Below are 115,343 nucleotides of genomic sequence, written 5' to 3' on the forward strand. Positions count from 1 at the left end.
GAATTAAAAATATTCCTGCTCCACTTGGTGCAATTGCAGGTTCAACAGGAGTTATAAAAGGTGCAAAGTCTCGTTTGCAAGTATCGCAAGTTACAGCAGTATTGCCTGATTTCTTGTATGACTTAAACTTTGAAGTAGTTCAATTTACTTTTAAAGTGCAAGGTCAACCAGCGATTGTTGTAAATGGAAACAGAGTAGATGCTAAATGTGCAGCTGCATTAGTTAGAGCTTCTAAAGGTGATCAGATTACAATTTCAGATATTAAATCTAAAATTGCAGGTCAAGGTATCAAGCCACAGACAGCTTCACCTGTTATTTACGAAATACAATAATAATTTAAGTTGAAAAGAAACCTACTTAAATAACTTATATTAAATTATGAAAATTAAAAATCTTTTATCAGTAGTTTTTGCAGTAGCAATGGGTGCTTCAACTTTTGCTCAGTCAAACTTGTTGAATTCCAAAACTCCAGACGAGATTGGAAAGAAAACACCTGCTCAGTTAATTTCTGACAATGATAAACCATTACCATATGGTTATGTTCATGACAGAGATGTATTAATGGGTAAAACGATTTGGGAGTTTGTAGATGTTGATGAAAGAATTAATTTTCCATTATATTACCCGATTGATACTAATTTTGTTGGTAAAGATAGAAGGTCATTGTTTGATGTACTTGTTAAAAATATCAAGAATGGTAAGATTACCGAAGTGTATGCTGACGATTATTTCAATACCAAGAAAACGTTTAAAGATATGGCATCTTCGTTTACCTATACCGATACTATTCCAGCTGGTATAGATGAGTATAATAACTTTATTGACGATTACAAATCAGGAGCTAAGGTTTTAGATCCTCAGTTTATCAATAAAAAAGAATTAGACGCAAGTTATATATCAGGCTACAAAATCAAAGGGTACTGGTATTTTGACAAACGTCAGGGTGAACTAAAATACAGATTATTAGCTTTGTGTCCGGTTACTCCGGAAGCAAAAGATGCGGGTAATGAAAATGCTGACGTAATTGAATTGTTCTGGGTTTACTTCCCTACGGTAAGAGATATACTGCATGAGTCAAAGGCCTTTAATGATAAGAATTCTGCGATGCCAATTACATTTGACCATTTGTTAAACTCGAGAAGATTTAATGGCGAGATATACAAAGAAGAAAATGTTTATGGCGATAGAGAAATTCAGCAATACATGAAAGACAATTCTCAAAACCAGCTTTTAGAATCGGATAGAGTAAAAGAAAAGATTCGTAGTTTCGAATCGGATATGTGGAATTACTAAGAAATAGTTCATAATACAATATAAAACTCTCATCTTTATGGTGAGAGTTTTTTTTAGCTATATAAATAATGACAGATTATATTATTGTTGGTTCAGGGTTAGCAGGTATTGCTTTTGCAGAAACACTTTTGCAGCATAATAAGTCCTTTATAGTTTTTGAAAACAACTCACAAAGTTCCAGCAGCATAGCAGGCGGATTGTATAATCCTGTAATTTTAAAAAGATTTAGCGAAGTCTGGAATGCCAAGCCTCAACTTGAATTAGCTAATGAGTTTTATGCCGCCATTGAAAAAAAACTTGCCATTCAATTCGATTTTAAAATCCCGATATATCGAAAATTCTTCTCTGTAGAAGAACAAAACAATTGGTTTGCAGCCTCAGATAAACCAAATTTATCACCGTTTCTTTCTACAACAATTATCCATAAAAAGTACAACGGTATTGATGCTCCCTTTGGATACGGTGAAGTATTGCAAACCGGTTATGTGGATACAATTGCTTTGCTTACCCATTATCACAAGTATCTAAAAAGTTTAAATCTATTGGCTTCAGACACTTTTGATTATGCCGAATTACAGCTGTTTGACGACCATATTGAATACCAAAATATAAAAGCCAAACACATTGTCTTCGCTGAAGGATTTGGAATGCATTCTAATCCGTTTTTTAATCTTTTACCGCTTGATGGAACTAAAGGTGAATTATTTATCATTAGAGCCCCTGAATTAGATTTAGATGTAATTATAAATACCAGCGTTTTTATTTTGCCCTTAGGCGATGCTCTTTTTAAAGTGGGCGCAACTTATAATTGGGAAGACAAAACAAACGCGCCAACCACTGAAGGCAAGCAAGAATTAATCGATAGAATAAAAGAAATTCTAAACTGTGATTTTGAAATTGTAGAACATTTTGCCGGTGTAAGACCAACAGTTAAGGACAGAAGACCATTACTTGGCACGCATCCAAAACATGAAAAGCTCCATATTTTAAATGGTCTCGGAACACGAGGTGTAATGCTGGCGCCAACTTTGGCTAAAGATTTATTCGACTTTATCGAAAACGGAAAACCATTAGATAAGGCTATTGATATCAAAAGATATACTACTTCTTAGCAGCATTCTTATCAAAACTAATAAACATATTGATATAAATATTTCTGGCTAATCGCGCCGTTATCGGCATCAGGGCTATAAGTGCTAGAATAATGGCAATGATAGCTTGTTTTAATGATAATCCCATAATGACTTTCGAAATGATAAAAGCCGCAACTCCAATGCCAACAGTCAACCCGTAACTAACATACATCGCACCATAAAAAAAGGAAGGTTCTATTTGATAATGTAAACCACAATGACTACAATTCTCCTGCATTTTATAGATATTCTGTATATGATATGGATTTTTGTCCAAATACATGCTTTCTTCTTGACAACGTGGACAAGTTCCTGTTAAAATACTATTTAGTTTGGATCCTTTTTTTAACATTTGCAAAAAATTTAATTTTGTTCATTTTAGTCTTATGACCTCGAGTATACAAAGGTAAATCCAAATAAGGTTTTAATACTAATAAACTATTCTTTTTCTCTATGTTAAATATCCATAACTTATCGGTTTCTTTTGGCGGCACTTATCTTTTTGAAGAGGTAACTTTTCGATTAGGCTCTGGTGATAGAGTAGGACTGGTAGGAAAAAACGGTGCCGGAAAATCGACAATGCTAAAAATTTTAGCTGGAGATTTTAAACCGGATTCAGGTCAGATTGCAACCGAGAAGGAAGTGAAAATGGGTTTTCTTCGTCAGGATATCGATTTCGAACAAGGAAGATCAGTGCTTGAAGAAGCCTATGAAGCATTTATCGAAATAAAAGTAGTTGAAAAAAAACTGGAAAGTATCAACCACCAATTAGTAACTAGAACCGATTATGAAAGCGAGGCCTATAGCCAAATTATCGAAGATTTATCCGATTATACCCATCGTTTTGAGTTACTTGGCGGCTATAACTATGTTGGCGATACCGAGAAAATATTATTAGGGCTAGGTTTTAAAAGAGAAGATTTCAACAACCAAACCGATACTTTTTCAGGTGGTTGGAGAATGCGTATAGAGTTAGCCAAATTATTATTGCAATCCAACGATATTTTATTGCTGGATGAGCCAACGAATCACTTGGATATTGAGAGTATCATTTGGCTGGAAGGATTTCTTCGAAACTTTCCCGGCGTAGTCGTAATCGTTTCCCACGATAAAATGTTTCTGGATAATGTGACCAATCGTACGATTGAAATTTCTCTAGGCAAAGCTTATGATTACAACAAACCGTATTCACAATATTTAGTTTTACGTGAAGAAATCCGCGAAAAGCAATTGGCTACACAAAAAAACCAAGCCAAGAAAATAGAGGAAACCGAGAAGCTAATCGAAAAGTTCCGAGCCAAAGCTTCCAAAGCATCCATGGCGCAATCGCTTATCAAAAAACTAGATAAAGTTGAACGCATCGAAGTAGATGAAGATGATACTTCAGTAATGAATATTTCATTTCCGGTATCACAAGTTCCGGGAAGAGTAGTTATCGAAGCCGAACATGTAACCAAAGCCTACGGTGATAAAACAATTTTAAAAGACATTTCGCTTTTGGTGGAACGCGGGAGTAAAATTGCTTTCGTGGGTCAGAATGGTCAGGGGAAATCTACCTTTATGAAAGCCATCGTCAATGAATTTAAATACCAAGGTTCCATAAAACTGGGACACAATGTGCAGTTGGGTTATTTTGCCCAAAATCAGGCAGAATATTTAGACGGCGAAATTACCTTATTGGAAACCATGACCAATGCGGCTACCGATACCAATCGTTCTAAAGTTCGGGATATGTTGGGCTCCTTTTTGTTTCGTGGCGATGATGTAGAGAAAAAAGTTAAAGTACTTTCGGGTGGCGAACGCAATCGTTTGGCTTTGTGTAAATTATTACTGCAGCCAATAAACGTATTAGTGATGGATGAACCAACGAATCACCTCGATATTAAATCGAAGAATGTATTAAAAGCGGCCTTAAAAAAATACGAAGGCACTTTGCTGTTGGTTTCTCACGACAGGGATTTTCTTCAGGGAATGTCGAATATCGTTTACGAATTCAAAGACCAAAAAATCAAAGAATATTTAGGCGATATTAACTATTTCTTAGAGCAACGCAACATGGAAAACATGCGTGAAGTGGAGAAAAAAGACGTTGCCAAAAAAGAAGCTCCAAAGGAAACAACCAAAGTTTCCTATGAAGACCAAAAGAAAAGTAAATCACTGCAAAATCGTTTGAGTAAAGTAGAAAGCCAAATCAAACAATTGGAAATTGATATTCAGGCTGATGACAAAGCTTTGGCATCCAATTATGACAAGCACATTGAAGATGCAAATTTCTTTATGGCGTACAACAAAAAGAAAAAAGAATTAGACCGATTACTCGAAGAATGGGAAGTGATTCAAGGTGAGATTGATTTAATGTGAAAAGCCTGATTTATGAAAAACATACACCTTATCATTTCAAGTTTAATTGTACTTCCTTTAGGGTTTATATATGGTTTTCAGCCCAATTTACTTTTTGATGTTACTATTAATTCGATAGATGAAGCCAATATTTTCAAGGCAGTTATGGGATTGTATCTTGGTTTTTCTACACTCTGGATTATCGGATTACTGAAACCTGCTTTTTGGAAAACAGCAACGATGTCCAATATGATTTTTATGCTGGGTTTGGCATTTGGTCGAATACTTTCTATGTTTTATGACGGAATACCATCTACTATTTTTGTTATCGGAACAATAGGCGAATTGGTTTTAGGGCTTTATGCTCTATACCAGCTACAGCTAAATAGAGCTTCAAAAAAAGCACTGTAATTATTCCTTATCAAAAACAAAATTTACCTTAGTTACATTGCTTTTGGTATCAAAATAGACTTGTCGGTTGTTAGCAATCTTTTCTTCTAACTGACCGTTAATCGAAAATTTCATTTCAGTATAAAGCCTTCCTGTTCTGCCGGAAATAGTGACTTGATACAAACTATCTTTAACTACTTCTTTCATAGGAAAATCTTTGTCCCAAGATAAGGGACTGTCCCAACCACGTACACCCACTGTTTTGATATTCGGAATTCCTGAAACATTGAGCGTAAAAACTACGGTGCGCCACTGCGTTTTTTGAACGCAGCTATTTAAACTTAACAGGGCTATGGCCGCAACGATAAATAGTTGTTTTTTCATTTTACTTTACTTTTTTAGTTATCAAATAATCTACTCCAAACCGACCCGACCCTAATACCATCGTGAACAAGCTAACCCAAAGAAACCCAAGAGCCGGTAAACAATTCCACAAGCCATTTTGAATTTGTTGCATAAAAATGGCAACCAACATCGTGCAAAGAATCAAAAAGGAGAATAGCCTGGTCTGAAATCCGAATAATAAAAATAAGCCACCAACTGCTTCAGAAAAGGCGCCCATCCAGGCAAAGAACGCTGGCGTAATGGCAAAGATGCCACCATAATGCGCCACATCTTGTGGAAACCAAAAGGCGACTTCAAAAAAGCCAAGCCCATTTTCGGGCGGAGACCAGGGCAAGCCAAATTTTTGGGCACCAAAATTTGCCGTTAGTAAATAGCCACATACCATACGAGGGATTGCCAATAGTAAATCTTGTGACCAGTGTGGTAATAAAACAGGTGTTGTAATTTGGTTGAGAATTCTCATGATTATTCAATGGTATATGTGATGGTTAAATTTTCGTTGCTAAAATTTTTAAGTAAAACCGAACCGTTAGTTGGAACCGTAAAATCAAGTGTTGAATCGGCTAAAAGAGATGGGGAAATCCATTTCTCCACATTGTTTTTAACAGTGTAAGCTTCACAGGAATTTGTTGTATTCTTGTTCTCTAAATGAAGTGAAAATGATGCATGTTCTATATTTTGCCAAATGCTTATTGCGCCTTTGGCAGGAACAGTAATCGAAGCTTGTTTAGGAGAAATATTTACCGTTTTGCAAGAAAATGCAAGAAGAATAAGAGCAGTTGACATGGAAATTTTAAATAGGTTTTTCATGATGTTTTGATTTTCTAATTTGATTGAGATTGAAACTATATGTTGATTAAATCGCCGTTACCGGTCTTCTTAGAATTAGTGTCAAATTTGGCTTTACCACTGTTTTTTATGTCACCGTTTCCGTTTAATTTGGCGGTAAGTTCCTGAGAAACATTTACGGTGACATCGCCATTGCCAGTATTTTTTATAACGGCTTTTTTGGCTGTCAGTTTTTCTGCATCAATGTCGCCATTACCACTTTTTACAACTTCTAAACTGTCTGTTGTACCACTTATTCTGGTATCTCCGTTTCCTATATTTTCTATTCTGAAGTACCGACCAATTGCATTTTTGATGTTCAGATTACTGTTGCCTCTATTTTTAATTACGGAGGCTTCGGGCATTGTGATTTTAATTTTGAAGTTAGTGTCTTCAATGTATTTCCAGTTGTTTTTGTTGTTTTTGAAACTAACGGTTAGTTCGTGTTCGGAAGCATTTTCTGAAATAGAAAAGAGACTTTCTAAATTGTCATCAATCGTGACGGTAATGCTAAAAGCTTTCCCGATTTCAATTTCGAGTTTACCATCTAAATCTTCGAAATAGACTTTGTCGAAGTTTTTAAAATCATACGATTGGGTTGTGGTTTTTCCGGAACCTTTGAGTTGGGCCATTGTCAAGAAACTGGTTAATGACATTGCGATTGCAAACAGAATTGTTTTCATAACAGGAAGTTTTAGTGATTATTACTGAGGCAAAATTGCAGCATAAAGTAGGACCAATCGCTTCAAATTATGATTTGAGACCAATTGAGTAGTAAACGGGAAGTGTTGTGAATAAAAGGACTATAGCTTTTCTATAAATTCTTTTGGCGAAAGCCCGGTGTTTTTTTTGAAAGCTCTGTTGAAAGTTGCTTTAGAATTAAAGCCACAGTCAAAAGCTATTCCGAGTAATGTAGTTTTTTTGTGTTCACCTTGTTGGAAACTGTTTTTTATGGCTTCTATTCGGTAGTTGTTGATGAAGTCGTTGAAGTTTAATCCAAAACCCTGATTGATTGTTTTAGAGATCACCGCAGCATTCGTATCCAGTTTTTCGGCTAAATCAGTTAGCGTCAATTCCGGGTTTTGATACACTTTTTGGAGTTCCATTAAAGACTCGATTTTCGCTTTCCAGGTTTCGATTTCGGGCGAGGTGTGTGCTTCAAAAATTTCATGCTCAATGTCAATTACCGCTTCTTCGGAACTGAAATTAGTAGCCAAAAGTAAAGCAGGCTTTTTATCAAAGACCGAAACTTCAAAGGGGATTTTGGTTACTATTGGATTGGCATAACCGGTTACGGCTATATAATACATGATAATAGAAAAGAACAGAAAAAACCACCAACTGCCTGTATAGGAGTTTAGTTGCGGATAAAAGACAGTGATGACATTAAAGAGAATCGGGAGCACAAGCATTATTAAAAAACTATACAGGTAGGTTTTAATCCATTTAAATAAAATACTATCAGCATAACTGACAACCTGAAGCATTAATTTTCGATACAAATTATAATAGCGAATAGAAGCTATAAAGTAGATAGCCATCGAAATCAGTCCTAAATTATGGTACCAACTTTCAAAATCTTTATCAATACCGTCTTTGTAGAAATAGTAATCTTTAAAAATATACTTGTCATAAATCCACATAAATAGCGAATACAACAAATACAAGATTCCCGGAATAAGATGAAAAAAATTGCTTTTGCTTAAACGAAAAGCAGGATTCAGAAGACTCTGGGTGTAGCAATAAATTATCGGGCCAATAAAAAGTAAGTGTTGAAAGGGCGTGTAAAACAGAAAATCCCGATAGGGCTGATTGTCATACCAACCGGCAAATCCCAGCATCCAGGGAGCAATGTATAAACTGCATAAAAAAATGAAGAGACTCAGCCAATAGTTAGACTTAACCTCTGTTTGAATGGCTTTTTTTAATAAGAGAAAACTATAAATTATTCCTTGCGAAAAAGTTATAAGTAGGAGTGAAGAATAAAATCCAAATTCAAAAAGCATATATTAAATTTGGTTAAAGATAATAAAGTTTGGTTTTCTGTCAAAGAATGGTTTTTTTCACCAACTAAAGCAGTTTCAGCTTTTGTATAGATATTGGATGGTTCTTTATTTACCTATTGTTTTTATTTTTAAATAATTCCAATAGTTTTGGAATGGGCCATAGCTTCGCTACTGTCTTTGAAATAGCAGACAGAGACTTTCAATGTTTCTAAATTCCTTAAGAGTGACATGATTTTTTCTTTTTTATGATGGCCCGTTTGTCTGATATAAACCGCTTTTACCGTTACGGGAAATATTTTACAAATAGCTTCATATAAATACGCATCCTTTTGAGAATCATCGCCAAGCAATATATATTCCAGATTGGGATAAAACTCTAAAATGTGTTTTATTTTTTCAAATTTGTGATTGTGATTGCCTCTTCCCGTTAGGAAAAAATCAGAAAGCTTGGTTTTGATATCTTTTAACAGCAGAACGGCTTTGGGCAATTGGTGAATTTCTGTAAATTTGATAATAAATCGGTACAAATTCCATTCACTGCTGGACACGTAAAAAAAAGCATTTTGCTCTTCTTTGTTTTGTATTCCGGCAAAACTCAAAGCCTGATAATGGGTAACCACATCGTCAAAAACTTTTCGTTTATGAATGTCTCGAAATAATAAAATGTATAATTTTTTGAAAGGATTTAATGAATGAGAAACTAAAAAAGTATCGTCAATATCAGAAATGATTCCAAAATTTCCTTTGTGTGGCCGAATATAAGATTCTTTGGCAGCGATAATTTTATCTTTATAAATAATATTCACCTGATAGTCAATCCAACCGTATTTTTCAAATTGGTCCAGCGGAACACAGAATTTAAAGTAGCCGTCATCCAATGTTTTGGTGTGGATTTTAATGCCATTATGCTCCAAAAAAACATCAGCATTGGCTTGCGTTTTGGTGCTAAAGAGTTCAATTATGGAACGTGCATTTTTTAAGTTTCTTTTCTGAAAATTATAATCTCGTGTTGCTGTTGGTCTGAATACATGTCCCATCACAATCAATTCCTGCTCGTTTGCATAACCACGATACAATTTTAGGATTGGTTTCATTTAACATTATAATTTTTGAAAGGAGCTGTAAATTAATTATTTTTAAGCAATTAAAGAAGTAAAGTTTGAAAAAGAATATCATAATAGTAGTGAATCCTGTTTCCGGAGCTTTTGACAAATCGGAAACAATCACTGCCACATTGCTTTTTGCTAAAAAGGAAAAGCTGCAATCAATACTTTATGAAACTTCAGGGAAGAATGATGTTGAAAATATTAAAAAGCTCTACAATCTCCATAAACCGGAACGAATTATCATTATTGGTGGTGATGGAACTATCAGAATGGTCGCCGAAGCTATCGCCAAAGAAGCTGTTGTTTTGGGAATTATTCCTGCCGGTTCGGCTAATGGTTTTGCGTTAGATTTGGATTTAAATTTGTCCTTGGAAGAAAATTTGGAAATCGCTTTTTTGCATCATTTTATCGAAATAGATGTTATTACCATAAATGAAAAGATTAGTTTACATTTAAGTGATATAGGTCTTAATGCTGAACTTATAAAGAATTATGAGCAAGGCGATATTCACGGAAAATTAGGCTACGCTTTACATACAATAAGCACATTGTTTGATTCGGGTGAGCCGTTTACCGCAAAAATTAAAGCAAAAAACACTACATATGAATATGCTGCCAGAATGATTATTATTGCGAATGCCAAAAAATATGGCACAGGAGTGGTAATCAATCCAAATGGAGTTATGAATGACGGTAAGTTTGAATTGGTAATTTTAAAAAATTTCGATTTGATTATTCTGGGGCAAATCATTTACGGAAATATGCCCTTAGATTCTGATGATGTGGAAATAATTTCTACAAACGAGGCTATAATAGAATTAGATTCTCCCGTAAGTTTTCAAATGGATGGCGAATACTGTGGAGCCGAAACTAATCTCGACATTAAAATTTTACACAAACAATTGAAAGTAGCCATTCCGTAGTTTGTAATAAGTTTTTTTAATTTTTATTTAAACGGATGCCTTTGCTGCCACACCAATGTTGGTTCTAAGCGTGGAAATATTTTATCAAAATAGGTATTTATCAATTTGTTGTTATGATAAATAAAGCCCGACATTACAACGGGTTGAGCACCAATAGAACTCTTAATTTCTAAGGCGGTTCTTCCGAAGATTATTTTCTTAAATTGCTTTTCAATACCAAATTTGTTCATGTTGTAGAGCATGTTCAGATAGAGCATTTTTTCCTTTTGAATTTGTTCATCATAACCCAAAAAATAGGTTTCCAAAGTGTTACCGTTGAGCAATAGCGTATGAAAACCAACCAATTCAGTATTTAAAAAATAACCAACCAGTATAAACCGTTCACCACATTGTTTTTTAAAGGAAGAGAAATGATTTTTAGCCAAAAAGAAAGTGTTGAAAGGCGCATTTTTGGCCACATGATGATACAACTCATAAATCCGGGGCTCTTGCGATATAATAGCATCCAAAGACAATTCCCGGGTTTCAATACCTTCAAACTTTTTGTGAGCGCGTTTGTATTGGTCACGGTATTTTTTAGAAAAGGAAGCTACATAATCATCATTTGTTTTCCATTGTGGACGCAATTCAAAAATCATATTGGGTTGCGTGTTAAACTCATACATCTCAGAAAACGATGTTCTTTTAAGTTCTCTGGCGCACTCTTGATAAAAGTCTTTAAAGGAAACAATGTGAATAGTTACATTTTGCTTTTTAAAGTAAAGCGTAATTTCATCAGCACATTTACAAAGAAGTTCGCCAATAGTTTTGGCATCAATTTCTTTATTGAAAGCATAACCGTTTTGTCCGGTTATCATATTGTTGCCAAGAAATAAAGCATGCGAACCAAAATTTCTGAAAACAAAATTCCTGGCATAGGTTTTAAGGCATTTATCTCTGTCGCCAAACGATTCTAATTTATTCAAATTAAGATATTGCGCCAGCGCTACGCCAATATGAACGTTATTTTCAAAAATACCAATGTAGAAACACTGCATGTTTGTGGGAGCCGAATCTTCTAAAACTTTTAAATAGGGTGCTTGCAAAAAAGCATTTTCATGGGCAACTTCATCCCAGGAATCGGGAAGTTGCGCAATCGAAGTATATATTGTATAGGTAGTTGTTTCCAATAAGCTAAAAAAAATCGCCCTACAAATGTAGAGCGATTGGTCTATAATTAAATGTTAAATTACTGCATCATACAGATTATTCCTCCCATAATTAAGAAACAAACCATCCAAAAGCCACCTGTGACCAGCACATATTTAAAACTTCTTCTTTCATATAATGCATTGGTTCCAATTAAAGGAAGTGCTAAAAACAACCCAGTTATAAAACCATGTAAGGCTCCGTGTTTGAACGTACGAAAAGCGGTTCCATAATCAGCCATAAAGGCATTAAAAGAAGGTAAGGCTTTTGATGGATCACCACCAACCATTCCTAAAGCGCCAAATTGATGTATGGTTAACATCTGTAAAATAAAGGCCATTAAGAAAGCATAGATAAAAGAACCGCCTAACATTTTGATCATGTTGGCACCTTTCATGTCTTCTTCTTTTAATCCGGCTTCTTTCATCCAAATGTTTCCAAAAACTTTCGGGTTGTACCAAATAAATCCAACAACCAGTGTTGACAAAGCAGCAAGTAGTAATGCTAAAAAATTGATGTTCATAATTTTAAGTTTAATTGGTTAGTATATCAAATGTAAAAAATATTTTTTAAATCAATTTTTCCCGACATGGGATTCCAATTTAATAGGAATTTTGCAAATATTTGTAAGATAAATAAATAAAAAATCAAGTCAATAATGCAGTTCATCGATTTTATTTGTTTTTAAACGACTATACTTCTAGTTTTACTTCGTCATAAACCTCAAATTATAAATGATATGAAAACAATTTTTACCTACGTAACACTACTTTTAGTTTCGGCTTCTAGTTTTGCAGAAATCTCTTCAGCCGAAAAGAATGCCTTAATTAAATTAAACAAAGCCACTAAAGGAACGCAATGGATTAACAAATGGGATTTAAAATCACCGGTAACCACTTGGTATGGTGTTGAAATCCAAAACGACAAAGTAGTTTCTGTTAAATTGGTTAATAACAACCTTAATGGTGAATTGCCAAAAGAAATAGGTGACTTAACTTCGCTACAGGTATTAAATCTTTTCAGAAATAATTTAACTGGTGTTTTACCGGAATCTATTGGGAACTTAAAAAGTTTGACTAAACTGAATGTTGCATTCAATCAAATCTCAGGTTCTTTACCAGAATCGTTAGGAAATGATACCCAATTGAAATCTATTGAAATGCACATGAACAGACTAACAGGTGTATTGCCTTTAGCAGTTGGAAATTTATCAAATTTGGAAACACTTTCGTTATTCAACAACGAAATTGAAGGACAAATTCCAATGTCATACTATCAATTGAAATCATTGAAAGTATTGTTATTAAACAGTAATAAACTTACCGGAAAATTGGATAAAGAAGTTTCAAACCTTTCTTCCTTAGAAACCTTGAGTTTGTTTGAAAATAAAATGGATGGTCAAGTACCATTTGATTTAGAGAAATTAGGAAAATTGAAAGAAATGAACATCTCTTATAATATGTTCAACGGATTGGTTTCTAAAAACTTATCTAAATTAGATACTTTAAATATGACTATGGTAAATGAGCAGGGTGTTGCTACTACTTTAAAAGTCAATATCGATAAAAACTCAGCTTTTGCTGCAGATGAATAGTAAATAAAGAGGAAGAAAATACCTGACTGCTACTGGCAGTCCTCCTCTTAATATCAAATGTTTTGTGTTTATAAAATTTTGTTAGGTTAAAAAGGTCTTGAGAAATCAAGACCTTTTTTGTATTTAGAACTAAATAAAGAAGCTATTCAGCAGCTACTAATTTAGAAGTACTTCTGTAGATATAGTCATTGTAAATGTGTCTTCTGGCAAAACGGCTTGGGGATTCAGCATTCACCATTTTGATGTAAATGGGTCTTAATACCCCAAAGTATTCAAAAGCACTTCCGTCAAGGAAAGTAACATACAGCACGCCTTTCTCGTAATAAAAATCGGCAATGTTGGTGCTTGTAGTGATTCGGGTATATTCCGCTTTGTCTTTTTCCAAAGTTTCCGGCGCAATACTTACCAGGAAATGATAAGCCGCAATTATCTCCGTGCTTTTTTCTTCTGCTGCCAAACGTTCCACAGCATCCTGAATAGTATCCGGATGGATATCCTTCATACAGTTTCTGTAAATTGTTTTTAGCTCTTTTAAGGTAGCAGTCTTAGTAACGCCAAGTAAGGCTCTGTATTCAATGATTTTTTTTGTATTCATCTTATTGGAATATAACCGTTTAGGTTTTTTAAATTTCGTGCAAAAGTAGTTCTTTACTTTAGATATATAAGCACTGATTTGAAAATTAACGATTTTTTATTTTTAGGGTGTAAAAAAGGAAGCGTTTATGATGCCTTAATCCTGTATGTCTAAATTGTCCCTCTACCGTCACTTCGAGTGTTTTTGGCGTAACCAAAAATGCACCGAGAAGCCACAAAAAAAGCTCCTCATTTCTGAGAAGCTTTTTACTTAGTAGCGGGAACAGGACTCGAACCTGTGACCTTCGGGTTATGAGCCCGACGAGCTGCCTACTGCTCTATCCCGCGCTGTTCGGGTGCAAATATACAACGAAAATCTAATAAGTCAAGTAAAAAGTTGAAAAAATTACTAAGGAGCTGAGTTGCAGCCTTTCAAAGTTATAGTACACCTAACATCAGTTGGAGTGTTTTTTTCTAATGCAATCAGTAGCCGAATATTTCTTTATAACAACGGATTGCAAGTATACAGGAAGCTAAAAAATTTCACGTAGCTTTACTAAATGAATAAGCTAACGCATACGTTTAAGCAAACAGCATGAAAGCAACCCCTTTTTACTTAGTCCTGATCCTACTGTTCTTTGCTATAGAGAGCAATGCCCAGATAGATACGATTACCGTTAAAACCGTCCCCAAAAAAGGACTGCTGAAACAAGCCATCTTACCTATCGGATTGCTAACGGCAAGCGTATTAATTAGTAACAGCACCTTTGAAAAATCATTGCAAAAGGACATTCGGAACAGTGTGGGAAACGATTTCAGTACCAATATTGACGATTTTACAGGAAGCATACCCATCATTCAGCTCTATGCTGCCGATATTCTGGGGGTAAAATCTAAAAATCACTGGTTTGACCAAAGCAAGAATTTGGGCCTGGCGATACTGGCAACGAATGTTATTACCGTTACCTTAAAAAAGAATATTCATAAAATAAGGCCTAATGGTGATACAGACGCTGAGTCTTTCCCCTCTGGACATACTTCAAACGCTTTCACAATTGCCACCGTACTTTATGAGGAATTTAAGGACACAAGTCCCATTCTTGCCTATAGTGGCTTCGCCTTTGCGACTGCTACCGGAACAATGCGAATGATGAATAACAAGCACTACCTTTCTGATGTGTTGGCAGGTGCGGGGATAGGTATTTTCGTAACCGAGGTAATCTATTCGTTTGACCCCATTATTAAATGGAATCCTTTCAGGAAGACAACTAATGTGACGTTGCTTCCGCAGTTGGGGGATAATCAGAAAGGGGTGTATCTGTGTATACGGTTTTGAGGAGGATCTTTTAAATCAATAGTTGTCATTCGAATGCGAACGTCACTTTATTTAAATAGCTATCCTGTAAAACATAACAATTTTACAATTCCACTCAGCAATCAAAATGCAGTCTTTGAGTTCTTATTAACAATCTATGCCATACTTCAGTGTTTGCAACCGAGACAGAATACCACAGACTATCCCGGAGCAAACACTTCCGCAGTCATAAATTTAACTGGTATGACATTCTTGAGTACAAGTTTTGCAGCCATTAGATTGTCGGTAAGTCTTTTTTGCTTCGGCTATGGCCGATTTGCATTTGGTAAAAACACCCAAATACTTTCTGTTTATAAAATTCGGCAGGAAGTCACACTCAGAGGTATGTACTTCATGATCGCCATTTTTTTGTGGATTGATATTAACATAGTATAAGCTCATTCTTTTGCTTTTAGATGATTATTGATTAGTATTTCCAAGTATCAGCTTGTGTTTTAGTATAAGTGAGGTAAAATTTATCAGGAGCACTGTTTATAAAAACAGTGGTGATTCCTCCTCCTTTTTGATTACAAAACGTATTTTTTTCCTGTCTGAAAGCATCCTTGTAGGCAATATTGGTTATTTCTGAAACATAGAAATCGTTTTTTACCTTGTTAGTTTTATCTCCGAGTTTATAGGTTATACTATTGTAGAAGTTTAAAGGAGATGTGTCTTCTGAGAACCCTTTAGTGCTGGTTTGTTTTGAAGTTGGGTATCGCAGTAAATCACAATCTCTGATAATGGTTTGAGTAATGTTGAATTCAGCAACACTCTTGGAGGATTTAGAAGGGATGGCTACAACTTTAGCTTCTACAATTTGGACTCCGCTTGAACTATTTGTCGCCACTGTATTAGAGGTATAGGTCGATAACGAAAGCCAGCCTAATTGTGAAATCCCTGAGGTCTTTGAAGTTTTTGTTGCCGTGTTGTTTGAGTTGGTAAAGATTCTGTTTTGATAATAATCATAGGCATTACCATTGATTACATAAAAACTTTCATCCAATTGAAGGTAGATAACTTCGTTGGTTTTGTTGTAAAACGTGAAACCGGCATTTCCATTGTTTGCCCAAAGATTATAACTTATTTTGCAATTGTTATCCTCAAAAACCATTGAGTTCCCGGATGGTTTAACGGTTTCGGATTTGGTTTTATAAACCTGATAATAGGTGCTTATTGGATTACAAGAGGTTAAAAAGCACAATAGGACGAATGGCGTAATTTTTTTCATTTTGTTTAGATTATTAGAATTAGTAACCAAACTTAAACCCAATAAAAATATAATCCTTACGGAAAACCGTAATGGCATAAAAAAACTACCCCTTGAAATTCAATTGACACTCTCTTTGTCTTATTTCCGATTATTGTCTTACAGTAGTTTGATTTTTTTCTAAAAATATTGTTTTAAAAACAAATACATATTCTAAAGTTTTCTCCTCCATCTTTAATGGCAACACTACTCTTACAGTTTTACCAAGTAATTCTGGTTTGTATTCTACTTTTTTTGAAAACATTCCAGCTGACATTGTTGGAATTAATGGTGAAGATACCCAGCCTCCATATTGTCCCGAAACAAAACGAGTATAACTTGTTGGTGAAATTAAATCAGAAAGAGTTGAATTCTTATAAATTGATGATGGAGTTTGAGAATTTTCTCTGTCAATATATTTTATTCCTTTATGAAATATACGTTCAGTCACGTTTTCAATTGAAATATATGCAGCTTCATCCCATATCAATTTTATGGTTTTCTCAGATTTATTAGTTAGGTCAAAACCTATTTGAGAAACAGCATATTGCCAATTTATTTTAATAATAGCATCTTCATAGGTAGAAGAAAGTGAATCTACTGTTCCATGTTGAATATCTTTTGGGGATTCAGCAGAAATAAGTTGAATTGAGTAGTTTCCTTCTCTCTTGTCTTTTTTTTGAGCGAAGGAAAAAGTCGCAGTTGTAAGTAATACAAATAAAAATAGTTTATGCTTCATAATTTGTTTGTTATAGGTTTAGAATTCAAAAGTTACGCTGGCTATCTTTGTCGGTTAATAAATTCATTTGCAAATCTTTGTCCTATAATTCGCTGACCGCTTGAATTAAAATGAATCCGATCACCTTTATCGAGCAAGTCAACTGTTTTAATCAAATAGGCATAAGTGTCAGTATTGATGTAAGTCCTTATTTTTTTGTTTATTCCATTCCAATTTTCTTCTGTTTGTGAATAGGAGCCTAATTCCCCAATAAAAATCGGTAAGTTTTTAATGCCGATTTGATTTCTAAATAGGATGAATAAATTTCCCAATTGTTTATCATATATTTCAATGGTCTCTTTTTTTAGTGCGTCATTTTCTCCTTGATGCCAAAGTATTCCTTTTATTGTTCCATACTTCTTTCCGATTTCTACTTTTTCACTGAAATTAGAAAACAAAGTGACATTCTTGCAAATGGAATCATTAATCCATTGGCTTATAGAGCTAGCCCCAACTGCCGTTGGAATTAGTAGGATAGAAATACTATCAGGAATATGTTTTAGTAACTCTTTTCCAAATGAAAGCCCACAGTCCAATCCTGTCATTTCAGGTTCATATAAGTGAAGTGGCTCTTTGGCTAGTATTAAATTTCCGTTTTTGTTAATTGTCAGAATTCTGGAATCAGGTATGGTGTCCATTGGTTCAACTTTTCCCCGTCCTGCCATATTTGATTGTCCTGCAAGAATAAAAACCCAAATCTTTTCTTTGTCGGGAATTTTATTAGTGGGTAGTTTAGTCTTTGGAAAGAATTCGGTTCTGTTATCTTTCTCTTTTGCCCCACACCCAATTAAAAAGAAAATAAATAATGCTGTACTGTATATACTATTTTTCATCGTATTGTCTTTTTAGCTTGCCCATAACTATAGGATTGTGATAATTATAAAAATGAAACTATTACTGCGTATCCCCGGTTTCTCCATTTCTTTTAGCCTTACTTTATAATTATCACATTTATTGCTGGTAGGGTTGGACTGCCAGGTAAGCTTTAATTCATGTACACCTTGAGGCTGGCTTATTTTTGAAATGTTTAAATTGTAAGAATGTCCAAAAGTAAATTCGTCCAAAAAAACTACCCCTTGAAATTCAATTCACACTCCCGTTCATAACGGTACTTTCTATTTTGGGAATCATAAGTTATTGGAGCATTGAGTTCCATTTTCATGTAAGTGATATAATTATACACCGTGCGTACAGAAACCCCTAATCTGTCAGACAGATCTTCTGAATTTCCGGCACGTTTGGCGCTGATGAGCTCGTGAATTTTTATAATTACTCTTATATCCAAAACGGTACAATTTTAAACATTAGGTCTGCAATCAAGATGCAGTACTACCATTTTGTAAACTTATATTGATACTAGGAGCATTCCTTACGGTTTACCGTAAGGGGAATTATAAACTTAAAAAATAGTGATTATGCTATGCCCAGGTCTTTGGCAATAGCGATTAGGTGTACGGTATTGTTAGCGCTGAAATGGTCTTTGAGCTTACTGATATGCTTTTCGATGGTCGATTTGCTATTGGGCAGTATGCCAAGCTCTTTAAATCTTGCTTCTAAATCATCCTGAGTGATGCCAACAGCCAATTGCTGAATTATTTTAACATCATAGTCATCTATCTCACGGGTAGCGCTGGCTCTCATGAGATGCTCCAAGCTTGGAGAAAGATAAATAGCATCTTCTTCATATACTTTTTTAATCGCACTTTTCAGTTGATTGATACTGTCTCTGCCCTTGAGGACATAACCATTAATATGACTTTTTTCGAAAAGTGCTTTTATCTTGAATCTTTTGTTTTCAACGGAATAAACGATGATTTTAATATCGGGTTGGAGTATTCTTATTTGCTGTATGGCTTCTTCACCCGATTTGAGTTTTACTTCGCGATGATCAGCTTCAAAAGACAAATCAGAAATAAAAAGGTCATAAGGCGTTTGGTCAGCAGTTGCCTTTCTTATTTTTAACAGGGCATCATCGCAGTATTTGACATGGTCAATTTGGGTTACCCCCAATTCATGTAAGGTCTGTATAACTGCAATATTGATGCTGTCTATATCTTCGGCTAATAAAACTCTTTTAAACATATCTTACTTTGGTATTTGTAGGGTCACCCGGAAGCCTTTACTAACTTCTTTGTCAAAAGTAAAGGTTCCTTTTAGTGCCTCAATACGGTTTTCCGCATTTTGAAGTCCTTTTTTTGAAAACTTAGCCGTGTCAATTCCCTTGCCGTTATCAGCGTACTTTATCTCCAGAAGTTTTGCCCTGTCTTCAAAATTCAGCATTACTAAATTGGCTTCACTATATTTCTTCATATTCACCAATAGTTCCTGCAGGACCCTGTAAATAGCAATTTTAGTTTCCGTATTGATTTTGCTCCAATCGATAGCGGATATGTTTTTTAAGATAATAGTAACGTCATTGCTGTTGAAACTGTTTATTAAATCCAACAGAAAGTTGCTGTAGCGTTCATCGGTATAGATTTCGGCGTTGGTTTGTGAAATATCCCGGGCTTTACTATAAATATTCTCCAGGTTATCCAGTAAGGCTTCCCTGTTTTCTGTTTTTTGGAGGTTTTGAGTTTCAGCAAAAGCCATAGTCTGATACACATCATTGGCTAGTTCATCGTGTATTTTTTTGGCTATCCTGTTTTCGGTTTCATACACGGATGCTACCAGTTTCTTTCTGTTTCTCTTTCTGATAAAATAAAGCAGGAGAAAGGAAGAGAGTAAAATTAGTACCGCTAACAGCACAGCAAGCTGCATATTCACCTTGTATTTTTGTTCGTTTTCAATCGCTTTTTTGGAATCGTATTTGATTTTGGCAAACTGATTTTTGGCCGAATTTCGACTTAGTGTCAAACTATCATTTAGGCTAATAAAGGCAGCTGTGTATTGTTTCGCAGCTATTGGCTCACTATTTTCAATTAACAATCGCAACGCTTCCAGTTGGTCATCAGGACTGTTTACTTTCTTAGAAGCCAGAAGGGCAGTAACCGCATACTGTTTAGCCTTGGGCTTATCAACACCCATGAAAAATGCGGACAGGTGGATATTAGACGGAATACTACCAATTACATCTTGTAAACTGTCTCTTATTTGCAAAGATTTGTAAAGATTAGAATAGGCAGCGGCGTTATTCAATTTAAACTGAGAATACCCTATATTATCCAGGACTCTGGCAATTTGGGGTGGATTAGCTTTCAGGGGTCGATTTTTTAAAAGCGGACTGAGTAGTTGAATGGCTTTATCATGGTTGCCTTTTTCCTGATAAATTAATCCAATATTGCTTTGCGCTATTGCTTTTGACAAGGGGTCATTAAAACTGGCATAGGCCATTTTATAATAACGCAGGGCATCATCAAATTTTTTCTGTTTGTCATAGGCTATGGCCAACATATTATATAAATAGGGTCTGTAAAGAGTCCCTTCATAAGTGCTGAGTGCTTCTGTTATTGTTTCCTCACTTCCATAAAAATCACCAATATGTTGCTGGACAGTCGCTGTTTGAAGTAATACATAAGCACCATTTTCCCCTTTTTTATCGGCACAGTTTTCATAGGCAAGTTGGTAATAAAAATAGGCACTATCCAACTGTGTTTTTTCATAAAAAGAGGCATCCCCTTTGTCTCTCAGTACTACATATTTCCTTTCTTTTTCGTTTATAAGATTAGTACAGGAACTGGTAAAGAATAGTAAGCTAAACAATAAAATCAGGGAATGTACAATGTTGCGTATCATTCCCCGAAGTTATTAAATTAATTGTAGACTCAAACAGAATCTTGTAATTACACTATTTACCCAGCTGTTCCGGTTCCGGATTCTCCACTGCAGACTGTAAAAAAAGCTCCTCAGCCATGAGGAGTTTTTTTGTAAGGTAAGGTTGCTAAACCTGACAGGTTTGAACATTAAAAAAAGGCCACCCTCCCGGACGACCTCTTCCCAAATAGTAACTTTAAATCTTTAAATCATGTACGGCAAACGAATTCCAAATTCCATGCCACATTTTCTGAATTGAAATGAATCGTTGCCAATACGGCGGCAACAAACTTCAAATGCCTACTGTTTTAATCATGATACTTTATTAAACCTGACAGGTTTTAGAAACCTGTCAGGTTTAAAAAAACGGCCCTCTAAAACAGCCTCGTCAAAAAAACCAATAAACATCAACATCAAATCTTTCTAAAAGTAACTTCTAATCATAAATAACGGTTTATTTTAATAAAGGGATAATAGCAGGGGGGTCGAAGCCGAAGTAGTCGCAGAAGTCGTCTACTGTAATGGGCTGGTGTTTGGGTTTAGCGCTGTTCGCTCTGATTTTTTTGATGATTTCGCGGGCTTGCCGCTCGCTTTTGCCTGTGATTTGTTGGATGTCTTTGGCGTAAATGCAAATTCTGTTCATACTGCTGTTTTTTAAACTTACGGATTACTGTTTTGATTTCTACTTACTACAGTTCGCCGCACTCCAGCAACTGTTAGGGCACTACGTGGGGGTTGGGACCTGACCCACACTTACACCGCACTTCAAGGAAACGTTAAAGATTGTGTAAACAGTTGGCACTTTTGCAACTTTTATGCCTAACGTGGTATTTTCCTTAGGATTATCGTTTTTTTAAGCCAATCTTAATTTAAGTAACCAAAACTGACGTTTTTGTGCAAAAAGTGACGAAAAGTGACGAAAAGTGACGTTTTTATACCAAAACCTGCAAAAAGTGACGATTTCCTGCAAAAACCTGCAAAAAGTAACATTCTGAACCTCAAGGGTGTACAACCGATTATTTTCCTCTTTTACTTTGTGGCACTATTAATTTTTAAATATATTAATCATGGCTATCAAGTATTATTTACAGCCCAATCCGATTACACCGGATCCCAATGACCAATCGGCACGTGTTATTAGTAACAAAGTGCACGACACCGACAGCATTACTAAGGAAATGCTGAAACGCGGTAGCACAATTACCGAAGCTGACATCCGTGCAGTGCTTAACGTATTCTTTATGGTCGTTACCGATGAAGTTGCCGATGGCAACAGTGTGAACCTGCCCCTGGTGAATATCCGCGCCGGGGTAACAGGAGTTTTCACTAGTATTACCGACAGTTTTGATGCGTCACGACACATCAAAAAAGCAAACCTGTCCGCAGGGACCGAACTCATCCGCAAGATGAACGAGGCACGGGTAGAAAAAATCACTGTGCCAACCGCTGCACCGGCATTGATTGCCTTCACCGATGTTACTTCGCAAACCACCAACAGCATCCTAACACCTGGTGGTATCGGACAAATAGTGGGTGAGGAATTGAAATTCAATCCTGCTAATGTTACCGAAGGGATTTTCTTTATTGCGTCAGACGGGACGGTTACTCCCGCAACGATTATTGCGAGTCGTACTGAAGGTAAAATTGTTTTCAGTGTACCTGCGTTGCCTGCCGGAAACTATACACTCGAAGTGCGTAAAGGCTATGGTTCGACCAACATTGTTGTCCGCTCCGGTGCCTTGCAGGACACGCTTATTGTGAATTAGATTCCCTTTTTTGCACTCCATTTTAGGGATAAGCCCGAAAATAAATTTTCGGGCTTTTTTTGTTTCCAATACGGTCGACAAAATGTTCAAGCACTTGGAAAACAAATTGTCGAAGCACTTGGAAAACAAAATGTTCAAGTACTTAGAAAACAAATTGTCGAAGCACTTAGAAAACAAAATGTTCAAGCCACGTCGAGAAGTTGTCGAGGCTGCGTCGAGAAGTTGTCCAAGCCACGTCGAGAAGTTGTCGAAGCTGCATGGAGAAAATGTTGAGGTTTTGTTATCGGTTGACGGTTGACGGTTCTCTGTTCTCTGTAGTCTGTTTTCGGTTCTAGGTTGTAGGGTTCGTCACTTCGAGTGATTTTTAAAAGTGAGAACGCAGTTCTTAATTTTAAAAATAATATCGAGAAGCATTGTGCGCACAACGGTTCTCGATACATTTTTGGTAAGGACAATTTTTTTCTTTTTCAAAATGAAGAACCAAAAACACTCGAACTGACGTATACGGAAATCTCGTTCTTTATACGGACCGTCACTTCGAGTGATTTTTAAAGTTGAAAACGTTAGTTTTTTACTTTGAAAATAATATCGAGAAACTTAGTGCGCACAACGGTTCTCGATACATTTTTGGTAAGGACAATTTTTTTCTTTTTCAAAATGAAGAACCAAAAACACTCGAACTGACGACTGTATAGATGATGACGTATAAATAACCTCTCTCTAACGCGAACCGTCACTTCGAGTGATTTTTAAAGTGGAAAACGTTAGTTTTTTACTTTGAAAATAATATCGAGAAGCTTAGTGCGCACAACTGTTCTCGATAAATTTTTGGTAAGGACGATTTTTTTTTTCAAAATGAAGAACCAAAAACACTCGAACTGACGTATACGGGAATCTCGTTATTTATACAGACCGTCACTTCGAGTGATTTTTAAAGTGGAAAACGTTAGTTTTTTACTTTGAAAATAATATCGAGAAGCTTAGTGCGCACAACGGTTCTCGATACATTTTTGGTAAGGACGATTTTTTTCTTTTTCAAAATGAAGAACCAAAAACACTCGAACTGACGACTGTATAGATGACGACGAATAAATAACCTCTCTCTAACGCGAACCGTCACTTCGAGTGATTTTTAAAGTGGAAAACGTTAGTTTTTTACTTTGAAAATAGTATCGAGAAGCTTAGTGCGCACAATAGTTTATCGACATACTCTAAAGCGAACTAAAGTTCTTGTACCTGAAGCCCACTGGGCTTCCTCCTCTTAATATCAAAGGTTCTCGATAAATTTTTGGTTAGGACGATTTTTTTCTTTTTCAAAGTACAGAACCAAAAACACTCGAACTGACGACTGTCTTAAGACGTCACTTCAAGTGATTTTTGAAGAATGCAATGCAGTAAATACAGTAGTAACTTTTAAAAACTATTATTATGAAACTATTACAATTAGGCAGCCGAAGCGCTGCCGTAAAAAAATGGCACTACTTCCTCATAGGACAAGGATTGTATCACGGTAGTGCTCATGGGATTTTTGATTGGGCTACGCATACCGCCACTATCGCATTTCAAAAAAAGCAGGGTTTGGTACCCGATGGTGTTGTGGGAAACCTAACTGTTGCTGCGGCTATGTTGTTAGGCTTTGGGGTTGTTGTGGATGTGCGCAACGACACAAGCGGAGCGAATTACCCTTCGAAACCCGATTTTCCTCCCTTGGTGACGAATGCCGAACGGGAAGCGCTTTTTGGCAAAATAGCCTTTAAAGCTACCCCATTGCCCAACAACCCGGAACATTTTGACATCACAAATCGTTGGGACCGGGATAACCTTGTTACAGTAACGGTGCCGCAATTGATCCCCTTAAAAGGGAGTGCTACGGTTTATTTTCATAAAAAAGGAGCCAAACAACTAAAACAACTTTGGAGCGATTGGCAAAAAGCGGGTTTGCTCCCTCTGGTACTGACTTGGGATGGTGGGTATAACCCTAGGTTTGTGCGAGGTAGCCAAACTGTTTTGAGTAACCATGCCTTTGGAACCGCCTTCGACATCAATTTTGCCTGGAATAAACTAGGGACTGTTCCTGCGCTTATGGGCCAAAAAGGAAGCGTTCGCCAATTGGTTGCCATTGCCCATAAAAACGGCTTTTATTGGGGCGGTCATTTTACCCGAAAAGATGGGATGCATTTTGAATTAGCGAAAATTATAAAACTTTAAAAAATAGAACATGGAAAAATTTGTAATTACAAAAAGAACAAACGGTGACTTTCAGTTTACGCTGAAAGCCACCAATGGAGAGCGTATTTTAACCAGTGAAGGCTATGCCACTAAAGCAGGATGTGAAAACGGAATTGATTCGGTTAGAACCAATGTGCTGAATGTCGCACGCTATGAAAGGAAAGTAGCTGTAAACGGCAACTATTATTTTAACCTAAGGGCGGCAAATGGAGAAATTATTGGTACCAGCGAGTTGTATGAAAGTACAGCCGGAAGGGATAATGGGATTGAGGCTGTAAAGAATAATACGCCTCAGGCGACTGTTGAAGATTTGAGTTGAAATAACTACATTGCTTTTGAACTCCTTATCGTTGTGAGATGATGGGGAGTTTTTTATTTTATGGGAGGTAGTTACACTTTTAGTGTACTTTTTATTTTTAAAGCTGCTTTTAAAAAGGCATAGCAAAATTTTTTAAAACCAATGTATACTTTTAGTGTACTTTTTAATGGGGATATAAATTTTAGAGACTATAGCACTATTTTCTGAAATGAAAGTACACTTTTAGTGTACATTTTATTTTAAAACCGCATTTACGGTTTTCCTCATAATTGCTTTAATTAATAATTCTATTTTTAGCCGAAATTCTATTCAATAATAGTAGAAAAAAAAGTCACATAATCCCCGTCGTTGGGGATTGTATATGTGTGAGAATTTTGCTAAGTTTGAAGTGAACAAAAACCACAATGACCAACCAAAATCCAGAACAAATAGCTCGCGATAACATCGACAAGCAACTCCTTGCCTGTGGGTGGGTTATACAGGATAAGAAGCAGTTTAATCTTGCGGCTGGTTTAGGTATAGCTATACGCGAATACCAAACGGATGTTGGTCCTGCTGATTATGTACTATTTGTAGATAAAAAACCAGTTGGGATTATAGAAGCCAAGCGTGAAGAAGAAGGCGTTCGACTGACTACTGTGGAAGACCAATCCTCACAATATGCTAATGCTAAGTTGCGGTTATTGAATAACGATCCTTTACCCTTTGTATACGAAAGCACAGGAGAAATTACTCGTTTTACCGATTACAGAGATTTAAAACCACGTTCGCGTAACGTATTTACTTTTCACCGACCTGAAACTTTTGTGCATTGGTTGAGTCAATCCAAAACACTTCGTACCCGATTACATGACATTCCTCATTTACCCGAAGAAGGTTTACGCGATTGTCAAATAACTGCCATCAATAACCTTGAAAAATCATTTAAAGACCAGCGTCCAAAAGCCTTAATTCAAATGGCGACTGGTTCAGGGAAAACTTTTACGGCAATTACTGCCGTGTATCGTTTGCTGAAATATGCTAAAGCGAAGCGCATTTTGTTTTTAGTAGACACCAAAAACTTAGGGGAACAAGCAGAAGGCGAATTTAGAGCTTATACCGCGCAAGAAGATAATCGTTTGTTTACCGAATTGTATGGCGTAACCCGATTAAACAGCTCTTTTATTCCCAACGATTCGCAAGTATATATAAGCACTATCCAACGGATGTATTCTATTCTTAAAGAAACCGAACTCGATGAAAGTGCCGAAGAAGAAAACCCTAATGAATCTCGTTTTATTCCCAAGGAACCTGTGCCTGTGGGTTATAATGAAAAAGTGCCAATAGAGTTTTTTGATTTTGTGGTGATAGATGAATGCCATCGTTCTATCTACAACTTGTGGAAACAAGTGTTGGATTATTTTGACGTATTTCAAATTGGTTTAACAGCTACACCCGACAATAGAACTTTTGGGTATTTTAACCAAAACCTGGTTTCGGATTATGGCTATGAAAAAGCGGTCATTGATGGTGTTTTAGTGCCTTATAATGTATTTACCATAGAAACCGAAATTACTAAAAACGGTGCAAGTATTTTAAAGGAATTCAGCCCGCTTATAGACAGGCGTTCCCGACAAACCCGCAAGAAGTTTTGGGAAGCGCTTGATGAAGATGAAGTATATAGTGGCAAGCAATTGGATAAAGACATAGTTAACCCAAGTACGATTAGAACCATAATCAAAGCCACCAAAGACAATTTGCCGGCTATGTTTCCGGATCGTATGGACAGCAATGGTGTTTTTGAAGTGCCAAAACTATTAATCTTCGCCAAGACAGACAGTCATGCCGAAGATATTATAGAAATTGTTAGGGAGGAATTTGGAGAAGAAAACAAGTTTTGCAAAAAGATAACGTACAAAAGTGATGAAGACCCCAAAAGTGTGTTGCAACAGTTTCGAAATGATTATTACCCACGTATAGCCGTTACGGTAGATATGATTGCAACGGGAACTGATATACGACCCTTGGAAGTGCTGTTGTTTATGCGAGATGTAAAAAGCCGCAGCTACTACGAGCAGATGAAAGGACGAGGTACACGAACCTGTACGGTGGAAGAATTGAAAGCCAAAGGCACTCCTACGGCGAAGTTTAGCAAAGACCATTTTGTGATTATTGATGCCATTGGTGTAGAACAATCGCAGAAAACGGACAGCCGCCCTTTGGAAAAAGCACCGGGAATTTCATTAAAAGATGTATTGCAAAGCATTGCCATTGGAAATACCAGTGAGGAAATGTTAAGCACTTTAGCCAGCCGATTATTGCGACTGGACAAGCAATTGAATGACAAAGACAAAGCTCAATTTGCCGAAAAAGCGAATGGCATGACGATACCTCAAGTGGTGAAACAGTTGTTGCAGGCGCATGACCCTGATGTGATTGAAAGTACGAAGTGCGAAGTACAAAGTACGATGAAAGGAATGGCGCCTATTGAAATAGAAGCAGCCATTACCAAAGCCAACCAAGAACTGATTGAACAAGCAGTAGCGGTTTTTCATAGTCCTGAATTGCGCGATTTTGTAGTGGATATTAGAAAACAGTACGACCAATTGATGGATATGGTGAATATAGATGCTGTAACCAACATTGGATGGGTAAAAGACCATGCTGCCAATAGTGCGGCAGTGATTGAAGATTTTAAAACGTGGATTGTTACTCATAAAGACGAGATTACGGCCTTGCAGGTTTTTTATGCGCAGGATTACCGACACCGTACGTTTACGTACAAAATGATAAAAGAATTGTGCGATACTTTGAAAAAAGAAAAACCTTTGCTGGCACCTTTAGCCGTTTGGCGTGCCTATGAGCAATTGGAAAAAACCAACGGCTCTGCCAAAAATGAATTGATTGCCTTGGTGAGTTTGATACGCAAAGTGGCAGGCATTGACACTACGTTGACGGCCTATGATAAAACGGTTGACAAAAATTTTCAAGATTGGATATTTACTAAAAACGCCGGAAAGCACAACGCCTTTACCGAAGCGCAAATGCAATGGTTGCGTATGATGAAAGACTATGTAGCCAACAGTTTTAGTATAGACAAGGATGATTTTGACCTTAGCCCCTTTAATGCGGAAGGCGGATTGAGTAAAATGTGGGCATTGTTTGGAGACCAAACGGATAGTATTATTGAAGAATTAAATGAGGTGCTAGCTGCCTAAAGAGAATGCTTAATTATACAAAAAGGTTAAATCGATAATTAATTTTAACCTATTACTACAATTTTAATGTTATATTTGAAATATAATTATACCTTTGCAAAAGAATTGAGATGGATTTTACGTTTAGAAATAAAGAATTAGAAAAATTATACACTACCGGAAAGTCAAAAAAGCTTAAGCTTCCAAGCGATATAATTGAAAAATTCTTTGCCCGATTACAACAAATTGAAGCAGCAAACGATATTTATGATTTATGGAATGACAAAGGTTTGAATTTTGAAAAAATGACAAATACTGAAAACTCCTATTCCATGCGATTAAAAATAAAATACCGTCTTGAAATGGATATTGATTGGAAAAATAATGAACTAACCATCGGTGACTTTATTATAACCGACATTTCAAATCATTATTCTTAAAAACAAACAAATCAGTATGGCAACTACCCAAAAATTAAGACCCGCAGTTAAATTTGGCCCAGGCTATTTCATTAAAGAACAAATGGAATACCGTAGCTGGACACAAGATGAACTAGCAGAAGTGATGGGAATGACAAGTAAGCATGTTAACGCAATTCTCAAAGACAAACAAACCATTACCTTAGATACCGCTAAAGTGTTAGCTGAAGTGTTTGACACCTCCCCGCAGTATTGGATAAATTTAGATTCCAATTACAGGCTTTGGCTTAACGATATCCCTTCGGAAAAAGAAAAACAAGCTGAACTCAAAGCTAATATTTATGAGCGCATGCCCGTAAGAGATATGATTGCCAAAAATTGGATTCCCGCTTTTGCTGATGTGCATGAGTTGTGCGAAAACATATTAGAATTTTGGAATTGCAAAAAGCTTGATTTTGAGCAATGGGACAAGCAAATCACACCACTATTAGCCCGAAAGTCGGAGAGTTTTAATCAATACAAAGCTTCCTACACCTATACTTGGTATCATAAAGCTATGATGGTTGCAAGTACTTATACTGTTCCTGCCTTTGATAAAAAAGGGTTGACAGCACTCTACGATGACCTGCATAATTATACCATTCAAGAAAACGGTATCAATCAATTTTTAGAAAAGCTAAACCAATTGGGTGTTATCTTTTTCGTATTGCCTCATTTGCAAAAAACCTATTTAGATGGCGCGGCATTTTATTATGAAAACAGCCCTGTCATTGTATATACCGGAAGATACAAACGCATTGATAATTTTTGGTTTACCATTGCCCACGAAATAGCCCATATTTTATATCATCTTGATGAAAAAAATACCTTTTTCCTAGACAACTTTAGAGAAGAGGAAGTAAACGATTTAGAAACCGAAGCCAATCAACGCGCAGCCGAAAAACTAAAATATCAAGAAATAATAGCCTATTTGCAAACAAAGCTCAAATATTTATCAACCAATGATATTGAAAGCTGTGCGCAACATTTAGCCATACACCCTGCTTTGATTATTGGAAAATTAGCCTTTGATAAAACCATTTCTTATGCCAACCAAAGACTATATAACGAAGAAGTTTTGGAGTTGATTGACGCAAAATATTTGGTAAATAATGGATAAGAAATTATCAAAGGATTGGAAATTAAAAACTCTTAATGATGTTTCTAGAAAATTATCATTGAACAAACTTAAAATCAAGCAAAAAGAATATTTGCCTAATGGTTTATTTCCTGTTATTGACCAAGGGCAAGATTTAATAGGTGGTTATTATAATGATGCGAGTTTATTAGTCCCAGACGAGCCACCTTATATAATATTTGGAGACCACACTAAAGTTAAAAAATACATCCCTTTTAAATTTATTCCAGGGGCTGATGGGGTAAAAGTCCTTAAGTCAAAAGATAATATTTTACCAAAGTTTTTATATTATCTTCTTTTTACAATAAGGATTGAAGACAAGGGTTATGCAAGACATTTTCAATTATTAGAAAAAGAAAGTTTCTTAATACCAGACGATTTAGTAACCCAACAAGCCATTGTCTCCAAAATAGAAGAACTATTTAGCGAGTTAGACAAAGGTATTGAGGATTTTAAAACCGCACAACTACAACTCAAAACCTATAGACAAAGTGTATTGAAATGGGCTTTTGAAGGGAAGTTGACAAATGAAGATTTGAAGGATAGTGAGTTACCAAAGAGTTGGGTAATTAAAACATTGGGAGAAATTTTTAAAGTTTCAAGTGGAAGAGGAATTAAAATAAATCAATTAAAAGGAGGAAATTATTCTGTTTATGGTGGAAATGGTTTAAACGGTTATCATTCTGAATATTTCATTGAAGAACCTATTCTAATTATTGGAAGGGTTGGTGTAAAATGTGGAGTAACACATATAACAAATCCTAAAAGCTGGGTTTCAGATAATGCATTAATTGTAAAACCAATTATTAGTGATTTTGATATAAAGTTTTTTAAATTAAGGTTAGAATTTGAGAATTTAAATAAATTATCTGTTTCAACAGCTCAACCTGTAATCTCTGGAAATTCAATTTACTCGGTTTCTTTAAGTCTACCTAAAAAGGAAGAACAATACCTTATCGTTCAAGAAATAGAAAGTCGATTAAGTGTTGCTGATAAAATGGAGGAAAGTATTTCTCAAAGCTTGTTACAAGCCGAGGCATTGAGACAGAGTATATTGAAAAAGGCGTTTAGTGGGGAGTTGGTTTAAAAAAGAGAAATTATGATTGACGATAAATTAATTGAGAGTTATTTTACTGAGATTAAAAATTACCTAATCAATAAAGAAAATCAAATAAAATTTTCATTAGTTAGGAATCAATGCAGTGAAATTGAGGCAGGAGTTTATTGTTTTTTTATAGATAATAAAATAAGGTATATTGGAGAATCTGGATGTATAAAAAAAAGAATAAATGATTTATTAAATACAAAAAATCATTCTTTTAGAAGGTCATTTGGAGAATTGTATTTTTTATCTAATCCATTATACAAAAAGGCAAGTAGCACTTCAAGTTATCATCCAGATATTGAAATATTACTTAGTTCAAAAATGAATAAACATTTAAGTTATTCATTTTTTCCTATGAAAATAGGTAGAAAAGAATTTGAGGAATGGTTACAAGATTATTATTCTGAAGTTGAATTTTTAAACAAAAGAAAAAAGAGAAAATAAAAGAACATTAAGGTTATTTCTATATAAAAAGCATTTTAGTGGGATGTTGGATTAAAAATAAAAAATATGATAAATAAAGATGAAGTTAAAGACCTTAATGTAGGTTCAAGGGTCGCTGAACAAGAAGTTGAAGGTTTAAAGAATTACTTTTTAAAAACAGATTTGTGGGAACAAATTTTAGATAACGAAGTAGATGTTATATTCGGCTGTAAAGGTTCCGGGAAAAGCGCTATATATAATTATATGCCTAACTATGAACTAGATTTAATTGATAAAAACATTCATCTTTTACTAGCAGAAAACCCAAGGGGAGCAATCGCTTTTAAAGATTTAAATGTCACACCACCAACAAATGAATTTGAATTTAAAAGTATATGGAAATTATATTTTGTTATTTTAATATCCCAAAAACTTTCAGAAGAAAACTATTCTCATCCTGATTTTGATATTGTTCTTGAGAAGCTTCAAGATTCTGATTTAATACAGAGAAGGTCGTCATTTACATCAATTGTAAAAATGGTTAGAGATTATATAAGAAGGATTAATCCAACTTTTGAGCCAAATATAGGATTAGATCAATATACTGGAAATGTAAATAAAGTAGGGGTTAAAATTTCTTTATTAGAACCCTCAACTAAAGAATCTGACAAAGGTATTGTATCTATTGATAACTTATTTGAACTTCTAAATAATACATTAGTAAATAAAAAATCAAAAATATGGCTTGCTATTGATAGATTAGATGCAATTTTTCAAGAAAATTTCGAACTTGAGGCAAACGCTTTAAGAACACTTTTTCAGGTTTATATTGAACTTCAACAATATGAAAGTATTAGACTAATGATATTTTTAAGGGATGATATTTGGAATAAAATAATTGAAAATGGCTTTAGAGAAACTAGTCATATAACTAAGACGGCTACTATAAGCTGGGATAAAAATTCTCTTTTTAATCTAATTATGTCAAGATTTGAACAAAATGAATATTTATTAGAAAATTTAAAACCTGATTTATCAAAAGAAGAAAGATTTATTGAATTATTTAAAATAATCTTCCCTAAAAAGATTGCAGAAGGTGCTGAATTTAATTTTGAATGGTTTATTACTAAAATTAAAGATGGTCAAAATAATTCTTCTCCAAGAGAATTAATTCAACTAATTTCATCTGCTATTAAATATGAAATCAAATTGCTTTCTGAAGAAAAATCAAATGGGGATTCTATTATTTGTATGGAGTCATTATTTGAAGGGCTGAAGGATGCATCAAAAACTAAACTAGAAACAATTATTGCAGAGTACCCAAAACTTAAAATATTTATTTATAGAACAAAGGGTAAGAAACCTAGATTAAAACTTGAAGAATTAAAGGAGTTGTGGAATATTAGTAAAAAGGAAACTTTGATTATTATAAATAATCTAATCAAGATTGGTTTTTTTAAAGATGAATCAAAAAACCAATCAAATATTGAGGTTCTAATCCCCATTATTTTTAGACCTGCGTTGGGTATGCAATATGGTTATGATAAATAAATTAAAATGAGCAAAGAAAAATCGGCTAACACCTCGAGTATAGTATCCAAAGTATGGGCATTTTGCCAAACCCTTAGAGACGATGGCGTGGGCTATGGTGACTATCTCGAACAATTAACGTATTTGCTGTTTCTAAAAATGGCAGACGAATACACCAAGCCACCGCATAACAGAACGATGCCTATACCTGCAGAGTTCGCATGGGAGACCTTAACCATTAAAAGTGGTACCGAGTTAGAGTTGCATTACAACATTATGCTTCGCGAGTTGGCTAAAGAAAAAGGCATCTTGGGGCAAATTTTTGTAAAGAGCCAAAATAAAATACAAGACCCAGCCAAGTTGTATAAACTTATTGCACTAATCAATGCCGAGAACTGGATATTGATGGGTGTAAAAGACAAAGGGGATATCTATGAAGGAATCTTAGAGAAAAATGCCGAAGACACCAAAAGTGGTGCAGGTCAGTACTTCACTCCGCGACCGCTAATTAAAGCCATGGTAGAATGTTTACGTCCGGAACCCATGAAAACCATAGCAGACCCGGCTTGTGGTACTGGTGGTTTCTTTCTCGCCGCTTATGATTGGATAGTTGATAATAGAAACTTAGACAAAGAAGCCGCCAAGTTCTTAAAATATGAAACGTTTTTTGGGAATGAGATAGTGGCTAGTACAAGACGACTGGCACTGATGAATTTATTCTTGCATAACATTGGGGATATTGATTCGGATAATTTTATTTCGCCTAATGATTCCTTGATTACCGATTCGGGTACTCGTTATGATTATATCCTGGCTAATCCGCCATTTGGTAAAAAGAGCAGCATGACTTTTACCAATGAAGCAGGCGAACAGGAGAAAGAAGATTTAACCTATAACCGTCAGGACTTTTGGGTAACCACCAGTAACAAGCAATTGAACTTTGTGCAGCACATTCGCACCATGCTTAAAACCACGGGGCAAGCCGCAGTAGTATTACCGGATAATGTTTTGTTTGAAGGTGGTGTTGGAGAAACGGTCCGTAAGAAGTTATTAGACACTACTGATTTGCATACCATATTAAGACTGCCAACGGGGATATTCTATGCCAATGGAGTAAAAGCAAATGTCTTGTTTTTTGATGGCAAACCATCAAGTAAAGACCCTTGGACAAAAGAGGTTTGGGTATATGATTATAGAACCAACATTCATCACACACTAAAGAAAAATCCATTAAAACTATCTGACTTAAAAGATTTTATCAATTTATACAATCCGGAGAACCGACACAAAAGAAAGGAAACGTATAATGCCGAGAGCAATCCTGAAGGGCGCTGGAGAAAATTTGGGTATGACGAAATCATAGCCAGAGACAAAACCAGTTTGGATATCACATGGTTAAAAGATAAATCACTTGCCGATTTAGACAATTTACCTGACCCAGATGAATTGGCACAAGATATAGTGGAAAATATTGAAGCAGCGTTGGATAGCTTCAGGGCTATTATGGCGAGTTTAAAGTAAGACTTCTTCAAAACGTTGTAATAATTTAAAAATAGAATTATGAAAAAAGTAACAATTATATTGAGCCTATTTGTATTAATGATATGTACTTCGTTTAAAATGAAAGAGGGTAAATTAAGCACTACGTGTGATGTTGCTAATTTTTACAGCGCAGTTGAACCTAAAGACAGAGATACTAAAGTATTGACTTCTTCTGGTGATTTGGAAGAAGTAGATGTTATTTTAGTCCCTACAAAATTAGATATAGATACCTATAAAGTTAAATTAACACGTAAAGGTTCTAATCTATATAAAGTGGAACAAACCGATTTGTATATTGAAACAAAATACTGTTATGAATATGCGACTTATGAAGAGGTTATATTAAAAGTAACCAGTAGTTATGGGTATACTAAAGGGACTTTGATTTTTGATTAGTAAAATAAACATACATGAATTTTTCACCCTCAATAATTGATGATTTAAAATACTATGTGTATTTGTATTCACATCCTATCACTCATGAAGTATTTTATGTTGGAAAGGGAAAAGGAAATAGGGTATTTGCTCATTTACTAGACCAAACAGAGAGTCAAAAAGTACTATTTATAAAATCGTTGGAACTTCAAGGACTAAAACCAAAAATAGAAATATTGGTTCATGGATTAGAAGATGAAGAACTTGCATTAAGAGTTGAATCGTCAGTTATTGATTTAATAGGGATTCATAATTTAACAAATAAACAAAACGGCTATAAAAGCGCAACTTTTGGAAGAATGTCAATAGATCAAGTAACCGCACTTTACCACAAACAAAAAGGAGATATCGATGATGCTGTCATCTTAATTAGAATAAACCAAGCCTTTAGGTATTCCATGCCCGAAAATGAACTCTATGAATATACACGTGGTCGATGGGTTTTAAATCCGCAACGAGCCAAGAAAGCAAAATATGCTTTCGCGGTTTATCAAGGGGTAGTTCAGGAAGTATATGAAATACTGGATTGGTATAAAGCAGGTTCTACAAATAGTATTCGGTTAGAAGATACGCAATCTGAATTTAATACTATTGAAAGTTTAGAAGGACGATTTGAATTTGTTGGAAACATTGCGCCAAAGAAAATAAGAGATAAATACAGGTATATATCTGTTGAGCATTATTTTAAAAGGGGGAATTCAAATCCAATAATGTATATTAATTGTTAAAAAAAAATCAACTCACTTCCTTCGGCTTTCAGTCTTAGGTCTTAGCCGGAAAATACTAAAAGGATAATTCTATATCTTTACAACTAAACAGTAATGGCACCCCAATGAGTTACGCCGTGCCACGTTAGGAGAAGTTTTCAAAAATCCAATCATTATAGAATAAGGCATCCGAAGTTATGGATACAACTACAACACTTCTATTAATTATTTTTGTGCTGGTCTTTAGTGCGATTATATATGATGAGATAAATAATCTAAAATTACTAAAAACTGTCACAAAACCACATCGAGGTACGAGAACGGAGAGAGTAATGGTTATAAAACTTTTGAAATCAGGGATACCACACCAAACTATTTTCCATGATTTATATTTAAAAAAGGACAGTGGACATTATTGTCAAATTGACTTGGTAGTTGCTACAAAAGTTGGAATAATAGTTTTTGAAATAAAGAAATATAATGGCTGGATTTACGGGTTGGCAAATCAAACTCATTGGACGCAAGTTTTAGCGTATGGTAGACAGACATATCGCTTTTACAATCCAATACTTCAAAATAAAAAGCATGTTCAAGATTTAAAAAAACAATTACCTCAATTTCAAAATGTTCCTTTCTATTCTATGATTGTGTTTTTTGGGGACTGTAGTTTTAGAAATCTTGATTATGTCCCGAATAGGACATTTTTGGTAAATTCTTCTAGAGCTATTAAAGTAATGAATGAAATTTTAGAACAAAATGAGCCAGCAAAATATGCTAGTAAAAGAGAAGTAGTAAATCTTTTAAAGTCAGCTGCTTTAAATGGAGAAAGCGAGGAAATTAAGGCGAAACATATTCAAAATATTAAACGAAGATTTGGGTATTAACCTGCCTAAAACTGGCGTTTACTTTGTTCCGTTCATTTAAAGCTTCTCGATACAATTTTACAAACCAAAAACTAGCGTTTTTATTTTGTAAAATCACTCGAAGTGACGCGAATGTATAAATAACGGGATAGGCTAAAGTGACGTTACCCCGCAACAACCAATTCATCCGTTTACTATATTTACCTTCAAAACCAAACGCACTTAAGTTATACCCATCAAAATCCCATGAGTGTCATCAAAGAAATCTACGACCTAGCCAAAGACAGCGCCACGCTGGCCACCAAAGCCGCGGCTTTAAAACGCGCCTTAAAAGCCGAGTTAAAACTCAATAAAAAAATACTGGCCGATATAAGCAAGTCGGCTCCCATAGACCGCGAGCGCAGGTTATTAATAATCGACATGCTGGAGGTAGCCGAGCTAACCGCTGCGGTAAAATACGAAATGCCCTATGCCGCCATATCCCGAAAAAAAGTAACCCCCGAACTAGCCGAAAATCATAAGATAAAACGAATAGTTGGGTATGATCTTGAAACCTTAATTGAGGCGTTGTACCTAATGATTTCTTATTTAAAAAAAGATGGCAAAAACACGCAGATTGATTTGAACTTGCGGTTGATTAATGTTAGTAAGTATAGTGGTGTTTTGTTGGAGGTGTTGTGAGTTATAAGTTATGAGTTATGAGTTGTCGGTTATGGGTTCGTCAGTTGTCGGTCTTCTGTTTTTGGGAGTAAGTTGATGGGAGTAAGTTGATGGTTGTAGGTTTTGGGTTTTAATTCAAATTTCTTTTTGTAAGTAAAATTACTTATTTTTACGAAGTAGGATTTTAAAAACAGTACTTTGAACAACTTACCGGTATATCAAGCTCAGCAAACCGATGAAGAAATAAAGACACAATACTTATTTGTAAGTGTTGGTGTAAAAACAATCATCAAAGCAATAGAATATACACCTGTAATGGTAATAGGGACAAGAACTGTTTATAATCTTGGCTTTGGCGATTTTGATGAAGCATTAGGTACTATCATAGATGATGTAAATAGTAACAATGGAGATATGCGTATTGTATTCAATACCGTATTAAGTACAGTACCGATGTTTTTTTCTAAAAATGAAGAGGCTGTTATCATTGTAAGTGGAAGCGATAGTCATGAAGAATTTATAAATCATTGTTTACCTAACTGCAAAAAGAAATGTGTTGCACATTGTAAAAACTTTCAAAGACGAATTAAAACTTACCGCTATTATGTAGATAAAAATTTTGAAGATTTAAGTGTAGCGTATATTTTCTTTGGACGTAATAAAAGTAAAGCCAATACGTTTGTACAATATATACCTAATCATCATTATGATGATATATTGGTTTATAAGAAAAAATAATATAACTTTGCCTTAGATTAAATACTTGTTATTTAGTTAAATAGATATAAACAGACCATTATGAAAACAGAGAAAACAACTTTAAAAGCTTCTAAGGTTATTACTGTGTCTGCTAAGACAAAAGGAAAAATCGCTACGGTAGCAGCTACTATTAAAGGTAAAGAACTTTTTACCGATAAAGTAGCCTTAGCCAAAAAAACGCTAAGTGAATTAAAATCACTTCCTATTTAAGATACAATAGTTATAACATAAATAACAATCGGTTTAGCGCTATCTAAGCCGATTTTTTTTTAGTAATGCCGAGCAATTCTCATTTCTGAATCAGATAGCGCATTCCGTGCTTACCCCACCAAAAACCATAACTACCACAAAGCCTATCAATCCACCTGCTTAAAGCAATCTAAAAATCGAAAAACGGGCAACAGCTAATCTTCCCTTTTACGATATTTAGTAGCAAAACCACCTCACTTAAGTAAAACCAATTAAAAAAGCAGCAGTGTTATCTATTGCTATCGTATATAAGACAGCACTTTTTTTACGTAGTGCATTACCTACGGCTATGCCTGTAATTTATACAATGCTTATACCGCAGTTACATAATTCACAGATTAGGATGCATTAAACGATACTGGAGGCTGTCAGGGGTTTATTAAGGATACCTTTACCGGGCAGTTGTACTTAAATGGCTGCTTTACTCCCTAATCTATACTATGAAAAAACAACTACTATTGATAACTTCGGTGGCCTTACTGTGTTTTGCTTCAGCTGCAAATGCCCAGGCACCTGTATTGGGAACCTCTTCAGGTTTTGCCCTTTTCTCAACTAACGGAGCGGTCAGCAGTACCGGACTGTCACATATTACGGGTAATGTCGGCACCAATAACGGTTCCAGTACCAATTTCGGAAACGTAGACGGTATCATGCATGATGCAGATGGTACTACGGCGAATGCGGCGGCTTCCCTTACGGTTGCGTACAATCAATTAAACGCAGCCATTCCCAACTTTTTCCCGGCACCACTACTGGGCAACGGACAATCACTGAATGCCGGAACCTATTTTATCGGACAAAGTGCCAGCCTGAATAATACCCTAACCCTTAACGGACAAGGAAATCCCAATGCCGTCTTTATCTTTCAGATACAGGGGGCGTTTTCATCGGCAGCGGGAGCACAAATCCTACTGACCAATGGAGCAGTAGCCTGCAACGTCTTCTGGAAAATAGAAGGGCTGGTAGATTTAGCCTCCAATACCGTCATGAAAGGAACTGTCGTGGCCAATAACGCTGCCATCATACTTAATTCAGGGGTCTTTTTGGAAGGTCGCGCACTTTCAACCACCGGAGCCGTAACGGTTTCAGGAGTGACTGTAGTAACACCGCTGGGTTGTGGAACGCCAGTACTTACCGGACCTGCTGCACCGGCACTGAATTCCGTGTCCTGCTATACGGTATTTTCAGGAAATGGAGCGGTAGCCAACACTGGGGTTTCTTTTGTAACAGGCGATATCGGAACCAATGTGGGTCTTACAACCGGCTTTCAGGCCGCCAATGTAACCGGCACCATACATCCAAACCCTGACGTATCGACGGCACAATGTGCCTTTGACCTGAACACTGTATACACCTATCTTAGCACCCTTCCTGTCGATATAGAGCTGCTTTATCCTGCCGCTTTTGGACAGAATCTGGTGCTGACACCGCATACCTATCTTATGAATGCGGCCACGGTATTGAACGGGACCGTTTTCCTAAACGCCCAGCATAATCCGAATGCTGTATTTGTAATCCGGATTGTCGGTGCACTTTCCACCAGTACCTATGCGGCTGTAGTATTGCAGAATGGGGCACAGGCTAAAAATGTGTTCTGGAAAATTGATGGGGCCACCAGTCTGAATGATTATACTAACTTTAAGGGAACCGTGATAGGGAACAACGGAGCCGTACTACTGAATTTAGGTACCCAGGTCGAAGGGCGTGTCCTAAGTACAAGTGGCGGAATAGCCACTTTTGGTATCAATGCTCAGATGACAGCGGGTTGTACGCTGGGGCTAAACGATGTTATAAAAACCAGGGCGCAATTGTACCCAAATCCGTTTACTGCTTCTTTAAATATAACTTTAAATGATTTGGATAATGGTGCAGCGGAACTTACGATTTACAATACCCTGGGGATGCTGGTTATGAAAACTTCACTAACGCAAAACGAAACGGTTATCCCGATGAGTCTTGCTTCAGGAGTGTACTATTACAAACTCACCGGAACTAATGGAACGCTGCAAAGCGGCAAGCTTATTGCAAGACCATAACGGCTGTATAAAAATAAACGCTTTCTAAAACATAAAAACCGATTGGGAAACCAGTCGGTTTTTCTTTTGGAAAATGGAGTCGGTAGTGGGAAAATATACGCTCAACAGTTCGAGTGTTTTTAGTTGTGTAGTTTGGTAAAGAAAGGATATCGTGCTTACCAAAAATTTATCGAGAACCGTTGTTAAAACTAAAGCTTCTCGATTAGCTTCGCTCAATTCGGCTAAAGCCTCGGGTCAATTTTTAAAACTAAGAACTCGCGTTCTCACTTTTAAAAATCACTCGAAGTGACGGTTCGCGTAAGTGAGAGGTTATTTATACGTCGTCAGCTATACAGTCGTCATCTTGGTTTATCCCGATGCCTATCGGGAAGTGTTTTTTTGTTGACCGCAGCGTAGAAAAACCGCGGCAAGTTAGCGCCAATAATTTGGAGGTTCACAAAAAAAGAGTATTTTTGATACTATCAAATGATACTATCAATGAAGCCTCCTTATGACATTACTCCGAAAATTTTAAAATTAATACGTGCTATTTCTGAAAAAATCGGAGAAGTAAATGCTAATTATCTCACCAAACAATCACCACAATTGCGAAAGCAGAATAGAATCAAAACAATTCATTCTTCTTTAAAAATGGAAGGTAACACTTTGACTATAGAGCAGATTACAGCATTGATAGAAAACAAAAGAGTTATCGGTCCGGAAAAAGATGTTATAGAAGTTCTAAATGCTATCAAAGTTTATGAAAAATTACACAGCTATACATTTTCTTCAGACAAAAGCTTTTTGAAAGCACATCTCGAGTTAATGAATGGACTAATTGAAAGTGCGGGAAAATATAGAAAAGAAGGGGTTGGAATAGTTAAAGGTACCATCGTTGAACACATTGCCCCGCCATTTGACAGCGTTCCGCATTTGATGAAAGATTTGTTCGAATATCTGAAAGATACGGATGAATTAACACTACTAAAAAGTTGTGTGTTTCATTACGAAATGGAATTCATCCATCCCTTCCTTGATGGCAATGGCAGAATGGGTAGATTATGGCAGACTGTAATTCTGATGTCTGAATATCCAGTTTTTGAGTTTTTACCATTTGAAACCTTAATCAGTAAAACCCAAGATGACTATTATAAATCATTAGCGTTAAGCGATAAAGTTGGGAATTCAACTATCTTCATTGAATACATGCTTGGGGTTATTGATAAATCATTGAAAAATTTACTGAATTACAACAACAGAGTTTTAAAAGATACCGATCGTTTAGAATACTTTTTAAACCTCGGCATTAAAGAGTTTAGCCGAAAAGAATATATGAACATATTTAAAGATTTATCATCAGCAACAGCAAGCAGAGATTTAAAAAAAGGACTGGAAATGAATAGGTTGGAAAGTGTTGGCAATCTCAACAAAACGAAATATATAGTGAAATAATTACTATAGCTAATAGTGTTGCCGGTAAGTTAGGGTTGAGTTGTAAGTTATGAGTTATAAGTTGCGGGTTTTGTTTATAGAAAGCTTCTCGATACAATTTATGTTCCGTTGCACTCCACAAAAATCACTCGAAGTGACGGTTCGCGTAAGTGAGAGGTTATTTATACGTCGTCACCTATACAGTCGTCAGTTCGAGTGTTTTTGGTTCGTGGTTTGGTAAAGAAAGGATATCGTGCTTACCAAAAATTTATCGAGAACCGTTGATATTAAGAGGAGGAAGCCCAGTGGGCTTCAGGTACACGAACTTTAGTTCGTCAATAGAATATATCGATAACCATTGTTTAAACTAAAGCTTCTCGATACTATTTTTGTTCCATTGCATTCCACAAAAATCACTCGAAGTGACGAACCTACAACCTACAACTTAGTAATCTTACTCGTCACTGCATACGTATCCGTAGTGGCTTTTACCAAATAAATCCCCGAGGCCAAGCCATTCATAGGCAGCACCACTTCCTGATCTCCTACTTGCGATTGGACCGTTTGTTGGTACACCATCTGACCCGAAAGGTTGTATACGCTAAAGTTTATCGCTTCGCCTTGTGTATTCTCTAACTGAATGTTAGCGGTAGCACCAACAGGGTTAGGGTATACAGTGAGTTGGAACTTAGACTCCAGAGTGCGGTTTACTTTTTGGGTATCGGTATAAATAGCATCCCCTTGTGCATCGTATTGCGTCAAACGATAATACACCATACCCGTGGCATAACTTTCATCTGTAGCGCTATAACTCGCTGAAGCCATTCCTTTTCCGGCTTGGGTAGTCAGTAGTTCAAAATGGATGTTGTCAAACGAACGTTCTATAGTATAGCTTTGGTTTTTGGTCTCCTGGGTGGTGGCCCATTTTAAAAGTACTTTTTTAGGTTGGGCTATCGCTAAGAATTCTGATACAGCAGCAATGCTACTTTTTCGGGCAGCATCATTACGGGTATACCAAATAGGAGCCGTTACGATTCTTTTACCATCCGATTCGGTTATGTCGATATAATAGTAACGAGATGCTAAGTTAGCCAAGGCCGTGTGGGTAAACGAAATAGACCCCGTGGTAGTACTGGTTAATACAGTCGCATTTGTACCACTACCTGCTATTCCTGAATATATTTTTAAAGACGTCACCGGATTGCTAGTGGTGGTCGTTACCGTAATGGTAGGAGCTCCGGCAGCCGTCATTATCGTCCCTAAAGGTTTGTTATTGACTTTAAACGTTACATACGCCCCACAATCCTCGGAAGCATAAAAGCGCATCGCTCGCATGGCACTTAACACACTACTTTCGTTTAAGGCTGTAGCTAAAACTACCGTTCTGGAGGTGGCGGTATGCCCATGGGTTACATTGTGGTTATCATGGTCTATAGTTGGTCCTAAATGATAGCCTCTGGCCAACATATTACGGTAAAAGCTAAGATACAACATAGATGAAGGCGGGTCGGTATAGGTTACATCCAGCGAGGTAGAAGGGCCATTCTCTACCGCCGAACCTACTACTGCATCATCCGCAGCGCTATCATAGGTACTCATAATACCATTATAATCGGTATTGTTTGGGTGTGCCAATGTAGCAAAAGCATTACTACTGCTATAACTGTTGATCACATTAAACAATCCGGTACTTCCGGTATAGGTCGACAGCGGTACATAGATATCATAATTGTTCGTATCCCATCCTACTAATTTATCCACACCATATACTACTACGTGACCTCCACCCGAGATAACACCCCATTCCATGCCATACATGGCTACGAAAGAGGGAGTAGTAGCCGCAGCAGCTTGGGAGCGACCCAAGGCATAATTGGCCAAGGACATTCCGGCACTCAAGTGGTTGTGTTCGCTAATGCCTAAGAAATCCATACAGTTGGCCGTATCCCCAAAAGAGAAATCGCCTGAAGGCAATCCTGTCCCATCACTATACTCACTGTGCGAGTGGAAATTACCAAAGTAATAATACAAGGGCGCTTCCAAAGTAGTAGCCGAACCCGTTAATGGCGCAGTCGTTTTATAAACAGGGCCTCCGCTACAGCTGGTATTGTTATAGCTAAAGACATAAAAATAATAAGTTGTGCTGGCAGATAAACCTGAAGCAGCAAAGGTATTGGTACTTCCGGCACTTACCACCGTAGCATTCCCAAAAGTAGCGCCAGTAGTATAGGTAGTTCCGTTAGCTGGACTAGCGGTTAAGGATGCCGCGGTACTATAGGCCACTAAATAACCACTAGCCGCAGTGGTCGTAAAAGAACCCGTGGCTGTGGCACTCGTAGTCCCCGAAAAGCTTAAGGCAGTAGGTTGGTCAGCCGGAGCCACACAAGGGGCAGCAATAGTTGCAAAACTACCCGTTAAAGGAGTGTCTGTTTTATAGGTTATCCCTCCGCTACACCCCACATTGTTATAGGCAAAAACGGTTATATAATAGGTGGTGTATGGTGTTAATCCGTTAAGGGATAAAGAAGTGGCGTTGCTACTACTTAGTACCGTACCGTTGCCTAAAGTATTCCCAACAGTATAGGGAGTACCATCCGTTGGATTAGCCGATAAGGGTGCTGCGCTATACACCACTAAATAGCCATCGGCAGTAGAAGCGGTAAAAGAACCTGCGTTGGAAGTGCTTGTTGGCGAACCAAAAGTCAAGCCGGTAGCTTGGTTAACCGGAGCCACGCAAGGGGCAGCAATAGTAGCAAAACTACCCGTTAAAGGAGTAGTTGTTTTATAGGTTATCCCTCCGCTACAGCCCAAATTATTATAGGCAAAAACGGTTACATAATAGGTAGTGCCTGGTGTTAATCCGCTTAGGGATAAAGACGTAGAAGCGCCACTGCTTAATACAGTTCCGTTGCCTAAAGTGTTCCCTGCTGTATAAGTAGTACCATCCGTTGGATTAGCCGATAATGCTGCGGTACTATACACCACTAAATACCCATTGGCCGTTGTAGCGGTAAAAGAACCTGTGTTGGATGTACTCGTTGGCGAACCAAAAGTCAAGCTCGTAGCTTGGTTAGCCGGAGCTGTACAAGGGGTCGACAATTGGTAGCCCAACCGTTTCGGGTCGGTAGTTCCTGCTGCTTGAACAGTAGCAATAGTCGCACTAGTCCATTGCGATGATGTATAAGTAGCTGTTGGTGTGGTCACCGAAGTATTTCGGACATAACTGCTATCGGTAGCATTAATGCCAGTACCAAATTTGTCTATAATGGTATTGGAAGCATTTAAGAGCGCTATACCATCATTCCCAGTGAAGTTGATAACAGTATTGCTGGTTTGGGCTGCACTTGCGGCAGTTAGATAGGGTATTTCAGTTCCATTCCCCGTATTGCCAATCAACACAGAACCATAAGCAGGTATAGTAACCGTCAAATTAATAGTGCTGGTCGCTGCTCCGTTAAAAGCAATTTTACCCGTAGAACCTGTTACGAGCCAAATACCTAACTTTAGTTGGGGTGAGGCAGTATTAATGGCGGTATTCCCCGTATTGGTTAACTCAATCCATTTGTTAGTTCCTGTGCCTTCATAATACTGTGAGATTATGACTTGAGCCGAAGCGGAATGTACTGATACAACGGCTAAAACTAGAGATGCTAACTGCTTTATAAATAGTACTGTTTTGTTCATCTATTGTGATATTTTATAGTAAAAGAAATAAAAATATTTTATTCAAGGAATAGAAATGCAGCGCATAATCTGGTTTTATGCACATTTTGTTAACAAATCAGCATTATTTTACTATTTGGATTACATTTTTGTTAATTTTCATGCATTTCCTTTCTCACAAAGCGAAGAAATGCTTTTAGGGAAAGAAATAATCATAAGAAAAACCTATAGTAAAAAGGGGTTGAGGTTGAGAAGCAAGGAAAAAGGGAGAAAATAAAGTGACGGATTGAGTAAGAGAGAGGTTATTTATTCGTCGTCAGCTATACGGTCGTCAGTTTGAGTGTTTTTGGTTCCGTACTTTGGTTAGGAAAGGATAACTTCTCAACCAAAAATGTATCGAGAACCGTTGTGCATACTAAGCTTCTCGATACAATTTTTAAAACTAAGAACTCGCGTTCTCACTTTTAAAAATCACTCGAAGTGACGACCCCGCATACGTCAGTTCGAGTGTTTTTGGTAATGTTGTTTGGTTAGGAAAATAAATCGTCCTTACCAAAAATGTATCGAGAACCGTTGTTTATGGAAAGCTTCTCGATTAGCTTCGCTCAATTCGGCTAAAGCCTCGGGTCAATTTTTTAAACCACGAACTGGCGTTCGTAGTTTAAAAAATCACTCGAAGTGACGGTTCGCGTAAGTGAAAGGTTATTTATTCGTCGTCAGCTATACGGTCGTCAGTTCGAGTGTTTTTGGTTCGTAGTTTGGTAAAGAAAAGATATCGTGCTTACCAAAAATTTATCGAGAACCGTTGTTTCAGCTAAAGCTTCTCGATACTATTTTTGTTCCATTGCATTCCACAAAAATCACTCGAAGTGACGAACCTAAAACCTACAACCACCAACTCACAACTCCTTTGCAATTTCCGAAGCCACTTTAGCATTATTCTTAATCAAGGCTATATTTGCTTCCAGACTTTCCCCTTGGGTATGTGAGGCGATATGCTGCAGGATAAAAGGCGTTACTTCTTTCCCTTTGATGTTTTGTTTGGCAGCATCGGCTAGGGCTTGTTGGATGTGTTGTTCTATAACTGTTGGTTCCATTTCGTATTTGGCCGGAATAGGATTGGCAATTAATACCGAGCCGTTGAGTCCTAAATCCCATTTGGCTTTTAAGAGTTGGGCAAAGGCCAGGGGCGTGTCCAATCGGAGTGGAGAGGCAAACCCGCTTTTAGAAGAATAAAAGCTCGGGAATTCATCCTGTCCATACGTCACTACAGGAACTCCCATAGTTTCTAAGTACTCTAAGGTAAGTCCAATATCCAATATCGATTTCACGCCGGCGGCTACCACAGCCACATTGGTTTGGGCCATTTCGGTTAAGTCGGCTGAGATGTCCATAGTAGTTTCGGCGCCACGATGTACACCACCAATGCCACCCGTGGCAAATATCCTGATGCCTGCCATAGCCGCAATCCGCATGGTCGCAGCTACAGTAGTTGCTCCGGGAAGTTTGTTGGCAATAACATACGGCATATCGCGTAAGCTTACCTTCCAAACGCCTTTGGTCTGACCAAAATAATCGATATCATCCGAAGACAAGCCCACCAAACAGCAGCCGTCTTTAATAGCAATAGTCGCAGGTATCGCACCCTGTGCTCGCACCACAGCCTCTACCGATTTGGCCGTAATCGCATTCTGAGGCCACGGCATTCCGTGGGAGATGATGGTAGATTCCAATGCCACTACAGGAAGGTTATTTTCCAGGGCGTGTTGTACTTCCGGGTGTATTTTAATGTAATTAATCATGGTAATAAGTAGCCTTAAGTGAGTATAATTTTTCTTTAGTAATGGTATAATCTATGGAACCTTTCTTTTTAAGGACTTCGAAGGCTAGGGTATGCCCCAATTGCAGGCATTTCATTTCAGCTTCACCTTGCAGGTATCCCAACAACCAGCCTGCTAGTGCCGCATCACCCGCTCCGGTACTATCAACAATAGTAATGAGAGGAACTCCCAAAACAGTGTTGGTAGGTTCTTGACAAATAACAGAACCCAGACTGCCTTTTCGGAGCCATATTTTTGCTACACCTCTTTGCAGTAGAGCGTTTACTTGCTCTTGTTCATCGGTAATTTCCCAGGGATGCATCAATTGAAGTTCCTCTTGATTAGGCGTAATCATAGACACGCCGTTGAGGTTCAAAGTTGCCAGTTTAGCCGCTTTGGGTACCGATACGGGTTCTATGAGTAAAGTTTGGTTAGTGGTTTTAGCAAAATCGATAAGCCATTGTAGGGTTGGGATAGCCAAATTGGTATCGATAAGCAGTACGTCAAATGCCTTCAGATAGTTTGCTCTGGCTTCCAATACCGGAATAGTGATGGTGGTATCGGTTATATCTTGACAAACCGCCACATACAAATTCCCATCCGGATTGAGAATAGAAACGTATTTACCCGTACTTCCTTCCACAGTAACCGACTGACTTATGTCGACACCCATGCGCTCAAAAGAAGCTTTGATAAAGTCGCCGTCTGCATCAGCACCCAAGGCAGTAAGCAACGCCACATCAACATCGAGCAACGCTAAGTGCTGCACAATATTACTCACCACACCCCCAATACTGGTAGTTTTCTGAGCAGGGTTAGAAGAATGAGCCACTATACTTCCGTCACAGAAATACAACTCATCTACCAAAGTAGCTCCAATACATAATATTGATTTTGACATAAAACAAATATAGGCAAAAAGGGGAAACCTGACAGGTTTTTAAAACCTGTCAGGTTTACTCGTCAACCCACAACCTATAACCTACAACTCCTCAACCTCCTCCAAAAACTGCTTATACCACCAACCCGAGTTTTTAACCGTTCGTTTTTGGGTGTCATAGTCAACATGAATGAGTCCGAAGCGCTGTTTGAATCCTTCTCCCCATTCAAAATTATCGGTGAGCGACCACACAAAATACCCTGCTAGTTTAGCACTTATTTTTTTTGCTCTCAACACCTGCTCTAAATAGGATTTTAGAAAATGCCTGCGGTGGTGATCATCAATAATGCCATCAATTAGTTCGTCAGGAAATGAGGCTCCGTTTTCAGTAATCAATATCTTTTTAACCCCTTCATAATTGTCGAATAGGCGAATCATTTCATAGATGGCTTCGGGATATACTTCCCAATCCATGGCGGTGTAAAATACTTTGCGTTTATCGGCCGGAATTATTCTGGCATTGATATAGGGTGTGAAAATAGAATAGGCAACTACCTCTCGGGTGTAGTTTTGTATCCCAATAAAATCAAAGGTTACTTTCATAAGGGCTTCGTCTTCGGGGAGCTGGTATTTTTTTACCTTTTTAAGAAACGGAAGACTAGCTATTGGGTAGCCCAATCCTAGGGAGGGTTCAATAAAAAGGCGGTTAAGCAGCGCATCAACCCTAATGGCAGCCTTTTTATCTTTTTCAGAAGCAGAATAAGGTGTTATATAAGAACAGGAAAAAGTAGTACCTACTTGTGCTTCGGGTAGTATTGCCTTAATGGTATTAAATCCAACAGCCTGACATAAAACCGCATGATGCATTGCCGGAATAAAATTATCGAATCCCTTTTTCCCCGGAGCATGAATTCCTAAGAAATAACCACCGCCGGTAAATACCATAGGTTCGTTTAGGACCATCCAATAGCGCACTTTATCTTTAAAAGCATTCGCACATACTTTGACATATTCCTCAAACCATTGTACTATTTCCCGGTTCGTCCAACCTCCTTTGTATTCTAACTCCTGCGGTAAATCCCAATGGTAGAGGGTGACAAAAGGTTCTATGCCGTTCTCGATACAGCAGTCAATTATGTTGTGATAAAAATCCAAACCCGCCTGATTGACCGTTCCGGTACCATTCGGAATAATACGCGGCCACGATAGCGAAAACCTATAATTAGGAATGCCCATTTGTTTGAGTAGTGCGATGTCTGTTTTATAGTTATGGTAAAAGTCGGCCGCTACAAAATGAGTATCATGGTTTAGTATCTTTTTGGGTTTTGTCACAAACACATCCCAAATAGACAACCCTTTTCCGTCGGCATCATGTGCCCCTTCTGTTTGCAGTGCAGAGGAGGAAACACCCCATAAAAAATCAGCTCCAAAATCTTTTTTAGATAACGGTTTGTCGCTCATTCGTTATTGAAATAAATTGTAGTTAGTAGACTCATGCTGGGTATCTATTTTCTTATCTCCGGCGTGATTTTCTGTGATAAGGTTCACTATTTCTTCCGTATTGTCGGGATAATCAACGGTTACTATAGTGTCATCTTCCAGCCACTTTTGAATTTTAGGCAGGTTATCGCCATTGAGTTTTTTGATTACGGCGACCCCCATTTCCTTAAGCATTTCGGCATTGCAAAATTGCTCTATTTGCTTTTTCATTGGAATTACCATTACTTTCTTTTTTAAGAAGAGTGCTTCACTTGGGGTTCCAAAACCGGCATTGCACAAAACCCCTTTGGCGGACGCCAAGCTTTTTAGGAATAAATCGGCTTGAATGGGAACTATAGTAATATTATCCAAATGTATCGCTTCTTTGTTGTGCTTAGAAAATACCTGCCACTTTACGGTGTCGAGCTTGTGCAATTGTTTGATAATTTGCTTGTCATCATAAGACGGTAGGTAAACGGTATAATGCCCATCGTTGGTTGGTATCAACTGGCGCACTTCTTTTCTGATAATGGGTGTAAAAACGGTCCCGTCTAAGCGTTTAAAATGAAAGCCGTAATTATAAGTGGTGGGCGCATAGTTTTGTAAAACCAGTTTGCCTATGACATCCATTTTCTTTGGTTTTGGTGCTAAAGGATGCATAGTAACAACCTGATTGCTTAGTCCGATGCAAACTTTTTTTGCTTTTAGGGCGGCCCAACACGTTACGGGTTCAAAATCGCTGATGATTAAATCGTAGGCTTTGACATCTATTTTCTTTATCTCCTTTAGCAATTTCATGGAATTCATTTTCACGAATGTTTTCCAATAATCCACACCGCCTTTTTTACCAAAGATGAAGGAGAGTCCGTTAAAGCGGTATTTTACTTCAAAGGGCAGTTCAATATCCGACTGAATACCACTGACCAAAATATCGACTTCCCCTTTTTGCTGTAAGTAAGGGATGATTTCCATAGCTCTGGTAATGTGACCGTTTCCGGTGCCCTGCACGCCGTATAATATTTTCATTATTTAAAATTGATAGGTGTAACAATAGCATTGTTCTGTAAAAAGCCACCAAGCATCTGATTGAATATTTGCTGGTTTTCCATTAAAACCAATTCATCATCTGTATTATCCTCACTGTTTTTTTGGAATGCTATCGGGTTGTATTTATAAAGTGACCATGCTTTGTTGTTGTATTCCAATGCGGTTAGGTTTTCAATCCAGTCACCCGAATTCAGATATTCTACCTGACCGTGTTGGTTTTTGATGGTTTTCATTTCAGGCTGGTGGATGTGTCCGCATAAAACATAATCATACCCATTGGAAATAGCAATATCCGCGGCTGTCTTTTCGAAATCATTGATAAATTTGACAGCACTCTTCACACTGTCTTTGATGTTTTTGGATAGCGAAATTTTCCCTTTCCCCATTTTGGTTAAAAACCAATTGCAGGCGGCATTAATCAGAATAAGCAAATCATAGCCATGAGACCCTAATCGGGTTAACCATTTAGAATGTTGCATCGTAACATCGAATACATCGCCGTGAAATATCCATGTCTTTTTGCCATCTAAATCCAAAATCAACTTGTTCTCAATGGTCAGATTTCCCATTTTAAAACCGGCAAACTTGCGGAGCATCTCGTCGTGGTTTCCCGTTATGTAATAGACCTTAACTCCTTTACTTACCCAATTTATAATTTTATGGATAACCTGCATGTGCGACTTCGGCCAGTATCTTTTGCTGAATTGCCACATGTCGATAATGTCGCCATTCAACACCACCACTTTTGGTTTTATACTGTTCATATAATTCAGCAACTCCTTGCTGTGACAGCCATAAGTTCCTAAATGAATATCAGAAAGCACTACTAAATCGACTTTTCTTTTTTTAGTTTTAGGCATAACAATCAGATTTGACCACTTTAAAAACTAAAGCAGTAGGTTAGTATAAGAGTGAGAAACAGGAAAGTAATTTGGAGGGTATTTATCCTGGCAGTGTCATTAAAAAACACCACACTAAAGATTGATTTGAAATATTTTAGTACGAAGCTGATATAGTTTAAGCTAAAAATTACACACAAAGGTAAAAGCTACTTTAAAAATAAAGGGTTTCCAAATAGTTAAGTTACAGTTAAGGTATGGTTGAGCAGTTTGTCGTTAATTCAATCATCTAACAATCTAAGAAGTCTAACAATCTAACCATCTAAAAAACCTATCTTTGCCGAGCAAATAAATTATCATGGAACACAAAGCAGGATTCGTTAATATCATCGGAAACCCAAACGTTGGAAAATCAACCTTAATGAATGCCTTCGTTGGAGAACGTTTGTCTATCATTACCTCTAAGGCACAAACTACACGCCACAGAATATTGGGAATAGTAAACGGCGATGACTTTCAGGTAATCTTATCAGATACACCGGGAATTATTAAACCCGCATACGAGATGCAGAAATCGATGATGGATTTTGTAAAATCTGCCTTCGAAGATGCCGATGTCTTGCTTTATATGGTAGAAATAGGTGAGAAGGAACTAAAGGATGAAGACTTTTTTAATAAAATCATACATGCTAAGATTCCGGTTTTGTTGCTGTTGAATAAGATTGACAAATCCAATCAGGAACAGTTAGAAGAGCAAATCGCCTTGTGGAAAGAAAAAGTGCCCAATGCAGAAATCTACCCAATTTCGGCTTTAGAAAACTTTAATGTGAAAGAAGTCTTTGCCCGAATATTAGAATTGCTTCCCGTATCGCCAGCCTATTATCCAAAAGATACATTGACTGATAAACCGGAACGCTTTTTTGTTAACGAAACCATTCGTGAAAAAATATTGTTGAACTACGAAAAAGAAATACCCTACGCAGTTGAAATTGAAACAGAAGAATTTATAGAAGATGAGACTATCATTCGAATACGCTCTGTAATTATGGTCGAACGCGACACCCAAAAAGGAATCATCATTGGTCACAAAGGCGGTGCTTTAAAAAATGTTGGTATGCAATCAAGAGCCGATTTAGAAAAGTTCTTCGGAAAGCAAATCCATATTGAATTGTATGTAAAAGTGAATAAGGATTGGAGAAGTAATGCGTTTCAGTTGAGACGTTTTGGGTATAATCAAAAGTAGAACAAAGAAGCAAGAGACAAGAAGCAAGAAGCAAGAGACAAGAAGCAAGATTTTGCTACTCAATTATCTTATAAAACTCCTTTTCTAATTCTTCCATTTGCCCGTAGCCATTGGCGCGGGTTTGTCTTCCAATAAAATACAACAATATCCAACAAATGACCATTAAGGTAATCACCATAAGATCGCCTTTAATGGGTTGATGCAGCATCCAATTGGAGTAGGCAAACATCGAAAAAACCAAAAATATTCCGGCGATAATAAAGTGCAGAAACACGAAGAATGTCCACAGGGTTTGAGCCGGTCCAAATAAACCCCGAATATGAGTGGCGTTTTTTTCGTTCCCTTGTTTTTCTTCCAATTCAATAGATAGATGAGGTGACCAATATCTTTGGTTTTCGCCCTGAATGGTAAACTGAATGTGATTGGGTCTTATTTTTATTAAAAATCCGGGTGGTAGCTTCTTGGCATAAGCAACAAACTTCTGTCTTACGATGTCAATATTTTCATCAATATCTTTATAAAATCGTGGTCGTAATCGAATGTCATTATGTGTTTCCATAGCACAAAAAGGGTTGATTATTACATACTAAGTTAAGAAAAAAATTGATATTGTATTCATTAATACTACCTTTGCACCAAATTTAAAAACCGCATGAATAATATAGTAGCCATAGTAGGAAGACCAAACGTAGGGAAATCTACTTTTTTTAATCGATTAATAAAGAGGAGAGAAGCTATTGTTGACTCGGTTAGTGGTGTTACGCGTGACCGTAATTATGGAAAGAGTGAGTGGAACGGAAAAGAGTTTTCGGTAATTGACACCGGTGGTTATATCAAAGGTTCAGATGATATATTTGAAAGTGAAATACGACGTCAGGTTGAATTAGCAATTGATGAAGCGGATGCTATTATTTTTGTGGTTGATGTAGAAGAAGGTATTACACCTATGGATGCTGAGGTTGCCAAATTACTTAGGAAAGTGACCAAGCCAATTTTATTGGCGGTTAACAAAGTAGATAATGCCATGCGTGAAAAAGACGCTATTGAGTTTTATAATTTAGGCTTAGGCGAATATTTTACCATCGCCAGCATCAGCGGAAGCGGAACCGGAGAATTACTAGATGAATTAGTAAGAGTGTTACCGGAATTGCCAGAAGTAACCGAAGAAGAAGCTGCTTTGCCTAGATTTTGTGTTGTAGGCAGACCTAACGCTGGAAAATCATCCTTCATCAATGCTTTAATTGGAGAAGACAGATTCGTGGTTACCGATATTGCCGGGACAACGCGAGATTCTATTGATACCAAATACAACCGTTTCGGATTTGAATTCAATTTAGTGGATACCGCCGGAATCCGACGTAAAGCCAAAGTAAAAGAAGATTTAGAGTTTTATTCGGTAATGCGTTCCGTTAGAGCCATTGAACATTCGGATGTGATTATATTACTGATTGATGCTACCCGCGGTTTTGAAGGACAAGATCAAAGTATTTTTTGGTTGGCCGAAAAGAACAGAAAAGGTATAGTAATTTTGGTAAACAAATGGGATTTGGTTGAGAAAGACACGATGTCAACCCGAGATTATGAAGCCAAAATACGGGAAGAGTTAAAACCATTTACCGATGTGCCGATTTTGTTTGTATCAGCGTTGACAAAACAACGTTTGCTAAAGGCATTGGAAACTACGGTACAGGTTTTTGAAAACAGAAAACAACGTATTCCAACCTCAAAATTCAACGACTTTATGTTGAAATTAATTGAAAACCATCCGCCACCAGCGTTGAAAGGAAAATATGTGAAGATTAAATACTGCATGCAGTTGCCAACACCAACGCCACAGTTTGTGTTTTTTGCTAACTTACCGCAATACGTTCAGGAAGCCTATAAACGTTTCTTAGAAAATAAAATTCGTGAAAACTGGGATTTCTCTGGAGTTCCGATAGATATTTATATCAGAGAGAAATAAAGATTGATAGCGCGGATAGATAGCGCGGATTGATAGCGCGGATTTGCAATCCGTGCTAAACTATATCTAAAACAAATCTAAAAGAATAACATCTAATTCATTATCCAATCCAGCATAATTTCGTGCTGAACTAAAATAATAATCTTCCGAAAATGCAACTATCTTTTCGGCCACAGGATTATTGTGTATGTAAAACACTTTTTGTTTAATAAACCAATTACTTTCTACAAATTCGGCATGATAACCATCTTGCCAAACTTTATATTGCTGATTTCTTTTCAAATGCTCACAAGCTTTATAAAAATAGTCAAGCATCCATTCTCTTCTGCTTTCAGGTTCCTCAATAATCGTATTAATAATTTTTTTGGAAGTAAACTTTTTAAAATCTCTAATGACATCAGAAAGTATAAAACCTTCTGTAGCTTTACACACTAAATGAATATGGCTTCCCATAATACAATAGGCATAAATCTCTAATCCCTTATTTTGTTGACAATACTTTAGTGCATTAACGATATTATATTTTTGATTTAAGCGCGTAAACACATCAATCCAACCAACTACAGTTATAGTAATAAAATAGGCTTCTTCAGTTGTAGTTGCTTTATATTTGGTTGACATTATAGTAGTTTATAACAAAACTAAAATAAGTTTAATTACTGATGGTATAGTTTAAGTGTACATTTTAAAAAAAGCACGGATTGCAAATCCGCGCTATCAATCCGCGCTATCCGATAGATATTTATATCAGAGAGAAATAAGACAAGTGTTAAAGTTCCGTAAGAATTTTTGCTTTAAATAATAAAATGAGAAATTAGCCGTTATTATTCTTTGTAATATTAACCGCTATTTTTTTATGCCAAAATCTCTCGTCCTAATTTGCTTTATTTTTATAAGCACTTTTGCTTTTGCCCAAAAAACAGTTTCACTAAAAGGGAAAGTTGTTGACGAAACAACAAAATTGCCCATTGAATCTGCGACTGTTTATCTTACGGCTGTCAAAGATTCTTCTGTTGTCGATTATACTATCACCAACAAACTTGGGAATTTTGATTTTAAGAGTAAGAAAATCAATCAGCCTATTTTCCTAAAAGTTTCTTATATCAGTTATCAGGAAACTAAAATTCAACTTCCTTCAATAGCTGAGGATAAAGATTTTGGTACGATTGCCATGAAAGAATTTGTGAATTCTTTAGATGAAGTAGTAGTCAAATCGGAGATTCCACCCATCCGAATTAAAAAAGATACTTTAGAGTTCAATGCGGCTTCGTTTAAAGTTGGTGCCGATGCCAATGTGGAAGCGCTTTTGAAACAACTGCCCGGTGTCGAGATTTCACCCGATGGTAAGATTACCGTCAACGGAAAAGAAGTCAACAATATTTTGGTAAATGGCAAACCGTTCTTTGGCAAGGACGGAAAAATTGCTACTCAAAATCTCCCTGCCGAAATCATTGATAAGGTTCAAGTTGTAGATACAAAAACCAAGGCGGAAGAATTAACCGGCGATAATGCCAGTTCAAAAGATAAAACGATTAACCTTACTATTCAGGAAGATAAAAACAAAGGTTTTTTTGGTAAAATAGTGGGCGGTTATGGTTCAGATAAACGGTATGAATCGAGTTTGTTATTGAATTATTTCAAAGGAGAACGGAAGATAAGTGTTTTGGCTTCTTCCAATAATATTAATTCCGTAGGTTTCTCTATGGATGAAATATTTGATAATATGGGTGGTGGCCGCAACAGCTCGGTTTACTATGATGATGAAAACGGTAGTTTTGGAGTCAATAATATGCGATTTGGGGGAAGTGGTGACGGTATTACTCAATCTAATTTAGTTGGAGTAAACTACCAAGATAAATGGTCAAAAAAGACGGATGTTAGTGGAAATTATTTTTTCTCCAATGCTGAAACAGAAAACAACAATCGAACGGATAAAACCAATTTATTGCCAACAGGAAAAACGTTTACCAACTCCAATTCATTTACAAAAACATTTAACAATAGTCATAATGTAAGTTTAGATTATGAAATTGCACTCGACTCAACTTCAACAATTACGATAGCTCCTAAATTTTCAAAGTCACTTTTCCGAAACCGATTTACAAAATCACAAGTCACAAGGGATGAGTCGTTAGCTGAATTAAACAGCAGTTCCAACAATGATATTGGTGAAAACGAAAATACTAACTTTAGTACAGAAGCCAGTTTTGTAAAAAAATTCAAGAAGAAACGAAGAGCTTTGGTAATTAATTTTAATACCGAAATTGGGAAGAATGATAGTTTTCAAAACACCAATTCTACTACGCTTTTTGCAGATGCCACACCCGATGATATTCGGAAGCAGAATAACTTTGCCAACCAAAAAAATAATAAGTACACAGTTGAAGTGCGTTATGGAGAACCTTTAACCGATTCGCTTCGATTGAGTTTGACCTCTGAAGTTGCCTATAACCGAATTAAGAATTCTTTAAACACATTCGATTTTGATACTGGGACTAATGACTATTCCGATTTCAATTCTGCACAATCAAATTTGGTAAATTCTAAAGAGTTGTCTTATTTTCCATCAACAGGTTTAATTTTAGACAAAGCAAAAATCAACGGGAGAATTAATATCGGCCCTCAATTTATTTCTTTTGATGCCCAATCCAATTATATTGGAACAGTCACTAACAGAAATAAAAATTATGTTTATCCAAAGGTAAAAAGCTATTTGAATTACGACATTGGAAAATCAAAATCGATATATGCCAATTATAATTATGAAGTAGCATTACCCGAAGCAAGTCAGGTTTTGCCTTTTGAAAATTTATCCAATCCGTTAAATACCCTTATTGGAAATGAAAACTTGAAGCCTACTCAAATACACAATTTGTATTTTAATTTTAATAATTATGATTATTCAAACAGATCGGGCTATTTCTTTTACACAGGGATTGATTTTAGAAATGATGCTGTGGTGTCTTCAACAGTATATGATGCCAATTTTAAATCGGTTACAACCTATGAAAATGTCGATTTAACTTATGGTGCTTATTTAGGAGGAAACTGGAGCAAATCGTTTAAAAAAGAAAAAAGAACCTTGCGTTTTGGATTTGGATTAGACCTTAATTACAATTATGATCAGGGTTTGACCAATGCAGTATTGTTTGAATCTAGAAATTTCCGAACGAGTCCCAAAGTTAGTTTAACTTGGAGTATTGATAATTTAATTACAATTGCACCAAGTTATACGTATACCTATACAAATACCGATTATAAGAATTACGTCATAGGTAATGCTAAAAACTTTTTACACAAAGGAAAAATAGAGGTTACTTCTTATTTCCCGAAACATTTTGTTGTAGGTAATGATTTTGGGTACACGTACAACTCGAATATCGCGGATGGTTACAAGAAAGATTTTTACCTGTGGAATACCAGTGTTGGATATAACTTTTTTAAAGACCAGTTGTTGGCCAAAGTAAAAGTATATGATATGCTTAATCAAAATCAGAACACTACCAGACGAATTACATCTACTTCTATAATCGATTCTGAGAATAATGTTTTAAAGCGTTATGTGATGTTTTCTTTAACGTATAAACTAGAGAAGTTTGCTGGGAAGAAAAAAGGGGAAGGTGGGATTATGATATTGGATTAATTTTATTTTTTTAAACACATAGAAACATAGTTACAATGAAGTTGAAAAAGGCATTTCATTTAGAATAGTAAATTATAGTTAGATTGCCAAAACTCATTTACTTGCTGTATTTCTTTTTGAGGTGTTCAATTATAATAGTTACTCCTTCACTTGTTTCTGTCGAAGCTGAATTTGTAAAAATGATAAATGCTTTGCCCGTCTCTTTTATAATTTGTACTCGAGTTATAAATGCTCCTGCATTTCCTTCATTGTATGCAATGTGATGATTAGTCAATGTGTCAAATTTGTTAAACCAACCAAATGAGAATGTGGGCAAACCATAAAGTAATTTTTCAAAAGTTTGCGATGAAAGGATTTTTGTTTGTCCTTTAAGTCCTTTCAGTTGTAGTTGAATAAATTTTATGTAGTCGGTCAAACTAACATTGATGTTGCCTGCGGATAAAAGCCAATTTAATTTGTAATTGTCAAACGGAGGTAAAGGTTTTAAATTTATGTCGTGTCCCCAAGGTTGCAACGTGTCCGTCAAGTTTGGATAGTCAAAACCAAAAACAATCCCTAGTGTCTTGCCAAAGTCTGTAACCAATTCTTTGAAAGACTTTTTGCTTACTTTTTCAAGCATTAGTCCAGCTAAAATATAATCAGCGTTTGAAGGAGTCAAACCATTTTCAATTTGCATAGGTTTTTGAGAAAGAAAATATTTTGCAAGTTGAAAACGTTGCGCTGCATCGTCGCCTTTGATTTGTCTCTTTGTTGGCTTATCAAAAGTATAGGTGTAGGCTGGCAATGTTCCTCTAAATGTTAGCAAATCCTGCAACGTAATGTCTTGATATTCTTTTCTGCTTTTTTCTTTTAATTCTGGAAACAAGTCTAGAAATTTTGTATCCCATTTTATTTGTCCTTGTGCTACAAGCAAAGCAGAAATGAAAGCAGTAATTGCTTTTGTATTTGAACCAATATGAAACCTGTCATCAGGTTTTGCTTTAAAGTCTGTGTTAATTCTTTGTACACCCAAAGTCTGCAATTCAAAAATTGTATCTGCTGAAACAACTGCAAATGCAAGCTCTGGAATTTTGTATTTTATTCTGATGCTATCCGCAAAATCAGTTGATGTTTGTCCACTTACAGCAAAGAAAATTGTCAAGAAAAATAAAGTCGTAAAAAGTCTCTTCATAATTTGTAAGGGTCACACTAATATAGCAGACAACATAGTTATATGTGTAAATAATTGGGTGTTTTAAACTCTTTTTACTATGTTTCTATGTGGTTTTAAAATTTATCGAATCAATTTCTTCGCCTTCTCCTGAATAATTAAAGCTACCGGTTTGTTCTCGATTTTGCTTTCCAACCAAGAAATAATATCCAAATATAAAAAGGCTCTTTTTTCGTAAGGATGGTTTTCATAAACAAGCAATCTTTCATGCAGTTTTATGAATTCTGCTTTGAGTTGATTGGGGTAAATGTTTTCTAAATTTTTTAAGAATTTAATCATTTCCCGTTGCACTTCATGAAGTTCATTCATTTTGATTAGAAAAGCATACGTATTTTTCAATTGCACTTCTAAACGATAATCCATTCCGGCTTCAAAGTGAGCAATGACGCTAAGCACACGAGCGAAACAGAGTAAATCTTCACGCATGGTTAGGTTTTTGTTTTCGATTATTTTCTTCAAATATTCGATGCATTTTTTATTGTTGCCGGCACCAAAATAAAGACAGGCAATTTTATAATAAAAAACCATAATATGATGCTCGTCAATTCGGTCTTCGTTTTTCTTAATGTTTTTCAAAAGTTCCTCCACCAAATACATGCCGCCTTCAAAATCGCCTTCCAGGAAATGCAAATTTAATTTGCTGTTATAATAACACAGAAAATATAAGGAACTAAGATTGTCGTTTTTCGGAAAAGAATCTAAAGCAATAGTTTGTTTCAATCGCTCTAAAACATCTTTCATATAAGATTTGTGTTTTATCAGATACAAACATTCCAATAGGTAGCTGTTTCCTTTAATATACCAAACCGGATTTAATGAAATCATTTGTGGGTTTTCATCAAAAAGAGCCACCCATTTACTCGAATATTTATAACAAGAAAGAAAATCTTGAATCAAAAAACTATGCCACAAATGGGCTTTATACAACCATAATTTTTCTCTGAATCCCAAATTTTCATATTGGTATTTGGGCATTTTATCATTAAAATAGGTGGTGATTTCCTGCATTTCAGCATCACTTTTGGCATAACCGCTTTTCAGCATAATGCTGTACAGTTGTAAGGATAAATTGGATAGTTTACTGGCAATTACATTTTGTTTGCTCAAACCCATCGCTTCAATAGTGAGTTCATCAGCCCGACTGGCAATGCTTCGGGTGATATATTGCGATTCTATTATTTTTTCTAACTCGACGATTTCAAAAGCAATGTTTTTTTCATCATGTTCAAGTGCAATTCCTTTGGCTTTATCAAGGATTTTTAAGCTTTGTTTGTACAATCCTTTTTGATATAAAATAGTAGCAAAATCAAGTTGTTCCCGAATTTGAATCCTGATATTTTGATTGATAGGATTCATCCGCAAACTAATGAGAATTTGTTTGTATAAATGCGCTTTTAGATTGGAAAGCTGCTGTTTGGTTACAATTTTACTTTTTAGGATTTCCTCTTCATCATAACTTTTCATTTTATCCAATAAGGTAAAAAGCTGCAAAAATTTGGCATCTTCATTATCGCCTAATCGATTAACATATAGTTTAAATTGCCGCTTTTCTGATTTAGAAAGGGATGAAATAAGCACAAATAAATTATCTTTTGATTGGTTTGCCATCGTAAAAATAGGATTGTAATATAAACTAAATCAGCGCTTTAAAAGAATAATAATTTTGTTTAATAGTGTAATGAATCTAAAAACCACATTTGATTTTGCTAATGCGCTATTTATATTCGTATAAAGAAACTAATTTAAGTTTAATAATTGATATGGAAAATCAAAAAGTTCAAATATTTGACACCACTTTGCGTGACGGTGAGCAAGTTCCGGGTTGCAAATTAAACACGGAACAGAAATTAATCATAGCTCAACGTTTAGACGAATTAGGTGTTGATGTTATCGAAGCTGGTTTTCCTATCTCAAGTCCGGGCGATTTTAATTCGGTTGAAGCCATTTCAAAAGCAGTTAAAAACGCTACCGTTTGCGCCTTAACACGTGCCGTCAAAGAAGATATTGATGCTGCAGCACGAGCAGTTCAATATGCTAAGAAACCCAGAATTCACACGGGTATTGGAACTTCCGAATCGCATATCAAATTTAAATTTAATGCCTCACAAGACGAAATAATTAACCGCGCTGCAGAAGCCATTTACTACGCAAAATCATTTGTTGATGATGTCGAGTTTTATGCCGAAGATGCCGGAAGAACGGATAATGCTTTTTTAGCCAAAATCTGTAGCGAAGCCATTAAAGCCGGAGCAACAGTATTAAATATTCCGGATACAACGGGTTATTGTTTGCCTGACGAATATGGAGCCAAAATAAAATACCTTACAGAGAATGTTATCGGAATTGAAAAAGCCATTCTTTCCTGTCATTGTCATAACGATTTGGGTTTGGCTACAGCCAACTCAATTGCGGGAGTCATAAATGGTGCACGACAAATAGAATGTACCATCAACGGAATAGGCGAAAGAGCCGGAAACACATCACTCGAGGAAGTTGTCATGATTTTAAGACAGCATCCTCGTTTGGGTTTAGATACGAATATCAATTCTAAATTGTTGTATAGTACTAGTCAGATGGTTTCCGACCATATGGGAATGCTAGTGCAACCCAACAAAGCCATTGTAGGTTCGAATGCTTTTTCTCACAGCTCAGGAATTCATCAGGACGGAATGATTAAAAACAAATCAACCTATGAAATCATTGACCCAAAAGAAGTTGGGGTTACTGATTCTTCCATTATCCTTACAGCTCGCAGTGGTCGGGCAGCATTGGCTTATCGTGCAAAAAAAATAGGATATGAACTGACCAAACTTCAATTGGATATTGTTTACCTAGAGTTTGTCAAATTAGCCGATAGAAAAAAAGAAATCATAGATGACGATGTGCATCAAATTATTCAAAATAGTAACATCGGGATTTTAATATAATCATGAAAAAGAAAACATTATTTGATAAAGTTTGGGATAGTCATGTGGTATCAGAAGTGCCTAATGGTCCACAAATATTATATATCGATCAGCATCTAATTCACGAAGTAACAAGTCCACAAGCTTTCGCTGAATTAGAAGAACGTAACATTCCGGTTTTTCGTCCACAACAAATCGTCGCCACAGCAGATCATAACGTAGCAACAAAAAATCAGCATCTTCCAATTGAAGATGATTTGTCCAGAAACCAAGTCGAAATGCTTACTAAAAATTGCGCTAAAAACGGAATTACATTATACGGTTTAGGGCATCAATATCAGGGAATTGTCCATGTTATTGCACCCGAACTTGGCATTACACAACCCGGAATGACAATGGTATGTGGTGACAGTCATACGTCAACACATGGTGCTTTTGGCAGTATTGCATTTGGAATAGGAACCAGTCAGGTCGCTCAGGTTTTTGCAAGTCAATGTTTGTTACTCAATAAACCTAAAAGTTTACGAGTAAATGTTAATGGTAAATTAGCCAAAAACGTATCTCCGAAAGATGTGATTTTGTATGTTATTTCAAAAATCGGAACTAATTCGGGTACGGGATATTTCTGTGAATATGCCGGAAATGTTTTTCGTGAAATGAGTATGGAAGGCCGAATGACGGTTTGTAATATGAGTATTGAAATGGGAGCAAGAGGCGGAATGATTGCGCCAGATGAAACCACTTTTGACTACATAAAAGGAAGAAAATTTGCTCCGGTTGGAGAAGAGTTAGCTCAAAAAATTGACTATTGGAAGACATTGCCTTCTGATGAAGATGCGGTTTTTGATAAAGAATACCATTTTGATGCGGAAGATATTGCACCTATGATTACTTATGGAACTAATCCGGGAATGGGAATAAAAATTACCGAAAACATTCCTGTTCTTGAAGATGCTTCTTTTGATAAATCGTTAGATTATATGGGTTTTAAAAAAGGAGAAAGCTTACTCAACAAACCCATAAATTATGTTTTTATAGGCAGTTGTACCAATTCGAGAATTGAAGATTTTAGAGTCGTTGCCCAATATATTAAAGGAAAACAAAAAGCTTCCAATGTCAACGCCTTAATAGTTCCTGGTTCACAACAAGTAGCAAAACAAATTCAAGAAGAAGGATTAACAGCAGTTTTTGAAGCAGCAGGGTTCGAGATACGACAACCGGGTTGTTCAGCATGTTTAGCCATGAATGATGATAAAGTTCCGGCAGGCGAATATTGTGTTTCTACATCTAATAGAAATTTTGAAGGAAGACAAGGGCAGGGAGCAAGGACACTTTTGGCAAGTCCGTTAGTAGCGGCAGCCACTGCAATCGAAGGGAAAATTATTGACATTACACAACAATTAAATTAGTATGGAAAAGTTTATACAATTAAAATCAACCGCTGTTCCATTGCCTATTGAAAATATTGACACGGATCAAATTATTCCGGCAAGGTTTTTAAAAGTGACCGACAAAATAGGATTTGGGAATCATTTGTTTAAAGATTGGCGCTTTGATGAAAAGAATGAACCGATTTCAACTTTTGTTTTGAATGATCCTACTTATGCAGGAAGTATTTTGGTAGCCGGAGATAATTTTGGATGTGGCAGTAGCAGGGAACATGCAGCATGGGCTCTGACAGACTATGGATTTAAAGTAATTGTGTCTAGTTATTTTGCCGATATTTTTAAAGGAAACGCACTCAACAACGGATTATTACCCATTGTTGTTTCGCCAGAATTTTTGGCCATTGTTTTAAATAAAATACAAGCTGAACCAAAGACAAATTTGATTATCGATTTAGAAAAGCAAACCATTTCGATAGAAAACACTACTTATATTGAATCTTTTGAAATAGATGCTTACAAAAAAATATGCATGATTAATGGTTATGATGACATTGATTTTTTAGTAAACAATAAAGACGTCATCGAAGCATTTGAAAAAACCAGATTACAAACAATAACTACATTATAATACAGAAACGATGAAATTGAAAATAGCTGTTTTATCAGGAGACGGAATTGGTCCGGAAGTAACTAAACAAGCCGTGTCAGTCTTAAAAGTGATTGGAGAAGTGTACCACCACCATTTTGAATTTGAAGAAGCTTTAGTTGGTGCCATTGCTATTGATAAAACCAATAATCCTTTGCCAGATGCTACATTAGAACTTTGTAAAAATTCAGATGCAGTGCTTTTTGGGGCTATTGGTGATCCAAAATACGATAATAATCCAGATGCCAAAGTACGACCGGAACAAGGATTGTTAAAACTTAGAAAAGAATTGGGTTTGTTTGCCAACATCAGACCCATAAAAGCTTTTGAGTCACTTTTAGAAAAATCACCATTGAAAACTTCAATTATTGAAGGAACAGATATGGTTATCTATAGAGAACTTACGGGCGGAATTTATTTTGGTGAAAAGAAAGTAAGCGATGATGGAGCAACCGCTTCTGATTTATGTGAATATTCCCAATTTGAAATTGAACGTATTGCTCATTTGGCATTCAAAGCAGCGCAAACCAGAAATAAAAGAGTTACGCTAGTAGATAAAGCGAATGTATTAGAAACCTCTAGATTGTGGAGAAGAGTTGTTACTCAGTTAGCCAAAGAATATCCGGATGTAGCTTTAGATTTTCTATTTGTTGATAATGCTGCGATGCAAATGATTTTAAATCCAAAACAGTTCGATGTGATACTTACTGAAAATATGTTTGGAGATATCATATCTGATGAAGGTAGCGTAATTGGTGGTTCAATCGGATTGTTAGCTTCAGCATCAGTTGGAAATGATAATGCATTATTTGAACCCATTCATGGTTCATATCCTCAAGCTAAAGGGAAAAACATTGCTAATCCTATTGCTGCTATTCTTTGTGCCGCTATGCTATTAGAGCATTTTGGATTAAAAGAAGAAGCAAAAGCTATTGAAAAGGCTGTTGAGCAATCTTTAGAAAATAATATTGTTACACCCGATTTGAATTCGGTCCGAAATTTTGGAACAGATTATGTGGGAAGTGCTATTGCCAATTTTATACTAAATGTTGATGATAGCAATTATATTAATCATGAAAATATCCGAATAGGGAAATCCATAATTATATAAAGAAAGTTAGTTGGTTTAGTTTTTTGAAGATAGATTGCGTGAGCAATCTATCTTTTTTATTACCAGCTGCCGCCGCTTCCGCCACCGGAAAATCCACCGCCGCCAAATCCGCCACCGAATCCACCGCCACCGCCAGAACTTCCACCACCGAAACCGCCACCGCCAAATCCACCGCCACTGCTTCTGCCAAGGCTGCTCAATAGGATGATATCCGTGAGACTCATTCCGCCACCACCTGAGTTTCCGTTGTTGCCACCATTATTTTTGTTTTTAGAAATAATGATTATGATGATTATAATGATAATTATTATAGGAACAATTGGAAATTTTTCTCCTTTTTTAGATTGATTTCGTTCGCCTTTGTATTTGCCTTTGAAAACATCAAAAATGGCATCAGTTCCTTTGTCTAAACCTTTGTAATAACTTCCGGCTTTGAACTCAGGGATGATAATATTTCGGGTTATTTCTCCTCCAATTCCTGCTGTTAGTCTGTCTTCCAATCCATAGCCTGCTGAGATCCAAATTTTCCTCTCGGCTTTCGCCAAAAGAATAATAACACCATTGTCGTTTTTTTTGCTACCACCAATTCCCCAGGTTTGCCCCCATTTTGGTGTAAGTATTCCAATATCTTCGCCTTTTAAGCTTTCAATCGTAATAACCACAATTTGGGTAGAAGTAGAATCGGAATACCGAATCAGTTTTTCTTCTAATTGTGACTTCTCCGTTGCGCTTAAAACATTCGCATAATCATAAACCGAAGTTTGGAATGAAGGTTTTTCAGGAATAGTATATTGCGCAAAACTAACTTGACTAACCAATAAACAAATGAATAGTTTCAGGGGAAACGATATTTTTTTTATGTACTGTATCATTCTCCTAAAGATATTTCGTTAGACAATTCATTGATATCATCATCAGCATAAGGGAAATATGTTTTGAGTTGCTCACCGGCTTTTAATATTCCGTCAATAAGACCTTGCTTGAAATTACCGTTTTTGAACTGATTTTGCATAATTTCTTTAGTAGCATCCCAAAAATCGACGCCTACTTTTTCGTTGATTCCTTTATCGCCATAAATAGCAAACTGTTTGCTTTTTACAGCCACATAAATGATAACGCCGTTACGTTCCTGGGTATTTTCCATGCTAAGATTACGGAAAACTTCCATTGCTCTGTCGATAGCCGCAATGGAAGTTTCTTTTTCTATGTGTACTCTAATTTCGCCAGAAGTATTTTTTTCGGCTTTGCCAATAGCTTCAACAATTTCCTGTTCTTCTGCTTTTGTTAAAAAATCTTCTACTTTAGACATTGGGCTAAAATTAGAATTTTACTTCAACTGCTTTGTCCGCACCTACAGCAGCTTCAAAATAAGGTTTTTCCTTAAGACCATACAAGCCTGCCAAGATGTTTCTTGGGAAAGTTTTGATGTTGTTGTTGTAGGGTTTAACGGCTTCGTTAAAACGAGTTCTGGCTGTTAAAATTTGATTTTCTGTACTTGCTAATTCGTCTTGTAATTTCATAAAACTTGCATCAGCCTTTAAGTTCGGATATTGCTCTACACTTACCAATAATCTTGATAAGGAAGAAGAAACGCCCGATTGTGCCGAATTGAATGCGGCTAATTGTTCTGGAGTAACATTTTTCGGGTCAATGGTAATGGCTGTTGCTTTGGCACGCGCTTCAATTACAGCTGTTAAAGTACCTTCTTCATGTTTTGCATACCCTTTTACGGTATTTACTAAATTTGGGATAAGGTCATTTCTTCGTTGATAGGAAGTTTGGACATTTCCCCAACTTTCTTTAACATCTTGTTCAAGTGTTACTGCAGTATTATAAATCCCACTTGCCCAGCTGTATATTCCGAATATTACAACTACTGCGATAATCCAAGGTAAAAATTTTCTAAAGTTCATGTTTGTTTAATTTAAAGTTGTTTTTAATTTTTGTTTTATAATTATATAATTCGTTTTCTAGCCGATAAAAGGTAGATGAAACCTACTATTGTTCCGAAAAAAAGGAAGCCGAAAACCCAAAGTAATTTTTCAGATGAGTCTATTTTATTCGAATTTGTTACTTCTATTATAGCTAAAATCATAAAGGTGGTTAACAATAACAATCCAACAACTAAAAGTGTATTGGCATAGTCAATATGATTTATTTTTAAGAGTGCTGCAATTATAGTCACAATAAAAGCTGAAATGAAACTAGGTGCAAGAATTTGATCTGATTTCATAGAAATTAAAGTGTGTTTTTAATATTCAAGAGTTGTGTTTTTACACTTTCCAATTTGCTTATGATTTCAAACTTGTCAAGCGTTTTCTTTTGTCCTTCTTTTAAATGGGTTTTGGCACCTTCAAGCGTAAAGCCACGTTCTTTGACCAAATGATAAATCAGTTGTAAGTTCTTCACATCTTCAGGTGTGAACATTCGGTTGCCTTTCGCATTTTTCTTGGGTTTCAGAATGTCGAATTCTTTGTCCCAAAAACGGATTAGCGAGGTGTTTACATTAAAAGCTTTGGACACTTCTCCAATGCTGTAATATCTTTTGTCTGGATTTAGTTCTATATGCATTAGTCTAGCGATTGGTTTTCCTGATTAGCTAATTTTGAAATGGCAGTGTATTCGGCTGCTGAAATATTTCCGTAATAAAAATTTATGGGGTTCACCACTTTGCCGTCTTTATGTACTTCATAGTGCAAGTGTGGTGCTTCACTTCTTCCTGTGCTTCCCACGTAGCCTATAATATCGCCACGCTTTATTCTTTGTCCGGAGCGACATTTGTACTTACTTAAATGGCCATATAAGGTTAAATAACCAAAACCATGACTTATTTCAATGTGATTCCCATAACCCGATTTTGAGTTATCGGCACTCACTACAACTCCGTCACCGGTAGCAAATATTGGTGTTCCTGTACTTGCTGTAAAATCCATACCTTCATGCATTTTTCTAACTTTCGTAAACGGGTCACTTCTGTAACCATAACCGGAAGCAATGCGTTTTAACTGTTCATTCTTCACTGGTTGAATAGCCGGAATTGCTGAAAGTAATTTGTTTTTTTCTTTGGCCAATTTCAATATTTCATCTAAAGATTTTGATTGAATGGCTAATTCTTTTGAAATTACATCAACCCGTTTTGAGGTTTTGATTACCAACTCCGAATTGTTATATCCTTCCAATTCTTTGTATCGGTTGACACCACCAAAACCCGCTTTGCGTTGTTCATTCGGAATTGGAGCTGTGTTAAAATAGGCTCGGTAAATATTGTTATCCCTATCGGCAACATCACTCAAAACTTCAGCAACTTCATCCATTTTTTTATTCAATATGGCGTAACGCAACTTCATCGTTTCAATTTCACGTGCCTGCAATCTGTCTTTTGGAGTTTCTAAATAGGAGGAATTCAATAAGACCACAAAACATAAAAACCCAAAAAGAGAAGAAGCAAGTAAAAACAAACCAATATACCCCAACTTTTTAGACAGTTTTGGATTTATTTTTCGGTAAGCCAAACTTTCGGTATCGAAATAATACTTTACTTTCTTCGCCATTTTTTATTTTATGCTATTTTTGTGGAAGTTTTTAAAAAACAATGGTTATACGAACAAATTTAACAAATGTTTCAGTCAAACCCTAAATTATTTTAGACAGAAGAAAGAAGCAAGAAACAAGAAGCAAGATTTTATTTTAAATTTTGAATTTTAAATTTTAAATGTGACCTAATTTAAAAATCTAACAATCTAAAGATCTAACAGTCTAATAATCTAAAATGAAATCACAAGACATTCGTAAACAGTTTTTACAATTCTTCGAATCCAAAGGACACTTAATCGTTCCTTCGGCGCCAATCGTTCTAAAAGACGATCCAACCCTGATGTTCAACAACTCGGGAATGGCACAATTCAAAGAATTTTTCTTAGGCAACGGAACTCCAAAATGCCCAAGAATAGCCGATACGCAAAAGTGTCTTCGCGTTTCAGGAAAGCACAACGATTTAGAAGATGTAGGTTTCGACACCTATCATCACACCATGTTTGAGATGTTGGGCAACTGGTCTTTTGGCGATTATTTCAAAAAAGAAGCTATCAATTGGGCTTGGGAATTATTAACCGAAGTATATAAAATTCCAAAAGAGAATCTATACGTTTCTGTTTTTGAAGGAAATCCTGAAGAGAATGTTCCGTTTGACCAGGAAGCTTGGGATATCTGGAAAACCTTAATCGATGAAGACCGAATTATTCTTGGAAACAAAAAGGACAACTTCTGGGAAATGGGCGATCAAGGTCCGTGTGGTCCATGTTCCGAAATCCATGTTGACATTCGTTCTGCCGAAGAAAAAGCAAAAGTTTCCGGTAAAATTTTAGTCAATAACGATCATCCGCAAGTAGTTGAAATTTGGAACAACGTCTTTATGGAATTCAACCGTAAAGCTGATGGTTCGTTAGAAAAATTACCGGCACAACACGTAGATACCGGAATGGGATTTGAGCGTTTGTGTATGGCGCTACAAGGAAAAACATCCAACTATGATACCGATGTTTTCACACCGCTTATTGAAAAGGTAGAACAAATTACAGGATTAAAATATACTTCAAACGAAGTTAAAGATATAACTGAGGAACAGAATAAAACAAACATCGCCATCCGTGTAATTGTAGATCACGTTCGTGCTGTGGCCTTTGCTATTGCTGATGGACAATTGCCTTCAAACACTGGAGCAGGTTATGTAATTAGACGAATCTTGAGACGAGCCATTCGTTATGGATTTACGTTCTTGAATACCAAAGAGCCTTTCATCAATAAGTTGGTTGAAGTTTTGGCAGATCAAATGGGTGAATTTTTCCCGGAAATCAAATCGCAGCAACAATTGGTTACGAATGTAATCCGCGAAGAAGAAGCCTCGTTTTTGAGAACTTTAGATCAGGGTTTACAGTTGTTGGATATTGTAGTGGCTAAAACAAAAGGCGACGAAGTTTCAGGTGAAAAAGCATTTGAATTGTATGATACGTTTGGTTTTCCAAAAGATTTAACGGCTTTGATTCTGAAAGAAAAAGGGATGTCGTTTAAAGAATCTGAATTTGATGCTTCAATGAAAGCGCAGAAAGACAGATCGCGTGCTGCCTCAGAAGTTTCGACAGAAGATTGGAAAGTATTGATTCCGGGGAATGTTGAAAAATTTGTTGGTTACGACCAGACCGAAAATGAAGTTAAAATTACGCGTATCCGTAAAGTTGATTCTAAAAAAGATGGCATCTTATACCAAATTGTTTTAGATAATACGCCTTTCTATCCGGAAGGTGGTGGACAAGTTGGTGACAAGGGAACATTGGTTTCAGCCAACGAAACAATTGATATCATTGACACGAAGAAAGAAAACAATTTAATTCTACACTTTGCCAAACAGCTTCCTGAAAATATTGAAGCCAGTTTTATAGCAAAAGTGAATACTGATTTACTGACATCCACTTCCAAAAATCACTCGGCTACACACTTGATGCATTTGGCATTAAGAACGATTTTAGGAACGCATGTGGAGCAAAAAGGGTCGTTGGTAAACCCAAATCATTTGCGTTTTGACTTTTCACACTTTGCTAAAGTAACCGAGGAAGAAATTCGCAAAGTGGAAGATTTTGTAAATACTAGAATTGAAGAGCAATTGCCATTGGTGGAGCACAGAAGTATTCCAATTCAGCAAGCTATGGCACAAGGCGCTATGGCTTTGTTTGGTGAAAAATATGGTGATACTGTTCGTATGATTGAATTTGGAGACAGTAAAGAATTATGTGGTGGAATCCATGTGAAAAATACGGGCGAAATTTGGCATTTTAAAATTCTTTCCGAAGGCGCAGTGGCTGCGGGTATCCGTCGTATTGAAGCGATAACCGGTGATGCCGTGAAGCATTATTTTTCACAACAGGAAAGCGATTTGGATGCTATTAAAGAAACATTAAAAAATCCACAAGACACATTAAAAGCAGTGGTTTCGTTGCAGGATGATAATGTTAAATTAAAAAAACAAATAGAGCAACTTTTAAAAGAAAAGGCAAAAGGACTTAAAGGCGAGTTGGCTTCGCAATTACAAGATATAAACGGAATTAAATTCCTCGCAACACAAGTTGATTTAAATCCAGATGGAGCAAAAGACTTAGCTTATGAATTGGGAACGTTAGGAACCAATTTGTTTTTAGTATTGGCTACAGCCGATGACGATAAACCAATGCTAAGCTGCTATATTTCTAAAGAATTAGTAGCTGAGAAAAACCTAAACGCTGGTATCGTAGTTCGCGAACTTGGTAAATACATACAGGGTGGAGGCGGAGGACAGCCTTTCTTTGCAACCGCTGGCGGGAAAAATGTATCAGGAATCAAAGAAGCATTAGAAAAAGCAATTGATTTTGTGAAGTAATTTTTAATTAGAAAATAAACTAAAGACTTTTTTATCGACTGCGGTTCTTGTTCGTCAATGCACGGCTGTTATTTTTACCTTTTCAATGCCTTTTAAGTGAAGTTCGATATGTCTGTCGTGCGCTTTATTGTGATATTCACTTACTATTTCTAAAATGTCATAGTCAATAAAATTACTTTCGCTGCCGTCAATTATTAAAACACTGTATTTTGGAATTTCGTCTAATGCTTTTCGCAATTTTACTTTGTTTAAGAAAGTAACATTGTTGTTAAGTTTGATGCAATGCGTTTCAATGTCAAGGTGTATTGACTTTGTGATTTTATATTCTACTTTAAAATTGTTTTGAATAATAAAGTAAATTGAAATTAAAAGTCCGATGCTTACACCAATTAATAAATCGGTTGATAGAATGACAAGAATTGTAATGAGAAACGGAATGAATTGTTTCCACCCTAAACTCCACATATTGCGAAAGAGTTGCGGTTTGGTAAGGTTGTAACCTGTTACAAGAAGGATTGCTGCAAGCGAAGCATAAGGAATTTTGTTTAGCAAAAACGGAACAAGCAACACGGTAAGCAAAAGAAAAAGGCCGTGAGTGAAAGCAGAAAGTTTTGTCCGTCCACCCGCATCAATATTTGCAGCACCTCTTACAACAACTGCTGTTATAGGAATCGCTCCTAAAAGTCCGCAAGTCATATTTCCAATTCCTTGTGCTATGAGTTCACGATTAACAGGAGTAATCCGATTGGCTTTATCTAACTTGTCAACTGCCTGAATGCAAAGCAGTGTTTCTAAAGTTGCAAGTAATCCGATGATAAGTCCGTCTTTCCAAATCTCTGCTGTTGAAAATAGTTTTGTGAAGTCGGGGAAAATTATGCTTGCAAAAATATTGGAAGGGATATTTACTAATTGAGTTTGCTTGAGTGAAAAATCGGAAGTTGCATTTGTAAAAAGAATGTTTGTGATGACTCCAACAACAACTACTAAAAGCGGTGCGGGAATTACTTTCAATCTTTTTGAAAAGGGTTGTTGAAGTAAAATAAGTATGATTAAAGAAACTACTGTGATTAAAATTGCTCCTCTTGTTATGTGATTGTTGAAGTTGTCAAAACTGCCAAGAAAGTTGTCGGGAGAAAAGAGTTTTATGAAACCACTTGTCCAAAAGTCGGGTTGGTCATAACCCAATGCTAACGGAATTTGTTTTGTAATGAGAATGATTCCGATTGCAGCTAACATTCCTTTAATGACGGATGAAGGAAAATAGTTTGCTATTGCACCAAGTTTTAATAGTCCAAGTGTGAGTTGAAACAAACCTGCAACCATAACAGCAAGTAAAAAAACTCTGTAATCGCCAAGTGAAATGATTGAAGCCGCAACTAAAGTTGTTAAGCCCGCAGCTGGTCCAGAAATTGCAAGTGATGAACCGCTAATGAGAGCAACTACAAGTCCGCCAATTATACCCGATAAAAGTCCCGCATAAAGAGGTGCGCCCGAAGCTAAAGCAATACCCAAACAAAGTGGAAGTGCAACAAGAAATACAGAAAGACTAGCAGGTAAGTCGTGTTTAAGCCAAATGATACGGTAATATTTAATTGCTCTTTTCACTTAATTGTTGTCTGAAAAATGTTTTTCAAAGGTAGAAAGTTTAAGATCAAAGCTAACTTTTTGATACTCATTTTTTCGGCAGTGTTTTTTTTTGGTGTTTTCATAGGATACTAAAAGTGTTTAATTTTTAGTCAACCTATTTTAGGACGAGGCAGTTGTCAAAATTGCATATAACGTTTCCTTGTTAGAGCTTGTGGCGGCTTATGGAAAGCTTTTTTTCCATAACCGCCCGAGCGAAGTTATGAAAAGTAAACGAACAATTTACCGAAAACTAGCCATAAGTTTTAGCAAGTGTTGTGCTGTCGTGCTTCTAATCCAAGTCAATTATTATTGCAATATTTTCTTTTATATTGTCAATTAGCTCAACAGGTAAATTTCCAACTTTTTTAATCAAACGTTTATTGTCAATTGCTCTAATTTGATCAATCATTACATCACAATTCTCATGTAAATTTGCCATTCCTTTTTTCAGATGAACTCTTAAAATATCAGAATCTTTTTGAACATTAGTTGTAATTGGACAAACAACTGTTGATGGATGTGGAATTTTATTTAATAAATTTGTCTGAACAACTAATACAGGTCTAGTTTTTCCAGCTTCAGTTCCTATTTGCGGATTTAAATCGGCAATCCAAATTTCATATTGATTAATCTGCATAGTCAATTTTTTCAAAATCCTTTAAAATATTCATTGAATCTTTTTTTACTAAGCTAGATTCAGCTTTAAGCCTTTTCTCTAAAATTTGTCTTTTTTGTACTTTGTTATAGTATTCAATTGCTTCGTTGATATATCTGTTTCTAGGAATACTTATTCGAGATAGTATTTTTTCAGTTTCTCCGAATATTGAATCATCTATTTTTAATGATACTGTTTTCATATACTTTATATTTATATTACAAATGTATATCTTTTTAGTATATCATTCAATTTTCTACGGATTTTTTTAGCATGCGGCACAACGTTCCGCCTTTAGTTTGCATTAATAAAATATTGATTAATTTAACCTAAAAGGAAACGGGTGAACTAAAACGTTTCGTAGGGTCGTGACCTGTTAGCGGCATCAGTCCCGTTTCCCCTTTAGGCTCTTGCTAGTACTAGTTGGAATGATGGGTTTTGAGGCCCTTTAAAGGCGATAGCACAGCAAGTTATTTTAATAATCTTAAAAACAAATGTATGAAAAAAGTAAAAGAAACCATTGGCATTGATGTATCAAAATTAACTTTAGATGTTTACCTTAAAACCACCAAAGTGCATCAGCAATTTAGTAATGACAGTAAAGGCTTTAAACAACTTATTAGCTGGTGTAAAAAACAAAAAGTGAATCTAGACGAGACTTTATTTTGCTTTGAACACACGGGTTGGTATTGTTTGTTGTTGAGTTATTTTCTTTACGAAAACAAGTATGCTTATTGCTGTGTGAATGCTATAGAAATCAAACGTTCTATGGGACTAAGACGCGGCAAGAGCGACAAGGCAGATGCTTGGGAAATAGCCAACTATGCCTGGCTTAGAAGAGATGAATTAGTTCCTTCAACACCACCGGCGAAGAAGCTAATCGAACTGCAGAGAATGATGAGTTTGCGCGAACAATTAGTCAAACAACTCACCGCAAGCAAGAACCTTTACAAAGGCATGCAGGATTTGGTTAGTGATGAAGTAAATGATGTTTCAATAGTTATCTTAAAAGAAAACATGGTTCAATTAAACAACCAGATAACAGCTATTGAAAAAGCAATGAATGAGCTGATAAAAAATGATGAAACCATGATTAACAACTATAAACTCTCCAAAACAGTCAAAGGAGTCGGAATGGTACTGGCAGTTCAAATGTTGCTGCATACCCACAATTACACCCGCTTTGAAAGCTCACGACAGTTCTCAGCGTATTGTGGCTTGGTGCCTTATCCTTACCAATCCGGAACCAGTATTCACGGTCGACATAAGATTCATGGGATAAGCGATAAAAAAATGAAGAGTTTGCTGTCAATGTCAGCTATCAGCGCCATTCAGCATGATAAAGAACTCAAATTGTATTACCAGAAAAGAGTTGAAGAAGGTAAACCAAAAATGGTAGTGTTAAACATCATCAGAAACAAAATCGTATCACGAGTATTTGCAACAGTTAACAGAGGAACGCCTTATGTAGAAATAAGTAAATTTTGTGCTTAAAAATTTGGATTTGATCTTGGAATGCCGCTTCTCGTCAGTTGCGAACTTCGGAACAAATTATTTTCTGTTAAAGATAAAAATTCTTGCGAAACGTAAACGTGAACTTACCACAAAATTCGCAATTGCGAGAAACGGCTGTTAGCTGTGGTTTTTATTTTTTTTTCCATATTTCACCATCTATCTTTTTGAAATCTTCAAACCCAAGTTCTAAATAATTATCATCTTTTGTTAGCTTGTAATAATTTGAGTTCTTTAGGCTAAATTTTAAAATTTTTCCCCAAACATAATTCCATAATCTTGTTTTAGATGTAATTAAGAATTTTACAAATTCAACAACGATTGTTGCTCCTACTAATATTTTAAAATCAGAAGTCAAGTTTTTGACAATTAAAATTGTTAATGGAATTACTAGAATAGTAAGTAAAATATCTAATATTCTTACTGTCCATTTAGTGTAATTATATATTATTGGAATTCTTTTATTTGCATTTTCTTTAATTAAAGTTAATTCACTATTGTCTGCTTTTCCTTGTTCAAGTTTTCTATCTATAATTGTGTCAATTATTTCTTTTAAAGGCCTTACTTTTCGTTCTTCTACATTATGATTGTTTGATATTTCATATCTTTTGTCCGCATAGACTAATAGAATATTTCGCAATTCAGATTTTGATGAAGTTTGTTTTCTTATTTGATCAATATAAGTCAAAACTTCACTGCCTTTTAAATGAAATTCAGTAGTTCTCCTTTTTACAAATTGTAAAAACAATTCATAATCTACGTGTTCACCATTTGAAGTATATGGATGATGTAAAATGAATAATTGTGATGGCAATATTGTTTCAGGAATTATATTACCAATATCTTTAGATAACACTATGTTTAAAGTTCTATCAGTTGTTAAATAAAATGATTTTACATCTATATAATTGTAATTATTAACTCCACGAATATTTCTAACATATAGGATGTTATAAGCGTCTATATTTGCTGCTGTTTTTGTATATCTTGAGCCATATGGAAGTTCTTTTTTACTCTTGAATAAATAGTCAGAAAGTTTAATTTTTTCTTTCTCAACAATATTGATATTTCCTTTAGTTAAACCAAAACCCAATTGTCCTTCTAATGTTCTAAAGTCTGACAAAAGTTTTAATTCATATTGGTCTGGATTATTAACTTCCTTTTTTGCTCTTAATTTTGAATAGTGTAATACAAAATCCTCATTAAATAGTTGTGGGTCAGTTTCTGTAAGTTCACCTAAAGCTACTATATCATATTTTTTTTCAGCAACTTTTAAATATTTTACACTGCCTGAAAGAGTTTTTTTTAATTCTGATAAAGTTTGTGAAGTATACTCAAATGTAATACCCTGATGATTACAAGATTTAATTAAGTCAATTAATGTTTTTTGTCTTTCATATCCTCCAATTCCTAAAAGTCTGAATAAAATATTTGTGTCTAAACAATATTTTTTTCCATTAAATATATCTTTTGAAAATTCTTTGACACCTTTTCCTGAAGTTATAATTGCAAATTCAGTTGCTTTTAAAAAAACATTATAAATAGCTGTGTTTTTATCGTGATTATGTTCTTCTAAAAATTCATTAAATTTTTCGATTTCTTCGTTAGTAAAATTGTTATGAATTTTCGCAGAAATTAAACTCGATAGATTTTCTGTTGAAAATGAACTAATATTTTCAAAGACTGCTTGGTATAATAATGATTTGATACGTTCTAATAAATTTGATGGGTAATTATTTTTACTCAAAAATTTATCTATATAAACTTCTATGGAATGTTCTTTAAGCCTATCATTTATTTCTCCAAATTTTTTACTTGTCAATTTTATAAAAATATCATTTTGTAATGGTATTTGCTCAATTGATTTATATGTTGTAACAATAGAAGTGAAGTAATCCTTATCAATGTCTAGTTTATGAAAATTGACAATGTGTTTGTAACAATCATCAAGTTTTATTTCTTGATTTTTATTGTCAAAAATTAATTCACAAACTAATGAAATGACTATTCTCTTAAAATCGTTTGCTTGTGTGTCATTTAAAAAACAGTTAAGTCTAAAAAGGTCAAAATCTATCATATCTTATTTTAAGTTCTATTTTACGCGGTTTTGATAAAATCACAGCTAACGTTCCGCGGCTTTGCGCAGTAGCGGCAATTTAAGAAAAAATATTAAGCGGAAGAAAGGTTTTCAGGAATCCGTTAGGATTCCGGCGCAAAGCTTACCAGCTATTGCGCAAAACCGCTGTTACCAGCAGTTTTTATTTTTCAATCCATTTTCCATTTACCTCTTTATAGACAGTTATTTCACTTGTACAACTATAAACAAAATTAAAATATATCACTGCTGTTTTATAATTCTTATCAAAAATCGGTTTATTTAAAGAACAAATTCTTCCTCGAGGACAATTTTTGGATAATTCTAAAACACCTTTATTTCTAAATGTATCGATATCGATTATTTGAATTTTTTTTTGGCTAATAAAATTTCTGTCCAGAGTAAAATTATTCGAAAGCATCTCTAAATTTTCAAGTTCAACTTCGTTCTTTAATCCTAATTTTGTAATTAATTCTTGTTTAATATTTTTATATCGAAGCGGTTGTTCTTTTTGCCTTACTCTTATCATTGACTCTTTGGGTATTTCTAAAATGCAGCCACAAGAGTTTTGATTCATAATTTGTTCTATTAATTGATTAGCTTTTTCATTATAACTTTCTTTGGGCAATATTTTTTCTGCTTTTTTACAACTAAATAAAATTATAAAGATTGAAATGGCAAGTATGTAATTATATGTTCTCAAAATTTCAGGTTTAAAATTGCTGGTAACGTTCCGGCGCTTCTCGTCAGTTGCGAAGTTCGGAACGAATTATTTTCTGTTAAAGATAAAAATTCTTGCGAAACGTAAACGTGAACTTACCACAAAATTCGCAATTGCGAGAAACGGCTGTTACCGGTAGTTTTTATTACAGGATATCGAATCTACTTTTGTTTCCTTTAAATTCTAATTTGGCTTCGTAATTTTTCAAATACCTCAAAAGTGATTTAATTTTTTTATCTCGTTCGATATTTACCTCTTCTATTTTACTTAAGTTTTGGGTTTCATCAGATTCAGGTTTCCACTTATAGTGAATAAATGAATTTCTTTCGTCGGCAATTTGCAATATTGTTTTAATATGTTCTTGCCTTATTGGAGGTAATCCGAGTAATTTAATAACCCATGTGCATTTAGCACTAATACTTACGCTCCTAATTATTTCGCTTTGTGTTTTATTGTCAAATCCCTTTTCAATACAAACCAAATGAATAAACCTATTTAATGTGTGTTCTACATAAGTTGCGTAAAGTGTTGTTGATAAACCAGTATTACCATTTTCGCTTTCAGCTTTAGCAAATTTCAATATTGGCTGTCGATGGTCTATAAATATCTTAAAATCAATTTGATTTTTTTCATCTGACAGATAATCATCAACTTTCTTGAGTAAAACCATCTTATCTTTCAAATCCTCTTCAGTAATAACACCTTCTTGATGAAGAGAATTAACAATATGAGGTATAATTTCTTTGGCTAAGCTCTTTTCTTTTTTATTCAAAGGTTGATTTTTTTCCATATGGTTCGGATAAAATTACCGGTAACGTTCCGCGGCTTCGCGCAGTAGCGGCAATTTACCGCTTAGTTGTAAAGATATGTAAATTTCCGGTTGAGTAATTTCCGGCTTAGAAAAATAAAACCAGCTATTGCGCGAAACCGCTGTTATGAGCGGTTAGAAAATATGAGCAAAAATAAAAATACAATCACACCAATAATAAAAAACCACTTCATAATCAAACTTTGCCTATATCTTTGAGCAGCCCGATCCGCATAGAATTTTTTCATATTATAATCTAATTTTGTTGGAGAATCATTTTCCGCGACAAACTTTTTAAATTCTTCTTCAGATTTTAATTTGTCTTTATGTAACCATTTTCCAAAATAGTAATATCCCAATGCAAATAAGACACAAAAAATTAGACATTCCAATTCTCTTGATTCTGTAATTGAACTCATTTTACGTGATTTTCTCGGTTTGGTTTTCTAATCGCTCATAACGTTCCGCGGCTTTGCGCCGTAGCGGCAAGTTAAGAATAAATGTAATAAGAAATTCTGATGTTCAGAGTATTTTCCAAGAAAGATAAAACCAGCTATGGCGCAAAACCGCTGTTGGCGGTAGTTATTGATATGAAGCTTTCGAGTTGCTTATTGTAACATTAGAAAGTCCGATTGTTTCCATAAATATTGAAATGGCTGTCTTTTTAACTGGGTTTTTCGGTCCTATAATAACTTCAGCTATTGGATTAATTTTATTGTTATTGGTAAAATCAAGCTCTATAAACGGAGTTGGAATATCTTGTTTTATCCTGAACTGTATTTTTTCACCTAATCTTTGCTCTCCAAAGTAAACTCCTCCGTGATCATTTAGTTTTAAAAATTTTCCACTTTTTTTAAAATCCAATAGATGAATTAATCTAATTTCTTTTTCTTCAATAAAAGCTGGATTCTTAAGAGCTGCCAAGTCGTAACCAAGCAAATGAACTAAAGTGTTGAAATCAGGACCAAATTTCTTTTCAACGGTTTTTTCGGCTTCGTATAATGCTCTTACTACTTTTTGAACTTCTTCTACTTGTTTTTTTTCATTGTAAAGAACTTCTAAAGCTCTAATTGGCAGTTTTAATAGTTCAGTAGCTTTGAAACCAATAACATATCCTTTTCCATCATCAGCATAACCGCGCCATTGACTTAAAACGTCGCCGTTTTTTGAAAAACAACTCGCTACAATTAGTCCTCGAATTCCATTCGAACTAATTCTTTGGTCAATGTAGTCGATAAATTCGAACCCAAATTCTTCAATCAAATTATTTGCAACTTTTTCCCAAATCATGTATCCCCAATGAACTTCCATGTAATCGTTCATAGAAAATAAATCGTTCAGCCTCAATTTTTTATATGTACAAATTGCGTGAAATGCATTTGCATCACAATAATGATAAATTATCTCATTTTTCTTCGGTTTATATTCTCTTGTTACGATCATGGTGTTATAATTACCGCCAACGTTCCGCGGCTTTGCGCAGTGGCGGCAACTTACCGCTTTGTTGTAAAGATATGTAAATTTCCGGCTGAGTATTTTCCGGCTAAAGAAAATAAAACCAGCCATTGCGCAAAACCGCTGTTAGTGGCTGCCATTGTTTACTAATTTTCCGGGAATGCTTTAGAATTAATTACCATTAACACAAATCCGAGTAACACTAAAGTCCAAATGGTTATTTTATAAAATGATTTTCTCTTTTCATCTTCACTATTCCAATCCGCTTCAATTTCGGTATATTTTCCATTATAGTTTTTTCTATTATAAAACCTTAACCCAAAAAATGTCACCAAACAAAATACAAGAATTGGCAATACAAGTTGTTTAATTGACGCAAAAAATAGCATTATAAACAATGTGAAATTCACAATGAAAAGATATTGGACAATAGTTACAAAGGTTACTACTTTTTCTTTTTCGATTGCTTTCAATTTTTCAACAAACAAGTAGTAATTATAGTTGTGTATTTTTTTCATATTATTTGGTTTTTACGTCGTGAATGGTTGCCACTAACGTGCCGCGGCTTAGCGCAGTAGCGGCAAGTTAGCAAAAAATGTGATAGAAACATTGAAGTTCAGCGTATTTTCCAAGAAGCATAAACAAGCTATTGCGCTAAACCGCTGTTATGGGTTGTTAGCGTTCAAACTTGGTTAGCTTCTTAATTCTTCAGAAACTTTTTCAATTATTTCGGCGCATTCCAATACAAAATTATCATTAACCTCAATTAGAGTTCTTATTTCTGAAATGTCTCCTTCTTCAAAAAAAACCTCGCCAGGCAATTTTATTCTGAAAGGTAATGATTTGGATTTCAAAACTAGCGCGTCATAACTTTTACCTTTTCCATGTTTCAGAACATTTATGGCACAAATGTATTCGTCGAAACGCTTGTAAAGTTCGACTTTTCCTTTTTCTTTAAGAATCTTTTTTGCTGTTTCAAATCCATTTCGGCACGCTAACTGATCCTGTAACATTGAGTCAAATAAAGAAAACATTCCTATTGCAAATATTGCCTTTTGTAATTGAACCATTTGCAAATTTTTCACAAGGATTGTTGAACCACTTGTTTGAAGTTGTTCAATAATTTTTGAATTAACTTCTTCCAATGAGTTTAACGTAAATGCGGTGCTTCTGTATATTAAATCGTCGAAATTATGCATAGTGTTGAGCTAATAACCCATAACGTTCCGCGGCTACCCGCAGTGCCTAGCCCTATGGGCGGCATTGCGGGTAACCGCTGTTGTGTGCTGTTGCTTGTTCTCTGCTAAGATAACAAAAACAGTTTACAGTTGCCGCTCTCGGAAGCTTGATAATTGATTTTAGATAATTGTCTCCTATCAGACCGCAATGATAGGCGCAGTTGTATAAAATCTCAGCGCTATAATTTTACGGCAATAATTTAGAGTTAAGTAGTTATAATAAAAAAATTTGACTTTATCAATTTTTTCTTATAACTTTGGCAAGCCTTTTAAGCGTCTTCGCTTTGAAAATGAATTTTCAGCAAATCCCACTTTGCAAGGCTTGACGAAAAAGTGACTACTTTTTCATTACTTAACTCTTTCCTTTTCCGGTTAAATTTTAGCGATAGTTATCAGGTTACGTGGCGTGCAATTGCACACAACGTTCCGCGGCTTTGCGTCAGTAGCGGCAATTTAAGCAAAATAATGTTATGAAAAGCGGAGTTGAAAATCCAGAGGATTTTCAACAACAACGGTTTGGAGCTATTGCGCAAAACCGCTGTTATGCGTTCGGCTTTTTTAGCAACCACTTTCTCCAATAAATTCTTGAGTAACTTTTTCTCCATTCTTATTTTCAATAGAAATTACGCCTTTATTCCACCAACTTTCGTCAGCGTCTTTTTTAGTTTTATCGGCTTTTATTTCGATTGTTACTTTGTATTCTTCTGTTTCATATTTACAAGTATAATCTTCGTTCTCAACAGTGTTTGGTTTGCAAACTCTGCTTTTAAGTTTTAGTTTTATAATTTTATTGTTGATAGAAACAAAAGCAATACTGTCAAAGTTTGAAGCAAAAACATATTCTTTCTGTTCGTAATCTTTTTCGGTTTTCGAGAATATACAAGTACAACCTTCAATTTCTTTCGGTAGCTTTCTAAAACTATTTATAGAGAATTCTGTTTTCTCGTTTTTACAGGAAGAAAAGGTAAAAAATAAAATTCCGATGATTATAAATTTCAGATAAGACATTCGTTCTCGTTTTTAGGATTTTTAAGCTGACGCATAACGTTCCGCGGCTTTGCGTCGGTAGCGGCAATTTAAGCAAAATAATGTTATGAAACGCGGAGTTGAAAATCCAGAGGATTTTCAACAACAACGGTTTGGAGCTATTGCGCAAAACGGCTGTTATAAGAATGGCTTATGTCAATTTTTGCTTTTTTTAAAACTTGTTGAGGATTCTCCATCTGGGCCAATATTTAAATTCTTGCCACTAATCCATAAAATTCCATTTCCAAACTCTTCATAATTTTCACCAAGTTCGTTGAAGTTTTTCCAATTACTAAGTTCGATTTCACAATAGCCATTATCGCTTTTTTTCCACGTTCCTTTATCTTCAAAACTTTTTCCATTTTCATTATAATAATGCATAAAACTTCCATCCTCATTGATTTGCAAATAATTTTCAGCTTTTGGATTTTTATCACAAATATATTTTCCGGCTAAATCTTCGGAGCAAGTTCTCAAATCAAGACAACTTTGAAAAGAGATTACTAAGAATAAACAAATTGTTGTTTTTATTGCATTCATTCCTGATTACTACTTTGGTTTAAGCCTTTCTTATAACGTTCCGCGGCTACCCGCAGTGCCTAGCCCTATGGGCGGCATTGCGGGTAACCGCTGTTGTGTGCTGTTGCTTGTTCTCTGCTAAGATAACAAAAACAGTTTACAGTTGCCGCTCTCGGAAGCTTGATAATTGATTTTAGATAATTGTCTCCTATCAGACCGCAATGATAGGCGCAGTTGTATAAAATCTCAGCGCTATAATTTTACGGCAATAATTTAGAGTTAAGTAGTTATAATAAAAAAATTTGACTTTATCAATTTTTTCTTATAACTTTGGCAAGCCTTTTAAGCGTCTTCGCTTTGAAAATGAATTTTCAGCAAATCCCACTTTGCAAGGCTTGACGAAAAAGTGACTACTTTTTCATTACTTAACTCTTTCCTTTTCCGGTTAAATTTTAGCGATAGTTATCAGGTTACGTGGCGTGCAATTGCACACAACGTTCCGCTGCTTCTCGTCAGTTGCGAAGTTCGGAACGAATTATTTTCTGTTAAAGATAAAAATTCTAGCGGAACGCAAATGTGAATTTTAGAAAAATTCGCAATTGCGAGAAACAGCTGTTGTGCGTTCGGTTTAACAACCAACTTTCCCGACACAAAAATGAACTTAGCCGAGAAACGTTATTAGATTCCAAACTAGTTATTGTTGAATTCTTTTACAACCAGAATAATTACAAAAATACAGTTGAACACAACTCAGAAACGTTATTCCATTACCGATAAGATTTTCAGAATTTTTAGCAATAAAAACTAAACTTCAAGAGCTCAATTTCCTGTTACAGTTTAAGTTCAAATTTACCGAGTTTTTTCCGCAACGAAACTGACGCACAACGTTCCGACGCTTCTCGTCAGTTGCGAACTTCGGAACTTTTTATTTTCCGTTAAAGATAAAAATTCTTGCGAAACGTAAACATGAACTTACCACAAAATTCGCAATTGCGAGAAACGGCTGTTACAAGCAGGTTTTATTTCCTACGCATGGTTATCATTTTCCAGTAAAAATATAGTTAAAGGGAATAACTTACTTTTTATAGCTAATTCTTTATTATTTTTTTTACCAATATTTTATTGGCACTTTTTACCTGAACTAAATAAATTCCATTCGGTAGATAATCAATTAGTATATTAGTTTTCAATGTTGATAATGTGGTACTCTGCAATAACTGCCCTTGCAAATTGAATATTTCGGCTACAGTATTATATTTTTGCAGTTCAGTTAATTCTATAGTTAGTATTTCTTTACACGGATTTGGAGAAATAATAATATTATCTTCTCTGATGTTTTCTGCTAATTCTAACAAAACATTGCATACAATGGTGGTATTAATTGGGGTGCTTCTATCAACTGATGTGCCATCGCCAAGTTGTCCAAAACTATTCCTGCCGACCGCCCAAACTGTACCATCATTCTTCAAGAAAACAGAATGATTATAGCCGGCCGATAATGAGTTAATATCTGTTAGTCCACTAGCTATTTGTATTGGAGTATTTTTATCAATTATGGTTCCATCTCCAAGTTGTCCATAATTATTTCTTCCCACTGCCATAGCAGTAGCATCACTCTTCAAGAAAAGAGAGAATTCACTTCCTCCTGCTACCGCTGTTATACCTGTAAGGTTAGGTATCAGTATAGGAGTGTTTTTATTAACTAATGTTCCATCTCCAAGTTGCCCATAGTTATTTCTACCCACTGCCTGGACGGTGCCATTATTCTTCAAAAAATTTGAATGCTCACCACCAGCTGTCACAGCGATAATATTTGTAAGGCTTGGTATTTGTACAGCAATACTTTTGCTAATTGTGGTTCCATCTCCAAGTTGCCCAAAATTATTTCTCCCAACTCCCCAAACCGTACCATCATTCTTCAGAAAAAGTGAATGGTCATATCCTGCGGCTATTCCGATAATTCCTGTTAACCCAAGTACTTGTACTGGAGTAGATTTAGAAACCAAAGTACCATCACCAAGTTGTCCATTGGGATTAGTGCCAACTGCCCATACAGTACCGTCATTCTTCAGGAAAAGAGAATGCCATGAACCTACCGCAACTTTGATAATTCCTGTAAGTCCTGCAACTTGTACTGGAGTACTTTTATTAATTAAGGTTCCATCTCCAAGTTGTCCAAGATCATTTTTTCCCACTGCCCAAACCGTACCATCATTTTTAAGAAAAACTGAATGCAAACTTCCAGTCGCCAATCCAATAATTCCTTCAATTCCAGCTACCTGAACTGAAGTGGACTTGTTAATAATAGTTCCATCTCCAAGTTGTCCACTAGTATTAAAGCCAACAGCCTGAGCAGTTCCTCCGCTACAAAGAAAATTAGAATGACCAAAACCGGCACTAATGGATTGGGCATTCGTACTTAATGTTCCAAAACAAGTTAGGATTGTAAATAGAATTGATTTTGTAACTGTTTTTTTCATTTTATATTTAGTTAAATTTGTTTCTTTATTTTATTGTCTAAAGAGAAGTCACTATAAATTATTTCCCTCGAAGTTATACATTCGTCTTTTAAACTTGCTTGTAACGTTCCGCGGCTTCTCGTCAGTTGCGAAGTTCGGAACTTTTTATTTTCTGTTAAAGATAAAACTTCTTGCGAAACGCAAACGTGAATTCACAACAAAATTCGCAATTGCGAGAAACCGCTGTTATGGGCAGTGTTTCTTGAAATGCTCTCTCATCTTTTGTCTTTGAGTTGAGTTTGTTGGAACTTCACAAATTCCAGCGCCTAAAATTTTATTTTGATAATTTCTCAATGTTGGTCTAACAGCATTATTGAATATCTGTATGCTTCTTTCATAGCCTTTCAATGTTCCTGCCATAACGCCAGAGAGAAAATCTGCTAATTGAATTCCAATACTGTGATGTGAGAATTCTAAGTTTAAGCTGTCTTTAATGTGCGTGTAGTTTTGAATAAAATCTCCATTACCTTGAATGTCAAAATATATTTCTCTTAATATTTTACTTTTGTTTTCACCCAAAGGATCGAAAAAAATTACTGCCAAATCTTCCGAATTTATCTGTACTTCGAATTGCACACGTTGAAGAAGTGATGTAATGTGCATTTTGAACAAATCCTTTTCTGAGAATTTAGCATTTGATTGATTGTTAGTTATTGTGAAAACTGTTTTACAAAATTTTAGATTTTGAAGTAGGAGTAATGCATTTTCAACGAAGTCAATTATTCTGTGATAATCAATATCTTTCAAGAAATAGCAATCGTCTTTTTCGTTTGGTTTAGTTCCTTTCTGATGGTGCGTTCTTAACGTCCAAATATGAGCCCATTTAATTTCTTTTTCAGGTAATTGGTAATCTTGTTTTAAAACTGCAAAATCCTGACAAAGCTTTTTATATTCATCACCATCCATTAAAAATAATGACCTTATATAAAATGGATGTACTCTATTTTGCTTTTCAGTTCTGAACTGAGCATAATGACCACATTCATCACTAAATGCAAATTTTATTGCCATAATTTTTACGTTAATTTCTTTTCAAAACTTCTGTTGATTTTTTGCACCGGCGCGAACATTGCCCATAACGTTCCGCGGCTTTACGCAGTGGCGGCAACTTACCGCTTTTGTTGTAAATATATGTAAATTTCCGGCTGTAGATTTTCCGGCTAGGAAAATCTGAACCAGCCATTGCGTAAAACCGCTGTTAGCGGCTGGGCATTTACTTATTTTAACGCTACAATTTTCTCGGCGATTTTTCATTAAATTCCATTCTGCTTTCCATTCCATTCTTTCAGTTAAGTTAATCGTGATAAAACAAAGATTCCAGTTAATAGCATCAATTCTATTAATGAAATTATCCAATAATTTTTTATAAATCTTTGAAACACTAAGTCAACTAACATTATAATAATACAAAGAAAAATCAAGTATATTCCAGCTAAAAAACCCCAACCTTCAGGACCAGGATTTATCATGGAATAGATTGCAACACAAACAATAATTGCAGCGGAAATATTTCCAATCGTTGGTCGATATTTATCTTGCTTTTCTACTAACTTCATTTGATTTTTTATGCTTTGTTCTGGCCTTGCCGCTAACGGTCGATGCTAGAGCTCGTGGCGGCTTATGGAAATCTTTTTTTCCATAACCGACCGAGCGAAGTTATGAAAAAGAAACGCACAATTTACCGAAAAACTAGCCATGAGTTTTAGCATTTGTTAGCGGTTGTATCATTGGCTTCTATTATTTCAGAAAATTTCTCTTTGAATTCTAAGTAATTTGTTGCTCCGGATAAATCTATCGTAATTTTTTCACCATTAAAGAATTCAATTGTTGTTTCTTTTTCTTTATATATAGCATTATTCCAGTTAATTCTCGACAACATGTAAATATTGTTTTTATCGAGTACCCTTTTAATTGTTGATATTGGAATTGTTTTTTTTATAAATAGAAATGGGTAATCGATAATTATGTTTTGGTTTGTCAATGAAAATATTTTGACACTTAAAAATTGGTATGAACAACCTATAAACACAAGAGTAAAGGCTCCAAAAACAATCCACTTTAGAACCAATAAATCATTTGCATCTAAAAAATTATTATCAGACTTCATTGGAAAAACTATGGTTGCAATGGCAGAATACCCAAAGGCAATTATTCCAATTAAAAACAATCCAATTGAAAAGAAGTTAATTTTTGTTTTAAGAATAATTTTATCTGCTTCCATGTTTATGTTGTTACGAGAGATATAACCGCTAACGTTCCGCGGCTTTACGTAGTGGCGGCTCGTTGAATGATTAGTTGTAAATGTACGCAAATTTCTGGTTGAGTATTTTCCGACTAGGAAAATCTGAAACCAGCCATTGCGTGAAACCGCTGTTATGAGAGGTTGCTATTCCTTCTTCACGAAAACTTTGCAGTTTACAGTAACTTGCTTCTCAATCATTCTCACTAAACTATCTTTTGGTTTTGTTCCTTTAGCTTCTAAAAACACTTGGTCAATAATATATCCTTGTATATAGTTTACGCCTGGTTTTTTAAAAGAAATATCATAAAAAGGAATTTCCCTGTAATTAATTGCGCCAAATGTATCTTTTGCCATTTTCCGTAACGTTTCAAGATGACCATTCAGTTTATCTGAAGTCATTAAAACAACCTTTATGTAACGTGAATGTTCATCTTCAAATGAAGTTGTTATTGTGTCTAAAATGCCTTTATAAACAATTCGTCCTTTGTATTTTCGATTTAAAACAATTGTGTCTGGAAAATACAAATCCCAACTTGATTCTTTTCCACTATAAGAAGTATAGTAAGGTTTCTTCTGGATTGTCTTTTTTAAATTTTTATTTTCTTGTTTACATGAAACAAAAAATAATATTAGTGAAAGATAAAGTATGTATTTCATTTATTGATTTTTTCTTCTGAAATCTTGGGTGGCAATCTCTCATAACGTTCCGCGGCTTTGCGTCAGTAGCGGCAATTTACGCAAAATACTGTTATGAAAAGCTACAGTTGAAAATCCAGAGGATTTTCAACAACAACGGTTTGGAGCTATTGCGCAAAACCGCTGTTAGCAGTAGCATTTTACTTATTTTTTTAATCCTTCATAGCATTGTTTGTACATTTCGTCCAATATCTCTTTATATGCATCCTCTCCATTTCCACATCCGTGAGATATTTTAAAATTCTTCAACTGCTCAAGATAATTAAGTGCTTGTTTGTACTTTTTTTTCTGAATTGAAATTCTAGCCAAATTTTTTAAGGAAACATTTTTTAAATCAGTTTTAGCAGTATCAAATGATACAACTTTTTTATATGATTTTTCTGCAGCATCAATGTCTCCTAAAAGTTCTTCAGTTATCGCCTTTTCAAAAAGCGTTTCATAAAGATATTCTGATTTAGGAAAGTACTCTATTATAGCATCCGAAATTCGTAAAATTTCAAGTCTTATTTTCCGAAGAGTTTCTTTTGAAAACTCATTTCTAGCTACATCACTTTCATTTTGATTATTTTCTAGATCGGCTATGGTAATTGCTCTTTCCAAAGTTTGAATTTCTCTATAAGCCAGTTCATCTTCGTTAGCTTTTTGCTGCGCAAAGCTACTAATGGAGATAATAATAAAGAGATAAAAAAATCTTGTCATTTTCAGATGTTTTCTTAATGTTACTGCTAACGTTCCGCGGCTACCCGCAGTGCCTAGCCCTATGGGCGGCATTGCGGGTAACCGCTGTTGTGTGCTGTTGCTTGTTCTCTGCTAAGATAACAAAAACAGTTTACAGTTGCCGCTCTCGGAAGCTTGATAATTGATTTTAGATAATTGTCTCCTATCAGACCGCAATGATAGGCGCAGTTGTATAAAATCTCAGCGCTATAATTTTACGGCAATAATTTAGAGTTAAGTAGTTATAATAAAAAAATTTGACTTTATCAATTTTTTCTTATAACTTTGGCAAGCCTTTTAAGCGTCTTCGCTTTGAAAATGAATTTTCAGCAAATCCCACTTTGCAAGGCTTGACGAAAAAGTGGCTACTTTTCCGTTACTTAACTCTTTCCTTTTCCGGTTAAATTTTAGCGATAGTTATCAGGTTACGTGGCGTGCAATTGCACACAACTTGTATATACCCGAAACAAACATTCGCAAAGCCAACCAAAAAGAGTTGTATATGCGAATGTTTGTTTCGCTTTTATTCTTTCTCAAATATATTAAATAATTCTTACAAATCATCAAATGGACTTTTTATTTGTTGTATGCTTTTTGTGCTAACATGAGTGTAAATTTCAGTAGTCTTACTGCTGTTATGACCCAATAATTCCTGAATGTATCTTAAATCTGTTCCGCTTTCTAATAAATGGGTCGCATAACTATGCCGCAACCAATGTAAGGTTACAGGTTTAGTGATTTTTGCTTTGACTAAGGCTTGTTTTAAAACTACTTGCAAACTACGGGGATCATAAGGTTTTCCATCAACTTGCCCTTCAAATAGATAAACCTTTGGCTTGCAAGCAGTAAAATATTCTCTTAACATATTCAGTATTTTAGGGCTTAACGGAGCAATTCTGTCTTTCTTTCCCTTAGAATTTTTTAGCAAGACTATATTTCTTTTGGAATCTATATGAACTGGTTTCAAGGCTAACAATTCTCCACAACGCAAACCACAACTATAAATTAAACTCAACATCGTTTTATGTTTCAAATTACTGTGAGCTTCTAATATTGCTTTTACTTCTTCCTTACTTAAAACATTAGGTAATACTTTAGCTCGTTTTGGACGATGAATTTTCTCCATATCAATTACCCTGTTTTGTGTAGTTTTAAAAAATAACTTAATGGCGTTAACTATCTGATTTTGATACGATGGCGATAATCGGTTATTCAGTATGTAGTCATTGTTGTATTGGATAATATCATCATTATCAATTTCACGTAAATCTTTCAACCTATAAAAAACTAAAAATGATTTCATAGCATCACTATAAGTCTTGATGGTGTTTTCACTATATCTTTTGGAACGAAGCCAAAGTTTAAAGTTTTCTATACCTTTCAAACCTTCCTTATTTGGCAATAATTCAGTCAAAGTAGGAATCCCCAATTCTTTTCGGTTTTCATCATTGTCCGGTATGTGCCAGTAGATTTTCGTTTGACTCCATCGCACTCCGGGAAAGGTTTTTATCCAAGCAATTAATGTCGCATCTTTTTCAAAGGATACGGCAATTCTTCGTTCCTGATTATGTGTAATTATTTTGGCACTCCAATTCATATAGTTAAAAATATAAGTATAAATCTACAAAAAATAAATATAATTATATAAACTTTAATTGAAATGATATAAATAGTATGAACCACTTTTGATATTACTTTGCATCCAACCTTTAACAAATTATAGTATGAAAAATATAGTGATGATTATAGCCGCAGTAGGAGTTTTAAGTCTAAGCTCATGCAAAAACACTGACAAGCAAGGAGTAATTGCAGACAGTACACAACTAGCTACCATTGATTCAATGAAACAAGTAGCCGAAAAGCAACACATCATTGACTCGATGAAATTAGTAAACGAAAAAACCAAACCTGTAATTGTCAATCAAACCACCACTACTCAAACTACCACTACACGAAAAAAATGGAGTAGTGCTGCAAAAGGAGCCGTAATTGGAGCCGGAGTAGGAGCCGTTACCGGAGCACTCGTTGATAAAAAGCACGGTGAAGGCGCCATAATTGGTGGCTTGGCTGGAGCCGGATTAGGAGCAGGGACAGGCGCTATTATTGATAGTAAGAAGAAATAATTATTTTCAATCAACTCAAGAATGATTTCTTAAAACTTGGCTTAGCTCTATGTTTGGTCGCTTGTTCGTATGCATAGGCTATTGCAATTAGTTCTCCTTCTTGGTAGGCACCGCTAAAGAAGGATAAGCCTACAGGCAATTCATATACTTTTCCACATGGCAAACTAATATGAGGATAACCGCTCATTGCTGCAGGAGCAGTCAAAAAAACATCGCCCCAACGGTCGCCATAAATGGTATCAATACTGCATGATGGTCCCATGGTTAATCCGGTTATGGCATCGAGCTTGTTTTTTTGCATTATGTTGTCAAGAATTTGCTTTGTTCCGTTGTGACTTTTTACTAAGGCATTGGTATAAGTAGTGTCGTCCAAACCTTTTTTTGCTGCACACATTTCCAAAATTTCTTGTTTGAATGTTGGCATGGCTTTATCTTCGTTCTGTTTGTTAAAGTTGATAACTTCTTCCAAAGTCTTCACTTTAGCATTAGCATTTGATAAATAGGCATTCACGCCATATTTAAATTCATATTTCATTACTTCATTCTCATCGTTACCCAAAGCGTTAACATTGTCTAAGTACTCAATCTCCACTATAGTGGCACCTTGTTGTTTGAGTATTGCTACTGCTTCGTTTTGTAATTTATTTAGGAATTGATTGCTGTATTTTTTCTTTTCTACTCCAATTCTTTTGCCCTTTAATCCATTAACATCTAGAAAGCTTGTGAACTTTGTAGCTTTTCCAATGCTTTCTTTAGTTATCTTATCTGCATCATCAACACCTGACAAAACTTCGAGTAGTATGGCAGCATCGGTAACTGTTCTGGTTAATGGTCCTGCCGTGTCTTGTGTATGTGAAATAGGAATAATCCCTGATCGACTAACTAAACCTACTGTGGGTTTTATTCCAACGGCTCCATTTACTGAAGCCGGACAAGTAATTGAACCATCCGTTTCAGTGCCAACAGCAATGGCACATAAATTTGCAGCCACCGCAGAGCCTGAACCCGAACTCGAACCACAAGGTGAATGGTCTAACATGTATGGGTTTTTAGTTTGTCCGCCACGGCTACTCCAACCCGAACAAGAGTTGGACGAACGAAAATTGGCCCACTCACTTAAATTGGTTTTTCCTAATAAAACAGCGCCCGCATCTCTCAATTTTTCAACAATAAAAGCATCTTTCTTTGCTATGTTTCCTACCAGGGCAAGTGCTCCGGCAGTTGTCATCATTTTATCGGCAGTATCAATATTGTCTTTTATCAGTATTGGAATACCATGTAATGGACCTCTGATTTTACCTTCTTTACGTTCTTTATCCATAGCTTTCGCCATACTCAAAGCATCTGGATTTAGTTCGATAATGGCGTTTAGTTTCGGGCCATTTTTATCTATCGCTTCAATACGGTCTAAATAAAGTTTAGTGATTTGTTCCGAAGTATATTCTCCTTTAGCCATTTTATCCTGAAGTTCTGTAATGGTCATTTCATTTAACTCAAAATTATCTTCAGCGTCATCAGTATTTGCCGTTATTGTTGGTTCTGTTTTCTTGTCAGAACAGGAAGCTGTAACAAATAGTGAGGTGGTTAAACCGGCTACTGCCAAAGTGGTGTTGGTTAAAAAAGCTCTTCTTTTCATAAGTGTTAATTTTGGTTGAATGATGTTACACCGATAAATGTACAAAAAAATCGTGCGATATTATCCATACTAATTATTGGCTTTGAGAAATAACAAAGATTGATTAATCTCAACTATTTTTTAATTTATAATAAAAATTTATTGTTTATCAATAAAAATTTAATTACTATTGCAAAGTCAATTTATAAAATCTCATATTTATGGAAATTAAAATTAGTTCAAATCAAATCCTGAAACTACTTTATGTTCTTTCGTGGATAATTTTTATTGGTGTGTGTATTGAAGCCGGCGGTTTTATCTTCAATACGCTTTTTACTCTTTTCATCAACCCAGTTGGTGTTGGTAATTTTTGGAACAAAATGGATTTATCCGGTCTTTATCAATACGACTCCGGATATTTTTTAGTGGTAACCTCATTCGTTAATATTATAGCGGTAATGAAGGCAATTATGTTTTATTTGATTGTAAAAATATTGCATGATAAAAAACTAAATTTGTCTCAACCTTTCAATACTGAAGTTGGTCGTTTTATTTTTAATATATCCTACTTGACTCTGGGAATTGGTTTGTTTTCTTATTGGGGAGTAAAACATACCGAATGGTTAATTAAAAAAGGAATAGCAATGCCTTCTATTGAAACTTTACAATTTGGTGGCGCTGATGTGTGGCTTTTTATGGCTGTAGTAGTTTTTGTTATTGCGCATATTTTTAAAAGAGGCATTGCCATACAAACCGAAAACGAACTAACCGTATAATTATGGCAATTATTGTAAATTTAGATGTGATGATGGCCAAAAGAAAGATGTCTTTGAATGAACTTTCCGTAAAGGTTGATTTAACGTTATCAAACCTTTCCATCTTAAAAACCGGAAAAGCAAAAGCCATTCGTTTCAGCACGCTCGAAGCAATTTGCAAGGTTTTGGATTGTCAGCCGGGAGATATTTTAGAATTTGTGAAAGAGGAGTAAGGGTGCAGAATATCAAATAACAACCCAAACGAAAGCGAACGGACGAAGTAAATCCACAATTCCTTATATTTGTTTACCAAAATTCTCTCCATGAAAAAAGTAAAGAAAATAATTCTCGTTTTTATTAGTCTTATTGTCCTAATTGCTCTAGCCTTATTCATTTATCTTCAAACCACAAAATCAAAATGCGAAGGTGAAGAGAACTTAGCAAATATATCAAAACCAACAACCGTTTACTTTGATGAATATGGTGTTCCGCATATTTATGCTGCTACGCAAAAAGATGCCATGACAACCTTGGGTTATGTGCATGCGCAAGACCGATTGTGGCAAATGGAACTGATGCGTCGAATTGCTCCAGGCAGACTTTCGGAAATCTTTGGAAACACAGCATTAAAAACAGATAAGTTTTTTGCTGGAATTGGTATCGATGAAAACTCGAAGCAAGCAGCCGCTAATTTGGATAAAAATTCACAGACTTATATTTTGGCAAATGCCTATTTGGATGGAATTAATCAATATATCGAACAAGGAACAACTCCGGTTGAAATTCAATTACTTGGTTTAAAACAAGAAAAATTTACGTTGAAAGATGTGTATAATATCTTCGGATTTATGTCTTTCAGTTTTGCGATGGCTCAAAAAACAGATCCTTTATTAACGGATATACGCGACCGCTTTGGGATGGATTATTTAATGGATTTTGGAATCAATGGCGAATTCGGCACCAAACAATTAAAATCCTATAAAGGCGATTATAAAGAATATGCTGAAATAGCAAAATCAGTGGCTGGTTTATTAGAAACATCACCTGTTCCCGCTTTTATTGGAAGTAACAGTTGGGTTATTGGAGAATCCAAAACTAAAAACGGCAAAGTAATTTTGGCCAACGATCCGCATATCATGTATTCGCAACCCGGAACCTGGTATGAAGCGCATATCGTTTGTCCGGATTATGAAATTTATGGCTATTATATTGCCGGAACGCCGTTTCCACTTTTGGGACACAATCACAATTATGCCTACGGTTTAACGATGTTCGAAAATGATGATGTCGATTTCTTTCAGGAAGAAGATAATCCGAATGATGAACATCAATATAAAACTGCTGAAGGCTATAAAAATTATACCTATAAGCAAAAAATCATCAAAGTTAAAGACAGTTCAGATGTAAAACTAAATGTAAAAACATCCCAACACGGACCAATTATAACGGGTTTGTTAGACGGATTAAAAGCAGAAAAAGCGGTAGCCATGTCATGGATTTATACGCAACAAAAAAACCAAATCCTTGATGCTGTTTATGAATTATCACATGCGAAAAATTTAGAAAGTTTTCATAAAAACATAGAACTTATCAAAGCGCCGGGATTAAACATTATGTATGGCGATGCCAAAGGAAATATCGCTTGGATTACTTCTGGAAAATTGTACAAAGTTGATAAATCGGTCAACACTAATTTTATTCTGAACGGGGCAAATGGGGTTGATGATAAAAAAGAATTTCTTCCTTTTTCCAAAAACCCGGCAGCTATTAATCCGCCATGGAATTACGTTTACACCTCCAACAATCAACCTGAAGCTATTGATGGTTATTTGTATCCGGGTTATTATCTTCCAAAAGACAGAGCAATGCGAATCGACGGCTTATTGTCGCCAAAAAACAATTGGACAAAAGAAGATGTTTCTAAAATGATTGTCGATAATACATCGGCAACAGCCGAAACCATTGTCGCGAATATGACTAAACCATTGAATGTTGCTAAATTTTCTGAAAATGAAAAGAGAGCTTTAGCCGTATTGAAAGTATGGAAAGCAACGCACAATTTAGAAGACATCGCGCCAAGCATCTATAACAAATGGCTGTATTTTTATTTGAAAGAGACTTTTGAAGATGAATTCGGAGCCGATAATTTCAAATTGTTATTGAACACGCACATCATCAAACAAGTAATTGAAAATCAGAGTAAAAATGCGACTTCACTTTGGTGGGATAACATCAATACAAAAGATAAAAAAGAAACCCAATCCGAAATCCTGACACAATCATTTAAAGAAGCTATTGCCTCGTTAGAAAAGCAATTGGGTCCTGATATCAATCAGTGGCAATGGGAGAAAGTACATCAAGTTGAATTTCAGCATCCAATTGGGAAATTGAAGCTGTTTAGTAAGTTTTTCAATGTGGGAACATTTGGCATTTCCGGAACTAATGAAGTTATCAATAACCAATTATTTATTTATTCTGATGATACCCAAATTCAGGTTAAAGGCGGTCCATCAACAAGACGTATCATCGATTTCTCGGATATTGAAAATAGCTGGAGCGTTTTGCCAACAGGACAGTCCGGAAACCCGATGAGCAAACATTATGACGATCAAACCGATTTGTTTGTAAAAGGAAAATTTCGAAAGATGAAACTCAACAAAAAAGAAATCGAAGCAACATCGACAAAATTAACATTCCAACCAAAATAAAACCATTAAGAAGTTAAGATTTTGCATTAAGTAAATTAAGAATCATCCTTAATGAAAACCTTAATTTACCTTAACTTCTTAATGTTTAAAAAAAGTTCTCTAAAAAAACATAAATTTGCAAAACCGTTTAGTAAAAATAAATGCAAACTCCTAAAAAAATTGCTGTTGTAGGTTCTGGATTAGTTGGTTCTTTGTTAGGAATTTATCTTAAAAAAAGAGGTCACATCGTGCATGTATATGACAGAAGTCCGGATATAAGAAAGATCAATTTTTCGGGACGTTCTATTAATTTAGTTTTATCCAACCGAGGCATAAAAACCCTTCAGGATGTTGGTTTAGAAACGGAAGTTTTAGCCATAGGAATTCCTGTTGATAGGCGTGCCATACACGTAGGAAAAGAAACTGTTAATGAACAGCTTTACGGTCAAAATGGAGAGGTAATCTACTCAATTTCAAGAGGACTTTTGAATAAAAAAATGGTCGATTTAGCAGAGAAAGCTGGAGTTGAATTTTTCTTTGAAGAAAAAGTATGGGATGTCGATCTTACAACCGCCACTATTTCTATTGGCGAAACCGAAAGAGGAGAATGGACAACCCATAATTATGATCTAACTTTTGGTGCCGATGGCGCTTTTTCGAGAATTCGACATAGAATGCAGCGTCAGAGTATGTTTGATTACTCGCAGGAGTTTATGAAATTGGGCTATAAAGAATTGCATATTCCTGCTAATGCAGACGGAAGTCATAAATTAAACAAAAACGCTTTACACATATGGCCACGCGGTAATTTTATGTTGATGGCTTTGGCCAATTTAGACGGAAGTTTTACCTGCACGTTATTTATGCCTCATGATGGTGAAAATTCATTTGCATCTTTAAAAACCACAAAACAATTGGTCGATTTTTTTGCCAAAAACTTCCCAGATACTAAAGAAGTTATTCCGGATTTAGTAGATGATTTTTTCAAAAATCCAACTAGTTATTTGGTCACTATGAAATGTTTTCCGTGGACATTTAGTGATAAAGTTGCCCTTATAGGTGATGCTTGCCATGCTATTGTACCGTTTTATGGACACGGAATGAATGCGGGTTTTGAAGACATTACTGTTTTAGAAGAAATGATGGAAAAATACGGCGATGATTGGGCAAACTTACTCAATGATTATGAGAATTCAAGAAAACCAAATGCTGATGCAATTGCAGAGCTGTCTTTCCGAAATTTTATGGAAATGAGTTCCAAAACAGCTGATGCCAATTTCTTACTACAAAAGAAAATTGAGAAATGGTTTTCAGATAAACATCCTGATAAATGGATGCCGTTGTATAGCAGAGTAACTTTCAGTTTACAACCTTATTCCGAAGCTTTGGCGATTGGCGATTTCCAAAACAAAATTATGGAAGAAGTGATGCAATTGCCCAATATTGAAGCCAAATGGAATAGTGAGGAAGTTGAAAATAAAATTATCGACTTATTGAAATAATCAAAGAGTTTCACAGAGATTCACAGAGCATTTCAGAGATTCACTGAGATTTAATAGAGCTTCTTTTCCTATTTATTTTAGACTTATTAATCGACTCTGTGTGGCTCAATATACTCTCTGTGAATCTCTGTGTAACACTTATTCCTCACGATGCACTTTTTTAAAATCAAAAGCAGGTTTGCAAATCGCAATGTATTCACAAGGTTCGTCAAACGGATTGGAATATTGTACCCGCGTATTCTTTTCAATTTTGATGGATTGCCCAGCTTCAATGATTATGGTTTCACCTTCAATTATAAACTGCTTTTTCCCTGAAATGATATAGGTGTACTCTTCAAACTCCGGCGTTTGAAAAGGCTCGCTCCATTTAGGCGGTGCAATCATGTGAGCAATTGAGATTTCTGAATTTCCAGTAGTCGGAATTCCGTGATGCTCTTCAATTAGTTTTCCATCGGTTGTCGGAACTATGAATGGTGATTTTTGGATGAGGTATTTTTTCATTGAATTACTATTTTGTCACACTGAGCGCAGTCGAAGTGCTACTTTTTAAATATAAAATAAACCGCCAATACCAAAAAACAAAACCCAATGGCATGATTCCATCTAAAGGTTTCGTTTTTAAAGAAAAGCATCGAGAAAACGACAAATACAATTAGCGTAATTACTTCCTGAATGACTTTGAGTTGCACCAGAGAAAATGGACCTCCATTGCCTTCATAGCCTATTCGGTTAGCCGGAACCTGAAAGCAATATTCAAACAAAGCTAATCCCCAACTGATTAAAACAACAGTTATTAAACCAGCGTTTTCAAACCATTTCAGTTCTTTGAATTTTAAGTGGCCATACCAAGCCAATGTCATAAAAACATTGGACAAAATTAGCAAGCCAATGGTAAAATAACCTTTCATTATTTTCTGAATAGTTTACTTAACACGCCAAAAACGCCACGAATAAATGAAGCGCTCGTAACCACTTTTACCACCGATTTTCCAATTACAGAAGCCGTGCTTGGTTCGTTGCTTTTCTTTTCTTCAACTTCAGTTTGAGCTGAAGCCTCGGCTTGTTGAACGGCACTTTCAATCTTTTTCATCAAGATTTCGTATGCACTATCTCGGTCAATTTCTTCGGCATATTTTCTAACCAATTTTGATTTCCCGTTGATTTCTGTGATTTCAGTATCGGTCAATATATCCATTCTGCTCATTGGCGCCCGCATCATAGTTGCTGCTAATGGTGTTGGAATTCCTTTTTCGTTTAAAGCCGTTACAAAGGCTTCTCCAATTCCTAAACTGGTCAGAACTTCATCCGTTTTATAGTAAATGGAAGTTGGATAATTATCAGCGGTTTGTCTGATGGCTTGTCTGTCATTTGCTGTGAAAGCACGCAACGCATGTTGTATTTTCAATCCCAATTGTGCCAAAACACTCGCCGGAACGTCCATAGGATTTTGGGTTACAAAATAAACGCCAATGCCTTTAGAACGAATTAATTTGATAATGGTTTCTATTTGGTCTAACAAGGCTTTGCTAGCTTCGTTAAAAATAAGATGGGCTTCATCAATAAAAATAACCAATTCGGGTTGTTCAACGTCGCCTTTTTCGGGCATTTGCTGATAGATTTCTGCCAATAAACTAAGCATGAAAGTGGAGAATAATTTTGGCTTATCCTGAATGTCCGTCAAGCGGATGATGTTTACGTACCCTTTACCATTTTCGTCAATACGCATCAAATCATTAATCTCAAATGACTTTTCGCCAAAGAAAATATCACCGCCTTGTTGTTCTAATTCGATAATCTTACGAAGAATGATTCCGGTGGTTGAAGTTGAAATCTTTCCGTAGTTTTCTTCAATTTCCTCTTTTCCTTCCTCGGTGATGTAATTGAGTACTTTTTTGATGTCTTTCAAATCCAATAGAGGCATTTGTTTGTCATCGCAATATTTGAAAATTACCGAAACAACGCCAGTTTGTGTATCATTCAAATCGAGAATTCTGGAAAACAAAACCGGACCAAACTCTGAAACGGTAGCTCTAAGACGAACGCCATTTTGTTGCGAAAGTGACATTAGTTCTACAGGAAACGAGGCAGTGGTGTAAGGAATATTGATTTTAGCATGACGTTCAGTAATAAAAGATTTTTCCTCACCTTGTTTAGCAATTCCCGAAAAATCACCCTTGATATCCATCATCAACACCGGAATGCCGTAGGAGGACAACTGTTCTGATAATACTTGAATAGTCTTAGTTTTTCCTGTTCCTGTAGCACCAGCAATTAATCCGTGACGGTTTAGGGTTTTTAACGGCACTTTTACAAAAGTATCAGCAACGGCTTCTCCGTTTAAAATGGCACCGCCAAGTGTAATGCTTTGTCCTTTTGAAGAGTAACCTTCGTTAATATGTTTAGTAAAATCTGCTACTGTTGTCATTTGTTATTTTTAGATTATAAAGATATTACAAAGTAATGTATTTTTTCAAAAGCAAGGAAATGTTAATTGTTTTCAAATTTGAAGTATAAAAATTTAATTTCAAATATTTAAAAGTTTTATTTCAGAAATACATTTTTAGCTTTTTTTGCGTTATACTTAATAATAATGCATTAGAATCATAAAATCGAACCTTGTTTTTATTTTATTTTTAATGATTATTTGAAATGCTTTAGACGCTTATTTAGACAGAATTAAATCGATGTAGTATTAAAAGCAAAAAAAGTTTTTTTATTACAAGTAAAAAATTAAATTTGCTCCTAATCAAGTTTATCAACAACTAAAACTTATAAAATTATTTAAAACTTAAAAATTAAAAAAATGGCAAACGTTAAAAAAGAAGGTAGCTCAAACTTAGGAGGAATGTTCTCTGGAATTGTGATTGTAGTATGTATTTTAATTGGAATACTTGTATGGAACTTTATCATGGGTGCAGGGTCAAATTTTGAAGGTGGTGTAAATACGGGAACACCTCTAAAAGGAAATTATTTGGCAATGGTTTACAAAGGGGGACCAATTGTACCAGTTTTGATGGGATTATTATTAATGGTGGTTGTTTTCTCATTTGAAAGATATTTTGTTATAAGTAAAGCTACAGGTAAAGGGAATTTGGATGCCTTTATGAATAACATTCAAACTAGTGTAAAAGCAGGAAATATTGACGAAGCTATTGTAGCTTGTGACAAACAACAAGGTTCTGTAGCAAACGCTATCCGTTCCGCTTTAGTAAAATACCAAGACGTTAAAAAAGAAGGATTCAATAGTGAAGAAGCGGCTGAAACAATTCACAAAGAAATTGAAGAGGCAACTTCATTAGAAATGCCAATGTTAGAGCAACACATGACTATTTTGTCAACCTTAGTTTCTTTAGGAACTCTTGCAGGATTGTTAGGAACTGTAACAGGTATGATTAAAGCATTTGCTGGTTTAGCTGGTGGCGGTGGAGCAGATTCTGCTGAATTGGCAAACGGTATTTCTGAGGCATTGATTAATACGGCTACCGGAATCTCAACTTCTGCATTAGCTATTATTTGCTACAACTTCTTTACTTCAAAAATCGACAGTCTTACTTATGCAATTGATGAGGCTGGTACAACCATAGTAAATACTTACAGACATTTTAGAGGTAGCTTAAAACAATAATTTTGATATTCACTATCATAAATAATATATAAAACAATGGCAATAAAAATGAAAAAAAAGTCTACATCTACCGACATGACGGCGATGTGTGATGTTGCATTCCTTTTGCTTACGTTCTTTATTTTGACTGCTACTGCTAAAGTTCCCGAAGTAATGCCTGTTGATACACCAGCATCTACTGTACAGACTAAGTTGCCTGAAAAAGATTTGGCTACTTTGACTGTAGGTAAAGGGAAAGTTTTTTTTGATATCAAAGGAAAAGATGTCCGTTTGAGAACCCTTGAATTAATGGCTCAAAAATACAACCTTACGTTTTCTAAAGATGATGAAAAAAAGTTTGCAATCATGGAAAGTTTCGGTGTTCCGGTTCAGAGTCTTAAGCAGATTCTTGATATGAAACCTTCAGACAGAAAGAATGTTCAGCAGCCAGGTATTCCCAAAGATTCTTTGGATAATCAACTAGCTGACTGGGTTCAGAATGCACGTATTGCTAATATTGAGTTGCATGACAAAGAATTGCAACTTGCTATAAAAGGTGATGCTAAAGAAGAGTATCCTATTATTAAAAGAGTAATGGATATTTTACAAGACCAAAAAATCAATAGCTTTAGTTTGGTTACTGGTTTAAGAGGAAAAGAAAAATAATTTAAAAATATACTAAATGGCTGAATTAAATACCGGCGATAGTGGTGGTGGCAAAAAAGGCAGTAAAAAAGTTAGGAGTAAAAAGCAAAACTCTAAAGTAGACTTAACGGCTATGGTGGATTTGGCTTTCTTATTGATTACTTTCTTTATGCTTACCACAACGTTGTCTAAACCCCAATCTATGAATTTGGGTTTGCCAGATAAAACAGATGATCCAAATGTAAAACCGCAGAAAGTTGATGAAAATCGTACTATGACTATATTGTTAGGCGATAATAATAAATTGGTTCGTTATGTTGGTTTATTGGCAACTCCTGTTCTAGGTGGCGCACCAAAAGACTTTGAATATGGTAAAGACGGAATCCGAAAAGAATTGTTGAGCAGAAAAGCAGCAGTTTTTCAATATACTGGAACAAAGGATAAAGGAATGATTGTGATTATCAAACCAAGTAAGAAATCTAATTATCGTAATTTAGTTGATATACTTGACGAAATGGCGATTGTTGGTGTTCCGACTTATGCAATTGTAAATGAGTTCACACCTGAAGAAAGCAAATTGATTGGAGGAGCAGCTGATGCTAAAACTCCTGCGGCAGAAAAAACTCCTAATCCTTAATCTAATTAAAAAAGAAAAGACATGAAATTAGATTTATTAAAAAATCAATGGGTAGATATCGTTTTTGAAGGGCGAAATAAGTTATACGGAGCATACCAACTTAGAAGAAATAATGGTAAGACTACTGTTAGATCTCTTATAATTGGGGGAATTATTTTCACTTTCCTAGTTAGTCTCCCAGTATTAGTCAATTTACTTCCTGATGGTTCTGATGATGAAACTTTAGATCAAAAAATTACTACCGTAAAATTACCTCCTAAAGAAAAGCCAAAAGAAAATCTTCCACCACCACCTCCACCACCTCCAAAAGTGGATCAGGTAAAATTTGTTAAACCTGTGGTTGCAAAAGCAGAGGAAGTAACTGAAGAGCCACCAAAAGTGGAGGAAATAAAAGATAAAAAAATTGGCACTGAAACTATTAAAGGTGATCCAGATGCAGAGTTAAGTGTTGAACCAGTTGGAAATGGGACAAGTGTAGTAGAAGAAGATAATACAATCTACAATACTGCGGGTATTGAAGTAAAACCAGATTTCCCGGGAGGATTAGATAAATTCTACAAATTTGTTGGTAAGAATTTCCAAGTTCCTGAAGAAGAAGGATTAAAAGGAAAAGTATTTGTGACCTTTGTCGTTGAAAAAGATGGTTCGCTTACAGATATTAAAGTACTAAGAGATATCGGTTATGGAACAGGGAAAGAAGCTGTCAGAGTTTTAAAATCTTGTCCAAGATGGAATCCTGGTGAGCAGAATGGTAAAAAGGTGAGAGTATTATATTCTTTACCAATATCAATACAATCAGCAGAATAAATGATTGCAAAAATCATAGAAAATTTCAAGAAGAAATCGCTCAAAGAGCGGTTTCTTCTCGTTATTAGCTTAATCAATTTTATAGCGTTTTGTTTTTTAGGCTCTCTATTATTATTTTGGAAAAAATTAGAATTAAATCTGCCAAATAATATGCAACTTATTGCAGGATGCCTTATACTATTATTTGGTTTTTTACGGTTTATTACTCAAGTAAAACGATTGAACAAATTAGAAGATGAATAAATTAACTAAAACAATTATTGGCTTTGTCTTGTTAACCTTACTTTTTGTTTTTTCTTGCCAGAAGAAAAACAATAAAGTTGAGGATACTATGTTACAAGGTAAAGCTACAGTATATGTTGATGAAACAATATTGCCTATTATTGAAGATGAGCAAGCAGTATTTGAAGCAGAATATAAGGCTAAATTGCATTTGGTTTCGAAATCAGAAAATGAAATAATCAATGATTTGTTCAACGATACTGCAAGAATTGTAATTTTAACTAGAACACTTTCATCAAAAGAATTAAAGGTATTTCAAAGCAAAAAAATCAGTCCAAAAACAAGACCTTTTGCAATCGATGCTATAACTTTTATCAGAAAAAAAGCAACCAATGACACTTTAATAGCTCTACAAGACATTGTTGATTTTGTGAAAGGAAAAGCTGTTCCAAATATCAAAGGATTAGTTTTTGACAATGCCAATTCAAGTACAGCAAGATATATTTCTGAAATTTCGGGAGTACAAGTCAATAATCAAAAAAACATTTTTTCATTTAAAAACAATGAAGATGTTTTAAAATATGTTGCAAAAAATAATGGAATGATTGGAGTTGTAGGAATAAATTGGATTTTCCAGCCACCACTTGATTTACAAGAAACATTAGATAATATAAATGTTTTAGGAGTCAAAGGGTTAAATAAATCGGAATACTTTTTCCCAACACAGGATAATATTGCACAAGGGAAATATCCTTTGGCACGACGTTTGTATATCGTCAACTGTCAAGGATATTCTGGACTAGGAATGGGGTTTAGTTCCTTCCTTACAGGAGAAAGAGGACAACGCATAATTTTAAAATCAGGCCTAGTTCCTGAACGAATCCCTACCAGAAAAATCAGAATTAAAAATACAATTACAAAAGATAAAAATTAAATTGAAGAAGATGAACAAGTTTAAAATTTTCAGCTTAGCGTTAGTAGCAACAACAATTGCCAAAGCACAAGATTTAGAGCCAGCGAAGAAAGCTATTGATGCTGAACAATTTGAAAAAGCCAAATCGTTATTGAAATCAGTTATACAAAGCAAGCCAACTAATGGTAAAGCAGTATTTCTCTTAGGAACAATTTACCTAAAACAAAACATTCCCGATTCGGCTTCCATCTATTTTCAAAAAGGATTGTTAGCAAGTGATGGAGCAAGATTCAATAATATTGGTTTAGGTCAATTAGATTTGGATGCAAATAATAGTGCGGCCGCACAAGCTAAATTTGATTTGGTTATCAAAGAGTTAAAAAAGAAAGATACTGACGAATATGTTTATATAGCTCGAGCTTTCATGAATGCTGATAAACCAGATTATAAAAGTGCTATTACTTTATTAACAAAAGCAGCATTAGCTAATCCAAACGATGCTCAAGTGCAATTGGCTTTAGGGGATGCCTATTATGGAGATAAAAAGCAAAATGAATCTTATGTTGCTTATAGAAATGCCTATCAATTTGACAATAGTTTAATTAGAGCCAAAATGCAGTTGGGTGTTTTGTTAAAAGGAGCTAAAGCATACACAGAAGCTGTAAAAGCATATAACGAAGTAATAGCTATCAACCCAAATTACGGACCCGTATATCGTGAATTAGCGGAAACTCACTATTTATGGGGAAACAATATCCCAAAAACGTATACTGAAAATATACAAAAAGCATTAAGCTTTTATGAGAAATACTTGTCTTTAACAGACTATTCAATTTCGTCACGTATGCGACACGCTGACTTTTTAATCTTGGCAAAAGATTACAAAGCATTAGAGATTGAAGCTAACAAGATGAAAGAATTAGACGGAGTTAATCCAAGAATACTTCGTTATTTGGGTTATTCAGCTTATGAAAACGGAAATGTTGACGTGGCTTTAAATTCGTTACAGGCATATACATCTAATCCAAGCAACAAAATTATACCTCGTGATTATATGTACTTAGGTCAATCCAAAATAAAAAAAGGAGCAAGTGCTGATGGAAAATCAATTGATCCAACACAATTAGTATCTGGAATTGCAGATCTTAAAAAAGCGGTTGAAATGGAGCCATTAGCGGCTAATGATTTAAATGAAATCGGAAAAAAATTATATGACCAAAAAGCATTTGCGGCTGCAGCTGCAGTATTTGAAGTTGCCGTTAGCAACCCAAATTCTAAAAATTATTTGATTGACAATTTCTATCTTGGAAACTCACTATATTATGATAATACAAGAAAAGATATTGCTAAAGCAGATCCTATAGCTTTACAAAAAGCTGATGTTGCTTTTGGGAATGTAATTACGGCATCACCAACAACACAAGATGCTTATCTTTTCAGAGCAAGAACCAATAGATTGTTGGAAAATGATGCAATGATGGCTACTTACTATCAACAATATTTAGATGTTGTAACAGCTAAAGGTGATGAAGAAGTTACTAAAAACAAAGCGAAGTTTATTGAATCCTATAATAACATTGCATCAAGTCTTGCTAATACTGACAAAATAAAAGCAAAAGAATTACTAAACAAAACTTTAGCGCTTGATCCGGCAAATGCATATGCGCTTGAAGCAATTAAATTATTAAAATAAAAAAGAATAACATTTTTTAGAACCGTCTCGATAAAAAATCGGGGCGGTTTTTTATTTAAAAGAACTTATCTTTGCCGACTAGAATAAATACAATGTTGACAAAACAAACACAATTAGCTGTTGAAAAAGGAGAGATGCTTCCGCTTATGGAAGAATTTTACACCATTCAAGGCGAAGGATTTCATACAGGAACAGCTGCTTATTTTATTAGAATTGGAGGTTGCGATGTAGGATGTCATTGGTGTGATGTAAAAGAAAGTTGGAATGCCGAATTACACCCGCCAACAGCAACAGATATTATTGTTGCCAATGCAAAAAAACAGGCAGATACTGTTGTAGTAACTGGTGGAGAACCGTTGACGTGGGACATGACTTTGCTTACACAAAAATTAAAAGATAACAACTTAAAAGTCCATATCGAAACTTCCGGAGCTTATCCTGTTTCTGGAAAATGGGATTGGTTTTGTCTTTCGCCAAAAAAAAATAAATTACCAGTTGCTGATGCTTATGCGATTGCTGATGAGTTAAAAGTGATTGTTTACAATAAGCATGATTTTATTTTTGCCGAAGAACAGGCAGCCAAAGTAAACCCAAATGCAATTCTTTTCCTGCAACCAGAGTGGAGTAAAAAAGAAGAAATGACCCCGCTAATTGTCGATTATGTAATGAATAACCCAAAGTGGCGAGTATCATTGCAAACGCATAAATATTTGAATATTCCTTAAAATAATATTATGAAACTTATTAAATTTTTACTGATCATATTAATGCCGATTTATGGGTTCTCTCAGATTCAAGGTGAAGATGAAGTATATTTAAACGGAGACAGTGTTGAAGCTAAATTTGGTGGCGGTGGAATTGACAACTTCACAGCTTTTATAAATAGAAATTTTGATTATTCTAAAGTCACAAAACCGGGAAAACTTGAAGCTGCTTTTACTATTGACGAGCAAGGAACCGTAACTAAAATAAGAATTACTCAAATTTTAGATATTGAATCAGCAACAGAATTTATAAGAGTTTTAAAAATGTGCCCAAAATGGGAACCGGCAAAACGCGGCGGTAAACCAATAAGCATTGAGATAAAATATCCTATGGTTTTTAAAAACAAATAAAATTAGAGTCCTAAATCATATTTGATTTAGGATTTTTTATTTTTACCAAAAAAGCGTCAATCATGCAATCACAATTCCTCTTGGACCCAAATTTAACTTTCTTAAATCATGGCTCTTTTGGCTCTTGCCCAAAACCTATTTTTGAAGAATTCCAACGCTTTCAACGAGAATTGGAATACGATCCTGTTGATTTCATTCAACGGAGACAACCAAAGTATTTAAAAGCAGCCCGTGAAAGTTTAGCCAAATTTGTGGGTTGTCAAGCTGGTGATTTATTTTTCACCTCTAATCCAACGTATGCTATTAATGTTATTATGCGAAGCATAAAGTTAAAAGCAGGAGATGAAATTTTAGCTACTAATCACGAATATGGTGCCATGGACCGAACATGGAATTTCTATTGCAAAAAATCCGGAGCAAAATACATTCGGCAAAATATAAGCCTACCGGTTGTATCTAAAGAACAAGTCATTGAAGAGTTTTGGAGAGGCTATAACGAAAACACCAAAGTAATTTTTTTGAACCAAATGTCGAGTGCGACAGCTTTGATTTTTCCGGTGAAAGAAATTTGCGATAAAGCCAAAGAATTGGGTTTGATTACCATTGTTGATGGTGCACACGTTCCGGCACATATCGATTTAAATATTACAGCGTTGAATCCTGATTATTATACTGCAACTTTGCACAAATGGATGTTGGCACCAAAAGGCAGCTCGTTTTTATACGTAAAACCAGAACTGCAAGATACTTTAGAACCTTTGGTGGTTAGTTGGGGATACGAAAGTGTGGCGCCTGGTGAAAGTCAGTTTTTGGATTATCATGAATTGCAGGGAACACGTGATATTTCGGCTTTTTTGTGTACACCAAAAGTGGTGGAGTTTTTAGAGCAAAACAACTGGAAAGTCGTTTCAAAAGAATGTAAACAAATTGTTTTTGCTAACTACCAACGCTTTTGTGATTTGCTAAACACAAAACCATTAAGTCCAATTACTCAAGAATTTTTAGGCCAAATGGCAAGCGTTCCTATTACTACCAAAAAGCCGGCTGAACTCAAAGAAATGTTGTACTCCAAATATAAAATTCAAATTCCGGTGATGCCTTTGAATGGGAATTTTTATATTAGATATTCGATAAACGCGTATAATTCGCAGGAAGATTTAGATATGCTATATCGTGCTTTGGAAGAGATTATTAAAACAACGGATTTGATTCAAGTGTAGATTCTTAGCCCAGACCTGTCTGCCGACAGGCAGGTAGGAACGGCATCCTTTTACACCTGTCAGGTTTTTAAAACCTGACAGGTGTAAAAGATATAGTGGATAGCTGGAAACAGCTCCTAAAACTACTTCCAGTTTTCTCTTTTCTTGAGTTCGGTAATATGCGCCAAATGATGGTTGCAATGCCATTGATAAAGACAAATCATTTCACGAAGCTGGAATTCCTTATTGTGTTCAGGGTGAATATAAGCCATTTCTAAATCACTCTCAGACAAACTTTTCATCACAAATGCCAAGCGATAATGCAATCCTTCCAGAAATTGAATTGTTGGTGCTATCGGCATGGTTTTGTTATCAATGCCTTCAGCCCAGAGACTTTCATAGTAGAATTTTATCGTTGGATTGTTTTCGGTCATTGTCCATTTCAATCGAATAAAACAATTCATGTGGCTATCGGCGCAGTGATGCACAACTTGGCGAATTGTCCAGCCTTCAGGTCGATACGGAGTTTCTAATTGTTCATTTGATAAATGCTGAACTTCGGCTTTTAATCTTTCGGGAAAGGATTCGATAGTTTGAATGGCTTTCGACAAAATTTCAGAAGTATAGACCTGAGGTGCTTCAAATTTGCCAATAGGATAACGTAATTTTTCTAATTCAATATTTTCCATAATTAAAGAGTGAGTTTTGCTAAATAATCAAAGTGTTTGCCTTCATGAACTAATTCGCATTCCAAACCATTGGCGTGAGCGGCATTTTGTAAAGTATTATAATCCATATAAAGCCACGGAAACGTTTCTTCGGTTTCATTTTTATAAGAAATGGTGAACGTAAGTTCGCCATAATAGCCGTTTGCCGGAATTAAATAACTTCCGTCTTCAGCTGTGTCAAACATATAAATAATATCAGAACTATCAATCAGAATTTGTCCATTTGTACCTAAAAGCGATTTTAGTTTATGAAGGTATTTCGAAGTTTCCGAAAGCGTTCCAAAGATTCCGGTCCCGTTCATTAATAATAGAATGGTGTCAAAAGTTGGCTTTTCTAAATCTAATAAATTCTGAACTCGGGCATCATTTAAACCACGCAATTCACAAGCTTTAATTGCGTTCGCTGAAATATCTATAGCGGTTACATCAAATCCTTTTTCCTGCAAATACAACGCATGACTTCCGGCACCACAACCAACATCGAGAATTTTTCCTTTGCAAAGTTGTAATGCTTTCTTTTCCAGTTTTGGCATTTCGTTATAACTTCTGAAAAGATAGTCCACACTCATTTCATCCGCGTTGGAAATGTTGGTTTCAGTAACTAAATCTTCGGGTGAATTGTTAGTTTGAAAATCGAGTATGGCTTTACCAAAAAGGTCTTTCATGGTTTATTTGGTTATTCGGTAATTTGATTATTCGTTTTATGTAATTTTGCACTATGAGTTTGAAACCTTCCTTAAACGAAATCCAAAAGCTTGCCAAAGATAAGCATATCGAAAACAAAAAGTATTTTGATAAGCTCAAAAAGAAGACACCTAAGAATTTAGATTATATCATGCAGGAATTGCATGATGCCGAATTCAAACGCACCGATTGTTTAAACTGCGCTAATTGCTGTAAAACAACCGGGCCATTGTTTACTTCGGCTGATATCGAAAGGATTTCAAAACATCTGAAACAAAAACCACAGCAGTTTATTGATCAGTATTTACGCATTGATGAAGACAAGGATTATGTGCTGCAAAGTGTTCCCTGTACATTTTTGGATGCTGAGAACTATTGCATGATTTATGATGTGCGACCAAAAGCCTGTCGCGAATTTCCACACACCGACAGAAAGAAGTTTCAACAAATAACTGATTTGACTTTGCAAAATGTTGCCATTTGCCCGGCGGCTTACAATATTGTTGAAGAAATGAAGAAAAAAATAGCTTTATAAAATGAAATCGCCACTATATACTTGTTTGTATAGCAAACAACCACAAAAGCGATTCCATGTGACCCATAAAAAACAATAACAAATGCACATGAAAATATACAAATCAAAAATAGATTGGTGGCTCGGATTAGTTTTAGTTTATCCAATATTTAGAAGTATTGCATCCATCATGGAAGGAGAATGGATTGGCTACTTGGGAATTGTACTTTGCTTGCTGTTTATTGTTTTTATTTCAAAATCTACCCGATATATTATTGCAGATAACCAACTCATTGTTAAATGCCTGTTTATTGTAAACGATACAATAGAAATTTCAAAAATCAGGAAAATAGAAAAGACCAATTCCGTCTTAAGTTCGCCGGCCTTGTCTTTAGATAGAATAGCGATTAAGTTCAATAAATATGATGAAGTTTACATCTCGCCAAAAGATAGGCAAGCGTTTATTGATGACCTGTTAAAAATTAATCCGGAAATTGAATCTGCTATTTAGTTATAAATTAAATACTTCTTTCTCATTGTTTTAAAATCATTCAATCCTTTTTCCCAAGATTTTCGAATTTCAGTTTCAGATGTTCCGGCTTCAATTTGCTGCTGCAATTTTTTGGTTCCGGCTAATTTGGTAAAGAACGGAATAAAGAATTTCGATTTATCGGTAGTTTCCTTATATGCTTTGAGTAGCCATTTCAATTCGAGTTGGTGCACTTTAGGTGACGCACTCAAATCTTCGCCATAGCACAATTGGTTTTTATAGGGCGGTTCTTTTGATCCAAAATTTGGTATCGGAGTAAAACTGAACTTGCTTTTTGGCAGAAACGGAGAACCGTAAATCTGAAACTGCTTTTCGGTGCCACGACCAACACTAACATTGGTGCCTTCAAACAAACATAAACTCGCATACAAATTAACCGCTTGGTCGTTAGGAATGTTTGGAGAAGGTTTTACAGGCAAACTATAAAATAGTTCTCGTTTGTAATTCAAACACGGAATCACGGTCAGCTTGCATTGAATCCCATCTTTGAGCCATTTTTCGCCATTAATCATTTTGGCATATTCGCCAATCGTCATACCGTGAAGCAATGGGATTTGGTGCATCCCAACAAAACTGGTGAACTCTTTTTCTAAAATTGGTCCGTCAACAATACTGCCGTTAGGGTTTGGTCTGTCTAAAACGATTAGTTGAATATTATTTTCAGAGCAGGCTTCCATTATATAATGCAATGAAGAAATATAAGTGTAAAAACGCGCACCAACATCCTGCAAATCAAAAACCAATACATCAAGATCGTCTAGCTGATCAGGTTTTGGTTTTTTGTTATCGCCATAAAGTGAAATGATTGGCAATTCGGTTTTTGAATCTTTGCCATCCACTACATGTTCTCCGGCATCAGCTGTTCCGCGGAAGCCGTGTTCTGGCGCGAAGATTTTAATAAGGTTGACTTTTTGTTCCAATAAATAATCTACAATGGATAATTGAACATACTTGAATACTTCATCACTTCGATTATTAGTACTTTTTGTTACAGTTCCAAATTCTTTTATCGTGATAATTCCTGTTTGATTGGTGACAATACCAACTTTCTTGCCCTTTAACAAAGGTAAATAAGCATCAATATTATCAGCGCCAGTTTTTATGCTTTCTGACATCTCTTTCCCAACATCAGTCTTCTGCGTTTTATCTTTTGGCTGATTAACCTGACTTCTGCAGGAAACAACAGTTAGAAACAGTAACCCAATTTTAATATAATGTCTCATAATAATTTTAATCTGTGAAAATCTGTGTAATCTGTGGCGAAAACTTTCTTTACCTTTGTCTCAACTATACCTCCAAAATTTGAAATTAGAATATTTTATAGCGAAACGACTCATTACTGCTAAAGACCATAAAAGTAGTATTTCTGCGCCAATAATAAAAATTGCCATCACCGCCATAGCACTCGGAATGATTATGATGATTGTTTCCATAGCAACAGGAATCGGGTTGCAACAAAAAATACGCCAAAAAGTGGCTGCTTTTAACGGACACATAATTATTTCAGGTTACAACGACAATAATTCGGATGTTAGCACCAAACCGATATCCATTCATCAAAACTTTTATCCCAACTTTAAAAATGTCGACGGAATAAATCATGTTCAAGCCGTTGCCAGTAAAGCGGGTATGATAAGAACCGAAACAGCTTTCGAAGGTATCATATTTAAAGGAGTTGGCAAGGACTATCAAACCGACAATCTTAAAGAATACTTAGTACAAGGCAGATTGCCCAATTTCAAATCCAATCTCAATGAAGAAGTCCTAATTTCGCAATATTTGTGTAATCGCTTAGGATTGAAACTCGGCGATAAATTTGTAACCTACTTCATGAAAGAAAACAGCGAAGGTTATAACCTGCGTAATTTTAAAATAGTCGGAATCTACAATTCTGGATTTCAGGAATTCGATGCGAACTATGTGATTGGAGATATAAGACACGTGCAAAGAATAAACAAATGGAGTCCGGACGAAATCGGTTCTTTCGAAGTTTTTGTTGACGATTTCACTCAAATAGAAAGTAAAGGTCAACAAGTTTATGAGGAAACATCATCAACACTCGATTCGCAAACCATTGTCGAGAAATTCTATTACATCTTCGAATGGCTAAAACTTTTCGATTTTAATATTATCGTTATTCTAATAGTCATGATTGCCGTTTCTACTATTAATATGGTAGTTGCACTTTTAGTGTTAATCCTCGAAAGAACTCAAATGATTGGCATCCTAAAATCACTCGGCGCCAATAATTGGTCTGTCCGAAAAGTGTTTCTCTATAATGCAGCCTACTTAATTGGCCGCGGTTTGCTTTGGGGAAATGGCATCGGAATCGGATTGTTGCTTATTCAAAAATACTTTGGCATCATCAAACTCAACCCCGAAAGTTATTATGTAAATGTTGCGCCAGTCGACATTAACCTGTTCTACATTTTGTTACTCAATATTGGGACCGTCGTAATTTGCCTGTTGGTTCTACTTATCCCGTCCTACATCATTACTAAAATCACACCGTCAAAATCCATTCGGTTTGAATAGTTAGGAGCACAGCAATTGCAGTTCTCAGGAAGTTCAGTCCCGCTATCCGCGCTACGAGGTAGCTGCTGCTATCGGGGCTAAAGACACGTTAAGCTATATCGATGACATAAGCATTCCCCTCTTGAGGGGTGCCCGCAGGGCGGGGTGGCTGAGTTTGATTCTTCTTTATGAAAATTTTTAATATAAATCAATTATAAAACCCCAGTTATCAATACATTAAAAAAAAAGGCAAAAAAACCTCAAAAAACATTTGGATTGAGGTTGAATTAGTTTTTATATTTGCACCCCGCAAGAGATTAAAAGTTCATAATAATACTGAAAAAACGAGGAATTAAAATAATTCAAAAATAATTTTAAAAAGCCTTGTTAGTTAGAAAAGAATAGTTACTTTTGCACCCGCTTTGAGAATGAAGGCGGATTAAAATTAGAATAAACGTTCATAGACATATTGAATTGACAGCCGTTTTAACAGAGATGTTAAAACAACAAAAGAGAGTAAGAGAATCGAAAAGATTTGAATAAAAGACTAGCCTTTGTCTAAATTACGATGCAGATAGCGATATCAGCATAACAATATACGATGAAGAGTTTGATCCTGGCTCAGGATGAACGCTAGCGGCAGGCTTAACACATGCAAGTCGAGGGGTAAGGTAGCAATACCTGAGACCGGCGCACGGGTGCGTAACGCGTATGCAATCTACCTTTTACAGAGGGATAGCCCAGAGAAATTTGGATTAATACCTCATAGCATAGCAACTTCGCATGAAGTCACTATTAAAGTTCCAACGGTAAAAGATGAGCATGCGTCCTATTAGCTAGATGGTAAGGTAACGGCTTACCATGGCTACGATAGGTAGGGGTCCTGAGAGGGAGATCCCCCACACTGGTACTGAGACACGGACCAGACTCCTACGGGAGGCAGCAGTGAGGAATATTGGACAATGGGCGCAAGCCTGATCCAGCCATGCCGCGTGCAGGAAGACGCATCTATGGTGTGTAAACTGCTTTTGTACGGGAAGAAACACTC

At 35.6% G+C, this 115,343-nt stretch carries 112 protein-coding genes, 1 tRNA gene and 1 rRNA gene (2 of these 114 cut by a window edge); 53 read left to right on the forward strand and 61 right to left on the reverse strand.

Features of this window, described 5'->3' with window-relative positions:
• The 3 genes from porM to QWY90_RS02905 form a co-directional block, all read left to right on the forward strand.
• Positions 1-332, forward strand: partial view of a type IX secretion system motor protein PorM/GldM gene (gene porM, locus QWY90_RS02895; protein WP_290284336.1) — the end only. Its footprint begins 1,216 nt before the window's first position; 332 of the gene's 1,548 nt are visible here — the last part of the coding sequence; its start codon lies off the left edge, out of view; its stop codon occupies positions 330-332.
• 46 nt (positions 333-378) lie between these two features.
• Complete coding sequence (porN, locus tag QWY90_RS02900; protein WP_290284337.1) at positions 379-1,293, forward strand: type IX secretion system ring subunit PorN/GldN; 915 nt, start codon at positions 379-381, stop codon at positions 1,291-1,293.
• A gap of 68 nt (positions 1,294-1,361) precedes the next feature.
• Positions 1,362-2,405, forward strand: a complete 1,044-nt coding sequence (locus QWY90_RS02905) for an NAD(P)/FAD-dependent oxidoreductase (protein ID WP_290284338.1) — start codon at positions 1,362-1,364, stop codon at positions 2,403-2,405.
• Here QWY90_RS02905 and QWY90_RS02910 read toward each other — a convergent pair.
• A complete protein-coding gene (locus QWY90_RS02910; protein WP_290284340.1) occupies positions 2,395-2,778 on the reverse strand; it encodes a DUF983 domain-containing protein in 384 nt (127 codons plus the stop codon). The two genes, QWY90_RS02905 and QWY90_RS02910, sit on opposite strands and share 11 nt — an antisense overlap.
• A gap of 101 nt (positions 2,779-2,879) precedes the next feature.
• On the opposite strand from QWY90_RS02910, the gene QWY90_RS02915 reads away from it, so the two are divergent.
• Together QWY90_RS02915 and QWY90_RS02920 are read left to right on the forward strand one after the other, a co-directional pair.
• Positions 2,880-4,787 carry an ABC-F family ATP-binding cassette domain-containing protein gene (locus tag QWY90_RS02915; RefSeq protein WP_290284341.1) on the forward strand — a complete coding sequence of 636 codons (1,908 nt, stop codon included), beginning with the start codon at positions 2,880-2,882 and terminating at the stop codon, positions 4,785-4,787.
• 12 nt (positions 4,788-4,799) lie between these two features.
• The gene (locus QWY90_RS02920) at positions 4,800-5,177 is read left to right on the forward strand and encodes a DUF4345 domain-containing protein (protein WP_290284342.1); all 378 of its coding nucleotides are present in this window, start codon (positions 4,800-4,802) and stop codon (positions 5,175-5,177) included.
• On the opposite strand, the gene QWY90_RS02925 is transcribed toward QWY90_RS02920, so the two are convergent.
• The 6 genes from QWY90_RS02925 to QWY90_RS02950 all read right to left on the reverse strand — a co-directional run bounded on the left by QWY90_RS02925 (position 5,178) and on the right by QWY90_RS02950 (position 9,489).
• Positions 5,178-5,540, reverse strand: a complete 363-nt coding sequence (locus QWY90_RS02925; protein WP_290284343.1) for a hypothetical protein — start codon at positions 5,538-5,540, stop codon at positions 5,178-5,180. It abuts the gene before it with no gap.
• A gap of 1 nt (position 5,541) precedes the next feature.
• Positions 5,542-6,024 carry a DoxX family protein gene (locus QWY90_RS02930; protein WP_290284345.1) on the reverse strand — a complete coding sequence of 161 codons (483 nt, stop codon included), beginning with the start codon at positions 6,022-6,024 and terminating at the stop codon, positions 5,542-5,544.
• A 2-nt stretch (positions 6,025-6,026) separates the two neighbouring features.
• Positions 6,027-6,371, reverse strand: coding sequence for a hypothetical protein (locus QWY90_RS02935; RefSeq protein WP_290284346.1), 345 nt, complete (start codon positions 6,369-6,371; stop codon positions 6,027-6,029).
• A gap of 35 nt (positions 6,372-6,406) precedes the next feature.
• Positions 6,407-7,072 carry a GIN domain-containing protein gene (locus QWY90_RS02940; protein WP_290284349.1) on the reverse strand — a complete coding sequence of 222 codons (666 nt, stop codon included), beginning with the start codon at positions 7,070-7,072 and terminating at the stop codon, positions 6,407-6,409.
• 120 nt (positions 7,073-7,192) lie between these two features.
• A complete protein-coding gene (locus QWY90_RS02945) occupies positions 7,193-8,230 on the reverse strand; it encodes a helix-turn-helix domain-containing protein (RefSeq protein ID WP_290284350.1) in 1,038 nt (345 codons plus the stop codon).
• A gap of 293 nt (positions 8,231-8,523) precedes the next feature.
• Positions 8,524-9,489 (reverse strand): App1 family protein phosphatidate phosphatase, encoded by a 966-nt coding sequence (locus QWY90_RS02950; protein WP_290284351.1) that lies wholly within the window; start codon positions 9,487-9,489, stop codon positions 8,524-8,526.
• A gap of 65 nt (positions 9,490-9,554) precedes the next feature.
• Here QWY90_RS02950 and QWY90_RS02955 point away from each other — a divergent pair, with 65 nt between their 5' ends.
• Positions 9,555-10,424, forward strand: coding sequence for a diacylglycerol/lipid kinase family protein (locus tag QWY90_RS02955; RefSeq protein ID WP_290284352.1), 870 nt, complete (start codon positions 9,555-9,557; stop codon positions 10,422-10,424).
• A 23-nt stretch (positions 10,425-10,447) separates the two neighbouring features.
• Here QWY90_RS02955 and QWY90_RS02960 read toward each other — a convergent pair whose 3' ends face one another.
• Together QWY90_RS02960 and QWY90_RS02965 are read right to left on the reverse strand one after the other, a co-directional pair.
• Positions 10,448-11,593, reverse strand: coding sequence for an 8-amino-7-oxononanoate synthase (locus QWY90_RS02960; protein WP_290284353.1), 1,146 nt, complete (start codon positions 11,591-11,593; stop codon positions 10,448-10,450).
• 59 nt (positions 11,594-11,652) lie between these two features.
• Entirely contained in the window at positions 11,653-12,135 is a 483-nt protein-coding gene (locus tag QWY90_RS02965; RefSeq protein WP_290284354.1) for a DUF1761 domain-containing protein, read from the reverse strand.
• A 216-nt stretch (positions 12,136-12,351) separates the two neighbouring features.
• Between QWY90_RS02965 and QWY90_RS02970 the strand changes: the two genes are divergently transcribed.
• Positions 12,352-13,206 (forward strand): leucine-rich repeat domain-containing protein, encoded by an 855-nt coding sequence (locus tag QWY90_RS02970; RefSeq protein WP_290284355.1) that lies wholly within the window; start codon positions 12,352-12,354, stop codon positions 13,204-13,206.
• A 142-nt stretch (positions 13,207-13,348) separates the two neighbouring features.
• Here the strand turns inward: QWY90_RS02970 and QWY90_RS02975 are convergent, their stop codons facing one another.
• Positions 13,349-13,801 (reverse strand): KTSC domain-containing protein, encoded by a 453-nt coding sequence (locus tag QWY90_RS02975; RefSeq protein WP_290284356.1) that lies wholly within the window; start codon positions 13,799-13,801, stop codon positions 13,349-13,351.
• Positions 13,802-14,054: 253 nt separating this feature from the next.
• Positions 14,055-14,127: transfer RNA gene (locus QWY90_RS02980), tRNA-Met, on the reverse strand.
• A 247-nt stretch (positions 14,128-14,374) separates the two neighbouring features.
• Here QWY90_RS02980 and QWY90_RS02985 point away from each other — a divergent pair.
• Positions 14,375-15,115: a phosphatase PAP2 family protein gene (locus QWY90_RS02985; RefSeq protein ID WP_290284357.1), complete on the forward strand. Its 741-nt coding sequence runs from the start codon at positions 14,375-14,377 to the stop codon at positions 15,113-15,115.
• A 213-nt stretch (positions 15,116-15,328) separates the two neighbouring features.
• Here the strand turns inward: QWY90_RS02985 and QWY90_RS02990 are convergent, their stop codons facing one another.
• The 8 genes from QWY90_RS02990 to QWY90_RS03020 all read right to left on the reverse strand — a co-directional run bounded on the left by QWY90_RS02990 (position 15,329) and on the right by QWY90_RS03020 (position 21,553).
• The gene (locus tag QWY90_RS02990) at positions 15,329-15,535 is read right to left on the reverse strand and encodes a hypothetical protein (RefSeq protein ID WP_290284358.1); all 207 of its coding nucleotides are present in this window, start codon (positions 15,533-15,535) and stop codon (positions 15,329-15,331) included.
• A 25-nt stretch (positions 15,536-15,560) separates the two neighbouring features.
• On the reverse strand, positions 15,561-16,361 hold the full coding sequence (locus tag QWY90_RS02995; RefSeq protein WP_290284359.1) for a hypothetical protein: 801 nt from the start codon (positions 16,359-16,361) through the stop codon (positions 15,561-15,563).
• Between the two features lie 130 nt (positions 16,362-16,491).
• A complete protein-coding gene (locus QWY90_RS03000; protein ID WP_290284360.1) occupies positions 16,492-17,118 on the reverse strand; it encodes a hypothetical protein in 627 nt (208 codons plus the stop codon).
• A gap of 41 nt (positions 17,119-17,159) precedes the next feature.
• Positions 17,160-17,990, reverse strand: coding sequence for a sialate O-acetylesterase (locus tag QWY90_RS03005; protein WP_290284361.1), 831 nt, complete (start codon positions 17,988-17,990; stop codon positions 17,160-17,162).
• A gap of 236 nt (positions 17,991-18,226) precedes the next feature.
• Positions 18,227-18,442 carry an HTH domain-containing protein gene (locus tag QWY90_RS16245; protein ID WP_369281096.1) on the reverse strand — a complete coding sequence of 72 codons (216 nt, stop codon included), beginning with the start codon at positions 18,440-18,442 and terminating at the stop codon, positions 18,227-18,229.
• Between the two features lie 128 nt (positions 18,443-18,570).
• Positions 18,571-19,239 (reverse strand): response regulator, encoded by a 669-nt coding sequence (locus QWY90_RS03010; protein ID WP_290284362.1) that lies wholly within the window; start codon positions 19,237-19,239, stop codon positions 18,571-18,573.
• Between the two features lie 3 nt (positions 19,240-19,242).
• A complete protein-coding gene (locus tag QWY90_RS03015; RefSeq protein WP_290284363.1) occupies positions 19,243-20,892 on the reverse strand; it encodes a hypothetical protein in 1,650 nt (549 codons plus the stop codon).
• Positions 20,893-21,364: 472 nt separating this feature from the next.
• Complete coding sequence (locus QWY90_RS03020) at positions 21,365-21,553, reverse strand: hypothetical protein (protein ID WP_290284364.1); 189 nt, start codon at positions 21,551-21,553, stop codon at positions 21,365-21,367.
• A gap of 424 nt (positions 21,554-21,977) precedes the next feature.
• On the opposite strand from QWY90_RS03020, the gene QWY90_RS03025 reads away from it, so the two are divergent.
• The 18 genes from QWY90_RS03025 to QWY90_RS03110 all read left to right on the forward strand — a co-directional run bounded on the left by QWY90_RS03025 (position 21,978) and on the right by QWY90_RS03110 (position 41,736).
• Positions 21,978-22,676: an HU family DNA-binding protein gene (locus tag QWY90_RS03025; RefSeq protein ID WP_290284365.1), complete on the forward strand. Its 699-nt coding sequence runs from the start codon at positions 21,978-21,980 to the stop codon at positions 22,674-22,676.
• Between the two features lie 1,428 nt (positions 22,677-24,104).
• A complete protein-coding gene (locus QWY90_RS03030; protein ID WP_290284366.1) occupies positions 24,105-24,884 on the forward strand; it encodes a M15 family metallopeptidase in 780 nt (259 codons plus the stop codon).
• 10 nt (positions 24,885-24,894) lie between these two features.
• On the forward strand, positions 24,895-25,224 hold the full coding sequence (locus QWY90_RS03035) for a YegP family protein (protein ID WP_290284367.1): 330 nt from the start codon (positions 24,895-24,897) through the stop codon (positions 25,222-25,224).
• A 404-nt stretch (positions 25,225-25,628) separates the two neighbouring features.
• The gene (locus QWY90_RS03040) at positions 25,629-28,421 is read left to right on the forward strand and encodes a type I restriction endonuclease subunit R (protein ID WP_290284368.1); all 2,793 of its coding nucleotides are present in this window, start codon (positions 25,629-25,631) and stop codon (positions 28,419-28,421) included.
• A 110-nt stretch (positions 28,422-28,531) separates the two neighbouring features.
• Positions 28,532-28,840, forward strand: coding sequence for a type II toxin-antitoxin system RelE/ParE family toxin (locus QWY90_RS03045; protein WP_290284369.1), 309 nt, complete (start codon positions 28,532-28,534; stop codon positions 28,838-28,840).
• A 16-nt stretch (positions 28,841-28,856) separates the two neighbouring features.
• Positions 28,857-29,978, forward strand: coding sequence for a HigA family addiction module antitoxin (locus QWY90_RS03050; RefSeq protein WP_290284370.1), 1,122 nt, complete (start codon positions 28,857-28,859; stop codon positions 29,976-29,978).
• Positions 29,971-31,083, forward strand: a complete 1,113-nt coding sequence (locus QWY90_RS03055) for a restriction endonuclease subunit S (RefSeq protein WP_290284371.1) — start codon at positions 29,971-29,973, stop codon at positions 31,081-31,083. The genes QWY90_RS03050 and QWY90_RS03055 overlap by 8 nt, the downstream gene beginning before the upstream one ends.
• Positions 31,084-31,095: 12 nt before the next feature.
• Positions 31,096-31,545, forward strand: coding sequence for a GIY-YIG nuclease family protein (locus tag QWY90_RS03060; protein WP_290284372.1), 450 nt, complete (start codon positions 31,096-31,098; stop codon positions 31,543-31,545).
• A gap of 66 nt (positions 31,546-31,611) precedes the next feature.
• Positions 31,612-33,075 (forward strand): P-loop ATPase, Sll1717 family, encoded by a 1,464-nt coding sequence (locus QWY90_RS03065; protein WP_290284373.1) that lies wholly within the window; start codon positions 31,612-31,614, stop codon positions 33,073-33,075.
• Between the two features lie 6 nt (positions 33,076-33,081).
• On the forward strand, positions 33,082-34,575 hold the full coding sequence (locus QWY90_RS03070; protein WP_290284374.1) for an N-6 DNA methylase: 1,494 nt from the start codon (positions 33,082-33,084) through the stop codon (positions 34,573-34,575).
• 39 nt (positions 34,576-34,614) lie between these two features.
• Positions 34,615-34,992, forward strand: coding sequence for a hypothetical protein (locus tag QWY90_RS03075; RefSeq protein WP_290284375.1), 378 nt, complete (start codon positions 34,615-34,617; stop codon positions 34,990-34,992).
• Positions 34,993-35,006: 14 nt separating this feature from the next.
• Complete coding sequence (locus tag QWY90_RS03080) at positions 35,007-35,759, forward strand: LEM-3-like GIY-YIG domain-containing protein (protein WP_290284376.1); 753 nt, start codon at positions 35,007-35,009, stop codon at positions 35,757-35,759.
• A gap of 176 nt (positions 35,760-35,935) precedes the next feature.
• Complete coding sequence (locus QWY90_RS03085; RefSeq protein WP_290284377.1) at positions 35,936-36,622, forward strand: nuclease-related domain-containing protein; 687 nt, start codon at positions 35,936-35,938, stop codon at positions 36,620-36,622.
• A gap of 225 nt (positions 36,623-36,847) precedes the next feature.
• Complete coding sequence (locus QWY90_RS03090) at positions 36,848-37,282, forward strand: hypothetical protein (RefSeq protein ID WP_290284378.1); 435 nt, start codon at positions 36,848-36,850, stop codon at positions 37,280-37,282.
• Between the two features lie 177 nt (positions 37,283-37,459).
• Positions 37,460-37,999: a DUF6934 family protein gene (locus QWY90_RS03095; RefSeq protein WP_290284379.1), complete on the forward strand. Its 540-nt coding sequence runs from the start codon at positions 37,460-37,462 to the stop codon at positions 37,997-37,999.
• Between the two features lie 60 nt (positions 38,000-38,059).
• Positions 38,060-38,230: a hypothetical protein gene (locus QWY90_RS03100; protein WP_290284380.1), complete on the forward strand. Its 171-nt coding sequence runs from the start codon at positions 38,060-38,062 to the stop codon at positions 38,228-38,230.
• Positions 38,231-38,709: 479 nt separating this feature from the next.
• The gene (locus QWY90_RS03105; protein ID WP_290284381.1) at positions 38,710-40,305 is read left to right on the forward strand and encodes an ice-binding family protein; all 1,596 of its coding nucleotides are present in this window, start codon (positions 38,710-38,712) and stop codon (positions 40,303-40,305) included.
• 477 nt (positions 40,306-40,782) lie between these two features.
• Entirely contained in the window at positions 40,783-41,736 is a 954-nt protein-coding gene (locus tag QWY90_RS03110; protein ID WP_290284382.1) for a Fic family protein, read from the forward strand.
• Positions 41,737-42,153: 417 nt separating this feature from the next.
• On the opposite strand, the gene QWY90_RS03115 is transcribed toward QWY90_RS03110, so the two are convergent.
• From QWY90_RS03115 to QWY90_RS03140, 6 genes are all read right to left on the reverse strand, one after another.
• Positions 42,154-45,399, reverse strand: a complete 3,246-nt coding sequence (locus QWY90_RS03115; RefSeq protein WP_290284383.1) for a CehA/McbA family metallohydrolase — start codon at positions 45,397-45,399, stop codon at positions 42,154-42,156.
• A gap of 878 nt (positions 45,400-46,277) precedes the next feature.
• Positions 46,278-47,180 carry a pseudouridine-5'-phosphate glycosidase gene (locus tag QWY90_RS03120; RefSeq protein WP_290284384.1) on the reverse strand — a complete coding sequence of 301 codons (903 nt, stop codon included), beginning with the start codon at positions 47,178-47,180 and terminating at the stop codon, positions 46,278-46,280.
• Positions 47,173-48,099, reverse strand: a complete 927-nt coding sequence (locus tag QWY90_RS03125; RefSeq protein ID WP_290284385.1) for a PfkB family carbohydrate kinase — start codon at positions 48,097-48,099, stop codon at positions 47,173-47,175. The genes QWY90_RS03120 and QWY90_RS03125 overlap by 8 nt, the downstream gene beginning before the upstream one ends.
• Positions 48,100-48,180: 81 nt before the next feature.
• The gene (locus QWY90_RS03130) at positions 48,181-49,539 is read right to left on the reverse strand and encodes a GH1 family beta-glucosidase (RefSeq protein WP_290284386.1); all 1,359 of its coding nucleotides are present in this window, start codon (positions 49,537-49,539) and stop codon (positions 48,181-48,183) included.
• A 3-nt stretch (positions 49,540-49,542) separates the two neighbouring features.
• Complete coding sequence (locus QWY90_RS03135) at positions 49,543-50,583, reverse strand: glycosyltransferase family protein (RefSeq protein ID WP_290284387.1); 1,041 nt, start codon at positions 50,581-50,583, stop codon at positions 49,543-49,545.
• Positions 50,583-51,464 carry a UDP-2,3-diacylglucosamine diphosphatase gene (locus QWY90_RS03140; protein ID WP_290284388.1) on the reverse strand — a complete coding sequence of 294 codons (882 nt, stop codon included), beginning with the start codon at positions 51,462-51,464 and terminating at the stop codon, positions 50,583-50,585. The genes QWY90_RS03135 and QWY90_RS03140 overlap by 1 nt, the downstream gene beginning before the upstream one ends.
• A gap of 337 nt (positions 51,465-51,801) precedes the next feature.
• Between QWY90_RS03140 and era the strand changes: the two genes are divergently transcribed.
• Entirely contained in the window at positions 51,802-52,686 is an 885-nt protein-coding gene (gene era / locus QWY90_RS03145; RefSeq protein ID WP_290284389.1) for a GTPase Era, read from the forward strand.
• A gap of 55 nt (positions 52,687-52,741) precedes the next feature.
• Here the strand turns inward: era and QWY90_RS03150 are convergent, their stop codons facing one another.
• Complete coding sequence (locus tag QWY90_RS03150) at positions 52,742-53,245, reverse strand: hypothetical protein (RefSeq protein ID WP_290284390.1); 504 nt, start codon at positions 53,243-53,245, stop codon at positions 52,742-52,744.
• A 93-nt stretch (positions 53,246-53,338) separates the two neighbouring features.
• Here QWY90_RS03150 and der point away from each other — a divergent pair, with 93 nt between their 5' ends.
• The gene (gene der / locus QWY90_RS03155; RefSeq protein ID WP_290284391.1) at positions 53,339-54,649 is read left to right on the forward strand and encodes a ribosome biogenesis GTPase Der; all 1,311 of its coding nucleotides are present in this window, start codon (positions 53,339-53,341) and stop codon (positions 54,647-54,649) included.
• Between the two features lie 66 nt (positions 54,650-54,715).
• Here der and QWY90_RS03160 read toward each other — a convergent pair whose 3' ends face one another.
• Complete coding sequence (locus tag QWY90_RS03160; RefSeq protein WP_290284392.1) at positions 54,716-55,270, reverse strand: REP-associated tyrosine transposase; 555 nt, start codon at positions 55,268-55,270, stop codon at positions 54,716-54,718.
• Between the two features lie 235 nt (positions 55,271-55,505).
• On the opposite strand from QWY90_RS03160, the gene QWY90_RS03165 reads away from it, so the two are divergent.
• Complete coding sequence (locus QWY90_RS03165; protein ID WP_290284393.1) at positions 55,506-58,292, forward strand: outer membrane beta-barrel protein; 2,787 nt, start codon at positions 55,506-55,508, stop codon at positions 58,290-58,292.
• Positions 58,293-58,389: 97 nt separating this feature from the next.
• On the opposite strand, the gene QWY90_RS03170 is transcribed toward QWY90_RS03165, so the two are convergent.
• Together QWY90_RS03170 and QWY90_RS03175 are read right to left on the reverse strand one after the other, a co-directional pair.
• The gene (locus QWY90_RS03170) at positions 58,390-59,463 is read right to left on the reverse strand and encodes a serine hydrolase domain-containing protein (protein ID WP_290284394.1); all 1,074 of its coding nucleotides are present in this window, start codon (positions 59,461-59,463) and stop codon (positions 58,390-58,392) included.
• A 102-nt stretch (positions 59,464-59,565) separates the two neighbouring features.
• Positions 59,566-61,110, reverse strand: coding sequence for a hypothetical protein (locus QWY90_RS03175; RefSeq protein WP_290284395.1), 1,545 nt, complete (start codon positions 61,108-61,110; stop codon positions 59,566-59,568).
• A 152-nt stretch (positions 61,111-61,262) separates the two neighbouring features.
• On the opposite strand from QWY90_RS03175, the gene QWY90_RS03180 reads away from it, so the two are divergent.
• The 4 genes from QWY90_RS03180 to leuB are packed head-to-tail and all read left to right on the forward strand — an operon-like array spanning position 61,263 to position 65,553.
• Positions 61,263-62,429 (forward strand): 2-isopropylmalate synthase, encoded by a 1,167-nt coding sequence (locus QWY90_RS03180; RefSeq protein WP_290284396.1) that lies wholly within the window; start codon positions 61,263-61,265, stop codon positions 62,427-62,429.
• A gap of 2 nt (positions 62,430-62,431) precedes the next feature.
• Entirely contained in the window at positions 62,432-63,817 is a 1,386-nt protein-coding gene (leuC, locus tag QWY90_RS03185) for a 3-isopropylmalate dehydratase large subunit (RefSeq protein WP_290284397.1), read from the forward strand.
• A gap of 1 nt (position 63,818) precedes the next feature.
• The gene (leuD, locus tag QWY90_RS03190; protein ID WP_290284398.1) at positions 63,819-64,424 is read left to right on the forward strand and encodes a 3-isopropylmalate dehydratase small subunit; all 606 of its coding nucleotides are present in this window, start codon (positions 63,819-63,821) and stop codon (positions 64,422-64,424) included.
• A 10-nt stretch (positions 64,425-64,434) separates the two neighbouring features.
• Entirely contained in the window at positions 64,435-65,553 is a 1,119-nt protein-coding gene (gene leuB / locus QWY90_RS03195; protein WP_290284399.1) for a 3-isopropylmalate dehydrogenase, read from the forward strand.
• Between the two features lie 59 nt (positions 65,554-65,612).
• On the opposite strand, the gene QWY90_RS03200 is transcribed toward leuB, so the two are convergent.
• From QWY90_RS03200 to QWY90_RS03225, 6 genes are read right to left on the reverse strand one after another with little or no spacing between them, the layout of a single operon-like run.
• Positions 65,613-66,425: a TPM domain-containing protein gene (locus tag QWY90_RS03200; RefSeq protein ID WP_290284401.1), complete on the reverse strand. Its 813-nt coding sequence runs from the start codon at positions 66,423-66,425 to the stop codon at positions 65,613-65,615.
• The gene (locus tag QWY90_RS03205; protein ID WP_290284402.1) at positions 66,422-66,862 is read right to left on the reverse strand and encodes a TPM domain-containing protein; all 441 of its coding nucleotides are present in this window, start codon (positions 66,860-66,862) and stop codon (positions 66,422-66,424) included. The genes QWY90_RS03200 and QWY90_RS03205 overlap by 4 nt, the downstream gene beginning before the upstream one ends.
• A 10-nt stretch (positions 66,863-66,872) precedes the next feature.
• Positions 66,873-67,466 carry a LemA family protein gene (locus QWY90_RS03210; RefSeq protein WP_290284403.1) on the reverse strand — a complete coding sequence of 198 codons (594 nt, stop codon included), beginning with the start codon at positions 67,464-67,466 and terminating at the stop codon, positions 66,873-66,875.
• A 41-nt stretch (positions 67,467-67,507) separates the two neighbouring features.
• A complete protein-coding gene (locus tag QWY90_RS03215) occupies positions 67,508-67,786 on the reverse strand; it encodes a GldL-related protein (RefSeq protein ID WP_290284404.1) in 279 nt (92 codons plus the stop codon).
• A 5-nt stretch (positions 67,787-67,791) separates the two neighbouring features.
• A complete protein-coding gene (locus tag QWY90_RS03220; RefSeq protein WP_290284405.1) occupies positions 67,792-68,124 on the reverse strand; it encodes a MerR family transcriptional regulator in 333 nt (110 codons plus the stop codon).
• Positions 68,124-69,104 (reverse strand): M23 family metallopeptidase, encoded by a 981-nt coding sequence (locus tag QWY90_RS03225; RefSeq protein ID WP_290284406.1) that lies wholly within the window; start codon positions 69,102-69,104, stop codon positions 68,124-68,126. Before QWY90_RS03225 ends, QWY90_RS03220 begins: the two co-directional genes overlap by 1 nt.
• Positions 69,105-69,322: 218 nt before the next feature.
• Between QWY90_RS03225 and alaS the strand changes: the two genes are divergently transcribed.
• On the forward strand, positions 69,323-71,959 hold the full coding sequence (gene alaS, locus QWY90_RS03230) for an alanine--tRNA ligase (RefSeq protein WP_290284407.1): 2,637 nt from the start codon (positions 69,323-69,325) through the stop codon (positions 71,957-71,959).
• 54 nt (positions 71,960-72,013) lie between these two features.
• On the opposite strand, the gene QWY90_RS03235 is transcribed toward alaS, so the two are convergent.
• The 3 genes from QWY90_RS03235 to QWY90_RS03245 all read right to left on the reverse strand — a co-directional run bounded on the left by QWY90_RS03235 (position 72,014) and on the right by QWY90_RS03245 (position 74,442).
• Entirely contained in the window at positions 72,014-73,564 is a 1,551-nt protein-coding gene (locus QWY90_RS03235) for a SulP family inorganic anion transporter (protein WP_290284408.1), read from the reverse strand.
• 310 nt (positions 73,565-73,874) lie between these two features.
• Positions 73,875-74,222: a type II toxin-antitoxin system PemK/MazF family toxin gene (locus tag QWY90_RS03240; protein WP_290284409.1), complete on the reverse strand. Its 348-nt coding sequence runs from the start codon at positions 74,220-74,222 to the stop codon at positions 73,875-73,877.
• Positions 74,212-74,442: a hypothetical protein gene (locus QWY90_RS03245; protein WP_290284410.1), complete on the reverse strand. Its 231-nt coding sequence runs from the start codon at positions 74,440-74,442 to the stop codon at positions 74,212-74,214. The genes QWY90_RS03240 and QWY90_RS03245 overlap by 11 nt, the downstream gene beginning before the upstream one ends.
• Before the next feature lie 296 nt (positions 74,443-74,738).
• Here QWY90_RS03245 and QWY90_RS03250 point away from each other — a divergent pair, with 296 nt between their 5' ends.
• Positions 74,739-75,734, forward strand: a complete 996-nt coding sequence (locus QWY90_RS03250; RefSeq protein WP_290284411.1) for an IS110 family RNA-guided transposase — start codon at positions 74,739-74,741, stop codon at positions 75,732-75,734.
• A gap of 151 nt (positions 75,735-75,885) precedes the next feature.
• On the opposite strand, the gene QWY90_RS03255 is transcribed toward QWY90_RS03250, so the two are convergent.
• The 16 genes from QWY90_RS03255 to QWY90_RS03330 all read right to left on the reverse strand — a co-directional run bounded on the left by QWY90_RS03255 (position 75,886) and on the right by QWY90_RS03330 (position 91,385).
• On the reverse strand, positions 75,886-77,829 hold the full coding sequence (locus QWY90_RS03255) for a hypothetical protein (protein WP_290284412.1): 1,944 nt from the start codon (positions 77,827-77,829) through the stop codon (positions 75,886-75,888).
• Between the two features lie 181 nt (positions 77,830-78,010).
• Entirely contained in the window at positions 78,011-78,550 is a 540-nt protein-coding gene (locus tag QWY90_RS03260) for a hypothetical protein (RefSeq protein ID WP_290284413.1), read from the reverse strand.
• Positions 78,551-78,713: 163 nt separating this feature from the next.
• The gene (locus tag QWY90_RS03265) at positions 78,714-79,358 is read right to left on the reverse strand and encodes a hypothetical protein (protein WP_290284414.1); all 645 of its coding nucleotides are present in this window, start codon (positions 79,356-79,358) and stop codon (positions 78,714-78,716) included.
• Between the two features lie 143 nt (positions 79,359-79,501).
• Positions 79,502-79,795, reverse strand: a complete 294-nt coding sequence (locus QWY90_RS03270; protein WP_290284415.1) for a hypothetical protein — start codon at positions 79,793-79,795, stop codon at positions 79,502-79,504.
• A 163-nt stretch (positions 79,796-79,958) separates the two neighbouring features.
• Positions 79,959-80,699, reverse strand: coding sequence for a DUF2971 domain-containing protein (locus tag QWY90_RS03275; RefSeq protein ID WP_290284417.1), 741 nt, complete (start codon positions 80,697-80,699; stop codon positions 79,959-79,961).
• Between the two features lie 278 nt (positions 80,700-80,977).
• Entirely contained in the window at positions 80,978-81,349 is a 372-nt protein-coding gene (locus QWY90_RS03280) for a hypothetical protein (RefSeq protein ID WP_290284418.1), read from the reverse strand.
• Positions 81,350-81,523: 174 nt separating this feature from the next.
• Complete coding sequence (locus QWY90_RS03285) at positions 81,524-82,030, reverse strand: hypothetical protein (RefSeq protein WP_290284420.1); 507 nt, start codon at positions 82,028-82,030, stop codon at positions 81,524-81,526.
• 597 nt (positions 82,031-82,627) lie between these two features.
• Positions 82,628-83,077, reverse strand: coding sequence for a hypothetical protein (locus QWY90_RS03290; protein WP_290284421.1), 450 nt, complete (start codon positions 83,075-83,077; stop codon positions 82,628-82,630).
• 174 nt (positions 83,078-83,251) lie between these two features.
• Positions 83,252-83,635 carry a hypothetical protein gene (locus tag QWY90_RS03295; protein ID WP_290284422.1) on the reverse strand — a complete coding sequence of 128 codons (384 nt, stop codon included), beginning with the start codon at positions 83,633-83,635 and terminating at the stop codon, positions 83,252-83,254.
• Between the two features lie 1,067 nt (positions 83,636-84,702).
• Entirely contained in the window at positions 84,703-86,094 is a 1,392-nt protein-coding gene (locus QWY90_RS03300; RefSeq protein WP_290284423.1) for a T9SS type A sorting domain-containing protein, read from the reverse strand.
• A 225-nt stretch (positions 86,095-86,319) separates the two neighbouring features.
• The gene (locus tag QWY90_RS03305; RefSeq protein ID WP_290284424.1) at positions 86,320-87,144 is read right to left on the reverse strand and encodes a DUF3800 domain-containing protein; all 825 of its coding nucleotides are present in this window, start codon (positions 87,142-87,144) and stop codon (positions 86,320-86,322) included.
• A 278-nt stretch (positions 87,145-87,422) separates the two neighbouring features.
• Positions 87,423-87,689 carry a hypothetical protein gene (locus QWY90_RS03310; RefSeq protein WP_290284425.1) on the reverse strand — a complete coding sequence of 89 codons (267 nt, stop codon included), beginning with the start codon at positions 87,687-87,689 and terminating at the stop codon, positions 87,423-87,425.
• A 146-nt stretch (positions 87,690-87,835) separates the two neighbouring features.
• Positions 87,836-88,354 (reverse strand): hypothetical protein, encoded by a 519-nt coding sequence (locus QWY90_RS03315; RefSeq protein ID WP_290284426.1) that lies wholly within the window; start codon positions 88,352-88,354, stop codon positions 87,836-87,838.
• A 165-nt stretch (positions 88,355-88,519) separates the two neighbouring features.
• Positions 88,520-89,032 (reverse strand): hypothetical protein, encoded by a 513-nt coding sequence (locus QWY90_RS03320; RefSeq protein WP_290284427.1) that lies wholly within the window; start codon positions 89,030-89,032, stop codon positions 88,520-88,522.
• 183 nt (positions 89,033-89,215) lie between these two features.
• Entirely contained in the window at positions 89,216-89,770 is a 555-nt protein-coding gene (locus tag QWY90_RS03325) for a YfgM family protein (protein ID WP_290284428.1), read from the reverse strand.
• 571 nt (positions 89,771-90,341) lie between these two features.
• Entirely contained in the window at positions 90,342-91,385 is a 1,044-nt protein-coding gene (locus QWY90_RS03330; protein ID WP_290284429.1) for a tyrosine-type recombinase/integrase, read from the reverse strand.
• A 127-nt stretch (positions 91,386-91,512) separates the two neighbouring features.
• On the opposite strand from QWY90_RS03330, the gene QWY90_RS03335 reads away from it, so the two are divergent.
• The gene (locus tag QWY90_RS03335; RefSeq protein ID WP_290284430.1) at positions 91,513-91,911 is read left to right on the forward strand and encodes a YMGG-like glycine zipper-containing protein; all 399 of its coding nucleotides are present in this window, start codon (positions 91,513-91,515) and stop codon (positions 91,909-91,911) included.
• Between the two features lie 10 nt (positions 91,912-91,921).
• Here QWY90_RS03335 and QWY90_RS03340 read toward each other — a convergent pair whose 3' ends face one another.
• Entirely contained in the window at positions 91,922-93,547 is a 1,626-nt protein-coding gene (locus tag QWY90_RS03340; protein ID WP_290284431.1) for an amidase, read from the reverse strand.
• A 200-nt stretch (positions 93,548-93,747) separates the two neighbouring features.
• Between QWY90_RS03340 and QWY90_RS03345 the strand changes: the two genes are divergently transcribed.
• The 4 genes from QWY90_RS03345 to QWY90_RS03360 all read left to right on the forward strand — a co-directional run bounded on the left by QWY90_RS03345 (position 93,748) and on the right by QWY90_RS03360 (position 98,470).
• Positions 93,748-94,302, forward strand: a complete 555-nt coding sequence (locus QWY90_RS03345) for a DUF2975 domain-containing protein (RefSeq protein WP_290284432.1) — start codon at positions 93,748-93,750, stop codon at positions 94,300-94,302.
• Positions 94,303-94,304: 2 nt separating this feature from the next.
• A complete protein-coding gene (locus QWY90_RS03350) occupies positions 94,305-94,514 on the forward strand; it encodes a helix-turn-helix domain-containing protein (protein ID WP_290284433.1) in 210 nt (69 codons plus the stop codon).
• A gap of 90 nt (positions 94,515-94,604) precedes the next feature.
• Positions 94,605-96,989: a penicillin acylase family protein gene (locus tag QWY90_RS03355; RefSeq protein ID WP_290284434.1), complete on the forward strand. Its 2,385-nt coding sequence runs from the start codon at positions 94,605-94,607 to the stop codon at positions 96,987-96,989.
• A gap of 140 nt (positions 96,990-97,129) precedes the next feature.
• Positions 97,130-98,470 (forward strand): FAD-dependent oxidoreductase, encoded by a 1,341-nt coding sequence (locus QWY90_RS03360; protein WP_290284435.1) that lies wholly within the window; start codon positions 97,130-97,132, stop codon positions 98,468-98,470.
• Between the two features lie 138 nt (positions 98,471-98,608).
• On the opposite strand, the gene QWY90_RS03365 is transcribed toward QWY90_RS03360, so the two are convergent.
• Genes QWY90_RS03365 through QWY90_RS03375 form a run of 3 tightly spaced genes read right to left on the reverse strand, consistent with a single transcriptional unit; the run spans position 98,609 to position 100,895 of the window.
• Positions 98,609-98,971, reverse strand: coding sequence for a cupin domain-containing protein (locus tag QWY90_RS03365; RefSeq protein ID WP_290284436.1), 363 nt, complete (start codon positions 98,969-98,971; stop codon positions 98,609-98,611).
• Positions 98,972-99,009: 38 nt separating this feature from the next.
• Positions 99,010-99,378, reverse strand: a complete 369-nt coding sequence (locus QWY90_RS03370; protein WP_290284437.1) for a DMT family protein — start codon at positions 99,376-99,378, stop codon at positions 99,010-99,012.
• Entirely contained in the window at positions 99,378-100,895 is a 1,518-nt protein-coding gene (locus tag QWY90_RS03375) for a helicase HerA-like domain-containing protein (RefSeq protein WP_290284438.1), read from the reverse strand. Before QWY90_RS03375 ends, QWY90_RS03370 begins: the two co-directional genes overlap by 1 nt.
• Before the next feature lie 378 nt (positions 100,896-101,273).
• Between QWY90_RS03375 and QWY90_RS03380 the strand changes: the two genes are divergently transcribed.
• The 9 genes from QWY90_RS03380 (at position 101,274) to QWY90_RS03420 (ending at position 109,326) form a co-directional block, all read left to right on the forward strand.
• Positions 101,274-102,095, forward strand: coding sequence for a MotA/TolQ/ExbB proton channel family protein (locus QWY90_RS03380; RefSeq protein ID WP_290284439.1), 822 nt, complete (start codon positions 101,274-101,276; stop codon positions 102,093-102,095).
• A 36-nt stretch (positions 102,096-102,131) separates the two neighbouring features.
• Positions 102,132-102,740, forward strand: a complete 609-nt coding sequence (locus QWY90_RS03385; RefSeq protein WP_290284440.1) for an ExbD/TolR family protein — start codon at positions 102,132-102,134, stop codon at positions 102,738-102,740.
• A gap of 16 nt (positions 102,741-102,756) precedes the next feature.
• Complete coding sequence (locus tag QWY90_RS03390; RefSeq protein ID WP_290284442.1) at positions 102,757-103,356, forward strand: ExbD/TolR family protein; 600 nt, start codon at positions 102,757-102,759, stop codon at positions 103,354-103,356.
• A 21-nt stretch (positions 103,357-103,377) separates the two neighbouring features.
• Positions 103,378-104,163 carry an energy transducer TonB gene (locus QWY90_RS03395; protein ID WP_290284443.1) on the forward strand — a complete coding sequence of 262 codons (786 nt, stop codon included), beginning with the start codon at positions 103,378-103,380 and terminating at the stop codon, positions 104,161-104,163.
• 235 nt (positions 104,164-104,398) lie between these two features.
• Complete coding sequence (locus tag QWY90_RS03400) at positions 104,399-105,319, forward strand: PstS family phosphate ABC transporter substrate-binding protein (protein ID WP_290284444.1); 921 nt, start codon at positions 104,399-104,401, stop codon at positions 105,317-105,319.
• A gap of 10 nt (positions 105,320-105,329) precedes the next feature.
• Positions 105,330-106,991 carry a tetratricopeptide repeat protein gene (locus QWY90_RS03405; RefSeq protein ID WP_290284445.1) on the forward strand — a complete coding sequence of 554 codons (1,662 nt, stop codon included), beginning with the start codon at positions 105,330-105,332 and terminating at the stop codon, positions 106,989-106,991.
• Between the two features lie 92 nt (positions 106,992-107,083).
• Positions 107,084-107,716 (forward strand): 7-carboxy-7-deazaguanine synthase QueE, encoded by a 633-nt coding sequence (locus tag QWY90_RS03410; RefSeq protein WP_290284446.1) that lies wholly within the window; start codon positions 107,084-107,086, stop codon positions 107,714-107,716.
• Between the two features lie 9 nt (positions 107,717-107,725).
• A complete protein-coding gene (locus QWY90_RS03415) occupies positions 107,726-108,106 on the forward strand; it encodes an energy transducer TonB (RefSeq protein ID WP_290284447.1) in 381 nt (126 codons plus the stop codon).
• A 62-nt stretch (positions 108,107-108,168) separates the two neighbouring features.
• Positions 108,169-109,326: an aminotransferase class V-fold PLP-dependent enzyme gene (locus QWY90_RS03420; RefSeq protein WP_290284448.1), complete on the forward strand. Its 1,158-nt coding sequence runs from the start codon at positions 108,169-108,171 to the stop codon at positions 109,324-109,326.
• A 122-nt stretch (positions 109,327-109,448) separates the two neighbouring features.
• On the opposite strand, the gene QWY90_RS03425 is transcribed toward QWY90_RS03420, so the two are convergent.
• Together QWY90_RS03425 and QWY90_RS03430 are read right to left on the reverse strand one after the other, a co-directional pair.
• A complete protein-coding gene (locus tag QWY90_RS03425; RefSeq protein WP_290284449.1) occupies positions 109,449-109,994 on the reverse strand; it encodes a YfiT family bacillithiol transferase in 546 nt (181 codons plus the stop codon).
• 2 nt (positions 109,995-109,996) lie between these two features.
• The gene (locus QWY90_RS03430) at positions 109,997-110,698 is read right to left on the reverse strand and encodes a class I SAM-dependent methyltransferase (RefSeq protein ID WP_290284450.1); all 702 of its coding nucleotides are present in this window, start codon (positions 110,696-110,698) and stop codon (positions 109,997-109,999) included.
• A 53-nt stretch (positions 110,699-110,751) separates the two neighbouring features.
• Here QWY90_RS03430 and QWY90_RS03435 point away from each other — a divergent pair, with 53 nt between their 5' ends.
• Together QWY90_RS03435 and QWY90_RS03440 are read left to right on the forward strand one after the other, a co-directional pair.
• On the forward strand, positions 110,752-111,252 hold the full coding sequence (locus QWY90_RS03435; RefSeq protein WP_379691574.1) for a YkgJ family cysteine cluster protein: 501 nt from the start codon (positions 110,752-110,754) through the stop codon (positions 111,250-111,252).
• 88 nt (positions 111,253-111,340) lie between these two features.
• Positions 111,341-111,742, forward strand: coding sequence for a PH domain-containing protein (locus tag QWY90_RS03440; RefSeq protein ID WP_290284451.1), 402 nt, complete (start codon positions 111,341-111,343; stop codon positions 111,740-111,742).
• Here QWY90_RS03440 and QWY90_RS03445 read toward each other — a convergent pair.
• Entirely contained in the window at positions 111,739-113,004 is a 1,266-nt protein-coding gene (locus QWY90_RS03445; protein WP_290284452.1) for an exo-beta-N-acetylmuramidase NamZ family protein, read from the reverse strand. The two genes, QWY90_RS03440 and QWY90_RS03445, sit on opposite strands and share 4 nt — an antisense overlap.
• A 79-nt stretch (positions 113,005-113,083) precedes the next feature.
• Here QWY90_RS03445 and QWY90_RS03450 point away from each other — a divergent pair, with 79 nt between their 5' ends.
• A complete protein-coding gene (locus QWY90_RS03450; RefSeq protein ID WP_290284453.1) occupies positions 113,084-114,316 on the forward strand; it encodes an ABC transporter permease in 1,233 nt (410 codons plus the stop codon).
• Between the two features lie 577 nt (positions 114,317-114,893).
• A 16S ribosomal RNA gene (locus QWY90_RS03455) occupies positions 114,894-115,343 on the forward strand; it runs 1,062 nt beyond the window's last position.

Origin of the sequence: Flavobacterium paronense (assembly GCF_030409795.1) — a bacterium.
In the GTDB taxonomy this organism is placed as follows: domain Bacteria; phylum Bacteroidota; class Bacteroidia; order Flavobacteriales; family Flavobacteriaceae; genus Flavobacterium; species Flavobacterium paronense.

Coding starts and splice junctions, on each gene's coding strand:
- porN (WP_290284337.1), top strand. CDS start 379: ATGAAAATTAAAAATCTTTTATCAGTAGTTTTTGCAGTAGCAATGGGT.
- QWY90_RS02905 (WP_290284338.1), top strand. CDS start 1,362: ATGACAGATTATATTATTGTTGGTTCAGGGTTAGCAGGTATTGCTTTT.
- QWY90_RS02910 (WP_290284340.1), bottom strand. CDS start 2,778: ATGTTAAAAAAAGGATCCAAACTAAATAGTATTTTAACAGGAACTTGT.
- QWY90_RS02915 (WP_290284341.1), top strand. CDS start 2,880: ATGTTAAATATCCATAACTTATCGGTTTCTTTTGGCGGCACTTATCTT.
- QWY90_RS02920 (WP_290284342.1), top strand. CDS start 4,800: ATGAAAAACATACACCTTATCATTTCAAGTTTAATTGTACTTCCTTTA.
- QWY90_RS02925 (WP_290284343.1), bottom strand. CDS start 5,540: ATGAAAAAACAACTATTTATCGTTGCGGCCATAGCCCTGTTAAGTTTA.
- QWY90_RS02930 (WP_290284345.1), bottom strand. CDS start 6,024: ATGAGAATTCTCAACCAAATTACAACACCTGTTTTATTACCACACTGG.
- QWY90_RS02935 (WP_290284346.1), bottom strand. CDS start 6,371: ATGAAAAACCTATTTAAAATTTCCATGTCAACTGCTCTTATTCTTCTT.
- QWY90_RS02940 (WP_290284349.1), bottom strand. CDS start 7,072: ATGAAAACAATTCTGTTTGCAATCGCAATGTCATTAACCAGTTTCTTG.
- QWY90_RS02945 (WP_290284350.1), bottom strand. CDS start 8,230: ATGCTGGGATTTGCCGGTTGGTATGACAATCAGCCCTATCGGGATTTT.
- QWY90_RS02950 (WP_290284351.1), bottom strand. CDS start 9,489: ATGAAACCAATCCTAAAATTGTATCGTGGTTATGCAAACGAGCAGGAA.
- QWY90_RS02965 (WP_290284354.1), bottom strand. CDS start 12,135: ATGAACATCAATTTTTTAGCATTACTACTTGCTGCTTTGTCAACACTG.
- QWY90_RS02970 (WP_290284355.1), top strand. CDS start 12,352: ATGAAAACAATTTTTACCTACGTAACACTACTTTTAGTTTCGGCTTCT.
- QWY90_RS02975 (WP_290284356.1), bottom strand. CDS start 13,801: ATGAATACAAAAAAAATCATTGAATACAGAGCCTTACTTGGCGTTACT.
- QWY90_RS02985 (WP_290284357.1), top strand. CDS start 14,375: ATGAAAGCAACCCCTTTTTACTTAGTCCTGATCCTACTGTTCTTTGCT.
- QWY90_RS02990 (WP_290284358.1), bottom strand. CDS start 15,535: ATGAGCTTATACTATGTTAATATCAATCCACAAAAAAATGGCGATCAT.
- QWY90_RS02995 (WP_290284359.1), bottom strand. CDS start 16,361: ATGAAAAAAATTACGCCATTCGTCCTATTGTGCTTTTTAACCTCTTGT.
- QWY90_RS03000 (WP_290284360.1), bottom strand. CDS start 17,118: ATGAAGCATAAACTATTTTTATTTGTATTACTTACAACTGCGACTTTT.
- QWY90_RS03005 (WP_290284361.1), bottom strand. CDS start 17,990: ATGAAAAATAGTATATACAGTACAGCATTATTTATTTTCTTTTTAATT.
- QWY90_RS03010 (WP_290284362.1), bottom strand. CDS start 19,239: ATGTTTAAAAGAGTTTTATTAGCCGAAGATATAGACAGCATCAATATT.
- QWY90_RS03015 (WP_290284363.1), bottom strand. CDS start 20,892: ATGATACGCAACATTGTACATTCCCTGATTTTATTGTTTAGCTTACTA.
- QWY90_RS03020 (WP_290284364.1), bottom strand. CDS start 21,553: ATGAACAGAATTTGCATTTACGCCAAAGACATCCAACAAATCACAGGC.
- QWY90_RS03025 (WP_290284365.1), top strand. CDS start 21,978: ATGGCTATCAAGTATTATTTACAGCCCAATCCGATTACACCGGATCCC.
- QWY90_RS03030 (WP_290284366.1), top strand. CDS start 24,105: ATGAAACTATTACAATTAGGCAGCCGAAGCGCTGCCGTAAAAAAATGG.
- QWY90_RS03035 (WP_290284367.1), top strand. CDS start 24,895: ATGGAAAAATTTGTAATTACAAAAAGAACAAACGGTGACTTTCAGTTT.
- QWY90_RS03040 (WP_290284368.1), top strand. CDS start 25,629: ATGACCAACCAAAATCCAGAACAAATAGCTCGCGATAACATCGACAAG.
- QWY90_RS03045 (WP_290284369.1), top strand. CDS start 28,532: ATGGATTTTACGTTTAGAAATAAAGAATTAGAAAAATTATACACTACC.
- QWY90_RS03050 (WP_290284370.1), top strand. CDS start 28,857: ATGGCAACTACCCAAAAATTAAGACCCGCAGTTAAATTTGGCCCAGGC.
- QWY90_RS03055 (WP_290284371.1), top strand. CDS start 29,971: ATGGATAAGAAATTATCAAAGGATTGGAAATTAAAAACTCTTAATGAT.
- QWY90_RS03060 (WP_290284372.1), top strand. CDS start 31,096: ATGATTGACGATAAATTAATTGAGAGTTATTTTACTGAGATTAAAAAT.
- QWY90_RS03065 (WP_290284373.1), top strand. CDS start 31,612: ATGATAAATAAAGATGAAGTTAAAGACCTTAATGTAGGTTCAAGGGTC.
- QWY90_RS03070 (WP_290284374.1), top strand. CDS start 33,082: ATGAGCAAAGAAAAATCGGCTAACACCTCGAGTATAGTATCCAAAGTA.
- QWY90_RS03075 (WP_290284375.1), top strand. CDS start 34,615: ATGAAAAAAGTAACAATTATATTGAGCCTATTTGTATTAATGATATGT.
- QWY90_RS03080 (WP_290284376.1), top strand. CDS start 35,007: ATGAATTTTTCACCCTCAATAATTGATGATTTAAAATACTATGTGTAT.
- QWY90_RS03085 (WP_290284377.1), top strand. CDS start 35,936: ATGGATACAACTACAACACTTCTATTAATTATTTTTGTGCTGGTCTTT.
- QWY90_RS03090 (WP_290284378.1), top strand. CDS start 36,848: ATGAGTGTCATCAAAGAAATCTACGACCTAGCCAAAGACAGCGCCACG.
- QWY90_RS03100 (WP_290284380.1), top strand. CDS start 38,060: ATGAAAACAGAGAAAACAACTTTAAAAGCTTCTAAGGTTATTACTGTG.
- QWY90_RS03105 (WP_290284381.1), top strand. CDS start 38,710: ATGAAAAAACAACTACTATTGATAACTTCGGTGGCCTTACTGTGTTTT.
- QWY90_RS03110 (WP_290284382.1), top strand. CDS start 40,783: ATGAAGCCTCCTTATGACATTACTCCGAAAATTTTAAAATTAATACGT.
- QWY90_RS03115 (WP_290284383.1), bottom strand. CDS start 45,399: ATGAACAAAACAGTACTATTTATAAAGCAGTTAGCATCTCTAGTTTTA.
- QWY90_RS03120 (WP_290284384.1), bottom strand. CDS start 47,180: ATGATTAATTACATTAAAATACACCCGGAAGTACAACACGCCCTGGAA.
- QWY90_RS03125 (WP_290284385.1), bottom strand. CDS start 48,099: ATGTCAAAATCAATATTATGTATTGGAGCTACTTTGGTAGATGAGTTG.
- QWY90_RS03130 (WP_290284386.1), bottom strand. CDS start 49,539: ATGAGCGACAAACCGTTATCTAAAAAAGATTTTGGAGCTGATTTTTTA.
- QWY90_RS03135 (WP_290284387.1), bottom strand. CDS start 50,583: ATGAAAATATTATACGGCGTGCAGGGCACCGGAAACGGTCACATTACC.
- QWY90_RS03140 (WP_290284388.1), bottom strand. CDS start 51,464: ATGCCTAAAACTAAAAAAAGAAAAGTCGATTTAGTAGTGCTTTCTGAT.
- era (WP_290284389.1), top strand. CDS start 51,802: ATGGAACACAAAGCAGGATTCGTTAATATCATCGGAAACCCAAACGTT.
- QWY90_RS03150 (WP_290284390.1), bottom strand. CDS start 53,245: ATGGAAACACATAATGACATTCGATTACGACCACGATTTTATAAAGAT.
- der (WP_290284391.1), top strand. CDS start 53,339: ATGAATAATATAGTAGCCATAGTAGGAAGACCAAACGTAGGGAAATCT.
- QWY90_RS03160 (WP_290284392.1), bottom strand. CDS start 55,270: ATGTCAACCAAATATAAAGCAACTACAACTGAAGAAGCCTATTTTATT.
- QWY90_RS03165 (WP_290284393.1), top strand. CDS start 55,506: ATGCCAAAATCTCTCGTCCTAATTTGCTTTATTTTTATAAGCACTTTT.
- QWY90_RS03170 (WP_290284394.1), bottom strand. CDS start 59,463: ATGAAGAGACTTTTTACGACTTTATTTTTCTTGACAATTTTCTTTGCT.
- QWY90_RS03175 (WP_290284395.1), bottom strand. CDS start 61,110: ATGGCAAACCAATCAAAAGATAATTTATTTGTGCTTATTTCATCCCTT.
- QWY90_RS03180 (WP_290284396.1), top strand. CDS start 61,263: ATGGAAAATCAAAAAGTTCAAATATTTGACACCACTTTGCGTGACGGT.
- leuC (WP_290284397.1), top strand. CDS start 62,432: ATGAAAAAGAAAACATTATTTGATAAAGTTTGGGATAGTCATGTGGTA.
- leuD (WP_290284398.1), top strand. CDS start 63,819: ATGGAAAAGTTTATACAATTAAAATCAACCGCTGTTCCATTGCCTATT.
- leuB (WP_290284399.1), top strand. CDS start 64,435: ATGAAATTGAAAATAGCTGTTTTATCAGGAGACGGAATTGGTCCGGAA.
- QWY90_RS03200 (WP_290284401.1), bottom strand. CDS start 66,425: ATGATACAGTACATAAAAAAAATATCGTTTCCCCTGAAACTATTCATT.
- QWY90_RS03205 (WP_290284402.1), bottom strand. CDS start 66,862: ATGTCTAAAGTAGAAGATTTTTTAACAAAAGCAGAAGAACAGGAAATT.
- QWY90_RS03210 (WP_290284403.1), bottom strand. CDS start 67,466: ATGAACTTTAGAAAATTTTTACCTTGGATTATCGCAGTAGTTGTAATA.
- QWY90_RS03215 (WP_290284404.1), bottom strand. CDS start 67,786: ATGAAATCAGATCAAATTCTTGCACCTAGTTTCATTTCAGCTTTTATT.
- QWY90_RS03220 (WP_290284405.1), bottom strand. CDS start 68,124: ATGCATATAGAACTAAATCCAGACAAAAGATATTACAGCATTGGAGAA.
- QWY90_RS03225 (WP_290284406.1), bottom strand. CDS start 69,104: ATGGCGAAGAAAGTAAAGTATTATTTCGATACCGAAAGTTTGGCTTAC.
- alaS (WP_290284407.1), top strand. CDS start 69,323: ATGAAATCACAAGACATTCGTAAACAGTTTTTACAATTCTTCGAATCC.
- QWY90_RS03240 (WP_290284409.1), bottom strand. CDS start 74,222: ATGCAGATTAATCAATATGAAATTTGGATTGCCGATTTAAATCCGCAA.
- QWY90_RS03245 (WP_290284410.1), bottom strand. CDS start 74,442: ATGAAAACAGTATCATTAAAAATAGATGATTCAATATTCGGAGAAACT.
- QWY90_RS03250 (WP_290284411.1), top strand. CDS start 74,739: ATGAAAAAAGTAAAAGAAACCATTGGCATTGATGTATCAAAATTAACT.
- QWY90_RS03255 (WP_290284412.1), bottom strand. CDS start 77,829: ATGATAGATTTTGACCTTTTTAGACTTAACTGTTTTTTAAATGACACA.
- QWY90_RS03265 (WP_290284414.1), bottom strand. CDS start 79,358: ATGGAAAAAAATCAACCTTTGAATAAAAAAGAAAAGAGCTTAGCCAAA.
- QWY90_RS03270 (WP_290284415.1), bottom strand. CDS start 79,795: ATGAGTTCAATTACAGAATCAAGAGAATTGGAATGTCTAATTTTTTGT.
- QWY90_RS03275 (WP_290284417.1), bottom strand. CDS start 80,699: ATGAACGATTACATGGAAGTTCATTGGGGATACATGATTTGGGAAAAA.
- QWY90_RS03280 (WP_290284418.1), bottom strand. CDS start 81,349: ATGAAAAAAATACACAACTATAATTACTACTTGTTTGTTGAAAAATTG.
- QWY90_RS03285 (WP_290284420.1), bottom strand. CDS start 82,030: ATGCATAATTTCGACGATTTAATATACAGAAGCACCGCATTTACGTTA.
- QWY90_RS03290 (WP_290284421.1), bottom strand. CDS start 83,077: ATGTCTTATCTGAAATTTATAATCATCGGAATTTTATTTTTTACCTTT.
- QWY90_RS03295 (WP_290284422.1), bottom strand. CDS start 83,635: ATGAATGCAATAAAAACAACAATTTGTTTATTCTTAGTAATCTCTTTT.
- QWY90_RS03300 (WP_290284423.1), bottom strand. CDS start 86,094: ATGAAAAAAACAGTTACAAAATCAATTCTATTTACAATCCTAACTTGT.
- QWY90_RS03305 (WP_290284424.1), bottom strand. CDS start 87,144: ATGGCAATAAAATTTGCATTTAGTGATGAATGTGGTCATTATGCTCAG.
- QWY90_RS03310 (WP_290284425.1), bottom strand. CDS start 87,689: ATGAAGTTAGTAGAAAAGCAAGATAAATATCGACCAACGATTGGAAAT.
- QWY90_RS03315 (WP_290284426.1), bottom strand. CDS start 88,354: ATGGAAGCAGATAAAATTATTCTTAAAACAAAAATTAACTTCTTTTCA.
- QWY90_RS03320 (WP_290284427.1), bottom strand. CDS start 89,032: ATGAAATACATACTTTATCTTTCACTAATATTATTTTTTGTTTCATGT.
- QWY90_RS03325 (WP_290284428.1), bottom strand. CDS start 89,770: ATGACAAGATTTTTTTATCTCTTTATTATTATCTCCATTAGTAGCTTT.
- QWY90_RS03330 (WP_290284429.1), bottom strand. CDS start 91,385: ATGAATTGGAGTGCCAAAATAATTACACATAATCAGGAACGAAGAATT.
- QWY90_RS03335 (WP_290284430.1), top strand. CDS start 91,513: ATGAAAAATATAGTGATGATTATAGCCGCAGTAGGAGTTTTAAGTCTA.
- QWY90_RS03340 (WP_290284431.1), bottom strand. CDS start 93,547: ATGAAAAGAAGAGCTTTTTTAACCAACACCACTTTGGCAGTAGCCGGT.
- QWY90_RS03345 (WP_290284432.1), top strand. CDS start 93,748: ATGGAAATTAAAATTAGTTCAAATCAAATCCTGAAACTACTTTATGTT.
- QWY90_RS03350 (WP_290284433.1), top strand. CDS start 94,305: ATGGCAATTATTGTAAATTTAGATGTGATGATGGCCAAAAGAAAGATG.
- QWY90_RS03355 (WP_290284434.1), top strand. CDS start 94,605: ATGAAAAAAGTAAAGAAAATAATTCTCGTTTTTATTAGTCTTATTGTC.
- QWY90_RS03360 (WP_290284435.1), top strand. CDS start 97,130: ATGCAAACTCCTAAAAAAATTGCTGTTGTAGGTTCTGGATTAGTTGGT.
- QWY90_RS03365 (WP_290284436.1), bottom strand. CDS start 98,971: ATGAAAAAATACCTCATCCAAAAATCACCATTCATAGTTCCGACAACC.
- QWY90_RS03370 (WP_290284437.1), bottom strand. CDS start 99,378: ATGAAAGGTTATTTTACCATTGGCTTGCTAATTTTGTCCAATGTTTTT.
- QWY90_RS03375 (WP_290284438.1), bottom strand. CDS start 100,895: ATGACAACAGTAGCAGATTTTACTAAACATATTAACGAAGGTTACTCT.
- QWY90_RS03380 (WP_290284439.1), top strand. CDS start 101,274: ATGGCAAACGTTAAAAAAGAAGGTAGCTCAAACTTAGGAGGAATGTTC.
- QWY90_RS03385 (WP_290284440.1), top strand. CDS start 102,132: ATGGCAATAAAAATGAAAAAAAAGTCTACATCTACCGACATGACGGCG.
- QWY90_RS03390 (WP_290284442.1), top strand. CDS start 102,757: ATGGCTGAATTAAATACCGGCGATAGTGGTGGTGGCAAAAAAGGCAGT.
- QWY90_RS03395 (WP_290284443.1), top strand. CDS start 103,378: ATGAAATTAGATTTATTAAAAAATCAATGGGTAGATATCGTTTTTGAA.
- QWY90_RS03400 (WP_290284444.1), top strand. CDS start 104,399: ATGAATAAATTAACTAAAACAATTATTGGCTTTGTCTTGTTAACCTTA.
- QWY90_RS03405 (WP_290284445.1), top strand. CDS start 105,330: ATGAACAAGTTTAAAATTTTCAGCTTAGCGTTAGTAGCAACAACAATT.
- QWY90_RS03410 (WP_290284446.1), top strand. CDS start 107,084: ATGTTGACAAAACAAACACAATTAGCTGTTGAAAAAGGAGAGATGCTT.
- QWY90_RS03415 (WP_290284447.1), top strand. CDS start 107,726: ATGAAACTTATTAAATTTTTACTGATCATATTAATGCCGATTTATGGG.
- QWY90_RS03420 (WP_290284448.1), top strand. CDS start 108,169: ATGCAATCACAATTCCTCTTGGACCCAAATTTAACTTTCTTAAATCAT.
- QWY90_RS03425 (WP_290284449.1), bottom strand. CDS start 109,994: ATGGAAAATATTGAATTAGAAAAATTACGTTATCCTATTGGCAAATTT.
- QWY90_RS03430 (WP_290284450.1), bottom strand. CDS start 110,698: ATGAAAGACCTTTTTGGTAAAGCCATACTCGATTTTCAAACTAACAAT.
- QWY90_RS03435 (WP_379691574.1), top strand. CDS start 110,752: ATGAGTTTGAAACCTTCCTTAAACGAAATCCAAAAGCTTGCCAAAGAT.
- QWY90_RS03440 (WP_290284451.1), top strand. CDS start 111,341: ATGAAAATATACAAATCAAAAATAGATTGGTGGCTCGGATTAGTTTTA.
- QWY90_RS03445 (WP_290284452.1), bottom strand. CDS start 113,004: ATGAGACATTATATTAAAATTGGGTTACTGTTTCTAACTGTTGTTTCC.